This window comes from Aurantimonas sp. Leaf443 (genome assembly GCF_001425575.1).
Classification (GTDB): Bacteria; Pseudomonadota; Alphaproteobacteria; order Rhizobiales; family Rhizobiaceae; genus Leaf443.
In genome coordinates, this window is sequence record NZ_LMRD01000006.1 from 392421 (window position 1) to 504833 (window position 112413).

The window sequence follows — 112413 nt, forward strand, 5'->3', positions numbered from 1 at the left end:
TCCAGCAGGGCGCGCGTCGCGGCGTGGCGCATGCGGTCGATCTGCTCGTTGATCGAGGATTCCTTCTCGATGAACGTGTCGGACCGCGGCACATAGGCCTCGGGCTGGTAGTAGTCGTAATAGGAGACGAAATATTCCACGGCGTTGTCGGGGAAGAAGTTCTTGAACTCCCCGTAGAGCTGGGCGGCGAGCGTCTTGTTGGGGGCGAGGATCAGCGCCGGGCGCTGCGTGCGCTCGATGACGTTGGCGACGGTGAAGGTCTTGCCCGAGCCGGTGACGCCGAGCAGGACCTGCGTCTGTTCCTGCGACTCCTGGATGCCGGAGACGAGGTCGGCGATGGCGGTGGGCTGGTCGCCCTTCGGCACGTAGTCCGAGGCGAGGCGGAAGGCATGGCCGCCTTCCGACTTCGAGGGCCGCGCCGGGCGGTGCGGCACCCAGATCTCGCCGTTCTTCAGGAGCGGGTTGCCCTCGGAGATGAGCCGCGTCAGCGCCTCGACCGTGGCGGTGACGCCGCCCTCGGGCAGGGCGCCGGCCTCTTCCAGGCTCACATCCATGCCCGAGACGGGGTTGAGCCCGGCGGCGGCGCGCGCCTTGGGATCGGCGGCCACGCCCATCGAGGTGCCGCGCGAGGTGCGCCCGGCCTTCGGCTCGGCGGCGGCGGGCTTCTTCGCCTTGGCGGGCTTGGCCGGTCTGGCGTCGGCGCTGCGCGCGGCGTCCTCCTCGGCGGCGCGGGCGATCTCGTCGGCCCAGCCGGAGATCGGACCGGACAGGGCGTCCGGCGCCGGCTCGCCCTCGAAGGCGGCCTGCGGCGCCTCGCCGAAGCCGGGCGCCAGGCGCTCGGAAGCGTCGGAGAAGTCGAGGATGGGAGAGCGGCGCGGGGCCGGCTTGCGCGTCTTGTCGGGCATCGGCGGAATATGGGCCGCGCGCCCGCCCGAAGGAAGGGGGCGCCGCGTCGCGGCGGGCAACGGGGGCCCCGTTCAGCTTTCGTTGAACTTGGTTGCGATAGGGTGGAGGCGTCCGCTCGAATGTCGCGGATGTCCGGGGGCGATCCGATGGCGTCGCGTATCAAGGGATCACCGCTCGTCCTGACGCTCGCCGCTGCGTGTCTGGCGGTGGCGAGCCCCGTTTCGCCCTCCGGGGCGCAGTCGGCGAAGCTCGTCTGGGGCGGGCCGGTGCCGCAGGCCGGCACGGGATACGTGCCGAGCGCGCCGCGCCGCGGAGAGGCGCGCGAGGCCGCGCCCTTCGGTGCCGGGCCCGTGCCGCCGGCCGAGATCCCCGCCGTCGCCGAAGAGCCCGTCGCCCTACAGCCGCTGCCGCCGGCCCGCCGGGTCGCGCGCCCGCCGGCCTCGGCCGAACTGGAGCCCGCGACGGCCGCGCGCGCCGACGAGGCGAGCGAGCGCAGCCTCTACGAGGACCTGATGGGCGCGAGCCTGCCGCCGGCCGAGGCCGGCGCGACGGAGGTGGACGAGGAAGCGGCACCGGACGGTTCGGCGCTGGGCGAGCGCCCGGACGCGGACGGGCCGGGGCGGCTCTACGATGTCGGGCCGCAGGCGAGCCTCGGCGAGGAGGCCACGGCGGCTCTGTCCGAGCCGGAGCCCATCCTCGAGCCGGACGTCGCGATCGCCCCGGAGCCTGCCGTAAGTGCCGCGCCGCGCGTGCCGGGCCGGGCACCGGCGGGCCTGCGGCCGGTCGCGCGCGTCGGCACGCCCGAGGGCCGCGCGGCGCCGCGCCGCAGCGAGCCGGCCGTGCCGCGCGTCGCCTCGCTGGAGCCCGTCGTGCCGCTCGGGCGCGTCGATCCCGGCCTGCCCGGCGGGCGCGGCGCACTGGAGGACGAGACGCCCGGCGGCTACGTGCCGCTGCCGCGCGCCGAGGCGATGTGCCGGGCGGCCCTGCGCCGGCAGGGCGTGCGCTTCACCGAGGTGGCACCGATCCGGCGCGGCCGGGCCTGCGGCATTCCCCATCCGATCCGGGTGACCTCGGTGGCGGGCAATGTGGCGATGCTGCCGGCGGCGACGCTGAACTGCGCGGCCGCCGCGCGCATTTCCGACTGGGTGCAGGACGAGGTGAAACCGGCGGCGCGCTGGAAACTGTGGAAGACGCCCCGCGCCGTCCTGAACGCCTCCTCCTACCGCTGCTCGACCATCGCGGGCTCGCGCACCGTGAGCGAGCACGCCACCGGCAACGCGCTCGACGTGCGCGGCTTCGTCTTCACCGACGGCAGCGTGTTCGACGTGGAGAAGAAGGGCTTCTTCTCCTTCCGCGAGAAGGGCTTCCAGCAGACCATCCGCCGCTCGGCCTGCGAGAATTTCGGCACGGTGCTCGGCCCCGGCTACAACTACGCCCATCGCGACCACCTGCATCTCGACGCCAAGAACCGGCGCCGGGTCGTGTGCAAGTGAACGGGGGCATCGGTCCTGAGCCGACCAGCCCCGCCGGGTTTTCGGTATCACGATCTGGCACGGAGCCGATCACGAGCGGCGGGGCGGAACTGACGTGTCGCTCGACAAAAGGCCTGTCTGCGTCCTGGATCACGGGGAAAAGCGTGGGATGCATTGATCGGCATGCTTCGAGCCTTGCGGTCACTTAGATCGTATTCTAGTAGCCCTAAAAACCAAACATTCCGTTGTTTTAGAGCAATTCAAAAAAACGCCTTTTTAATCTCACATGACAAGTCTTTAATATTATGACGAAATGACATCTGTTCGTATTTCAGCAAGAGCATAAATGGCCTCACAGTCATTACAGCTTGACCGCGCGCGCTCGGCGTCAAAGAGGAGTTCCGCGCCGTGCCTTATCCGTCATCCAGGCGGCAACCCTATCAAGAAACGCCCAAACATCGTCGTTATCTGGATGAACATAATCTGGACGCTTCGGATCGCTTCCCATTGCATCGAAGATTTTGCGCAGCCATTTTTTGCTTCTGGTGACGTTCAATCCTGGTAGCCAGTGCTCGACTTCACCATTCCTTAGTACGAACAGACCGTATTGATCGAGGCGTTCGAATAAATTTTCGGCCTTTTCCTTCGAAGCGCCGTTAAGTAAAGCAATTCCGCCATTTGACTTAGGTTTATTGTCGTCTGAGATAAGTTCTGACCAGACGTCTGCACGATCCAGCTTTATAGAATTGTGGGGCTTGGGGTAATTTGCGGCTTCCAAGAGAACTGGGAAGTTGGTTTCGGGGTTGAGTGCGTCAATGTCGAGAATGGCGGCCACGGGTATCCCGAGTGCCCGGAGCGGACCGACAATCTTATTGATCGAGTCCTTCCCGTTGGCGTTCAGAAAGAGCGTGTTCGGCGCACCTCGTCCAGATTCTTCTGCCAGAAGCCGCTCGTTGACCTCTTGGTAGAAGGCGCGGTCTGCATCCGCTTCGGTGACCACGACACCTTCGTAAAAGAGGCCCGACAATGCATTTGCAGATCGCAAGAGTGGTTCTTGCATCATGACGCGGATGTCGTCGTTTGAGAGCGCGCGAGCAGTGGCGCTGCCTTGTTGATAGGTTAGCCGAACTACATTGACCTTCGCACCCGACTGAATCGCACCCATTAGGAATTGGCTGCTATGAGTCGATACAAAAATCTGTTTGTCATCTTGGCTCGCAGTCTGGGCGATTTCACGGCCAAGTTTATGGGCCAGCGTGGGGTGTAAAAAGGCTTCCGGCTCGTCAAGGATTATGATCTTCGGGTCGCTTGCGCGCAGTGCTAACAGTATGCCCGTAAAGGCCTTCATTCCGTCGCTCCACTGATGAATGGGACGAGCATTCCTCATCCATTCTATCGTGGCGTCCTCTACGGTTCGCTCGTTTGGTGGGGCCGTGTTCCCATATCGCAGGTGGATCGACGCACCCTCCGAAATGTCCATACCCAGATAAAGGCCGAAGGCATCGAAAAGGACATTCCGTAGCGACTGTCGGCGAGGATCGTCCGTTAGAAGTCTCGCAAAAGTGCTTTGCGGGTTCTTCAAATCGCCTCTATCCTGTTTCGTTGTCAGTTGGATTCTACTTGGCCCATCGAGATTGAGCATATGGTGGGCTGCGTAGAAGCGAACAAAGCAATCCGTCTGGCGAGCAGGATTTTTAAGAATTTCGTAAAAACTTGGGATGTGTACTTGTGTTCTTGAAGTTTTAAAATTTAGGTACACATGATCAGGGAGATCCACTTCCCCCGGGTGTCGTCGATAGTCCGTCGATTTTATTAGAATCGCATCAATTTCTTTAGCTGTATGTTTTCGAAATTGAAGATCCTCAAGAATTGCACGAGGCGTACTTCCTATGCTGCCGAAGTCAGCAATTTCGCGCAGAACTAAGCTCTTCCCCGAGTTGTTTGGTCCAACGAAGATCGTAACGGCGGGCTCGTCTAACACGAGTGGGCCTGACCCTTGTCCCGCGCCAAATCGAAACCTTACATGGTCAATAAGCACAGAAATCTCCTCTTGATGCTGATCGTTAGGCAGCGGCGGTCGGCCACGCATGTCGACACCGTCGCGTGAGGTCCCCGTTCTTCATATAGACGAACGCAGCTGGATGGGCGTTGGACGACCGAAGCAATCGCCGCCGCCCGGCGGCGGGCGGTCAGTCGGCGGCGGGTTCGGGCGGGACGGGGATGGCGTTGCCGTCCTCGTCGATGGCGACCATGACGAAGCTCGCCTCGGTCACCTTCACGCGCTCGCCGGTGATGCGGCGGCGGACATGGGCCTCGATGGCGAGGGTGATGGAACTGCGGCCGACCTTCTCGATCGTCGTGTAGACGCAGAGCGTGTCGCCGATCTTCACCGGCTTCTTGAAGGTGAGCGCGTTGACGGCGACGGTGGCGACGCGGCCATGGGCGCGTTCGCCCGCCCGGATGCCGGCGGCCAGATCCATCTGCGCCATGACCCAGCCGCCGAAGATGTCGCCATTGGCGTTGGCGTCGGCGGGCATGGCGGGAATGCGCACCGTCAACTCGCCCTGCGGCTTCTCTTCGTTCATCACAGCCCCGCCTCCACGCCCCCGTCCCGTCCGGCGCCGGCGCGTGGGGCCCGGCGGCGGATCGCGCCGGGAGCCATAGACCATCGCGCGGCACTTCGCACGCCGGTTGCAGGGGCGCGGCGTCAGCCCACGCGGCGCCCGGCGCGCAGCGGCACGAGTTCGACGGCGAGCATGGCGGAAAAGATCAGCGCGCAGCCGAGAAGCCCGACCGGGCCGATGCGCTCGCCGAGGAACAGGGCGCCGAAGAGCGCGGCGAAGAGCGCTTCGGAGGAGAGGAAGATCGCCGCCTGCGGTGCGCTCGTGTGGCGCTGGCCGATGACCTGGAGCGTGAAGGCGAGGCCGGTGGCGAAGAGGCCGCCATAGAGGATCTCGGGCAGCGCGGCCTGCAGGCCCGCGAGGCGCGGGGCCTCGAACAGGCCGGTGCCGGCGAGCGCCAGAAGGCCGCAGACCGCGAACTGGACGGCGGACAGCGCGAGCGGGCGGCCGCTCGCCGCCACGACGCGGCCGACGGCCATGATCTGCAGCGCCCAGAACAGGGCGCAGGCGACCATCAGGAGATCGCCGAGGCCGAGCGCCGCCCCGCCGCCGCCGAGAAGCGCGATGCCGAGAAAGGCCGCCGCGGCGCTCGGCCAGACGACGGGATGGGGGTGCTGGCGCAGGAGCGCCAGTGACAGGAGCGGCGTGAAGACGACGTAGAGGCCGGTGAGGAAGCCGGCATTGGTGACGCTGGTCGAGACGATGCCGATCTGCTGCAGGATGGCCGCGACGAAGAGAAGCGTGCCCGAGAGGCAGAAGCCGGCAAGCGACCGGCGATCCAAGGGCCGCGCATGCGCCCGGCGGCCCTCGCGCCAGGCGAAGGGCAGGAGCGCCATCGCCGCGATGAGGAACTTGGTGGCGACGAAGGTCCAGGGCCCGATATGCGCCATGGCCGTGGACTGGGCGAGGAACCCCATGCCCCAGACGGCGCCGGCGGTGAGAAGCAGGAAATTGGCGCTTGCGCGGGTCATGGCGGTCTCCGGGCTGTCCGGTGGTCGAAGGCCGGTCGGCCGGGGCGACGGGCGGGCCCTGTCGGCGGGACGGCAGGGGTCACCCGCGCTCTACAGGATGGCGCGCGACGCGTGTAGCGGTTTTGCCAGACGGCGAGGGCGCGCCCGCGCGAAGGCATGTTTCGGCTCGCCGGGACGAGGCGGAGCGGGGCGCTTTTCGCGCCGCAGGAGTTGCGGCATGGTCGCGCCGTCCAGCGCTCCCGGCGCGGGCGGCCACACAAGGGAATCGCCATGGGTTCGTCGCTTCGCATCGCCTTGTCGACCGCCCTGGCCATCGGAACGGTCGCGCCCGCCCGGGCGGGGCCGTCCGCGACCTTCATGGACTGGACGGTCGTGTGCAGCGACGGGCTGGCCTGCTCGGCCTCCGTCTTCCGGGAGGGCGCGGAGGGCGGCCTGCGGTCCCTCGCCATCAGGCGCGCGGCCGGCGGCGACGCGGCTGCCGCGGTGACGCTCGGCGCCGACGGCAGGGCGGCACCGACCGGCCCGGTCGTCTTCACGCCCGACGACGGGGCGGCCGTCTCGTTCTCGGCGGAAGACTTTGGCGTGGACGCGCAGGGCAACCTGACGGCGCGGCCGGGCGAGGTCGGCGCTCGGCTTCAGGCGGCCCTGCGCCGCGGCACGCAGGTGCGCATCGCCTACGAGACGGCGGAAGGGCCACGGGAGGGAACGCTCTCGACCAGGGGCTTCGTCGCGGCGCTGCGCTTCATGGACGAGGCGCAGTATCGCGCCGGCACGGTGAGTGCCCTGGAGGCGAAAGGGCCGGACCCTGCGCGCGCGGCGGCCTTGCTGCCGAAGGACATCGCGACGGCGGCCGACCTGCCGGAGGTGGTCCGCCGGCTTTGGGCCGACGGGGCGGCGGACTGCGCCGCGTTCGACGGCTACGAGCCGGACGCCATCGGCTTCAGCGCGCCCCTCGGGACGGACAGGCTCTTCGGCCTCCTCTGCGGCTCGCCGGGCGCCTACAATTCGATCAGCCGCTTCTATCGCCTGTCGCAGGACGGGTCCGCCGAACCCGTGGCGCTGCCCGGCATGAGCGAGAAGGGGCCGGTCGCGCTCGACTGGGTGATGAACGCGGACTGGGACGACCGGAGCAGGACGCTCACCGCCTTCGCCAGGGGGCGCGGCCTCGGCGATTGCGGCACGTTCGACCGCTGGCATCTGGAGACGGGCGAACTCGGCTTCGTGCTCGTGGAGTCGCGGGCCAAGGACGAGTGCGACGGCGATGTCGGGGACGGGCCGGAAAGCTGGGAGAGGCTCTGGCCGCGTTGAGGCGCCGTCAGTCCGCCGGGCGCAGCGGCGCGAGGAGGCGTTCGAGCCGGGCACGGTTCGTGCCGAAATCGCCGCGGCCGAGCGCCGAGCGCGAATAGAGGAGGAGGGCGGTGCCCTCGGGGCCCGGGCGGGCGCGGATGTCCAGCGTGTCGGGAAAGCGCAGGACGGGCGTGCGCAGCACGTAGCGCCGGTAGAGCGGGTCCGAACCGTCGTCGACGCGGGTGCCGTCGCCCTCGCGCGCGACTTGCTCTTCGAGGCGGGCGAGGAGTTCGCCGGGCGGACGGGCGAAGAGCGGCAGTTCGATCTCCGCCGGCGCGGGGCAGGCGCCGCGGCTGCAGGCGAGCGCGTCGTTCGGCACGGTGCGTCGGCGCAGCGTCGCGAAATCGACGGGGCCGAGATCGGCGGGACCGGCGAGCCGATCCCAGACGCGGGCGGGGCCGATCGCGAAGAACGCGCCGGTGCCCACGACCGCGGCGCCGAGGAGTAAGAGGAACAGGCGGTTGAGGAGACGCATGGAACGGACTCACGAAACGGGCACGAAGCCGTGTGCGGCGAGCGGGAACGATCGAAACCGCCCGGTGTTGCCGAAGCCCCTGCGCTTTTCGTCCGCGAGGGCGCAAACCCATTCGAACCCGACCGGAGTGTTCCCCATGATGTCCCTGTCCAAGACCGCCGCCGCCGCCATGGCTCTTCTCGTGCCGATGGCCGCCCCCGCGCTGGCGCAGCAGGCGGCCGGCGAAAGCGTCGTCGCGATCAAGGGCGTGGACGGGACCGACCACGGCACCGTGACGCTGCGCCAGACGCCGCAGGGCATGCTGCTGGTGGCGGCGCTGAAGGGCGTGCCGGACGGAGAGCATTCCTTCCACGTGCACGAGAAGGGCCTGTGCGAGGCCAAATTCGAGTCCGCCGGCGGGCATTTCAACCCGGACGGCAAGGCGCATGGCTACATGGCCGAGGGCGGTCCCCATGCCGGCGACATGCCGAACTTCACGGCGACCGGCGGGACGGCGAATTTCCAGGTCTTCAACCCGATGATCGGCAGCGGTTCGGCCGCGCTCGACGACGCCGACGGCTCCTCCCTCGTCATCCATTCGGGCGCCGACGACTACGTCTCGCAGCCTGCCGGCAAGGCGGGCGACCGGATCGCCTGCGGCGTGATCCATCCGGCGAAGTAGCCTCCGGCGCGGGTCTTCGGTCGGGCGGCGCGCCCGGCCGGAGACCGGCACCCTCGCGGAACGTCCCCGGCCCCACCTTCGCCCGTCGAAACTTGAGCGTTCGGGGATGGTCCGGGCCTTTCCCGCCCCGCTTGCGCCGCCATATCGCCTTTTTGCGGCAGCGAAGAGAGCGGGACGGCGCATGGGGTTGAACGGAATGGCGCGGCTGGCGGCGGGATGGGGGAGCGTCATCCTCTTCCAGCTCTACGGCTATGGCTGGCTGGAGAGTCTCGGGGCGCCCGTCTGGACGGGCTTCCTCTTCGTATGGCTGCTCGGCGTCATCGTCTGGATGGCCTTCGGCGTGGTGCACGAGGCCGAGGAACTCGCGCATATGCTGGGCGAGCCCTACGGCACGCTGATCCTGACGCTCTCCATCGTCATCATCGAGGTGGCGCTGATCTCGGCGGTGATGCTGGGCTCCGAGGCGCCGACGCTCGGGCGCGACACGATGTTCGCCGTCCTGATGATCGTGCTCAACGGCGTGGTCGGCCTCGGCCTCCTCGTCGGCGGCAAGCGCCACGGCGAACAGGTCTACAATCTTCAGGGGGCGGCGGCCTATCTGGCCGTGATGATCCCGCTCTGCGTGATCGCGCTGGTGCTGCCGAACTTCACGACCTCGACGGTGGACGGCTCGCTCTCGCGCATGCAGGCGATCTTCTTCTCGCTCTTCACGATCGCGCTCTACGTGATCTTCCTCGTGCTGCAGACGGGGCGGCACAAGGGCTTCTTCCTCGCGCCCGAGCATGCCAATCCCGGCGAGGCCGCGCACGGGGCGCCGAGCGACACGCCGGACGCGGTGCATGACGACGTCTCCGTCGCGTCCGTCTCCAAGCATATCGGCCTCCTGATCCTCAACATCCTGCCGATCGTGCTCCTGTCGAAGAGCCTCGCGGAGGTGCTCGACTTCGGCATCGCCGCCCTCGAGGCGCCGGCGGCTCTGGGCGGCATCCTCATCGCCATGGTCGTGTTCACGCCCGAGGGCATCTCGGCGCTGAAGGCGATCTCGCAGAATCAGCTGCAGCGGGCGATCAACCTGTGCCTCGGCGCGGCGACCTCGACGCTCGGCCTGACCGTGCCGGCGGTGCTTGCCATCGGCCTCCTGACGGGCAGCAACGTCGTGCTCGGCCTCTCGCCCGCCAACATGGTGCTTCTCGTCACGACGCTCATCCTCTCCTCGCTGACCTTCTCCGGCCCGCGCACGACGATGCTGGAAGGGGCGGTGCACCTGACGATGTTCCTCGTCTTCATGGTGCTGGTGTTCAGTCCCTGAAAGATCGCCGCCCGGACGGGAGGCCCGGCACCGGCGCCGGCTTGCGCGCGACCGGCGGGGCGATTAAGGCTCCCGCGGGCCGGTTCGGGCCCGATCCAGTCCATTCGGAGCCTCGACCCATGGCATTTCTCGCCGACGCCCTCGACCGCGTGAAGCCGTCCGCCACGATCGCCGTCAGCCAGAAGGCGCGCGAGCTGAAGGCCAAGGGTCGCGACGTGATCGGCCTGGGCGCCGGCGAGCCGGACTTCGACACGCCCGACAATATCAAGAAGGCGGCGATCGAGGCGATCGAGCGCGGCGAGACGAAGTACACGCCGATCTCCGGCATTCCCGAGCTGCGCCAAGCGATCTCGAAGAAGTTCAAGCGCGAGAACGGGCTCGACTACGCGCCCGAGCAGACGATCGTGGGCACCGGCGGCAAGCAGGTTCTGTTCAACGCCTTCATGGCGACGCTCAATCCCGGCGACGAGGTCGTCATTCCCGCGCCCTACTGGGTGAGCTACCCGGAGATGGTGGCGATCTGCGGCGGCACGCCGGTCTTCGTCGAGGCCGGCATGGAGACCAACTTCAAGCTCTCGCCCGAGGCGCTGGAGAAGGCGATCACGCCGAAGACCAAGTGGTTCCTCTTCAACTCGCCCTCCAACCCGACGGGCGCGGCCTACACGCATGCCGAAGTGAAGGCGCTGACCGACGTCCTGATGCGCCACCCGCATGTGTGGGTGATGACCGACGACATGTACGAGCATCTCGTCTACGGCGACTTCACCTTCGCGACCCCGGCGCAGGTGGAGCCCGGTCTCTACGAGCGCACGATCACCATCAACGGCGTCTCCAAGGCCTATGCGATGACCGGCTGGCGCATCGGCTATGCCGGCGGGCCGCTGCCGCTGATCAAGGCGATGGACATGATCCAGGGTCAGCAGACCTCGGGCGCCTGCTCCATCGCGCAATGGGCGGCCGTCGAGGCGCTGAACGGCACGCAGGACTTCATCCCGAAGAACCGCGACCTCTTCCAGAGCCGCCGCGACCTCGTGGTCTCCATGCTGAACCAGGCGACCGGCATCGAATGCCCGACGCCCGAGGGCGCGTTCTACGTCTATCCCTCCTGCAAGGCGCTGATCGGCCGGCGGACCGAGGGCGGCACGGTGATCGACAGCGACGCGACCTTCGTGACCGAGCTTCTGGAAGCGGAAGGCGTGGCGGTGGTGCAGGGCTCGGCCTTCGGCCTCGGCCCGAACTTCCGCATCTCCTACGCGACTTCCGAGGCGCTGCTCGAGGAAGCCTGCTCGCGCATCCAGCGGTTCTGCGCCAGCCTCAAGGCCTGACCGGCACCGGCGACGCGGTCCGGCTTCCGGCCGCGTCGCCCGGCTCGGGCTCCCGCCACGGTCCTGCCGTCCGGAGGCGGGGCAGGGCATCGCCGGACCTTGCGCGAGCTCAGGCCAAAAAAAAGCCGGGCTCGTTCGAACCCGGCTGAAAAAGGGAAACTTTCGAGGAAAGCAAACCCTTGGGAGGAAACAGTCGAGGCGGGCCGATGGGAGGAGGTATCGGTCGGCTCGACTGGGTTGAGAATACGCCAGTACCTCTTATGAACCATAGCGTTGTGCTCATGCCAGCTATGCGCCGCGCGCAGGGCTTGCGCGCGATCCATGAGGCGTCGGTATAGATAACGCGCATGGAGCGATCGGCGACGCCTATCGGGGCCCGCAGGCGCGGGGATCGTGACGGTTCGTCCGGCGGTGAGCCGGGACGGCCATCGGTTGCGCCGCGTCCGGTCGTTCGGCCGGGTCCGAGGCTTTCCCCACGGCGCAAGGGAAGCGCGCCACACTTGAGAGTTGTGAAGTCTATAGCGAATTTTCGCCGGTTGTTGCCCCGTCGCTCGAAATCCTATCGTGGGAAGAGTGGCTTAGCAGGGCGACGGGCTGGAAAGAATGGCATCTTCACGACCGGTCAGCGTGCGTCCGCTCTATCGGCAGGTTGCGGACGAGTTCATCGCCCGGATCATCAGTGGCGAATGGAGCCAGGGCCAGCCGATCGACAACGAGACCGAGATCGCGCGTTCGCTCGGCGTCAGCGTCGGAACGGCGCGCAAGGCCTTCGATATTCTCGTCGAGTACCAGTTGCTCGAGCGCCAGCAGGGGCGGGGCTCCGTCGTGCCGGAACTGTCGCGCGGCGCGGGTCGGGCGCGGTTCAGCAACGTCCGTGCCCCCTGCGGATCCCGTGTCACCGGAGAGGTCGAAGTGCGCGACGCGCGGGTCGAGCGTCCCGACGAGAGGGCGGCCGCGCTTCTCGACGTGGCGGCCGGCACTCAGATCGTCGTCTTCGACCGGCTGCGCACCTATCGGGACCGGGTCTTCATGACCGAGCGCGTCTTCCTGCGCCTGCCCGGCGACCACGACGTTCCGGGCGATGCCGAAGCGCTGCGGCGTCTCGCCGAGATGCGCTGGCACGGGTTCGACATCGCCACGGGCAAGAGCGAGCGGGTCGGCACGACCCGCGCGGCGGCCGAGGACGCGGCCGTCTTCGGGATCGACGAGGGCCATCCCGTGATGACGCTCGAACGCGTCGTGCGCTCCTATCGCGGCCGGCCGCTCGAACTTCGCCTCGCCCGCTGCGTGCTGGAACCCGACCTTGTCTACGCCGCCGAATAGGCGGCATCGGCCGGGATGCCACAGGTTAAGCTTGTGTGAAGATCGTCGCCGACGCGCCGCAATCTGTGTCTAGATGGCGAAAGGGGACTCGCTCGGGACCCTGTTCCTGAACTCCGGTCCGGTCGCCTCGATGAGCCTTTCCCAATCCTACATGCTGCGTGGCCAGATCACGCGGCTGGAGACGACGACCCAGGTCACGCTCTCGGTGCTGGCGCTCGGCAGCGGCGTCTTCACCTATCTCGGCGTGCGCGAACTCCTCGACGGCTCGCCCACGACCGTCTTCCTCGGCGCGGTGATCTATTCGGCGGCCGTCTCGGTTGCGATCTACGCCTTCTGGTCCTACCTCATGCGCTTCATGCCGCATGTGCGCCAGGCCGGCAGCCGGCGCATGCTCTATCTCGCGATGGCCATGGGCGCGGGCATGATCATGGCCATGTCCTCCTGGCTGAACGCCTCGGCGCTCGCGGGCTCGGCGGCGCTGGAACTACATTTGGCCAACACGACCGAGGACTATCAGCAGCGCTTCAACGCGGCGAACGAGAACGCGCTCGCCGCCCAGAGCCTGCTGCCGGACATCCAGCTGGCGGCGCAGCGCTTTTCCGGGCTCGCCGATCTGGAGCGCTCCACCGGCGGGCTGACGGGCACGTCCGGCTCAGGCACGGTGGTGCAGCTCCTCTCGCAGATGTCGGCCCAGCTCGGCGGACTGCAGCAGGAGATCGAGGAATCGCGCACCGCCGTCCAGGCGATCTTCGACGAGGGCGGCAAGCGGCTGGCGCGCATGCGCGAGCTCGTCTCCTCCTCCGGTCCGATCGCCGAGCGGTCCAACGCCTATGCGGAAGAAGCGGTGAAGCTTTCCGGCCTCATCACGGCGCTGCAGCAGACCTCCGTCGCGCCCGCCGTGAAGCGGGCGGCGGCCGATCTCGGGCAGACCTTCATCGCGCCCGCCGCGGACGGCGCCGACATCGCGCTGCAGAACCGGCAGAGCGCGGTGGTCGGGCAGGTCGAGGCCGCGGTGAAGGCGCAGAGCGTGGCGCTGGCGGCGGCGGCCGACGAGATCCTGGCGCGGCCGGTGATCGAGCCGATGCGCTTCACGCCCCTGTCGGCGCCCGAGGCGGTGATCCGCTATGCCGGCGACTTCCTGCCGTCCTGGGCCGGCGCCATCGCCATCGACCTCGTGCCGGGGGTCCTGATCTTCATCCTGTGCATCGTGCAGGACGTGATCCGGCGCGAGGACGGGGAGGAGGCCGACAATGCCGACATGAGCGCCGGCGATCTGATGCGCGCGCTGCGGATCGCCAGACGCCTGCGCGAGGCCGATGGGGCGGTCGAGGTCGAGGACTTCGTGCAGCAGAACCAGCCGGCCCATCCCGGCCCCTATCCCGTGACGGTGCCGGGCCAGCGGACCGCTTGAGGCGGCGATGATCGAGGCCGACTATTCGCCGGGCCGCATCGACCGCTTCCTGCGCGCCCTGCCGGACGGGTTCGTGCTGCGGCTCGTCTTCTACACGCTGCTGGCGCTCGCCTCCGGCATGGTGGCTCTCGACGTGCGGCGGGCCTTCGAGGCGGCCGCCGTCGACGACCGGCTGACGCGCACCGAACCGCTGCCGCTGCCGCTGCCCCGGCCGGGCGACCAGATCCGGCCCTACCTGCCGCGCGCCACGCCCGTCGGGCCCGAGCGCGGCCTGCCGGACCTGCCGGGTCTCGAAGGTCCGGCGCAGGCCGCCGTGCTCTCGGAGCCGATGCGCTTCCTGCCGGCGCCCGGCGGCGTCGCGAGCGCGGTCGGGCGCATCGAGATCGGCATGGCCGAGCGGCTGACCGAGTTTCTCGACAGTCCGGCGGGGGCGGGCACGCGGACGCTCCATCTCCATTCGCCCGGCGGCTCGGTGGCCGACGCCATCGCCATGGCCCGCACGCTGCGCGCGCGCGGCATCGAGACGGTGGTGCCGGCGGACGGCTATTGCGCCTCCGCCTGTCCGCTGCTCTTTTCCGGCGGCGTCGAGCGGCGGGCCGGCCGCAATGCCTGGATCGGGCTGCACCAGGTCTATGCGCTGGACGCGGCCGACCCCGCGCTCGCGCCCGATCTCGACCGCTCGATCTCCGACGTGCAGACGACCATCGCCGAGTGCCAGCAGCTCCTCGCCGACATGGGGGTGAAGCCGGCGCTGTGGATCAAGGCCATGCGCACGCCGCCCGCCGAACTCTACGTGTTGACGCTGGAGGAGATGCAGGACGTGTCGCTGGTGAGCGCGCGCCCGGTTCCCGCCGCCTGAATCGGGGCGGTCAGTCCTCCTCCTCCTCCTCATTGCGCGGCGGCGCGACGCGGTCGAGCCAGGCGACGAGGCTGAGGAGAGCCGGTTGGCGGAACTGGGGGGTCTCGTTCAGCGTCTCGTGGCGCGCGCCGGCGACGAGCGACAGCGTCACGTCGCGCGAGCCGCCGGCCTTCAGCGCCTCGGCCAGCGCCGTCGTCGCCTCGCCATGCGCGGACACCGGATCGCCCGTGCCGCCGAGGAGATGGACGGGCAGGTTCGGCGGCAGCATGGAGAGGCCCGCGGCGCTGCCACCCTTCAGGACGAGCGAGACGACGTCCTGCATCATCGAGACGGTGGGCGAGAAGCCGCAGAGCGGGTCGCCGACATAGGCGTCGACCACCGCGGGATCGTGCGAGAGCCAGTCGAAGCCGGTGCGGCGGGGAGAGATTTCCGCCGCCCAGGCGTCGAAGGTCGCGCGGCGCATGAACTGCGAGGCGACGTCCGAGCCCTTCAGCGCCTTTTCCAGCTTCAGGGCGGCGCGCGCGGCGCGCGGCTTGATGCCGCCGCGCAGGTCGCAGTTCCAGACCGCGAGGCCCGAAAGGCCCCGCCCGTGCATCTGCGCGTAGTTCAGCGCGACGATGCCGCCCATCGAATGGCCGAAGACGACGACGGGCAGGTCCGGATGGCGCCGGCGCGCCTCGTCCTCCACCGCGCGGCAGTCGGCCAGCACCTTCGCCTCGCCCGAATGCTTGGCGAAGCGGCGGAAGGGCGCGTCCACGGCGACGGTGGAGCCGTGGCCGCGATGGTCGTGCGCGAAGACGTGGAAGCCGGCCTCGGCCATCTCGGCGGCGAAGGCGCCGTAGCGGCCGGCATGTTCGGCAAGGCCGTGATGGACGAGAAGGACGGCGCGCGGCGTCCGGCGCGCCCGGCTCGCATAGACGCGAAGGGCGGCGCCCGAGCGGGCATCGAGGGTGAACCAGTCGTCGAAGGCCAAGGCATGTCTCCCGGCCGGCCTGAGCGCCGCGCCGCCCGGGATCGTAGCGCGAAGCGTCCGGCGGGGAAGATCGACGGCGAGAAACCCCGCTTCGGCGGGGCTGCATGCGGCACGTCTTGCCACCTGCGGGCGTGCCGGGCGATACCGGAGGGGAAGAAGCTGGAGACGGACATGGCACGCAGCGCATTGGGTTTTGCCGCGCTCGGCGCGATCATCCTCGGGGCGGCCTGCATGCCGAAGGCGCATGCGCAGGCCGTTCTGGACGGCGACCTGATGGCCTCGCGCGACTGCCCGGCCGTGCTCTCCATCAAGCGCGGCACCAATCCCGACGAGGCCAAGCTCGAGACCGGAAAGCGCTATGCCATCGTCGGCCAGAACCGGGCGGACGGCAGTCACTACCGCGTCGTCCTGCCCGGCCTGAAACGGCCCGAGCGCTGGGTGGAGAAGGCCTGCGGCCTGCGCATGGGCGGCACGATCGCCGAGGGCGGGATCGGCGCGCCGCCGACCGCCGGGGCCGCGCGCCCGCCGCGACCGGGCCGGCCGGCGGGCGATCCGGCACCGCGCACCTGGTACGTCCTGGCGGCGAGCTGGCAGCCGGCCTTCTGCGAGGGGCGCAGGGAAAAGCCGGAATGCGCGAGCCAGACGCCCGAGCGCGCCGACGCCACGCGCTTCTCGCTGCATGGGCTCTGGCCGCAGCCGCGCCGCAACGAGTATTGCGGCGTGCCCGAGAGCTTGAAGGCGACGGACGATGCCGGCCGCTGGGCCGACCTGCCGCCGGTGGAGATCGACGCGGGGCTGGCGGACCGCCTGAAGGCGGTGATGCCCGGGGTCGCCTCCAGCCTCGACCGGCACGAATGGACGCGGCACGGCACCTGCTACGGCAAGGGCGCCACGGCCTATTTCACCGATTCCATCGTGCTCATGGAACAGCTGAACGGCTCGAAGGTCGCCGCGCTCTTCGCGCAGCGGATCGGGCGGGAGGTGACGCGGGCCGAGATCCGCGCCGCCTTCGACGAGAGTTTCGGCGCGGGCGCCGGCGAGCGCGTGCGCATCGCCTGCCGTCAGGACGGAAAGCGGCGGCTGATCGGCGAGATCACGCTCGGCCTCGCCGGCACGATCGTGACCTCGCCCGACCTCGGCGCGCTGATGCGCGCGGCCAAGCCCACGGACGGCGGCTGCGAGGGCGGCATCGTGGACCCGGCGGGGCAGCAATAGGCGGGCGAGGGGCCGCGCGCGTTCGAGCGTTCGGGCTGCCCGCGCGCGGCACGCACGTTGCCCCGCCAACCCGGATGGCTTAAGTCAGGCCCAAACTCACCCGACCCTTCGCGACGGAGCCTTACGCGCGCCATGGCACGCCAGTTCATCTATCATATGTCCGGCCTCACCAAGGCCTATGGAAACAAGAAGGTGCTGGAGAACATCCATCTCTCCTTCTATCCCAGCGCCAAGATCGGCATTCTCGGGCCGAACGGCGCCGGCAAGTCGACCCTCCTGAAGATCATGGCCGGCCGCGACACCGAGTTCAGCGGCGAGGCCTGGGCGGCCGAAGGTGCGACGATCGGCTATCTCGAGCAGGAGCCCAAGCTCGACGAGAGCAAGACCGTGTTCGAGAACGTGATGGAGGGCGTGGCCGACAAGCAGGCCATCCTCGATCGCTACAACGAGCTGATGATGAACTACTCGGACGAGACGGCCGAGGAGGGCGCCAAGCTCCAGGACACGATCGACGCGCAGAACCTGTGGGACCTGGAAAGCCAGGTCGGCATGGCGATGGACGCGCTGCGCTGCCCGCCCGGCGAGGCCGAGGTGGCGCCGCTCTCGGGCGGCGAGAAGCGCCGCGTGGCGCTGTGCAAGCTGCTTCTGTCCAAGCCCGACATCCTGCTCCTCGACGAGCCGACCAACCATCTCGACGCCGAGACGATCGCCTGGCTGGAAAAGCACCTGCGCGAATACGAGGGCGCCGTGCTGATGATCACCCACGATCGCTACTTCCTCGACAACGTGACCGGCTGGATCCTCGAGCTCGATCGCGGCAAGGGCGTGCCCTACGAGGGCAACTACTCCACCTATCTGGAGAAGAAGGCCAAGCGCATGGTGCAGGAGGGCCGCGAGGACGACAACCGCGCCCGCCAGCTCTCGCGCGAGCGCGAATGGATGAGCCAAGGCCCCAAGGCCCGGCAGTCGAAGTCCAAGGCGCGCATCCAGGCCTACCAGCAGCTCGTCGAGATCGCCGAGAACCGCAAGCCGGCGGACGGGCGCATCGTCATCCCGACGGGCGAGCGCCTCGGCGGCAAGGTGATCGAGGTGGAGAACCTGACCAAGAGCTATGGCGACCGCGTGCTGATCGAGAACCTCTCGTTCAAGCTGCCGGCCGGCGGCATCGTCGGCATCATCGGCCCGAACGGCGCCGGCAAGTCGACGCTGTTCCGCATGATCACCGGGCAGGAGACGCCGGACTCGGGCAAGATCAGCGTCGGCGAGACGGTGGACCTGGGCTATGTCGACCAGAGCCGCGACCATCTCGACGGTTCCAAGACCGTCTGGGAGGAGGTGTCGGGCGGCGTCGACATCATGAAGCTCGGCAAGTACGAGATGAACAGCCGCGCCTATGTCGGCAACTTCAACTTCAAGGGCCCGGACCAGCAGCAGAAGGTCGGCACGCTCTCGGGCGGCCAGCGCAACCGGGTGCATCTGGCCAAGATGCTGAAGTCGGGCGCCAACGTCATCCTGCTCGACGAGCCGACCAACGACCTCGACACCGAGACGCTGACCGCGCTCGAGGACGCGCTGGAGGAATATGCCGGCTGCGCGGTGGTCATCAGCCACGACCGCATGTTCCTCGACCGGCTGGCGACGCACATCCTCGCCTTCGAGGGCGACAGCCATGTCGAGTGGTTCGAGGGCAACTTCCAGGACTACGAGGAGGACAAGATCCGGCGCCTCGGCCCGGATTCCGTCAACCCGAAGCGTCCGACCTACAAGCGCCTGACGCGCTGACGCGACGCCCTGTGCTCGCGGGCGCCGGCACCTCCCGTGGAGGGTGCCGGCGCGTCCCTGCGGCGTGCCCGCTCGCGCCCGCCTGCGAGCGGGTCGCAGAAAGGGCGTCGCCACCCCGGAAGGGTGCCCTATCTCATTGCTGCCGCCAGAGAAACGAGGCGTCGTGAAACGCCCAGATGCCGCAGCCGCCATGATGAGACCGCCAGGACCGCCCTTCGCCGACGTCTTCGACGTGCTGCCGACGCCCTACATGGTCCTCGATCGCCAGTTGCGATACGTGGCCGTGAACAGGGCCTACGAGACGGCGGTGCTGCGCACGCGCGACCAGCTTCTCGGGCTCGTCGTGTTCGAGGCCTTTCCCGACGAGAGCGAGAACGGCCGGCGCATCCGCGCTTCGCTGGAACGGGTGTTCGAGACGGGCCAGACCGACACGCTCGCCTTCATTCCCTACCAGATCGCGCTGCCCGAAACGCTCGGGGGCGGCATGGAGCAGCGCTACTGGACGGCGACGCATACGCCGGTGCGCGGCGCGGACGGGACTGTCGCCTATGTCGTGCAGAACACGATCGACGTGACCGAGATCGTCCGGCTGAAGGAGACGGCCTCGCTGCCGTTTCGCGCGGTGCCCAGCGAACTGGCGCTCCTGCGCAATGCGCAGGACCGCGAACAGGCCTATCAGGACCAGGTTTCGGAGAGCGCGGAATTCCGCCGCCTGTTCCTCCAGGCGCCGGGCCTCATCGCGATCATGACCGGACCCGAGCATGTCGTGACCTTCGCCAACGAGGCCTATCAACGCTTCGTCGGCCGCGAGGATCTCGTCGGCCGCCCGATCCGCGAGGCGCTGCCCGAACTCGTGACGCAGGGCTTCGTGGACCTGATGGACCGCGTGGTGAAGGGCGGCGAGCCGATCGCGGGCGAGGGCATCCGGGTCCTTCTCGGACGGCGCCCCGGCGAGGAGATGCGCGAGGCCTATTGCGACTTCACCTTCACGCCGATCCGCTCCGTCGAGGGCGAGGTCAACGGCATCTTCGTGCAGGGGACGGACCGAACCGATTCCATTCGGGCGCGGCGGCGCCAGCGCCGGCTGATGGACGAGCTGAACCATCGCGTGAAGAACACGCTCGCCACCGTCCAGTCGCTGGCGCGCCAGAGCTTCCGCAACATCCGCGACCCCGAGGAGGCCCGCTACGCCTTCGAGGCGCGCATCCTCGCCCTTTCCAAGACGCACAACGTGTTGTCCGACCGGCAATGGGAAGCGGCGAGCCTGCCCGTCCTGGTGGCGCAGGAGCTCGCCGAGTTCGATCCCGAGCGCGTCAGCGTGAAAGGGCCGGACATCCCGCTCAACGCCAACGCGGCCATCGCGCTGACCATGGTGTTCCACGAGCTCGCCGCCAATGCGCGCCGTCACGGCGCCTATTCGCGGCGCGGCGGTCGGATCGGCCTCACATGGGCGCGCGAGGAAAGCGAGGCGGGACCGCGCCTGCATGTGCGCTGGCGCGAGACGGGCCTCGCCGTGCCCCCGGTCCTCTCCAACGGCTTCGGCATCCGCGTCATCCGCCGCATCGTCACGGGCGAGCTGGAGGGAACTCTCTCCCTTGACGCGGTTGCCGATGGCATCATGTGCGACTTCACAGTTCCTATTGCCGGGGTGGAAGACTTTGAAGGTTCTTTCCAGTCGACAGGCGCCTGACATCGGCGGCCTGAAAGTCTTCGTCGTCGAGGACGAGAGCCTCATCGCGATGCAGCTCGAGGACATCCTGGCGGACCTCGGCACCGAGGTGGTGGGAATGGCGATGAAAGTCAGCCGCGCGCTCGACATGATCGCCGGCGGGCTCGACATCCAGGTGGCGGTGCTCGACGTGAATATCGGCGGGGAGAAGATCTATCCCGTCGCCTTCCGACTGCGCGAACTCGGCGTGCCCATCGTCTTCGCCACCGGCTACGGGCGCAGCGGCGTCGATCCCGAATGGCACGACTGCGCGATCCTGCAGAAGCCCTATACGGCCGAGCAGGTGCAGACCGCCATCGAGGACGCGCTGGCCTGAGCCGCGATCCTACTCGTCGCGCGCACCTACGATCGCCATGACGAGATCGCGCTCGGGCGTGCCCATGTCGCGGACGAGAAGGCCGGGATAGGCGCCCCGCACCGCCTCGCGCCGCTCGGGCTCGGCAAGAGCGAGACAGTCGGCCGCTCGGGTTCGCAGCGTCGTCCCCATCACGTCGGCAAAGGGCGAGGCGACGTCCAGCATCACCACGTGCAGGGCAAAGCGGTGGCGCAGCAGCCGGTCGGCCGCCGCCGTCGGCGTCTCGGCCAGCGTCGCCCTGGCGCCCGCGCGTTCCAGGATCGCGACGGTGCGAAGGCCGCGTGGCCGGTCGGCGTCGCAGACGAGCGCCTCGCGCCCGGCGAGCAGGCTCTTCCAGGCGAAGCGGTCGAAACTGTCGAGACCTCGGGACATGGGGCGCAGGGAACCATCGGCGCCCTGCCGTGGCAAGGCGCGCGGCGCGAACAAAAGCCGGAGGCCGCGCGCTCGGGCGGCGACATTTGCGCCGCGATGCCTTACCTGTCGGCCCATCGCCGTCCTCCGGCCCCTTCGATGGAACCGTTTTCGCATGGTCGACTTCGTCCAGTCCCTGATGAACAGCATGGGACCCTTCGGCATCGCGCTGCTGATGTTCCTGGAGAACATCTTCCCGCCGATCCCTTCCGAGATCATCATGCCGCTGGCGGGCTATCAGGCCGCGAGCGGACAGATGTCGCTCCTGACCGTGATCATCGCCGGCACGATCGGTTCGCTCGCGGGCATCGTGCCCTGGTACTATCTGGGCTATGCCTTCGGCGAGAAGCGCATCATCTGGCTCGCCGAGCGCTACGGCCGCTGGATGACCATGACGCCGGAAGACGTCGAGGCCGCCGACCGCTGGTTCCGCAGATACGGCTACTGGGCCGTCTCCTTCGGCCGCCTCGTGCCGACCGTGCGCACGCTGATCTCTGTGCCGGCGGGCCTGTCGCGGATGCCGTTCCTCCTGTTCTTCGGCGTCTCGGCCATCGGCACGCTGGTCTGGACGGCCGGCCTGGCCTTCGCCGGCTACATGCTCGGGCAGAACTACAATGTCGTCGACAGCTATATCGGACCCGTGTCGAACGCGGTGATCCTGATCGTCGTCGGGCTCTATCTCTACCGCGTCATCACCTTCAAGCCGTCCAAGCGGCGCAGGCCGGTGGATCTGAAGTCCAACGAGCATCCCCACCTGCATGACTGAGAGCGGTCGCGGGGCGTTTGAAACCCATCGTCCGGCGCGCCGGCTGCGGGGGCGGGTGGCCGAACTCCTGCGCACCGCCGGGGACGGGTTCGAGACGCGCCGCTGCGACGGGCTCGACCTGACCTTCGCCGGGATCGAGGGCGACCGGCATGGCGGGCAGACGCGGCGCAGCGGCGGGCGCGAGCCCTGGTACCGGCGCGGCACGGTGATCCGCAACGAACGCCAGCTCAGCCTCGTCTCGCGCGAGGAACTCGACGAGATCGCCGCCCGCCTCGCCATCGAACGCCTCGAGGCCGGCTGGATCGGCGCCAATCTCGTGATCGAGGGGATCGCGCGGCTGACCGCCCTGCCGCCGCGCACGACGCTCTTCTTCGAGGGCGGCGCGACGCTTCGGGTGGACGGCGACAACCACCCCTGCCGCGCCTCTGGGCGGGCGCTCGCCCGGCACGTGCCGGGGCGCCCGGAGATCGAGATGCGTTTTTCGAGCCGCGCCCGCGGCCTGCGCGGCCTCGTCGCCTGGGTGGAGAAGCCGGGTCGCGTCGCGGCGGGCGAGGGGTTCGAGGCGCGCATCCCCGAGCAGCATCTCTACTGAGACCCGGCCTTCCGGACTTTTTGCACGGGACGGCCCGCGCTAGCGTGACGCCCGAATCGAGACGGTTTGCGACATGACGACGATCCTTCTTTCCGCCGGCGGCACCGGCGGCCATCTCTTTCCCGCCGAGGCCCTGGCGCACGAGCTCGTCGCGCGCGGCCACGCGGTGCATCTCGTCACCGACGAGCGGGCGGGGCGCTATGCCGACCGCTTTCCGGTCGAGGCCGTCCATGTCGTGCCCTCGGCGACCTTCGGCTCGAGGAACCCGCTGAAGATGGCCGGCTCGCTCTGGACGCTCTGGCGCGGCTTCCGCCAGGCCGGCAAGCTGGTGCGGCGCCTGAAGCCGGCGGTCGTCGTCGGCTTCGGCGGCTATCCCACCGTGCCGCCGATGATGGCGGCCGTGCAGGCGCGCGTGCCGACCTTGGTGCACGAGCAGAATGCGGTGATGGGGCGGGCGAACCGCTTCCTGGCCCCGCGCGTCACCGCCATCGCCGCGGGCATCCCGCAGGCCGGCGCGAGCGGGGCGATCGCGCGCAAGCTCACCGTCACCGGCAATCCCGTGCGCCCCGCCGTGATCGAGGCGGCGCGCCTGCCCTATGCGGCGCCGCAGGGCGAGGGTCCGGTGCGGCTCGTAGTCTTCGGCGGCAGCCAGGGCGCGCAGTTCTTCTCCAGGGCCGTGCCGGCGGCGATCGACCTCCTGCCGGACGCGCTGCGCGCGCGCCTTCGCGTGACGCAGCAGGCGCGCGCCGAGGACGAGGCGCCGGTGAAGGCCTATTACGCCGCGCGCGGGATCGAGGCGGCCGTCTCGCCCTTCTTCGGCGACATGGCCCAGCGCATCGGCGCCGCCCATCTCCTGATCTGCCGCTCGGGCGCCTCCACCGTCTCGGAGATCGCGGTCGTCGGCCGCCCTGCGATCCTCGTGCCGTACCCTTATGCGCTCGACCACGACCAGGCGGCCAACGCGGCGATGATCGAGGCGAAGGGCGGCGCGATCGTGACGCGCCAGGCGGAGCTTTCGCCCGAGCGGCTGGCGGCTCTTCTGGAGGAGATCCTCGGCGACCCGGAACGGGCGGCCGCGATGGCGGCGGCCGCGCGCTCGACCGCGATCCCCGATGCCGCGCGGTTGCTTGCCGACCTCGTGGAGTCTATGCCCCGCAGCCAGTGACCCCCAGCCCCCTGACAACGCCCGGAGACGCCCCATGAAGATGCCGCCGAATATCGGACCGGTCCATTTCATCGGGATCGGGGGCATCGGCATGAGCGGCATCGCCGAGGTGCTGGTCAATCTCGGCTATACCGTGCAGGGCTCGGACGCCTCCGAGAACGCCAACGTGCAGCGCCTGCGCGAGAAGGGCGTGACGGTCTTCGTCGGCCATGCGGCGGAGAATCTCGGCGCGGCCGAGGTCGTCGTCATGTCCACCGCCATCAAGCGGTCCAATCCGGAGCTGGCGGCCGCGCGCGAACGCCTCCTGCCCATCGTGCGCCGCGCCGAGATGCTGGCGGAGCTGATGCGCTTCCGTCAGGCCATCGCCATCGGCGGCACGCATGGCAAGACGACGACGACCTCGATGGTGGCGACGCTGCTCGACGCCGGCGGGCTCGACCCGACGGTGGTCAATGGCGGCATCATCAACGCCTACGGCACGAACGCGCGCATGGGCGCGGGCAACTGGATGGTGGTGGAGGCCGACGAATCGGACGGCACCTTCCTGAAGCTGCCGGCGGACGTGGCGGTGGTGACGAATATCGATCCCGAGCATCTCGACCACTACGGCACGTTCGACAAGGTGCGCGGCGCCTTCCGCGCCTTCGTGGAGAACGTGCCCTTCTACGGCTTCGCGGTGATGTGCCTCGACCACCCGGAGGTGCAGACGCTCGTCGCCGAGATCGAGGACCGGCGCATCATCACCTATGGCGAGAATCTCCAGGCGGACGTTCGCTTCGAGCATCTCTCGATCGAGGGCAGCCAGTCGACCTTCGACGTCACGATCCGCGACCGCATCACCGGGGAGAGCGAGCGCATCGAGGCCCTGCGCCTGCCCATGGCCGGGCGCCACAACGTGTCCAACGCCACGGCGGCCATCGCGGTGGCGCACCGGCTGAAGATCGGCGCCGACGCCATCCGCGCCGGGATCGAGGCCTTCCGCGGCGTGAAGCGGCGCTTCACGCATACGGGCCAGGTCGACGGGATCGACGTCTACGACGACTACGGCCACCACCCGGTGGAGATCCGTGCCGTGCTGGCGGCCGCGCGCGCCTCGTCCAAGGGCCGCGTCGTCGCCGTTGTGCAGCCCCATCGCTACACGCGCCTGCAGTCGCTCTTCGCCGACTTCGCCTCCTGCTTCAACGACGCGGACACGGTGCTCCTGGCACCGGTCTACGCGGCGGGCGAGGAGCCCATCGAGTTCGTGAATTCCGAGATGCTGGTGGAGCGCCTGAAGCTCGGCGGACACCGCGACGCGCGGCTGATCGACGGGCCGCAGGAACTGGCGCCGCTGATCGACCGCATCGCCGAACCCGGCGATCTCGTCGTGTGCCTGGGCGCCGGCTCGATCACGCAATGGGCCTACGCGCTGCCGAAGGACCTCGCGGCCCTGCGCGGCAAGGCGGCCTGATGGACGGGCAAGCGCTTCTCGCCCGGCTGGGCGACAGGCTGGCCGGGGTGCGCGGCCGTCTGACGGCGGGCGCCGGGCTCGACAAGGTGACCTGGTTCCGCGTCGGGGGACCGGCGGAGATCCTGTTCCAGCCGGCCGATGAGGAGGACCTGTCGGCCTTCCTCGAAGCGCTGCCCGAAGAGGTGCCGGTGACGACGGTCGGCATCGGCTCGAACCTCCTGGTGCGCGAGGCCGGCATTCCCGGCGTCACGATCCGCCTCTCGGCCAAGGGCTTCGGCGCGGTCGAGCGGGTCGGGGACACGCAGCTGCGCGCCGGCACCGCCGCTCCCGACAAGCGCGTGGCCGCGGCCGCCCTCGAGGCGGAACTCGCCGGCTTCCACTTCTATCACGGCATTCCCGGCTCGATCGGCGGCGCGCTGCGCATGAATGCCGGGGCCAACGGCGTGGAGACCGCCGAGCGCGTCGTCGAGGTGCGGGCCGTGGACCGGTCGGGGCGCGTCCATGTCCTGTCGCGGGCCGATCTCGGCTATTCCTACCGCCATTCCGCCGCCTCGCCGGACCTCATCTTCACCGCCGCGCTCTTCGAGGGGGCGAAGGGCGAAGCCGCCGCCATCCGGCAGGCGATGGACGAGGTGCAGCACCATCGCGAGACCGTGCAGCCCGTGCGCGAGAAGACCGGCGGCTCGACCTTCAAGAACCCGGCCGGCACCTCCGCCTGGAAGGAGATCGACAGAGCCGGCTGCCGCGGCCTGACGGTCGGCGGGGCGCAGATGTCGCCCCTGCATTGCAACTTCATGATCAACACGGGCACGGCGACCGGTTTCGACCTCGAGACGCTCGGCGAGACCGTTCGCGAACGCGTCCACGACACGTCCGGCATCGCGCTCGACTGGGAGATCAAGCGCTTCGGCCGCTTCGCGCCGGGTCGCGCCGTGAACGCCTTCGAGGCCTAGGGCCTTCGCGTCCCGGCGCGGCCGGCCTGTCCGCCGCGGGCGGACGACGCCCATCCTCGGGCCTCCCACCCGAGCCCGTCCGAAGGTCCGTCCCTCCGGGACGCGACGATCTCGATCGCGCCGCCGCGGCGGGCGCGGGCCCGTCGCGATTCTCCGAACGCCATACCGAGGGTGAACGGGCCCGCGCGTCTGCCGATCCCGTGGCGCGGACGAGGCCGCTCGCGCCCGGAACAAGCCCGGCACTGTTGCGCCAGATCCACGCATTGCATCTTCCGCGCCACGGTGAACGAGGGGCTTCCAAACGCCCTTACGATTTTCTTTCAAGGGCCTGGCACGGTTAACCTGTGCTTAACCATCGGCCTGCGATGAATGGTCCGAACCTCTGGAAGGGAATGGGATCGGCCTTCGATGGGAAGCCATGTCGCGGTATTGATGGGCGGTTTTTCCTCGGAGAGGCCCGTGAGCCTCGCCTCGGGGACGGCGTGCGCCGACGCTCTGGAAGCGGCGGGCTTCACGGTCACGCGCATCGACGTCGACCGCGACGTCGGGCAGGTGCTGCGCGACCTGCGGCCGGACGTCGCCTTCAATGCGCTGCACGGCCCCTTCGGCGAGGACGGCACGATCCAGGGCATCCTGGAATATCTCGACCTGCCCTACACCCATTCGGGCGTCCTCGCCTCGGCGCTCGCCATGCACAAGGAGCGCGCGAAGATCATCGCGCGCGCCGCCGGCGTGCCGCTCGCCGAATCGAAGCTCGTGCACCGCCATGTGGCGGCGCGCGCCCATGTCATGGCGCCGCCCTACGTGGTGAAGCCGGTGGCCGAGGGGTCGAGCTTCGGCGTGATCATCGTGCGCGAGGACCAGGCCCATCCGCCGCAGCAGCTGACGGCCTCCGACTGGCCCTTCGGCGACCTCGTGATGGTGGAGCGCTTCGTGCACGGCCGCGAGCTGACCTGCGCCGTGATGGGCGACGTCGCCCTCGAGGTCTGCGAGATCACGACCGAAGGCCACGCCTTCTACGACTACGATTCGAAATACGCGCCCGGCGGCTCGGTGCACACGGTGCCGGCGCCCATTCCCGCCAAGGTCGCGCGCCTCGTGCAGGAAAAGGCGCTCGCCGCCCACAAGGCGGTCGGCTGCCGCGGCGTCTCGCGCTCGGACTTTCGCTACGACGACCGGTTCGGCGAGGGCGGCGAGCTCGTCTGGCTGGAGATCAACACCCAGCCCGGCATGACGCCGACCTCGCTCGTGCCCGACATCGCGCGCGCCAGCGGGCACAGCTTCGCCGAACTCCTGACCTGGCTGGTGGAGGACGCCTCGTGCCGCCGCTGACCGCCGACCGCCGCTCGCCCTCCGCGCCCATGCCGGGCGCGCCGAGCAAGTTCTCGCTGCGCATGAAGATCGCCGGCCGGCGCGCCGTGGCCTTCTCGACGGCCCTGTGCCGGCGCAAGCCGCCGCGCTTCGGCGTGCTGGCCACGCTCGTCATCGGCTCATCGCTCGCCTACGGCGTCGCCGTCGGCGGCCATACGATCGCGGTGATCGACGCGGTGGCGCAGCCGCTGGGCTTCTCGATCAACCGGATCGACGTGGAGGGCAATCGCGAGACCTCCGAGATCGACGTTTTGCAGACCCTGTGGGCCACCGGCTCGCAGAGCCTCCTCTCGCTCGACCCGACGGCGGCGCGCGCGGCGCTGGAGAAGCTGCCCTGGATCGAGCGCGCCTCGGTCGCCAAGATCTTCCCGGACCGGGTGCGCATCACCGTCCTCGAGCATCGCCCCTTCGCGCTCTGGCAGCGCGACGGAAGCTTCACGGTCGTCGACCGCGAGGGCCGCGAGATCATGCCCTTCACGCCCGGCCGCTTCTCCATGCTGCCGGTCATCGTCGGCGAGGGCGCGGCGGACACGGCGGCCATGCTGCTCGACGAGATGGAGGCCACGCCCGAGCTTCGCGCAAGGGTGAAGGCCTATATCCGGGTGGGTGATCGTCGATGGGACCTGCGGCTCGACGACGGCGTCACGATCCGCCTGCCCGAGGACGGGCCGGTGGAAGCTCTGGAGGAAGTGGCACGGATCGACCGCGAGAGCGGCCTCCTGTCGCGCGATATCGAGGCGGTCGACATGCGTCTGGAGGATCGGATGGTCGTGAAGCTGACCCCGGCCGCCGTCGAGCGCCGCGAAACAGAGCTCGAAGAACGCGAGAAAGCGCTGAAGCGCGCGCGGAAGGCGAAACCCGTATGAGTTTGTTTTCCAGAAGCCGCAACGACCTGCCCCGCGTGAAGGCGCTGTCGCGCAAGACGCGCGTCATCTCCGTGCTGGACGTCGGATCCGAGAAGATCTCCTGCCTCATCGCCCGGCTGAAGCCGCGCGCAGCCAGCGAGATCCTGCCCGGGCGCACCCATACGATCGAGGTGATCGGCGTCGGCCATCAGCGCTCGCGCGGCATCAAGTCGGGCGTCGTGGTCGACCTCGAGGCCGCCGAGCAGGCGATTCGCCATTGCGTGGACGCGGCCGAGCGCATGGCCGGCCTCACCATCGAGAGCCTCATCGTCTCGCTGACGGCGGGCCGGCTCAAGAGCCAGCGCGGCCAGGCCTTCGTGGAAGCCGCCGGCGAGGTGACGGACGACGACGTCGCCAAGGCGCTGTCGCTCGCCTCGCGGCTGAAGCTCGAGGCCGGGCGCGTGGCGCTGCATTCGATCGCCTGCGACACGTCGATCGACGGCGAGGGCGGACTTGAGAAGCCGGTCGGCATGGTCGGCGGGCGGCTCGGGCTCGAGATGCACGTGCTCTCGGCCGAGGAGACGCCGCTGCGCAATCTCGAGGCGGCGATCAACCGCGCCCATCTCGTGGTGGAGGCCTTCGTGGCGACGCCCTATGCCAGCGCCCTCTCGGTGCTGGTGGAGGACGAGGCGCAGATGGGCTCGGCCTGCATCGACATGGGCGGCGGCGCGACGACGATCGCGATCTTCCAGAACGGCCGCTTCGTCTATGCCGATTCGGTGGCGCTGGGCGGCCATCACATCACGATGGATCTTGCCCGCGGCCTCTCGATCCGCACGAGCGACGCCGAACGGCTGAAGGTGATGCACGGCTGCACCCTCTCCGAGCTGATGGACGACGCCGAGACGGTGCAGGTGGCCCCGCTCGGCGAGGACGGCCGCGAGGCGCCGATCACGGTGGCGCGCTCGCTGATCGCCAAGATCATCCGGCCGCGCGTCGAGGAGACGTTCGAACTGGTGCGCGACCGGCTGGCGGCCTCGGGCCTCGGCCACGTCATCGGCAAGCGGGTGGTGCTGACGGGCGGCGCCAGCCAGCTCGCGGGGCTCGGCGAGACGGCCCGCACCGTCATGCAGCGCAACGTGCGCCTCGGTCGTCCGGTCGGCGTCGCGGGTCTGAACCCTTCCAGCAAGGGCCCGGCCTTCGCGACCTCCGTCGGGCTGCTCATCTACCCGCAGGTGGCCCACCGCGAATACGTGCAGGAGACCTCGCTGGCGGCGCTGGCCTTCGACACGAACACCCGCACCGGGCGCCTCGGCGCCTGGCTGAAGCGAAGTTTCTGAACGGTTTTCCGGGCCGGCCCCACAGGCCAGCTCCCCACGGATCGGTGCGCGCCGCGCGCCGCCTCACACGACCAAACATGACGGCCGGCGCGGCGAGACGGCCCAGACATCGAAGAGGATCAACGCCATGAACATCAATCTCTCCCGGCCCGACATCACCGAGCTGAAGCCCCGCATCACCGTGTTCGGCGTCGGCGGCGGCGGCTGCAACGCCGTCAACAACATGATCAGCGCCGGACTCGAGGGCGTCGAGTTCGTGATCGCCAACACCGACGCGCAGGCCCTGCGCTCCTCGCGCGCCGAGCGCATCATCCAGATGGGCGTCGCCGTCACCGAGGGGCTCGGCGCCGGTTCGCAGCCCGAGGTCGGCCGCGCGGCCGCCGAGGAATCCATCGACGAGGTCTGCGACCATCTCCTCGGCTCGCATATGTGCTTCGTCACCGCCGGCATGGGCGGCGGCACCGGCACGGGCGCGGCACCCGTCGTGGCGCGGGCGGCCCGCGAGAAGGGCATCCTGACCGTCGGCGTCGTCACCAAGCCCTTCCACTTCGAGGGCCAGCGGCGCATGCGCATCGCCGAGCAGGGCATCGAGGAGCTGCAGAAGAACGTCGACACGCTCATCGTCATCCCGAACCAGAACCTCTTCCGCATCGCCAACGACAAGACGACCTTCGCCGACGCCTTCGGCATGGCCGACCAGGTTCTCTATTCTGGCGTCGCCTGCATCACCGACCTCATGGTCAAGGAAGGCCTCATCAACCTCGACTTCGCGGACGTTCGCTCCGTGATGCGCGAGATGGGCAAGGCCATGATGGGCACGGGCGAGGCTTCGGGCGAGGGCCGCGCGATGGCCGCCGCCGAGGCGGCGATCGCCAACCCGCTGCTCGACGAGACCTCGATGAAGGGCGCCAAGGGCCTCCTCATCTCGATCACCGGCGGGCGCGACCTGACCCTGTTCGAGGTGGACGAGGCGGCCACGCGCATCCGCGAGGAGGTCGACCAGGACGCCAACATCATCCTCGGCGCCACGTTCGACGAGAGCCTGGAAGGCATCATCCGCGTCTCGGTCGTGGCCACCGGCATCGACAAGACGGAGATGGAGATGGCCGAGCGCCTCGCCGGCTTCCAGAACGCCTCCATGCCCCAGCAGCGCTCCGTGCCGCAGCCGGCGGTCCAGCAGGCCGCCGCGCCCGCGCAGATGCCGATGATGCGCGATGCCGAGCCGGTCCGCATGCAGGCGCCCGCTCCGGTCGCGCCCGCGCCGGTGCAGGAGGACATGATGGACACGTCCGACCTCGACGACGACTTCTCCGCCGCGCTCGCGGCCGAGATCGCCCAGGTCGCCCCGGCGCCGCGCAGCCGCATGCCGCGCGTCGACGAGTTCCCGCCGATGGTCCGCGCCGAGATCGAGAGCCGCACCGGCTCGCCGAGCGAGGCGATGGGCGCCGAGGACCGCGGCCCGATGGGTCTCCTCAGCCGCCTCACGAAGGGCCTCGCCCGCCGCGAGGAGGAAGAGGCGGCGCTTCTCGCCGAGGCGCAGCGCGCCATGCCGCGCCCGGCCGCCGAGGCCCCGCGCCGCGCGCCGGAAGCCAGCCCCTATGCGCCGCGGCGCACGGCGGCCGACTCGGCCGCCCGCCCGCAGACCTCGCAGATGCGCCCCGCCAGCGAGGACGAGCAGCTGGAGATCCCGGCCTTCCTGCGCCGTCAGTCGAACTGATCGCCTGTCGCGAAGTTGCAAGTTTGACACAGGGTCCGCCGTGCTCAGCACGGCGGACCCTTTCGTTTAAGGCCCTGTCATTGCTGCGTTTTACGAAGGCTTAACCGCGTCGGTGGTAACAACGGGTCATAAACTGTGATTTGGCTGCCGCAGGGCTGCGCTCTAGGAAAAGATACGAGTTTTCGGGATTTCCGGAGGCGCGGCCATCCTGGGGAGGAGGTCGCCCTGCGTCACCAGAATCCTTTCCAGAACAGAGAGGCGGCAGCCCGTAAGGGCCGGCCGCGACGCCACGGGCTGGCGGGAAAGGTGCCAGAAGTGTCGATGTTTCAGCAGACCATCGGATCGCGGATCGAGTTTTCCGGCGTTGGCGTCCATAGCGGCCTGCCGGTGCATCTCGATCTCGTTCCCGCCGCGGTCCATACCGGCATCGTCTTCCGCCTTTCCGATTCCGCCGGTCGCCTCCACGAAATCCGCGCCATCTCGTCCAACTCGGTCCTGATGGACCTCGCCACCGTGATCGGCGATCCGATGGGCGCGCATGTCTCCACGATCGAGCACCTGATGGCCGCGCTCTACGCGATGGGCGTCGACAACGTGCTGGTCGAGATCGACGCCTTCGAGACGCCCATCATGGACGGCTGCGCCGCCCTCTTCGTCGCGGCGCTCGGCAAGGCCGGCATCGTGGCGCAGGGCGCCAAGCGCCGCTACGTCCGGGTCCTCAAGACCGTCTCGGTCGAGCTGAACGGCGCGCGCGCCGAGTACCGCCCGCACGACGGCACGCGCTTCGAGGTCGAGATCGATTTCGACACGCCGGCCATCGGCCGCCAGATCTACCGCGCCGACCTGACCGCCGAGCGCTTCGCCCGCGACCTGTCGCAGGCGCGCACCTTCGGCTTCATGAAAGACGTGGAGCGCCTGTGGGCCGCCGGCTACGCGCTCGGCTCCTCGCTGGAGAATTCCGTGGTGATCGGCGACGACGGCCGCATCATCAACCCGGACGGCCTGCGCTATGCCGACGAGTTCGTGCGCCACAAGGCGCTGGACGCCGTCGGCGACCAGGCGCTCGCGGGGGGGCGCATCCTCGGCTGCTACCGCTCCTACAAGGGCGGCCATCGCCTCAACGCGCTGGCGCTGCAGGCGCTGTTCGCCGACGAGAGCGCCTACGAGCTGGTGGAGATGCCGGCCCGCCGCGTCGACGCGATCCGTCACGCACCGCTCGTCGCCGTCGCCGCGCCCGCCTTCGGTCCGCAGACGCTCTGAACGCCGCGTCGCCTGAGCCCTCGGGAGGGGTGGCCGCGGTTCCCTTCCGCAGGGCAGGGGGCGCGACGATCGCGCGGATGCAGGCGGGGGCAGGGGCCACAAAAAAGGCGGGTTGCTCGCGCTTCAGCGTTGCCGAATGCAGAGGCCGGGCTTAGAACCTCAGGCCTTCGATGGGGGTCGACAGACATGACGGATGCACTGACGTTTGCGAACGGATCGAGCGGTCGCGAAGCGGGCTCCGGACGTCGTGCCGCGATGTTCGCCCTTCTGGCGGGACTGGTCGTCGCGGGGCCGCTCACGGGCTGCGCCACGTCCGGCGAGAGCGATGTGGACGCGCTGGCGCTCGCCGCGCAGACCGAGCGGCCGGACGTTCTCTACAACCAGGGCCTCGCCAACCTCGAGGGCGGACGGCTCGGCGAGGCCGCCAAGAAGTTCGAGGCGATCGACCGCCAGCACCCCTATTCGGAATGGGCGCGCAAGGCGCTGGTGATGCGCGCCTTCGCCAGCTATCGCGGCGGCCAGTACGACGACGCGGTGAACTCGGCGCAGCGCTATCTCACGCTCTATCCCGGCTCCGAGGAAGCGCCCTACGCGCAGTACATCATCGGCCTCGCCTACTATCGCCAGATCCCGGACGTGACGCGCGACCAGAAGGAAGCGGGCCGCGCGGCCGCGGCGATGCGCGAGGTGATCGAGCGCTATCCCGATTCCGAATATGCCGAGGACGCGCGCACCAAGCTGCGCATCGCCCGCGACCAGCTCGCCGGCAAGGAGATGCAGGTCGGGCGCTACTATCTGGAGCGCCGCGAATACGTGGCGGCCGTGAACCGCTTCAAGAACGTCGTCGACGTCTACCCGGAATCGCGCCAGGTCGAAGAGGCGCTCGCCCGCCTGACGGAAGCCTATTACGCGATGGGCCTCGTCAACGAGGCGCAGGCGTCGGCTTCCGTTCTCGGGCAGAACTATCCCGATTCGCCCTGGTACCGGGACAGCTACCAGCTGCTCCAGTCCAAGGGCCTCGCCCCGCGCGCAGGGGGCGGCGACTCCTGGTTCGCCTCGGCGACAAGGCGCATCACCGGCGCCTGACAGGCACGCTTCACCGCCCTGCGTCGGTCACCGACCGACCCGGCGCGGAGGCGGTGCAGAGGCCGGGCGCCGCTCGATCGGTTCCCGCCTGCAAGACCTCCATCATCACCAAGCCACCTCGGGGCGCCTACGTCTGGCCGGACGTATGGCGCCCTTCGTATTCCTATACGGCAGAAACCGGTCGTGTCCTGTCGTTGCAGCCGAAAATGGCTTTCGAACCGCGGCGCCTCACCCAATCAGGTGATGACCCTGCGGGATCTAGCGTTTAAAATGGCCGGTGTTGTAAGGGTAGCTGTGCTTATGGTTCTGAATAAGAACTAAGGGCGTCTTTGTTTTGTTCGAAGCAAAGGTCGGCGTTGCCCGTAAGACTCTACGGCAAGGCCCCGAATGCTTCAGACATCCAAGGCCGTCGAGGCCGATCGAACCTTCATCAGGCGCGATATCGAAGGCCTGCGCGCCATCTCGGTACTCGCGGTGCTGACATTTCATGCCAATCCGGACTGGCTTCCGGGCGGTTTTCTCGGCGTCGACTTCTTCTTCGTCATCTCGGGCTATCTGCTGACGGCCATTCTCATCCGGGAGCGGCGCGAGGATCGGCTCTCGCTGGCCGCGTTCTACGAGCGACGCATTCGTCGGATCCTGCCGGCGCTCTTCCTGATGCTGGCGGTCACCGTGCCGCTGGCCATCGCTCTGATGCCGCCGGTGCAGCTCCGCCTCTACGGTGGCGCCCTGGTATCCACGGTCCTTTACGGCTCGAACATCTGGCTGATGCTGACGACGAACTACTTCTCGCCAGCGGCGGAAGAAAATCCGATCGTCCACACATGGAGTTTGTCGCTCGAGGAGCAGTTCTACATCGTCCTGCCCTTCGTGATCCTTCTGACCTGGAGGCTCGGCCGGCGCTGGATGCTGGCGGCGCTGATCGGGGGGGCCTTGCTTTCGCTGGCATTCGCCCATTCGGCATCTCTACTGGCGCCGACGCAAAGTTTCTACCTTCTGCCCACGCGCGCCTGGGAGCTGTTGCTGGGGTCGATCATCGCCGCCCTTCTCGACGGACGTGCCACGACCGACGGCCCGAGCCCCTCTCGGCGCGCCCACGAAGCTGCGACCGCGATCGGCCTCGCGGTCATTCTCGGCTACCTCTTTTTCGCCGATCCGGAAGGCGTCCATCCCGGTAGCGCCACGCTTCTTCCCATCGCCGGCGTGGCCGCTCTTCTCTATTGCGGCCATGGTCGAACGACGTTCGCGGGTCGGATCCTGGGACTGCGTCCGCTCGTGGCCTGCGGGCTGATCTCCTACTCGCTCTACCTCTGGCACCAGCCGCTATTCGCCTTCGCGCGCCTGTCCTCCCCGCAGGTGCCGTCGCCGTTCCTGTTCATTCTGCTCGCCGTGGCGGCCATTCTCCTGGCCATGGCAACCTATCGCTTCGTCGAACGGCCTTTCCGGGACCGTCGTTTTCTCAGTCAGAGAGCGGTCTTCGCCGGTGCCGCTCTCGTGAGCATCGCCTTCGTGGCGATCGGGGGCAGTCTCTATGCGGCGAACGGCTTTCCGGAACGGCTGAGCCCGCGGCAGGACGAAGCGATGCGCCTGTTGCAGACGGTCTGGCGCGAGCGGTCGGAGGCGATCCGGACGGGACAATGCCATTTCACCGAAGGAACGGGCGTCACGCTCGAGACCTTCGTGAAGGATTGGGCTCTTCGATGCCGGCCGAAAGCCGCCCATGGCCGGATCTTCGTGATCGGCGACAGCCATGCGGCCGATACGGCCGTCGCTCTTCGGAGCGTCAATCCGGATATCGGCCAGATCACGGCAGCCGGCTGCACCATACGCTGGTCGAAGATGAAGGGGCGGTGTCTGCGCATCTTCGAACGGTTGGTCGCCAGACTCGACCTGAGGCCCGACGATACGATCGTCATCGCGCAGCGCTGGACGGGACAGACCCGGCTGGACGCCTTCGCGGAGAATCTGGATCTGTGGAAGAAGTTCGGCGCCAGGGTGGTCTTGGTTTCGCCGCGGCCCGAATATCCGAACTTCCAGCGCCGTATCCTCTATGCCGCGGATCAGGCGGCATCGGCGCGTGTATCGGACATCTTGCAAAGCTTCGGCGACATTGAAGGCGAAGAAGGCCTGTCCCCCGCGGCTCGTGAAGACTTCGATGCGCAGGTGCGCGAAGCGGGCGTCGCCATCCTGCAGATGGACGATCTCATCTGCGGGCTGAGCGGCGACGGGTCTTGCGGTCCCGTCGTGGGAGAAACCTTGCTGATCTGCGACGAATCGCATCTGACGAGAACGGGCGCCCAGATGCTGGGACCGGACCTCTGGCACCGTCTCCAGCCCTTGCTCCCGGGAGGCTCATGAGGTCGTGAGCCGCCCGGCATGTCGGGCCCGAACCTCGCGAGCCGGCCGATCGCAAGCGTGGCGGCCTGGACCGGTCCCGGCGAGCAGACGGTGCCGCCGACCGACGCCGGCAGGGCGTCCACCGTTGGAGAGGTCCGGGCGGGATGCGCTCCGGATCGGCCGGGACGCATCCCGATCCGATCAGTCCGTCAGGTCGGCCGGGACCTTGCCGCCATTCTCGGCGAGCTTCTTCATCAGGGCCTTCTGGAGCCAGACGTTCATCGTCGCGCTGTCGTTCCTGTCGCCGGTATAGCCGAGCTCCTCGGCGAGTTCCTTGCGCTCGGACAGGCTGCTGTCGAGATGCAGCGCCTTCATCGTGTCCACGATCGAGGTGCGCCAATGCAGGGTCTGGCCACTGTCCTTGACGGCGCGATCCATGATCGCCTCGACATCGACTTCCGCGGCGTGGGTCGGCGCGGCGCCGGGCGCGGGGGCGGGCGTCGGGGCCGGCGAGAGGTTGGGCGAGGCCGGCTTGGCGACGGGTGGCGTTCCGGGCGTGCCGGCAGGTGCGGTGGAGGGCGCGGTTCCGGTCTGCGGGGCCGGCGCGGGAGCCGGGGCCGCCTGGGCCTGCTTGCCGAAGATCGCGTCCTTGATCTTGCCGAAGATGCTCATCCGAGTGATTCCTAGCGAGTGTGTGTTCAACGAAGCGTGAGACGTTTCGTGATGACAACGGCGGATGGGAAAGGCCGTTCCGTACCGCTTTCGGGGAGGGGCCGGTCGTCGGCCTGCGCGCCGAGCCTGCGGGGCTCGAGCCTTGCGGGCTCGAGGACGGCCATTCGCGACGGCATGCGGCTTGAAGAGAACGGAACATTTCGGCAACGCGTGTGGCGATTTCCCATGGCGAAGCGGCGCGGGGCGCCGTAAATAGGCGGCCATGCTCGTCCATCTCTCGATCCGCGACATCGTCCTCATCGAACGGCTCGACCTGACGCTCGGGGGCGGGCTGTCCGTGCTCACGGGCGAGACGGGCGCGGGCAAGTCCATCCTGCTCGACGCGCTCTCGCTGGCGCTCGGCGGGCGCGGCGACGGCTCGCTGGTGCGCCACGGCGCCCGGCAGGGCGAGGTGGTCGCCGTCTTCGACGTGGATGGCGCCCATCCGGCGCGCGCGCTCCTCACCGAGAACGGCTTCTCGGACGACGGCGACGTGGTACTGCGCCGCGTGCAGACGGCGGACGGGCGCACGCGCGTCTTCGTCAACGACCGGCCCTCCAGCGTCTCGCTGATGCGCGACCTCGGCGCGCAGCTCGTGGAGATCCACGGCCAGCACGACGACCGCGCGCTCGTCGATCCGGCCGCCCATCGCATGGTGCTCGACCAGTATGGCGCTCTGCAGCCGGACGCGGCCGCGGTGGCCGCCGGCTTCTCCGCCTGGCGACGGGCGGAGGACGAGCTGAAGATCCACCGCGCCAAGGTGAGCGCCGCCGCGCGCGAGGCGGACTATCTGCGGGCGTCGGTCGAGGAACTCTCGGACCTTGCGCCCCTCGCCGGCGAGGAGGAGGAACTCGCCGAGCGGCGGCAGGTGATGATGCGCTCGGAGAAGGTCGCGACCGATGTCAGCGACGCGCATGAGGAACTGTCGGGCCGCTCCTCCCCGGTGCCGGCGCTCGCCGCGCTCTTGAAGCGGCTCGACCGCAAGCGGCACGAGGCGCCGGGGCTTCTCGACGAGGCGGTGGAGCGCCTGGGCGCTGCGCTCGACGGGCTCGGCGAGGCGCAGATGATGCTGAACGCGGCGTTGCGCTCGCTCGAATTCGACCCGCGCGCGCTGGAGGAGACCGAGGAGCGGCTCTTCGCGCTGCGTGCGGCGGGCCGCAAGTATCAGGTGGCGGTGGACGACCTGCCGGCGCTGGCCGCGCGCATGGTCGGCGACCTCGCCGATCTCGATGCCGGCGAGGAGAAGCTGTCGCGGCTGGAGGCCGAGGTGGTGGAGAAGCGCGCGGCCTTCGACGCGCTGGCGCTGGCGCTCTCGCAGAAGCGCATGGTGGCGGCGCGGCTCCTGGAAGGCGCGGTGATGGCGGAACTTCCCGATCTGAAGCTCGAACGCGCCGAGTTCATCGTCGAGATCGCCAGCGCGCCGGAGCGGGCGTCGGCCTCCGGCATCGACGACGTGGAATTCCATGTTCGCACCAATCCGGGCACGCGCGCCGGGCCGATGATGAAGGTCGCCTCGGGCGGCGAGCTCTCGCGCTTCCTCCTGGCGCTGAAGGTGGCGCTCGCCGACCGCGGCTCTGCGCCGACGCTCGTCTTCGACGAGATCGACACGGGCGTCGGCGGCGCGGTGGCCGACGCGATCGGGCGCCGGCTCGGGCGGCTGGCCGGCACGGTGCAGGTGCTGTCTGTGACGCATGCCCCGCAGGTGGCAGCGCGCGCCGACACCCATCTCCTCATCTCCAAGGCGGAGGCCGAGGCGGGCGCCGGGCGCGTGTCGACCCGCGTCTCGGAGATCGGCCACGACGGCCGGCGCGAGGAGATCGCGCGCATGCTGGCGGGCGCGAGCGTGACCGACGAGGCGCGCGCGGCGGCCGCGCGGCTGATCGGGGCCGGCGGGCAGTGACCCGCCTGCCGGTGCTCGTCGTCGGCGCCGGACCGGTGGGGCTTGCGGTCGCGGTGGAGCTCTCGCGGCGCGGGCTCGCCGTGCGCATCGTGGATCCCGGCGACGGGCCGGTGCCGGACGAGCCGTCGCGCCCGCTTGTCATCCTTCCCGCAACGCTCGCCATCCTGGCCGCCTCGGGGCTGTCGGCGAGCCTTCCGTCTCTCGGCAACAGGCTCGTTAGCGCCTGTGTCGCGCGCGGCGGACGGCGGCTCGCCCGAATCGAGTTTCGCGCCGCCGCGCGCGACACGGCGTATCCGTTTCTCCTTTCGCTGGAAGCGGGACGCATGGAGCGAGCCATGGCCGAATGGCTGGCGGCGCGCGGGATCGGCGTCGAGCGCGGCGTTTCCATCACCGGCCTGCGCGACACGCACCGGCCGGTGGCGCTTCTCTCGACGGGCGAGGTCCTTGCCGTCGACGCCGTGGTCGGCTGCGACGGCGCCCGTTCCTGGCTGCGGCGCGAGCTCGGGATTCCCTTCGTCGGGGAGGATTCGCCCGGACGGTTCGCGTTTGTCGACGTGGAACGCGCGGCGGCCGCCGATGCCTCGATGCTGGAGATCGATCTGCTGCCCGGAGAGGGTGCCGTCGCCAGCGTCCCGTTGGACGCGAGGCGCGTGCGGCTGATCGGCGTGGAGGGTGGCGCGCAGGGGCTCCAAGACCGGGCGGAGGCTCTCGGCCGCATCCTCCGGCATTCGGACGTCTCGGTCGCCTTTCGCCATGCCGAGCGGATGGCGCGCGGGCGCGTGTTCCTGTGCGGGGATGCGGCCCACGGGCCTTCGCCCTTCGGCGGGCGGGGCATGACCCTCGGCATCGCGGACGCCGCCACGCTCGCCTTTCTCCTCAACACCGGTCGCGAGAGCGAATACGAGGCGATGCGCCTGCCCGTGGTGCGGCGCGCGATCGCGCGGGGGCGGGCCGCGACGCAGCGCCTCGCCGCACCGAACGCGGCGCTCCTGAAGGCGCTGCGCTGGCTCGCACCGGCCGCGCTCGCGCTGCCGGGCGTGCAGCGGCGGGTGGCCCGCGCGGTTCTGGCCCTCGACCTCCGGCCTGCACCTTGGCTATGACGGCGCGTCTAAGGCGGGGATGGGCATGAGCAGCAACGGCAGGCCGGTCGAGGAACTCGGCGAAGCGGACGCGGCGGCGGAACTGGCCTTTCTCGCCGCCGAGATCGCCGGGCACGACGAGCGCTATCACGCAGAGGACGCGCCGACGATCTCGGATGCCGACTACGACGCGCTGCGCCGCCGCAATGCCGCCATCGAGCGCGCCTTCCCGCATCTGGTGCGGGCGGACTCGCCCTCGGTGCGGGTCGGCTACAGCCCCTCGGCGAAATTCGCCAAGGTCGTGCATGCAAGGCCGATGCTCTCGCTCGACAACGCCTTTTCCGACGAGGACGTCGCCGATTTCGCCCGCCGCGCGCGCCGCTTTCTCGGGCTCGGAGAAGGCGCGCCGCTCGCCATCACCGCCGAGCCCAAGATCGACGGGCTCTCGCTCTCGCTGCGCTACGAGGACGGGCGCCTCGTCTCGGCGGCGACGCGCGGCGACGGGCAGGTGGGCGAGGACGTGACCGCCAACGCGCTGACGATCGACGACATTCCCCACCGCCTCGCGGGCGTGCGCCCGGCGGTCTTCGAGGTGCGCGGCGAGGTCTACATGACCCATGCCGATTTCCGCGCGCTGAACGAGCGGCTCGCGGGCGGCGCGGTGCCGGCGCCCCTGTCCGGGGAGGAAGCGGACGGTGAGGGCGGCGAGGAAGCCGACGCCGAACCCGCGGCCTCGGGCGCGAAGCTGCGCCAGTTCGCCAACCCGCGCAACGCGGCGGCGGGCTCGCTGCGCCAGAAGGACCCGGCCGTGACGCGCGCGCGGCCCCTGCGCTTCTTCGCCTATGCCTGGGGCGAGGTGTCCGACGTCCCGGGCAGGACGCAGACCGAGGTCGTGGAGGCGCTGGGGCGGATGGGGTTTTCCACCAACGCCGTGCCCCTGGAGGGACGCGAGGCGCCGCTGATGCGCCGCGTCGACAGCGTCGAGGGTCTGATCGAGCACTATCACCGCATCGAGGAGATGCGCGCCGGGCTCGGCTACGACATCGACGGCGTCGTCTACAAGGTGGACGATCTCGCCCTCCAGGCCGAGCTCGGCTTCGTCTCGCGCGCGCCGCGCTGGGCGATCGCGCACAAGTTCTCCGCCGAACAGGCGACGACCGTCGTGGAGGCGATCGACATCAATGTCGGGCGCACCGGCAAGCTCGCCCCGCTCGCGCGGCTGACGCCGGTGACGGTCGGCGGCGTCGTCGTCTCCAACGTGACGCTGCACAACGAGGACTATATCGCCGGGCGGGATGCCGACGGCGCGCCCATCCGGGGCGGCCGCGACATCCGCATCGGCGATACGGTCATCGTCCAGCGGGCCGGGGACGTGATCCCGCAGGTGGTGGACGTGGTGGCGGAGAAGCGGCCGGCCGGGGCCGTGCCCTTCGCCTTTCCCCATCGCTGCCCGGTCTGCGGCTCGCGGGCGGAGCGCGAGGTGAACCCGCGCACGGGCCGCATCGATTCGGTGCGCAAATGCGTGGCCGGCCTCACCTGCTCGGCGCAGGGGCGCGAGCGGCTGAAGCATTTCGTCTCGCGGCAGGCCTTCGACATCGAGGGGTTCGGCGAGGTCTATGTCGAGGCCCTGTTCGATGCCGGCCTCGTCAGGCAGCCCGCGGATATCTTCCGCCTGACCTTCGAGGACCTGAAGACGGTGATCGAGGAGCGCCAGCGCCTCCTGCGGCAGGAGAAGATCCGACTGGAGGACGAGATGCTGGCCGCGGCGGGCGAGCCGCCGAAGAAGCGCGGCAAGCCCAAGGCCTACGACTACACGACCGCGACGCGCAATCTGATGGAGGCGATCGAGCAGCGCCGCACGATCGCCTTCGAGCGCCTGATCTTCGCCCTCGGCATTCCCGAGATCGGCGAGACGACGGCGAAAGCCCTGGCGCGCCATTTCGGCACGATGCCGGCGCTGGGCGAGGCGGTGGCCGAGGCGGCCGGCGAGCAGCCGGGCGAGGCCTGGACGCGGCTCCTCGCCATCCCGCGCATCGGCGACGGCACGGTGGAGAAGCTGGTGGGCGCGACGCCCGAGGAACTCGCCGATCCCGGCTTCGACCCGACGAAGTCGGAGCGCATCCGCCTGACGAGCCCGCAGCGCGTTGCCCTTCGCGAGGCCTTCGGCGAGCCGGCCGCGATCCGCGCGGCGGTGGCGGCGGCCGCGGCGGCGCGGCCGGGTCCGGCCTATGAGTCGCTGGCTTCGCTCGGCGATGTCGGGCCGGTGGCGGCGCTCTCGCTCATCCACTTCTTCGGCGAGCCGCAAAATGTGGAGGCCGTCGACGCGCTGACGCGGGAGGTGCGGACCAGCGCGCCCGAGCGCGCGCGCACCGGCACGAGTTTCACCGGCAAGGTGATCGTCTTCACCGGGAGTCTCGAGAGGATGACGCGGCCGGAGGCCAAGGCGAAGGCCGAGGCGCTGGGCGCCAAGGTCTCGGGCTCGGTGTCGAAGAAGACCGATCTCGTCGTGGCCGGGCCGGGCGCGGGGTCCAAGCTGGAGGAGGCGCGCCGGCACGGCGTGGCGGTGATCGACGAGGACGAGTTCCTGCGCCAGGCCGGGGAGGCCTGAGACATGAAGGCTGCAACGCCGCCGCGCGCCGCCGGGCGGGCGCGCCGATGACCGTGATCGCGCTCGACTTCGAGACCGCCAATGCCGGGCGCGACAGCGCCTGCGCGGTCGGCGCCGTGTTCCTGGAGGACGGGGTCGTGACCGGCGAGGCCTATTCGCTGATCCGGCCGAAGAACCCGCGATTCGACGCGGGCAATGTCGCGATCCACGGGATCACCGCGCGGGACGTCGCCGGCGCGCCCGATTTCGTCGAGGCGATGGCGCCGGTCCTCAAGCGGCTGCCGGGCGCGCTGCTTCTCGCCCACAACGCCGCCTTCGATCTGGGGGTGCTGCGCGCGGCGGCGGGCCAGGCGGGACTCGCGCTGCCGGCCTTCCGCTCGGCCTGCACGGTAGCGCTCGCCCGCCACGCCTTCCCGACGCTCGCCAACCACAAGCTTCCGACCGTCGCCGCCCATCTCGGCCTGACGCTGCGCCACCACCATGCCGGCGACGACGCGCTCGCCTGCGCGCGGATCGCGCTCGCGGCGGCAAAGGCCGCGGGCACGGCGAGCATCGCCCATCATGCCGGGCTGATCGGCAAGCTCGTCTCGCACGCGCCCGGCCGGGCCGCGGTGCCGGCCGCCGGCGGGCTGGCGGCGCGGGCCCTGAAGGCGGCGGGCCTCTCGGCGACGGTCGCCACGCGCTTCGTGGTGCGCGGCTCGACCGGCACGCCCTACAATGTCGACCTGACGCGCAGTGCCGGCGGGGCGCTGCGCCTTTCCTGCGACTGCCGCGGGGCGATGTTCGGGCGCCAGTGCCGCCACGTGAAGGGGCTTCTGAGGGGCGAGGTGGACGATCTCCTCTCGGGCAACGCCGCCGAGGTGGCGGGGCTGGCGCGCCGGCTCGGCCAGAGGTGAGGAGGCGCGCGGGCGCTTTGCGGCGCGCCGTGGTGATTGCGCAATAGCGCGCTGCAGCGTGGCGTCGCATAGTGGGACAAGGCCGCCGTCGCGCGGCGCGGGAGAGGGGCTCGCAGCCCCCGTCCCATCCTGTTCATCGCCGCCCGGTCTTGCAGGGGACGGCGCGGCGTGCATCGAGATCGTCCGAAATGGCCACCGCAATCCTCTCGCGTCCCGGCCGCTGGGCCGCCGCCTTCGCCTGCCTTTCGACGATCGCGCTCACGGTGCCCGCGCCCGCGCAGCCCGCGCCCGAGCGCCCGCCGCTGATCCAGCCGAACGACGTCGACGCGCTGGCGGCGATCCTCGAAGGCTACGGTTCGGCGGAGGTGGAGCGCACCGACGGCGGCGACCCGGTGATCCTCGGCACGCTCAACGGCACGGGCTATCAGGTCTTCTATCTCGACTGCCGCGAGGGGCGGGACTGCCGCTCGGCGAGCTTCTACGCCATCTGGAACACGCCGGGCGTCAGTCTCGAGCAGGTGAACGACTGGAACCGGTCGGACCCGTTCCACAAGGCCTATCTCACCGAGGAGAACTTCCCCGTGCTCGAGCTGAACGTCTCCCTCGTCGGCGGGCTGACGGCGCGCAACGTCGACGATATCGCCGAGCGCTGGACGGTGGCCCTCGCCAAGTTCGAGACGACCGTCCTCAACCCCGGACAATGAGCACGGCCGACCCGTCCTTCGCGCGGGACGAGAAGCGCGGAAGCGAGCCCGCGTCCGAGATCTCGGCCGCGATGCGCGACGTCCTGCCGGTGATCCTGGCGATCTTCCCGTTCGGTCTCCTGGCGGGCGCGGTCTCGGTGGGCGCGGGCATGAGCGTCCTGGAGGCCGTCGGCCTCTCGGCCAGCGTCTATGCCGGGGCCTCGCAGCTCGCCGCGATCGAGATGCAGTCGCACGGCGTGCCGCTCTGGTCGGTCCTCGTCACGGTCTTCGCGCTGAACTTCCGCCACGTCCTCTATTCGGCCGCGGTCGGGCGCCATCTGACGCGCTTCTCCGGGTTGCAGAAGGCGCTCGCCTTCTTCCTCCTCGTCGACCCGACCTTCGGGGCGGCGGAATCCCGTGCGGCGCGGGGGCAGATCACCAAGCGCTACTATTTCGTCTACGGACTCGTCCTCTACGGGGTCTGGCTCGTCACGACGCTGGTCGGCGCGGTGTTCGGCAGCGCCATCGAGAACCCGGCGGCCTACGGGATCGACTTCATCCTGCCGGCCTATTTCCTGGCGCTCCTGATGACATTCCGCCATCGCGGCGGGTTCTACCCGGTCGCGCTGGCGAGCCTTGCCTCCTCGACGCTGGTCTATCTGCTGCTCGGCCCGCCCTGGCACGTGACGATCGGCGCGCTCGGCGGCATCGCCTATGCCGCCCTCGCGGCGCCGTCGCGACCCACGGTCGAGAGGACGGAGGGCATGGATGTCTGACGTCTGGACGCTGATCGTCTTCGGCGGGCTCCTCACCTACGCCACGCGCTTTGCCGGCCATGTCCTGATCGGGCGGCTGGAAACCATTCCCCGGCGTCTGGAAGCGGCGCTGAACGCCGTGCCCGCCGCCGTCATCACCACGATCGTGACGCCGGCGCTGGTCGCCGGCGACTGGGCGGAGCGGGGGGCGATCCTCCTGTGCTTCTGCCTCTCCTTCCGTCTGCCGCTGATCGTCACCGTCGCCATCGGCACGGCGGTCGTCGCTCTTGCCCGCGCCTACGGGGCCTGAGACCGGCGCCAAGAAAAAGGCCCGCCTTGCGGGCGGGCCTTGGTCGAATGCCGAACGATGGGCGATGCTCAGCTTTCCTGGATCGCCGAGAGCTTCCAGTCGCCGCCGTTCTCGCGCACGAAGGTCCACAATTCCGTCGTCTCCGTCGGCCGGCTCGGGTCGCCCGAGACGACGGCGCGGGTCGAGCGGTCGCGCATGACGTCGATCGCCTCGTAGCGCATGGCGACGGTCGCGTAGTCCGTGCGGCCCTCGCGCCAGGCTTCGGCCAGATCGCCCTGCAGGAGCTTCACCGAGGACACGTCGTTCTTGCGGCCTTCGGTGGCATTCTCGCCGAGTTCCTCGGAGAGGTAGGACATGATCTCGGGCGTCGTGATCTGGCGCAGCGTGCCGTAGTCCTCGCGGGTGAAGGCGGCCTGAACCTCGCCGAGACGACGCTCGAACGTGTCGAAGTCGGCGGGCGTGATGCCGACCGTGTCGGTGGGCACAGTCGAGGCGGCGGGCCTCGTTGCGGCGCGGGCGCCGATGGGCGTTCCGCTGACCCCCGAACCGCCGGCGGCGGGACGGGGGGCCTGCGGATAGGCCTCGCGCTGCACGCCCTGCGGGCCGGCATAGGACGGGGTCGACGCCGAGCGGCGGCGGAAGAGCTTCATCAGCAGGAACACGCCGAGGCCGATGAGCAGCGCCTGGACGATGAGCGCCATGAAGCCGCCGAGACCGCCGAAGCCCGTGCCCATCAGCATGCCGAAGAGGCCGCCGAGGGCAAGGCCCCCGAGGAGACCGCCGAACATGCCGCCGCGCGAGCGCTGCGCGGCCGCGGCCGTCGCGCCCGTGGCGGCGGCGCCCGGCTGGGCCTGGCTCGGCGAGGTCATGGAACGCTGCACCGGGGCGGCGGCGTTGGGCGCGGTCGCCGTGGGCGGCGCCGACTGGTAAGTGCGCGCGCCGCGGCTGCCGAAGCTGCCTCCGCGCCGTGCATCCGCGGTGTCGACCGCCACGGCCGATAGAGCGATGAGAAGGCTTCCGAAGAGAGCCCCGGTACGAAGGCGGCTGGCCATGGAATGGTCCCGTCTGGTTGATCTGCCACCGGCATATGGGGACGGGGGATCGGCGATGCGAGAGGAAAAGACACGCCGTGCCGCATCAATCGTCGATGCAGTGCGGTATGGTTGACGCATCTCAGCGCGAGAGCGCGCGCGTCGCCTCGTTCAGCCCTTCCAGCGTCAGCTCGAACATGTGTCCCGCCAGGCGCTCGCGCACCATCGCGATCGAGGGCGTGTGGGCCCAGGCCCCCCGCGGCACGGGGTTCAGCCACACCGAGCGCTGGAAATGGCCGGCCATGCGCTCCAGCCAGACATGGCCGGCCTCCTCGTTCCAGTGCTCCACCGAGCCGCCGGGCACGGCGATCTCGTAGGGGCTCATCGTGGCGTCGCCGACGAAGATGGCGCGCGTGTCCGGCGGAAGGCGCGCGAGGACCTCGCGGGTGCCAAGGCTTTCCTGGCCGCGGCGGCGGTTGTCGGTCCACAGCCGCTCGTAGGGGCAATTGTGGAAATAGTAGAAGGAGAGGCGGCGCAGCTCGGCGCGGGCGGCGGAAAACAGGTCCTCCACCACGCGCACGTGATCGTCCATCGAGCCGCCGACGTCGAGGAAGAGCGCGACCTTCACCCCGTTGCGCCGCTCGGGGCGAGTGCGCACTTCCAGCATCGCCTTCTCGGCCGTCGCGCGGATCGTCTCGGGCAGGTCGAACTCCTCGGCCGCGCCCTCGCGCACCCAGCGGCGCAGGCGCTTGAGGGCAAGGCGCATGGCGCGCGTGCCGCTCTCCAGCCCGTCGTCGTAGTCCCTGAAGTCGCGCCGGTCCCAGACCTTCACGGCGCGCCGGTGGCGGCTTTCCGCCTGCCCGATGCGCACGCCTTCGGGATTGTAGCCGTCCGCGCCGAAGGGCGAGGTGCCGCCGGTGCCGATCCATTTCGAGCCGCCCTGGTGTCGCCCCTTCTGCTCCTCGAGCCGCTTCTTCAGGGTCTCCATCAACGCGTCGAAGCCGCCGAGACTCTTCACCAGCGCCTTCTCCTCCTCGCTCAGGTGCTTCTCGGCGAGGCGGCGCAGCCATTCCTCCGGCAGATCGTGGGGTCCGACGCCCTCGGCCGCTGGCCCCGACACGGCCTCGACGCCCTTGAAGACCTCGGCAAAGACGCGGTCGAACCGGTCGACGAAGCGCTCGTCCTTCACCAGGACGGTGCGCGCGAGGTGATAGAAGCCCTCGACGTCGAAGGTGACGAGATCGGCGCCGAGCGCGTCGAGGAGCGCGAGATGCTCGCGCAGCGACACGGGTACGCCGGCGGCCTTGAGGCGGAGGAAGAAGCCGAGGAACATCGTCGAAGGGTAGGGCGGCGCCGGGTGCTTGTCACCGCCCGGCGCGCGGTGATGGGGCGGGCGTGGCTTGTCAGCCGGGCAGGCGGATCTCGCCCTTCAGATAGGTCTGCGCGCGCCCCGCCACGATGACGGACTCCGGCTCCAGCCGGCAGAACAGGTCGCCGCCCCGCCGCGACACCTGCCGGGCGTGGAACGCGTCCCGGCCCGTGCGCGCGGCCCAGAAGGGCACGAGGCCGCAATGGGCCGAGCCTGTCACCGGATCCTCGTCGATGCCGCCCTTGGGCGCGAAATAGCGCGAGACGAAGTCGCAGCCATCGCCCGGCGCCGTCGCCATCACGTTGCGGCAGGGGAGCTTGGCCATCGCGCGGAAGTCGGGTTGGAGCGCGCGCACCTGCGCTTCCGTCTCGAACAGCGCGAGCCAGGTGTCGTCCGCGGCGGCCGGGATCACATGGGCCTCGACGGGGCGGGCGTTGAGGACCGTCGTCAGCCGTTCCACCGGCCCCGGCTTCGACACGTCGCGGCGCGGCAGGCGCATCTCCAGCCGCCCGTCGCGGCGCGCGACGGCGAGATCGCCCGACAGGGTCTCGAAGGTGAAGACGGGCCCGGGTTCGCCCATCTCCTCGAACAGGACATGCGCGCTCGCCAGCGTCGCGTGCCCGCACAGCGGCACCTCGATGGCCGGCGTGAACCAGCGCAGGCGCCAGCGCGCGGGCCCGGCCGGCACGAGAAAGGCCGTCTCCGAAAGATTGTTCTCCGTCGCGATCGCCTGCAGCACCTCGTCGGGCAAGAAGCCGGCCAGCGGCACCACGGCGGCGGGATTGCCGGCGAACAGGCGGTCGGCGAAGGCATCGACCTGGAAGATGGGAAGGGTGGGCATGGTGGCGCGTTTCTTTCGAAAGTCACGAAAACGGAATGGGGAACCGCGTTTCAGACGCCGAGCTGGCGGAACCGGCCTTTGAAGTTGATGCCCATTTCCAACATGATGGGTGGATCGAAACGCAGCATCGTCTCGTGGAGATTGGGCCATTGATGGACGAGAACCGCGCAGCAGCGGTTCATCGGGGTCTTCTGGTAGGCGGCGTCGAGGACCACCCCTCTCAGCTTTGCGAGGCGGAATGCCCGTGCTTCGGCCTTGTTGCGGCGTATACGCTGATCGCCGGTGATCACCAGCCACTCGTCCCCGCTTGCGGCCAGATATTCGATCCACTCGACGTCGGTGGGATGAGACAGGGGCAGGGACCGCAGGTGGATGGCCTGATGACCCTGCGGCTCGATGAAGCCGTTCAACGTCGTCGCCATCAGCGGCGAGGTGCAGTTGTCGAAAAGCACCTTCATGCCGCCCGGGACGCAAGCCTCGTTTCGAATTCGATCGCGCGCCGGATCGCCGCAACCGGCACCAGCCAGAGTCGTGCCGCCTGCTCGGCGCCGCCCTCCGCCTCGGCGGCCGCCGCCAGGACCGCGGTCGGAATGCCGCTGTCCGCTTCGATGGGCTGTCCGAAGGAGCGCGTGGGATCGACGAGGATGCCTGCCTGCCGGCGTCTCGGCCACCATCGCACGGGCACGTCGGCGTCGAATTCGGTGTCGCGCAGGCTCTGCTTCAGAATTTCCTGGAACGCGAACTGCCGTTTCAGGAGGTCGAGAAGCACGACGTCGCCGGTCTCGTTTGCGATCTCGAGAAAGATCGCCTTTCCATCGGTTCGGAATGCACGACTGGACAGTGGATGACTGCCGATATCGAGACGCCGCGCCTCGTCGATCGCCTTGCGCACGGCGACGGGACTGACTCCTTCCCCGATGATGGCCGCGGCGGCGCGCAGCTCCATCAGATCGCGAAAGCCCAGATAAAGGCCCTCTTCGGGGATCGAGACCTGAGGTGTCCAAAGGGGATCGTAGTGTTTCGCGCCGATGTCGTGACCGCGCAGCCATCGGATGATCTTGCGACCGGAGATACCCGTCAGGCGCGCCGATTCGGCGGCCGTGTAGAGGCCTATGCCGAGAAGAGGATTGGGCGTCGGTGCGTTCAAGGCGGGCGATGTCCTCGTTTGGTCCAGTCTACCACAGTTCACCGGGACGCCATGCGAGTTGAGATGCGCCGGCCCTGCGCAAGTCCTACCCCTGCCGCCGCGCCAGAAAGGCCAGGCGTTCGAAGAGGTGGACGTCCTGCTCGTTCTTGAGAAGGGCGCCGTGGAGCTTGGGGAGGGCCTTGGTGGGGCTCTCGCGCAGGTCCTGCGCCTCGATGTCCTCGGCCACGAGGAGGCGGATCCAGTCGAGGGCTTCGGAGGTGGAGGGGCGCTTCTTGAGGCCGGGCTGCTCACGGATCTCGTAGAACTGCGTGAGGGCGGCGCGCAGGAGGTCCCGCTTGATGCCGGGATGGTGGATCTCGACGATGCGGGCCAGCGTCTCCGGGTCGGGGAACTGGATGTAGTGGAAGAAGCAGCGACGCAGGAAGGCGTCGGGCAGCTCCTTCTCGTTGTTGGAGGTGATGACGACGATCGGCCGGTGGACGGCGCGCACGGTCTCGCCCGTTTCGTAGACGTCGAACTCCATGCGGTCGAGCTCCTGCAGGAGGTCGTTCGGGAACTCGATGTCGGCCTTGTCGATCTCGTCGATGAGGAGGATGACGCGCTCGGGCGCGGCGAAGGCCTCCCAGAGCTTGCCGCGGCGGATGTAGTTGGCGATGTCCTGGACGCGCGGATCACCCAGCTGGCTGTCGCGGAGGCGCGAGACGGCGTCGTATTCGTAGAGCCCCTGCGCGGCGCGCGTGGTGGACTTCACCGTCCAGGCGATGAGGCGAAGGCCGAGGGCGGCCGCGATCTCGCGGGCCAGTTCGGTCTTGCCGGTGCCGGGCTCGCCCTTGACGAGGAGCGGGCGCTGGAGCGCGATCGCGGCATTCACCGAGATGCGCAGGTCCTTGCCGGCGAGATAGGTCTGCGTTCCCTGAAACTGCATGGGGCGGGCCACTCCTGATCGATCGCGCAGGACCATAGGCCGGGACCGCGCGCGTGCAAGGCGCGGCGGCGCTTCTTCGCGGCGCGGCGGAGGCCGCCCTTCTCAGCCCGGGGCGCGCTCGCCTCTGCACACCTGTGCGGCGAGGCCGCAGCGCCTATGTCGGCCGGATGCGGCGGCGCCGGCCGGGCCGCCCGAGACGGAACGCTTCTTCCCTGGATTTCTCGCGATGACCGACACGCCTGCCGCATCGGCCCAGGCCGACCTCGCCGCGCCGCTCGGCACCGCCCGCACGGTGCTCTTCGCCTTCACCTGCGGGGCGCTCGCCGCCAATCTCTACTATGCGCAGCCGACCATCGCACTGATCGGGCGCGATGTCGGCCTCTCGGTGACGAGCGAGAGCCTCGTCGTGACGCTGGCGCAGATCGGCTACGCGATCGGCCTCGTGGCGCTGGTGCCGCTCGGCGACGTGGTGGAGAACCGCGCACTGATCCTCTGGACCATGGCGGCGAACGTCGTGGCGCTGTTCGGCCTCGCCTTCGCGCCCAGCCTCTGGGCGCTGTTCGCGGCCATGCTCGTCGTCGGCGCCACGTCCTGCGCGGCGCAGATGATCGTGCCCCTGGCGGCCACGCTCGCCCCGCCGCGGGAGCGCGGGCGCGTCGTCGGCAACGTGATGACGGGGCTCCTCGGCGGCATTCTCCTGGCGCGGCCGCTCTCCTCCTTCCTCGCCGAGTTCTTCGGATGGCGCGGCATCTTCCTCGTCTCGGCGGCGGCGATCACGGCGCTGACGTTCGCCGGCCTCTTCGCGCTGCCGCGGCGCCGGCCGGCGCATGCGGAGCGCTATCTGACGCTCATCGCCTCGCTCGGGCGCCTCTTCGTCGCCGAGCCGGTGCTGCGGCGGCGCGCGATCCTGCATGCGGCGATGTTCGCCAGCTTCTCGATGTTCTGGACGGGCGTGCCGCTCGTGCTCTTCGCCGCGCCCTTCGGCTTCTCGCCGAGCGGCGTGGCGCTCTTCGCGCTCGCCGGCGTGCTCGGCGTCTTCGCCGCGCCCGTCGCCGGGCGTCTCGCCGACCGCGGGCACACGCGGACCGGCACGATCGCCGCGCTGCTCGTCGTGGCGCTCTCCTTCGCGATCGCGCTTCTGGGCTCGGCCTCGCTGGCCGCGCTCCTGGCGGCGGCGATCCTGGTCGATCTCGGCGTGCAGGCCAATCTCGTCCTGTCGCAGCGCGAGATCTATCAGCTCGACGAGAGGATCCGCAGCCGCCTGAACGCGGCCTTCATGACGGTCTTCTTCCTGGGCGGCGCGCTCGGCTCGGCGCTGACGAGCCCGGTTCTGGAACAGTTCGGCTGGCGCGGCCTCTGCGCGCTCGGCATCGCCTTTCCGCTTCTGGCGCTCGCCTATTTCCTGCGCTCCGAGCGGGCGGCCTGACGCGTCTCCCAGCGTTCGAGAAAGGCCTCGACGGAGAGGTCGCGCATGTCGGGCACGGCGTCGAAGAGCTCGTCGGGCGCAAAGTCCCACCAGGCGAGCGCGAGGAGGCGGGCGGCGTGCGCCTCGCCGAGGCGCCGGCGCAGGGGCTTCGCCGGCACGCCCGCCACGATCGTGTAGGGCGGGACGTTTCGGGTGACGACGGCGTTCGCCCCGATCACCGCGCCGGTGCCGACGGTAACGCCCGGCATGACCACCGCGCCATGGCCGATCCAGACATCGTGGCCGATCGTGACGCGCGCCTCGCGCCGCTCCTGCCGGAAGGCGGCGTCGACGGGCCGCCAGCGGAAATATTCGTTGGGGCGGTAGCTCACCTTGTGGGTCGTCACCCGGTCGAGCGGATGGGCGAGCGCGTTGAGGCGCACATTGGCGGCGATGGAGCAGAACTTGCCGATCGTGGCATAGGCGGCTTCGCCGTTGCGCTCGAAATAGCTGAAGTCGCCGACCTCGACCTCGCGCAGGACGGTGCCGCGGCCGATCTCGACATGGCGGCCGAGCACGGCGTCCTTCACCTGCGCGCTCTGGTGGACGCGCGGCGCGTCGGCGCGGAACCGCAAGGGGCCGGCCATGGCCTCGGCGCGGCGGCGCTCGTCCTCGTCCTCCTCGCTCATGGCGTGTCCCCGTCTCGATCCCGTCCATCCCCGCCGTGACTGGCGAGGACGCGAGCGCGACGCTATACTGGCCTCATGCGCCGCTCGGCAAACCTCCACCCCGCGATCCTGCCCGCCTGCCTCGCCGCGGCGATCGGCGCCGGCGGCGCCTTCGCCGTCTACGGCTGGGCGAGCCACGGCGAGGCGCTGTTCCGGGCGCTGGCGGCCTCGCCGCTCGCCTGGTGCCTGTGACCCGGCCGGCGGCGGCGACATCGCGGCGCTTGCCCTTGCCGGCCCCGCGCGGCTAGAGGCAGGCCTCCGGGCGGCATCGCCTCCAGTGCAAGGGTCTCCATGTCGAAGCTGCGCATCATCCTGTGGTCGCTCGTCGGCCTCGTCGCCGGGGCGGCGCTCGCGGTCGCCATTCTCGTGGGGCGTGGCGGCACGGCGAGCGAGGAGGTCGCCTTCGGCGCGCCCTTCAAGCTCGTCGACCAGAACGGGGCGCCGGTGACGGAGGCGATCTTCAAGGGGCGGCCCTCGGCCGTCTTCTTCGGCTTCACCCATTGCCCGGACGTGTGCCCGACGACGCTCTTCGAGCTCGCCGGCCACGAGAAGGCGATGAAGGCCGAGGGCAAGGATCTCAACGTCGTGTTCGTGACCGTCGATCCCGAACGCGACACGCCGGCCGTCATCAAGCCCTATGTCGAGGCCGTGGCGCCCGACATCACGGCCATCACCGGCGCGCCCGCGGAAGTCGCCGCGATGACGAAGAGCTGGGGCGTCTATTCCAGGAAGGTGGGCGAGGGCGACGACTACCAGATGGACCACACGGCCACGACCTATCTCATCGACCGCAACGGCGCCTTCGCCGGCACCATCGCCTATGGCGAGAACCCGGACACGGCGCGGGCCAAGCTCGAAAAGCTGGCCGGCGCATGAGCGGGACGGGCGAGAAGCTGCCGCGGCAAGTCCGCTACTATCTCCTCGCCGGACGCGAGGCGGCCGAGCGCGCCTATGCGGCGCTCGACGAGGCCTTCTTCGAGACCGAAGGCGCGCCCGTGGCGATGACGGAGATCGACGAGAAGGCGCAGCGCTTCGAGGTCTCGGCCTATCTCGACACGCCCGAGGGCACGGACCGGCGCGAGGCGTTCGCGCGCGCGGCCGGCATCGCGCTGGAGGAGGCGGTGCGCGAGGATCTCGACGCGGCCAGGGACTGGATGGCGGACGTGCTCGCCGCGCTGAAGCCGGTGCGGGCCGGACGCTTCCTGGTGCATGGGGCGCACGACGCGGACAAGGTGCGGCCCGGGGATCTCTCGATCCTCATCGAGGCGGGCCAGGCCTTCGGCACGGGCCATCACGGCACGACCGCCGGATGCCTGGAGATGATCGAGGCGCTGGTGCGCCGGCGACGGCCGGTGAACGCGCTGGATCTGGGCACGGGCAGCGCTGTTCTGGCGATCGGCCTCGCGCTTCTGGCGCGCGTGCCGGTCCTGGCGACCGACATCGATCCCGTGGCAACGAAGGTCGCGGCCGGCAATGCGGCGGCGAACGGCGTCTCGCAGCTGGTGAAGACGGTGACGGCGGCCGGTTTCGACGCGCCGGCGGTGCGCGGGCGCGCGCCCTACGACTTCATCGTCGCCAACATCCTGGCGGGGCCGCTGATGCGGCTGGCGCCGCAATTCGAGCACCATCTGGCGCCCGGCGGCGACATCGTCCTCTCGGGCATCCTCGCCACGCAGCGGCGCGCGGTGCTGGCGGCCTTCCGCAATCAGGAGCTCGTCCATCGCGGCACGCTGCAGCGCGGCGACTGGGTGACGCTGCACCTGTCGCGGTGAAGCGGAACGGCGCGCGCGCCGGGGTCCGGACATGCGAACGCCCGGCCGTTCAGCGACCGGGCGTTCCGTTCATACGTCCGGCGGGCGATCAGTGGCGGCGCGGAGCGCTCGCCTCGAACAGCGACTCGCGGGCGGCGGACAGCGTCTCGCCACGGCCGATGACCGAGTAGGCGTCTTCGTTGAAGCGGCGGGCGGTGCGCTCGCGACCGCTGATATTTCTCTGCATCGACATGCGACTTAAACCTGTTGAACGCCGGTTTACCCGGCTGGAGGACTGGCAGAAGCTGGCGGACGTCATCGGATCGAACCTCGAACGAATCTTCCTGCCTCCCGTCCATCTCCATATGCGGTGGCGGGCCGCGTTCCGGTATGCCCGCCCGCGCATAGGTCCATCCCGGATATTGCATTGCAATATGGGCGGCCCCTTCAGCTTGCCTTAAGCTTTCTGGACATTCACCCTGCGGGGCGCCGTGCCCCATCCGTCATCCTCCGTCCTTTCACGAGACATTTCAGCATGTTCCAGTCCTTCGACGAGACCGCCGACTTCTCGCAGAGCGCCTCGCGCCTCGCTCGCCTGCGGGCGGCGCTGACAGACGCCGGGGTGGACGGCTTCCTCGTGCCGCGCGCCGACGAGCATCAGGGCGAGTACATTCCCGACAGTGCCGCGCGGCTTGCCTGGCTCACCGGCTTCTCCGGCTCGGCCGGCATGGCGGTGGTGCTGAGGGACAGGGCGGCGCTTCTCGTCGACGGGCGCTACACGCTGCAGGTCCGCTCGCAGATCGACACGGGCGCGGTGGAGCCGGTCTCGACGGTCGAGACCTCGCTGGAGGCCTTCCTCGCGGAAGCGGCGCCGGGCGCTTCGATCGGCTACGACCCTTGGCTCCACACGAGCGGCGAGGTGGCGCGGCTGGAGAAGGCGCTGGCGGCGACCGGCGGGCGGCTGGTGGCGCTGGCGCACAACCCCGTCGACCGCATCTGGAACGACCGGCCGGCGCCGCCGCAGGGGCGCGCCGCGCTCCACCCGGAAGCCTTGGCGGGCGAGAGCGCCGCGGCCAAGCTGGAGCGCATGCGCGCGGCGATGGCGAAGGCCGATGTCGCCGCGACCGTGCTCACGGACCCGTCCTCGATCGCCTGGACCTTCAACCTGCGCGGTTCGGACGTGCCGCACACGCCGCTGATGCTGGCCTTCGCCATCCTGCCGCGCGAGGGGCGGCCGGTGCTCTTCGTCGACGGCGCCAAGCTCGACGCCGAGACGCGCGCCGCGCTCGCCCCGCTTGCCGAGATCGAGGCGCCGGACGGGCTGGAGGCGGCGCTGCGCCGACGCGCCAGGGGCGGGCGCATCGGCCTCGACCCGGCGCTCGCGGCAAGGCGCCTCTTCGACCTCGTGGAGCAGGCCGGCGGCACGGCGGTGGAGTTCGCCGACCCGGCGCGCCTGCCGCGCGCGGTCAAGAACGCGGCCGAGCTCGACGGCGCGCGGGCGGCGCATCGGCGCGACGGGGCGGCCGTCTGCGCCTTCCTCGCCTGGCTGGACGGGCAGGAACCCGGCACGCTGACCGAGATCGGAGCGGCCAAGGCGCTGGAGGCGGCGCGCGCCGAGCGGGGGCGCAAGGAAGGGATGGACCTTCTCGACATCTCCTTCGACACGATCGCGGGGTCGGGGCCGAACGGGGCCATCGTCCATTACCGCGTCAACGAGAACAGCGACCGCACGCTCCGGGCGGGCGAACTCTTCCTGCTCGATTCGGGCGCGCAGTATCGCGACGGCACGACCGACATCACCCGCACCGTGCCGATCGGTCCCGTGGGCGCCGACGAGCGGCGGATGTTCACGCTGGTCCTGAAAGGCATGATCGCGATCTCCACGGCGCGCTTTCCCAAGGGCACGCGCGGCCTGGACCTCGACCCGCTGGCGCGCATCGCCCTGTGGAAGGCCGGCGTGAACTACGCGCATGGCACGGGCCATGGCGTCGGCTCCTATCTCGCCGTGCACGAGGGGCCGCAGTCGCTCTCGCCGCGCGGGGCGGCGGTTCTGCTGCCGGGCATGATCCTTTCCAACGAGCCCGGCTACTACCGCGAGGGCGAATTCGGCATCCGCATCGAGAATCTCGTCGTGGTGGAGGAGGCGCGCCCCATCGAGGGCGGCGATCTGCCGATGCACGCGTTCGAGACGCTGACGCTGGTGCCCGTCGACCGCCGCCTCGTGGAGGTCGGCCTCCTGACGCCGGAGGAGCGGGACTGGCTCGACGCCTATCACGCGCGTGTGCGCGCCGAGATCGCGCCGCTTCTGGACGAGCGGGCCCGCGCCTGGCTGGAGGAAAAGACGGCGCCGCTCGCCCCTTGACCTCAAGCCGCCCGGTGGCGTGGTACGACGGGCGAGGCATGAAAAAGCCCGGCGGCGAGGGGATCGCCGCCGGGCCGTTCATGGCGCAGAACCGGCGCGCGAGGCGCCGGGCCGAAGCCTACTGGCAGAACTGACGCGGACCGTTATAGGGCTGGAACGTGCCGGACCGGGCGTCGAACGAGCGGTAGCGGGCCGAGCAGTAATTGTACCATTCGCGGCTCCAGGGCGCCGGGCGCGCCGAGACGTAGCGCGGCGCCGCATGATAGCGGGGAGCGACGCGGTAGTAGGTGGGCGCCGGCGTGTAGTAACGCGGCGCGGCACGATAGTAGCGGGGCGCGGGCTCGTAGTAGCGCGGCTGGCTCGCGATCGCCGCGCCGATGCCCAGGCCGATGACCGCCCCGGCGAGCGCCGCCCCGCCGGACCCGATGCCGTTGTGCCGGCGATGGCTGTAATAGCGCCGACCGCCGTCGTGATAGCCGCGATGGCCGTCCCAACCGCGCCGATCCCAGCGCGGATCGGCCTTGGCCGCCGTGACGCCGACGAGCGGCGTGCCGCTCGGCACGCCGAGCGGCGCCAGCGACACGGCAAGTGCCAGCGCGATCGACTTCACGCCCCAGGACTTCAGGAAAGACATGACGACCTCCAAACTCGTGCGAAAGACTTGTGACGATGTAACGCCGTGGAAGCTGAATGGCTCCTGAACACTGTGGCGATCACGCAAGCGTTGACGGAACCTTCCGCGACGCGGCGTTCGGCGGAGGCCTTGAAGCCTTTTCGCGGGGCGACAGGTGTGGATGACGGACGTTTCGCCGCAGGGTTGGCGGCACGACGGGGGACAAGCGGGCCGTGCACGGGGCATGATGGTGCGCGGGGCGACGGCCCGGAGCGAGGCAGGCAGGGGAGCGAGCGGATGAGCGACACGGCGGCGGGCAGCGGTGCGGCGGCGGGCGAACTGGAGCCGAGTCTCCATCGCGTGATGGGGCCGGGCCTCCTCCTTCTCTTCATCGTGGGCGATATCCTGGGCACGGGCATCTACGCGCTGACCGGCAAGGTCGCCGCGCAGGTCGGGGGCGTCGTCTGGCTGCCCTTCCTGTGCGCCTTCGTCGTCGCCTTGATCACCGCCTTCAGCTATCTCGAACTCGTCACCAAATATCCGAAGGCGGCGGGCGCGGCGCTCTACACGCACAAGGCCTTCGGCGTGCACTTCATCACCTTCCTCGTCGCCTTCGCGGTCATGTGCTCGGGCATCACCTCGGCTTCCACGGCCAGCCGCGCCTTCGCGGCGAATTTCTCGAGCGGCTTCGGCCTCGGGCTCGGCGATCTCGGCGTGACGGTCGTGGCGCTTCTCTTCATGACGCTGGTGGCGGTGGTGAACTTCCGGGGCGTCGGAGAAAGCGTGAAGGCGAACGTCGTCCTCACCTGCGTGGAACTGACCGGCCTCCTCATCATCATCTGCATCGGCCTCTATGCCATCACGGCCGGGCAGGGCGACGTCTCGCGCATCTGGACCTTCGAGCCGGCGGGCGACCGGGGCATGTTCTGGGCCGTGGTGGGCGCGACGACGCTCGCCTTCTTCGCCATGGTCGGCTTCGAGGACTCGGTGAACATGGCCGAGGAGTGCAAGGACCCCTCGCGCATCTTCCCCAAGGTGCTGCTCACGGGCCTCCTCCTCACCGGCGTCATCTACGTGCTGGTCTCGATCTCGGCGATCACGCTCGTGCCGGCGGCCGAACTCGGCGAGGGCGAGACGCCGCTCCTGAAGGTGGTGCAGGCGGGCGCGCCGAACTTCCCGATCGGCATCTTCGGCGTCATCACCATGTTCGCCGTGGCCAATTCCGCGCTCATCAACATGCTGATGGCCAGCCGCCTCGTCTACGGCATGAGCCGCGAGGGCGTGCTTCCCTCGGCGCTGGGACGGGTGCATTCGAACCGCCGCACGCCCTTCGTCGCCATCGGCTTCACGTCGCTCCTGGCGATGGGGCTCATCATCGTCGTCGGCGGCGTCGGCAAGCTGGGCGACACGACGGCGCTCCTGCTTCTGGCGGTCTTCGCCGTCGTCAACGTCGCCGTCCTGGTGCTGCGCAAGGACAAGGTGGCGCACAAGCATTTCCGCACGCCGGCGCCCTTGCCGATCCTCGGCGCGCTGACCTGCCTCTTCCTCGTCGGCCCCTGGACCGGGCGGCCGGGCGAGGTCTACCAGATCGCCGGCATCCTTCTCCTCATCGGCGTGGTGCTCTGGGGCGTGACCTCGCTCCTCATGCGCCGACAGGCGACGCTTCGCGGCCATGAACTCGCCAAGACCCGCGTCGGCCCGGTGAACTGAGAAAGGGCGCGCGTCACGGGGCGGCGCGGGCCGCACCGCTTCCGCCGCGCGCCGCCAGCATGCGCCCGTCGCCGAGATCGACGATGCGCCCGAAGCGAAGGAGGGTCTGAAGGGCGCGCGCCGCCCGCGGGCCGACCCTTCGGCCGGGCGCGAAGGCCTCGGCGATCTCGGCCGGCGTCATGGCACGGCCGGACCCGGCGAGGAGGCGCTCCACCGCGAGCGGCTGATCGATGACGTCCGCGGGAAATACGGGGCGCGGCGGCAGCGCCGGCGGCGGCGGTGGGACCATCGCCGGCGCCTCCTCGCGAAAGCCCGCGCCGCGCTCCAGAAGGGGGCGCTGATAGTCCGGCCGCAGCCAGCGCACGAGGCCCGCCGCCTCCTCGCGGGCGCGCGCGGCGTTGAGCGCGACGAGACGCTCCAGCACTGCCTCCTGGCCGAGCTCGGCCGGCCAGCCATAGGCCTGGAGCGTCGCCCGGTCGATCGCCTCGTGCAGTTCCTGGAGGATGAGGACGAGGCCGCGACGGCGGATGTCGGCCTGTTTCGCCGAGAGGCCGGCGCCCTGACGCATCGCGTCGAGGACGTTGTAGAGTCCGGTCAGCGTGAGATCGGGATTGTCGGCGAGGACGCGCCTGCGGGTTTCGTCCAGTTCCTCGGCCGTCGCCCGAAGCGTCTCGACCGTTCGCCCTTCGAGCGGCGGGAAGGGGAAAGGGTCGAAGATCGCGGGATCGACCTCCGTCCAGCGCACCCGGGCGGCCGCGAGGAGCTCGGCGATTTCCGCGGCCGGCAGGGCGAAGGCGCTCGCCTCGCGGAAGAGATTGCCGTTGAAATGGCGCAGATGGGCGCGGAATCCGGTGAAGAAGCGGTCCTCGCGCCGGGGCGCGTCCATCTTGCGCCAGAGTTCGGTGACGGTCGGTGCGAAGGCCTCCGGCGTCTCCACGCAATCGGCGAGGAGGCGGGAGAAGCTGTCCTTGGGCAGGAGCCCGACATCCTCGGCGAACATCGTGAAGATGCAGCGCACCAGGAATTGCGCCACCTCCGCGGGCGGATGCTCGGCCTCCAGATGCCGGCTGACGACGGCCAGGCGCTCGGCGACGCCGCGCGTCACGCGGGCGGCCTCGCGGGCGGGGTCGAGCGCGTTCGGGTCCGTCCAGACGAGGGCGAGGCGGCGCCGCACGCTTTCCTCGCGCAGCATGTCCAGCGTGATGCGGAAGCCGTTGCGGTCCGGGGACTGCCCGTAGCCGCGACCGGTGCCGGTGAAGTCGGCGTAGAGTTCGATGACGCGGCCGACATCCACGACGAGGAGGAAGGGCGGCGCGGCATGGGAGGGATCGAGCAGGAAGACGTAGCCCTCGGCCTGCCGGCGGGCGTTCTGCATCATCACGTCCCAGTTGCGCGTCGCGCGGCCCGCCCGCCGCGGCGGCGCCTCGCGTTCGGGCAAGGCCTTCTCCCGCCCGGGCAGGCGCGACTGCTTGGCTTCCAGAATGAAACAGTCGCGCTTGTAGAGATCGATCCGGCGCGGCTGGGGCGCCCCCTCGCTCTCGCGCGGGCGCACGGCGCGCTCGAAGACGTAATCGTTGAACCGCGTGTCGGCGCCGGCCGGCTCCGGACGCGCCACGCCGATGACGTCGCACAGCTCGCTGAGGAACATCATGGTGTTCGCTCGCTCGGCGCCGCCCTCGCGGTCCGACCAGCGGGCGATGAATGCTTCGACCTGCACCTGCGCCTTCTCCTCCCGCGATCAAGCCGGAGTGAGAAAAGCAACCCAGGACTGTAGTATCAAGAAAAATGCACGCTTAGGGTGAATGCCTTGATGCCGCATGTGTGCGGTGGTGGCACGCCCGCCGTCGTCCGAAGCGTCCGAGAACACGTTGCGGAATGACGCAGATCGCGAAATTCGTGGCGCGATGGGGGTCGAGCGCGGCGACCGTCGCGCCCCATCCGTTGATCGCCGGCGCAGCCAGGTCGATCGAAGGCGGCTTGTGGCTCGCCGATTATGACGATCCCGTCGAGACCACTTGCGATGCGCCGAGAACGCCGGGCGAACTGCGGGCCGCCGTGCTCACCGAACGCGGGCGAGCGGGCACGGAAATGCATCCTATCGTGGAACGCGCGTCGGCGTATGCGGACGGTTTCCCGAAGGATAAGGTCGAGAACTGGGACAATCTCGTGCGCATTCCGACGTATCGACACCCTGAGGTGAGCGGCTGGTACATGGTCAGACGAGAGCGGTTTGGCGGGCTCTCTGCCCGGCAATATCTCCGCGGCAAGACCTGGGAAGAACGGCATGCCGTCGGGCTGGAAGCGTTAAAAGAGTTTGAGGTTCTCAGATGAAGAGCAGGAAATCTATTGCCGAGATGACGGACGACGAGATCCGCCTCCGCTTCATCGAGATCGGCATCGCCCAGTTCGACGTAGCTTGCGAGCCGGAAGATGCAGATCAGTTCAATCGTTTCTACGCAGAAAACGAGAAGCTCGAGGAGAAATTGCGGTCGAGGCCAGGCGATAGGCGGCCCGTGCTCTTCGATCCGATGAAGCATCCGAACATGCAACTGCGGTTCAATGCCGCGACGGCCCTGTTCGCGCTCTACCCGAAAGAGGCACGCGAAGCGCTTCTCGAGATTCACGAGAAGGCCGACGGACCGATCGCCACCGGTGCGATCGCGCATCTCGACTGGATCGATCAGGGCAAGTTCACGCCGACGTGACGCCGGCGCCGCTCCTTCAACCCGCCTGGATGAAGCTTTCCAGCACGCGCTTCTGGCCGGCCTTGTCGAAATCGACGGTGAGCTTGTTGCCCTCGACCACCGAGACGGTGCCGGGTCCGAACTTCTGGTGGAAGACCCGGTCGCCGACGGCAAAGAGGCTGTCCTGCGCGGTCACGGACTTGGCGACGAGTTCGCCCTCGATCTCGCGCGGGCCGGAGCGCTTGGCGGAGGAGTAGAGGCCGGCGCCGCGCGAGGGCGGCTGATTGGAGCCGCGGCTTTGGGCGGCGGGCGTGAAGGCGGGGTTCGACGGGGACGGACCGCTTTCGGCGAAGCCGCCGAGACCGGCCTCGCGGGCATAGCGGTCGGCCTTGGCCTTCACGCCGTTCTCGCCATAGGCGATCTCGCGGGTGCGCCCGCCCGACCAGCCGTCGCCGCCGACGCCGCCCGAGCGCGGGGCCGCCTCGCCGCGCGCGGCGGCCTGGGCGCGCTTCCAGCCGGGGGTGGAATAGGCGCCGGCGCCGAAGGCGGCCTGGCCGTCCCAGCGGCTGGCGCCGTAGCCGCCGAAGCCCGACGCGCCGTAGCCGCCATAGGAGCTCGTCGGCTCCTTCACGTCGACATGGGCCTCGGGCAGCTCGTCCAGGAAGCGCGAGGGGATGGTGGACTGCCACAATCCGTGGATGCGCCGGTTGGAGACGAACCAGAGCTTCACACGCTTCTTGCCGCGCGTGATCCCGACATAGGCGAGACGGCGCTCCTCCTCCAGTCCCGAACGGCCGCCCTCGTCGAGCGAGCGCTGGTGCGGGAAGAGGCCTTCCTCCCAACCCGGCAGGAACACGGTCTCGAATTCGAGGCCCTTGGCCGAATGCAGGGTCATGATGGAGACGGCGTCGAGATCGGCGTTCTGTTCGGCATCCATCACGAGCGCGATATGCTCGAGGAAGGAGGGCAGGCTCTCGTAGTCCTCCATGGAGCGGATGAGCTCCTTGAGATTGTCGAGCCGGCCCGGGGCTTCGGCCGAACGGTCGTTCTGCCACATCTCGGTGTAGCCGCTCTCTTCCAGGATCGTCTCGGCGAGCTCGGTATGGCTCGTCGCCTCGACCATGCCGGCCCAGCGGCGGAAATTGGCGACGACGGTGCGCAGCGTCGCGCGGGGCTTGGGTTTCAGCTCTTCGGTCTCGACGAGTTCGCCGGCCGCCGCGATCATCGGAATCTGGCGGTCGCGGGCATAGTCGTGGATCTGGCGGATCGTGGCGTCGCCGAGACCGCGTTTCGGAACGTTGACGATGCGCTCGAAGGCGAGGTCGTCGGCCGGCTGCACGGTGGCGCGGAAATAGGCCAGCGCGTCGCGGATCTCCTGGCGCTCGTAGAAGCGCGGGCCGCCGATGACGCGGTAGTTGAGGCCCATCGTGACGAAGCGGTCCTCGAACTCGCGCATCTGGAACGAGGCGCGCACGAGGATCGCCATGTCGTTGAGCCTGTGGGAATGCTTGCGCTGCAGGCGCTCGATCTCCTCGCCGACGGCGCGCGCCTCCTCCTCCGAATCCCAGGCGGCGTAGACCTCCACCTTCTCGTGCTCGGGATCGGCCTGATCGGTGAAGAGCGTCTTGCCGAGCCGGTCCTCGTTATGGGCGATGAGATGGGAGGCCGCGCCGAGAATATGGGCGGTGGAGCGGTAGTTGCGCTCCAGCCGGATCACGGTGGCGCCCGGAAAGTCCTTCTCGAAGCGCAGGATATTGTCGACCTCCGCGCCGCGCCAGCCGTAGATCGACTGGTCGTCGTCGCCGACGCAGCAGAGATTGACGCGTGTCCCGCTCGCGCCGTCGCCGCCGTGCGGCTCGCTCCGCGGGGGCGCGGCATCGGCCGCGACGGCCGGTCGGCCTGCGGATCGCTGCGCCAGCAGACGCAGCCACATATACTGGGCGACGTTCGTGTCCTGGTACTCGTCGACGAGGATGTAGCGGAAGCGGCGATGATATTCGGCGAGGACGTCCGGATGCGTGCGCAGGATCTCGATCGGATGCATGAGCAGATCGCCGAAGTCGCAGGCGTTCAGCGCCAGGAGCCGCTCCTGATAGGCGGCGTAGAGCTTGCGGCCGCGCCCGTCGCCGAAGGCGCGGGCATCGCCCTCGGGAATGGCCTTCGGCCCCAGCGCCTTGTTCTTCCAGCCGTCGATCATCTGGGCGAGCGCGCGCGCCGTCCAGCGCTTGTCGTCGAGGCCCTCGGCCTGGATGATCTGCTTGAGAAGGCGGACCTGGTCGTCCGTGTCGAGGATGGTGAAGGAGGATTTCAGGCCCGCGAGCTCGGCATGCCGGCGCAGCATCTTCACCCCGATCGAGTGGAACGTGCCGAGCCAGGGCATGCCCTCCACCTCGCCGCCGCACAGGAGGCCGATGCGCGTCTTCATCTCGCGCGCGGCCTTGTTGGTGAAGGTGACGGCGAGGATCTGCGAGGGAAAGGCGAGGCCCCGGCCGAGAATATGGGCGATGCGCGTCGTCAGCACCCGCGTCTTGCCGGTGCCGGCGCCGGCAAGGACGAGGACCGGGCCTTCCGTCGTCTCCACCGCCGCGCGCTGCTCGGGATTGAGGCCGGCGAGAAGGTCGGGCGCGCGCGTGCCCCGGGCCGCCATGGCGCGGGCGGCGATGCCGGAGGGGCGGGGGGAGAGGTCGGAGGAGTCGCTCATCGCACCCTATTTAGACCATCGCGCCCAGAACACTAGACGAACATCGCGGCGGGGCGCCGCAGTCGGGCACGCACGTGCGCCGCGTCAGGGCGCCCGCTTCGGCCGCATGGCGATGGCCCGCCCCGCATCCTCGGGGCGCGGCAGGTGGGCGTGTTCCGCCGCGACGGCGGCGAGGCGCCCGGCGATGTCGGGCGGGAAGGGCGCGACCTTCGGGCCGGAGAGATCGACGGAGAGGATGAGCCCTTCCAGCGTCGCCGCGCACCAGCCCTCGGCGTGGAAGAGGCGCTGGAAGACATGGATGCGCCGCTCGTCGAAGGCGATGATCTGGGAGGCGACGCGCACGATGGAGCCCGGCTTCACCTCGCGTCTGTAGACGACATGCGATTCGGCGGCGAAGGTCGTGGCCGAGCTCTCGGCGGCGCGATGCGGGCCGATGCCGAAGCGCTCGAAGAGTTCGTCCACGCCCCGGTCGAAGAGGACGTGGTAATAGGCGAGGTTCAGGTGCCCGTTATGGTCGATCCATTGCGGCTCGATCTCCATCGGGGCGCTGACGAAACCCGAGGTCTCGATCGTGGGCTCGTCCATCGGCATCATCCTCGCCTGTCGCGCCGGGATCGGATACGGGTTTTGAGAAGGGCGTCAACGCCCGATCGGCGGACGGGAGAACGACGATGACGCTGGCCGACATCATGACGGAGCGCCGCGAGACGCGGGCGGGCATTCCCGCCGCTCTCGAGGCGCTGGCGCCGCTCTTCGGCGAAAGGCTGGTGCGCGGCGAGGACGTGCGCCGCGCGCACGCCCATTCCACCACCTACATTCCCAACCAGATGCCGGATGCGGTCGTCTTCGTGCGCAGCGAGGCGGAGGTGCAGGCGGCGGTGCGGATCTGCGCCGAGCATCGCTGCCCGATCGTCGCATTCGGCACCGGCTCCTCGCTGGAGGGCCACGTCAACGCGCCGCTCGGCGGCATCTCGCTCGACCTGTCGCAGATGGACGCGATCCTGGCCGTCAACGCGCAGGATCTCGACTGCCGCGTGCAGCCGGGCGTGACGCGCGAGGCGCTGAACGCCCATCTGCGCGACACCGGCCTGTTCTTCCCCATCGATCCCGGCGCCAACGCCTCGCTCGGCGGCATGGCGGCGACGCGCGCCTCGGGCACCAACGCGGTGCGCTACGGCACGATGCGCGAGAACGTCATCTCGCTCTGCGCGGTGATGGCCGACGGACGGCTGGTGCGCACGGCGCGGCGCGCGCGCAAGAGCGCGGCCGGCTACGACCTGACGCGGCTTCTCGTCGGCTCCGAAGGCACGCTCGGCATCATCACGGAACTGACGCTGAAGCTCTACGGGATCCCCGAGGCCGTCGTCTCGGGCGTCTGCCCGTTCCCGGACGTGAAGAGCGCCTGCGACACGGTGATCGAGACGATCCAGACCGGCATTCCCGTCGCGCGCATCGAGCTTCTCGACACGCTCGCCGTGCAGGCCGCGCGCGCCCATTCGGGCCTCGACCTTCCGGTCTCGCCCTGCCTCTTCGTGGAGTTCCACGGCTCGCCCGCCTCGGTCGCCGAACAGGCGGCGGGCTTCGCCGAGATCGCGGCCGGCAATGGCGGCGGCGCTTTGGAAAGCGCCTCGCTCGCCGAGGAACGCGCGCGCCTGTGGAAGGCGCGGCACAATTTCTACTGGGCCGCGCTCGCCCTGCGGCCCGGCGCGGCGGGCATCGCCACCGACGTCTGCGTGCCCGTGTCGCGGCTGGCCGAATGCATCGAGGAGACGCGGCTCGACATCGAGGCGGCCGGCTTCGTCGCCCCGATCGTCGGCCATGTCGGCGACGGCAACTTCCACGTGACGCTACTCATCGACACCGCCAACGCGGCCGAGATCGATGCGGCCGAGGCCTTCGGCGCGCGGCTGGCGGCCCGGGCGCTCGACATGGACGGCACCTGCACGGGCGAGCACGGGATCGGGCAGGGCAAGCGGGCGTATCTCACCGACGAGATGGGCGAGGGCGTCGCGGTGATGCGGGCGATCAAGCAGGCGCTCGACCCGCTCGCCATCCTCAATCCCGGCAAGATCTTCTGATCGCCGGGGCCGGGCCGCGACGCATGCCGGGGCGAGGTTCGCGCCGCGTTCCGTGCTAGGCTGATCGACAGTGAGAACTGCGCGCAATCCGCGAAGGGGCCGCGCCGCAAGGGAGGATGCGAACTGGTCAGGGCCTTCGTGGGTCTCGGCGGGCTCATCGTGCTGGCGCTGCTGGCCGTGCTCGTCGCGCCGTTCTTCATCGACTGGACGGCCTACCGCGCCGATTTCGAGCGCGAGGCCTCGCGAATCCTCGGGCGCCCGGTCGTCGTGCGCGGCCCGGCCGAGGCCTCGATCTTGCCGTTCCCGTCCGTCACCTTCTCCGACGTCGCGGTGCTCGGCGAGGACGGCGCGCCGCTCCTGTCCGTCGACGGGTTCCGGATGGACGCGGAACTGGCGCCCTACCTCTCCGGCGAGATCCTGATCTACCGCATGGTGCTCGACGCGCCGGACCTGCGCGTGCCCATCGCGACGGGCGGCGCCATCGAATGGCCGGCGCGCGCGCCGCAGCTGCCCGCCGGTGCGAGGGTCGTTCTGGAGCGGGTGGAGGTGAAGGGCGGCACGGTGCGGCTGGAGAACGGGCCGGCCGGTCGCACCGAGACGCTGCGGGACGTCGAGGCCGTGTTCTCCGCCGAATCGCTCGCCGGCCCGATCGCCGGCAGCGGAACGCTCGACCGTAACGGCATGCCGGTGCGCTTCGCGATCAATGCGGGCACGGCCCAGCAAGACGGCCGCCTGCCGCTGAAACTGGTGGTGGAGAGCGAGGGGCTCGACGCCAGCCTGACCGCGGACGGCGCTGCGCGGATCGTCGACGGGCTGCCCCGGCTCGACGGGAGCCTGACGCTGCAACGGCCGATGCGCAAGCCGGCACCGAGCGGCCAGGCCGGCCGGCCGGCGGACATGGCATCGACCACGCCGCCGCTGCGCCTTGCCGCGGCGCTCGCGCTGACGCCGGTGGCGGCAGAGCTGCGCGACCTGCGCCTTGCCGCGGGCGCCGGCCCCCAGCCCTATATCCTCACCGGCGCGGGCGCGCTCGACTACGGCGCCGCGCCGCGCTTCTCGCTGACGCTCGAAGGCGAGCAGGTGGATGTCGACGCGATCGCGCAGCGGCAGGCCGAGGCGGCGGGGCAAGCGGGCGCCGCTGCGCCGAGCTTCGCTGGCCGCGTCGCGGCGCTGCGCGCGCTTCTCGCCGAGGTGCCGCGCCCCGCCCTATCCGGCACGGTGGCCCTCAGCCTTCCCGTCGTCACCGCCGCGGGCACGGTGATCCGCGACGTCTCCTTCGAGGCCAGCCCGACCCAGACGGGCTGGACGGTGCGGGACGCGGTCGCCGAACTGCCCGGACGCACGCGGATCGAGGCGACGGGCGAGGTGACGCTGGAGGGCGAGGGAGGCTTTGCGGGCGACCTCCTCGTCGCCTCGCGCCAGCCGTCCGGCTTCTCCGACTGGCTCTCCGGCGGCGTCGATCCCGCGCTGCGCGGGCTCGGCGGGGCCGGCCTCTCGGCCCGCGTGGCGCTTGGGACCGAGCGGCAGGCCTTCGAGGCCCTGGAAGTGACGATCGGCGCGGGCACGCTGAAGGGCCGGCTGGAGCGCAGCGGCGGCGCGCAGCCGGCGATCGACGCGGACCTCTCGGGCGGCGCGCTCGATCTCGACGCCTTCCTGGCGCTGTCGAAGTTCTTCACGGGCGAAGGCCGGGGCCTGGCCGAAGGCGGCACGGTCGCGCTGCGGCTGGCGGCGGGCCCGGTGACCTATGGCGGCGGCACGGCGGCGCGGATCGACGCGGACCTCAAGGTCGACCCGCGGCGGATCGACGTGCGCCGCTTCGACGTGGCGGGGCTTGCGGGCGCGGATCTCAAGGCGGTCGGCCATCTCGACGAACTGTCGGGCGACGCCAGCGGCACGATGAAGGTCTCGCTGCAGGCCGAAGCGCCGCAGGCCCTGATCGCCTATGCGAACGAGCGCCTGCCCGACCGGCCCATCCTCGCGGCGATGGCGCGCCGGGCGGACGTCCTCGGGCCCCTGACGCTGTCGGGCACGCTCGCCACGCAGGCCGGCGAGCCCGGACGCGCGCCCTCGCTCCTCGTGGACCTGACGGGCACGGCCGCCGGCACCAAGATCGATCTCTCCAGCGCGGTCGAGAACGGCTTCTCGGCCCTCGCGCGGAGCGGGCGGTTCGGGCTGGACGTGCGGCTCGAGAGCGACGCGCCGGCGGTGCTTCTCGGCCAGCTCGGCCTCGAGGCCCTGCCGCTCGATACGCTGCCGACGCCGCTGGAATTCGAGGCGACGCTCTCGGCCGCCGAGACCGGGCCCATCGTGACCGCCGCGAGCCTTCGCGCGCCGGGCAGCGAGCTCATCATGGACGGCATCCTGGAGGCGACGGCGGCCGGGCCGGCGGGCGGCGAGTTCCAGGCCATGCTGCAGAGCGAGGACGTGGCGCCCTTCCTCCTCTCCACGCTCGCCGATATCGGGCTCGGCCCGCTCGACGCGGTGCCGGCGGACCTTTCGGCCGCGCTTCGCTGGAGCGTCGCCGGCTGGACGCTCGACGGAGTGACGGGAACGCTCGGCGACACGCGGGTGAAGGCCAGCGCCACCCTGCCGCCGGCGGGCGCGCTGGAGGGTCGGGCCGAACTCAGCGACCTCTCTCTGCCCTGGCTCGCGCGGCTCTCCTTCGGCGAGGCGCCGGGCGAGGGGGCGGACGGCACGCTGTGGCCGAAGACCGCCTTTCCCGCCAACCGACTGCCGGACCGCCCGTTCGAGATCGACCTCTCGGCGCAGACGCTCGCTCTGCACGGCGGGTCGGCGCTGACGGATGTGCGCGCGACGCTGCGCGGCGGCGGCGGGCTCGTCGCCATCGAGGACGTCTCGGCCCGCTATCTCGGCGGCACGCTGGCCGGTTCGCTCGCCCTGCGCAATGCCGGCGGCATCGGCAGCGCGGCTCTGCGCGCGCGCTTCGATTCGCTCGCGCCCGGGGCGATCTGGCCGGCGCTCGACGCGTCGGGCGGCAAGGCGAGCCTCAGCGGCACGATCTCGCTCGACGGCTCGGCGCAGTCCTATGCCGGGCTCGTCTCCGGACTGACGGGGGCGGGCAGCGCGCGCCTCTCCGGCGCGCATGTGCCGGGCGTGGCACCGGACGCCTTCGCCCGGGCGCTGGTCGTGGCGGACCGGCCGGATTTCCGCCTGGACACGGATGCGGGCGCCGCCGCCATCGCCGCGCTCGCCGACGGGTCCGGCCTTGCCCTCGACGGCGAGAAATCGAGCGCCTTCACGGTGACGGGCGGGCGCATGAGCTTCGTGCCGGTGACGGAAGAGAACGGGCCGAGCCGCCTGACGCTCTCGGGCGACATCGATCTTGCCGCGGCCACCGTCTCCGGCTCCGCCGCGCTCGCCTTCGATGCGGGGCCCGAGGCGATCGAAGGCACCGCGCCGGGCATCGACTACGCGGTCTCCGGGCCGCTGTCGGCCCCCGTTCTTTCGGCCGACCCGCAGCCGCTCGTCGCCTATCTCTCGGCGCGCGCGCTCGAACGCGAGGAGGCGCGGGTGGAGGCGCTGCAGGAAAGCCTGCAGGAAAAGCTGCGCCTTCGCCGCGAGAACCGCCTCTATCGCTGGCGCGTGGCCGAGACCGAGCGGGCAAGAGCGGCGCGCGTGGCCGCCGAGGAGGCGGAGCGGGCGCGGCTGGCGGCCGAGCAGGCGGCCGCCCGGAAGGCCGCGGCGGACGCCGCCGCGCGGCTCGAGGCCGAGCGGCAGGCTGCGGCGGAACGGGCGGCGCTCGCCGAACGCGAGGCGGCCGAACGGGCCCGCCAGGCGAGCGAACGGCGGCGGGCGGCGGAAGCGGCCGCCGCCGCCGAGCGCCTGCGCGCCACCGCGCCCCGCATTTCCGAGCCCTCGCCGCAAAGCCCGGCTTCGCCGGCCGGCCCGCTCGATTTCGAGCCGCCCGCGGGCACGCCCGGCAGCCAGCCCCCGGAGACCTTTCCGAGCCTGCCCGGCGTCGAGAACCCGCTCGAATTCTGACGCCGCCGCCGTCCTGGCCGGGTGCCTCGGCACCCGCCCGCACGGGGGTTGGAAGGACGGGCGGCCTGCGCCATAGTCCCGGCCGAATTGGGCCGGGCAGGGTCCTGTGGCGCCGCCGCTGCCGGCTCAGGCGTCGGCAAGGCCGGACGGGCGGAGGATGCGCCCTATCTGCGCGGGCGATGTCCGTCGCCGGCCGGCGGACGAGGCATGTGCCGGGTGTCCTCGGGGCGGCCGCAGGACGACGATGCGAAAGAGAGGTGCGATGTTTCCGAACCGTCTGACCGAAGGCTACAAGTCGTTTCTCGACGGCAGCTTCACCGCGCAGCGCAAGCGCTACCAGACCCTCGCGGAGAAGGGCCAGCGGCCGGAGATCATGATCGTCGGATGCGTCGATTCCCGCGTCTCGCCCGAGGCGATCTTCGACGCGGCGCCGGGCGAGCTTCTCGTGGTGCGCAACGTGGCCAATATCGTGCCGCGCTACGAGCCGGAGAACGAGTTCCAGCACGGCACCAGCGCGGCGCTGGAATTCGGCGTGCAGGCGTTGCGCGTCAAGCACATCGTCGTCCTCGGCCACGCGTCCTGCGGCGGCATCCGCGCCTTTGCCGACGACAACGAGCCCCTGTCGCCGGGCGACTTCATCGGACGCTGGATGTCGCAGATCGCGCCGGCGGCCGAAGTGCTGGGCCCGCGCGGCAAGGACCTGACGCGCGACTACCTGCAGGCGCTGGAATTTGCCTCCGTCGAACTCTCCCTGCGCAATCTCATGACCTTTCCCTGCGTGCGCATCCTCGTGGAGCGCGGCAAGCTGATGCTGCACGGGGCCTATTTCGGCGTCGCGACCGGCGAACTGCTGGTGCGCGATCCCGAGACGGGCGCGTTTTCGGCGATCGCCGAAGGGGCGAATCCGCTGAAGATGATCCGCTGCGAGGAAAGCGACTGACGAGGCGGGCACGGCCGGACGGGACCCCGCGCCGGCCGTGCCCGGCGCCTCTCACGCGGGCGGCGTCGGAGGCGTCGGCAGAGCCTGGTGCTCGTCGGCTTCGGCCGCCGGTGCGACCGGCTCTCGGCCCTGCCTTGCCGTCTCCTCGAGCGCCGAAGCGCGGGCGAGCGCCTCGTCGATGACGAAGAGGCGGATGGCCGAGGAGAGGTTGGTCGCCGTGTCGCGCGCGCCGTCGATCTCGGCGACGAGACCGGCAAGTGGAAGGCCGCGGGCGGCGGCGATGACGCGCAGTCGCTCCCAGAACCGGTCTTCCACGCTGATCGAGGTGCGGTGCCCGCGGATCGACAGCGAGCGCTTCACGATCAAGGACGGTCGAGATCTGTCGGCCGTTCGAGCCGCGATCCCTCGAGGCTCCTGGCGGCACGCTCGCGCTCGATTCGCGCGCTCGACACGGTCTCCTTCGGCAGTCCGTGCGCTATGCGGTTCTCGTCGGCGCGTTTCTCGTCCGCCGCGCGGCGGGCGCGCTTGCGGGCCTGTCGCAGGTTGACGACCTCGCCCATGGCCCGGCTCAGGGCTTCTTGCGGAACGCGTCGAGGGAGACGACCTCGGCGTCCTTCTTGTCCTGCGGCTTGTCGTCGGCCCTGGCCTCCGCGCTCGCCTTCTCCTTGGCGGCGGGCTTGGCCACCGGCAGGCGGGACGGCTTGGCCGCGAGCGCCGGCGCGGGTGCAAGGGCCGGCTTCGGCGCGGGCGCCGCGGAAGGGACTTCGCCGACGCCCTCGGCGCCGCCCACGTTGAACTCCAGCTCGAAGTTCACCGCCGGGTCGTAGAAGCCGCGCACCGCCGAGAAGGGGATGAGCAGGCGCTCGGGAATATCGGAGAAGGAGAGGCCGACCTCGAAGCCGGTGTCGGTGACCTGCAGGTCCCAGTACTGGTGCTGGATGACGATGGTCATCAGCTCGGGATACTTCTCGCGCAGCCGCGAGGAGATCCGCACGCCGGGCGCGGAGGTCAGGAAGGTGATGAAGAAGTGATGCTCGCCGGGAAGGCCCGTCTTGGCGACCTCGCCCAGCACCTTGCGGATGACGCCGCGAAGGGCGTCCTGCGCGAGAACATCGTAACGGATGAGATCCTGGCCCATTGCAATGTCCCGAAGTCTGCTGGTTGCGGATCCGGCCGGACCCGCCTCATGAAAGTGGAGGCTTCTGTTGCCAGGCGCCTCCGAGCCCCGCCTAGAAGTGCGAACCCCTAGGGCTTGATTTGAAGCTATCGCACAGCCTTAGGCTGCGAGACGCGCTTCCGCATAGTTGTCGTTGGCAACTACTTTTTCAGCCCGATAACGGCGGTACAATGCCGAGCAAAAGTCCGATCTTTACGCCCTCGTCGATCCTGCTTCGCCCCCGCCTCAAACGCCCGGCCGGGCGGTTCAGGTGGAGGCGCCGGGTACTGCCCCCGGGTCCGAAAGGTTTATTACATCGGCCGTTTATCGCCATATCCGGCTTGCGCCGGCGAGAGGGAATATAGGGGGTCGCCCTCCCGGTGAAAAGACGCAAAACGCCAGATGCGCGGCTTGTCCGGAAGAATGGCGATGGAGGTCAGGCGCACACAAGTTCGGCGGCCCGTGGCCCGCGTTACGTTTTTGACTCGACTCCCGCCGAACGGCGCGGAATCGATAGGCGACGGCTCGCGGCGGAGCCGCGGTTCGCGATGGCAGAAACTTAACCGATGGGAGGCAGGCTGTTTCGAGGGCAGCCGGAGCCAACATGCAGCAATATCTCGACCTCCTCGACCGCGTCCTAAACAAGGGTACGGTGCGCGGCGACCGCACCGGCACGGGGACGCGCTCGGTCTTCGGCCACCAGATGCGATTCGACCTCGCCGACGGCTTCCCGATGGTGACGACGAAGAAGCTGCACTGGCGCTCCATCGCGCACGAACTCCTCTGGTTCCTGAAGGGCGAGACGAATATCGCCTATCTCAAGACGAACGGCGTGCGGATCTGGGACGAATGGGCCGACGAGAACGGCGATCTGGGACCCGTCTACGGCTCGCAATGGCGCTCCTGGCCGACCTATGACGGTGGCCATATCGACCAGATCGCCAATGTCGTCGACGCGATCCGGGCCAATCCCAACTCGCGCCGGCTGATCGTCTCGGCCTGGAACCCGGCGCTGGTCGACGAGATGGCGCTGCCGCCCTGCCACTGCCTCTTCCAGTTCTACGTCGCGGACGGCCGGCTCTCCTGCCAGCTCTACCAGCGCTCGGGCGACGTCTTCCTCGGCGTGCCCTTCAATATCGCCTCCTACGCCTTGCTGACGCAGATGGTGGCGCATGTGACGGGCCTTAAGCCGGGCGAGTTCGTGCATACGCTCGGCGACACGCATCTCTATCTCAACCATCTCGATCAGGCGCGCCTGCAGCTGACGCGCGCGCCGCTGCCGCTGCCGCGCCTCGTCCTGAACCCGGCGGTAACAGACCTCTTCGACTTCACGTTCGAGGACATCGCCATAGAAGGCTACGAGGCGCATGGGCATATCGCGGCGAAGGTCGCGGTGTGAGCGCCCTTCCGCTGACGGCCGTGGTGGCCTTCGCGCGCAACGGCGTGATCGGCAGGGACGGGGGCATGCCCTGGTCGATCCCGAGCGACTTGAAGTTCTACCGCCAGCGCACGATGGGCAGGCCGATGATCATGGGCGCGACGACGCTGCGCTCCATCGGCCGCGTGCTCGACGGGCGCGACACGATCGTGCTGACGCGCTCGGGCCGCTCGCCCATCGAGGGGGCGGACGTTGCGGCAAGCCGCGACGAGGCGCTGGCGCTGGCCGGCCGCCGCGCGGCCGAGCGCGGCGCCGACGAAATCGTGATCGCCGGAGGAGCGGAGATCTACCGTCTGTTCTGGCCGCTCCTGACCGCGATCGCCGCCACCGTGGTCGAGGCCGAGCCGGACGGGGACACGTTCTTTCCGGCGATCGGGCCGGACGAATGGACGCTGGAGGAGGAGCGCGCTCTGCCGCGCGGACCGCGCGACAGCGCCGCCACCTCGTTCCGCCTCTACGGGCGGCGCGCCTGACGGGCCGCCGCGCGGTGCTTCGGGCCTGAAGAGGAGCGCGCCCGGGCGGAGTAAGCCGTCTTCCTCGGCAAACGTTCACCACGTCGCAGCCCCCGCGCCTGCCAAAACGCCGCCGCGCGTTGAAAGGCCGGAGGGCAATTCCTATAAGGTCTGAGGCCTGCCGCACGGCGGGCGCGGCGTCCGTCCAAAAGCGCCGGTCTCGCTGAGTTCGGAAGGATTTCGATGCCCTGGAGTAATCAGACCGGCAATGGTGGCTGGAAAGGCGGAAGCGGCGGCGGGGGCGGTGGCGGCCCCTGGGGCCAGCGTCCGCAGGGACCCCGTCCGGGCGGGGGCGGCAACTCGCCGGATCTGGAAGACATCCTGCGGCGCGGACAGGATCGGCTGCGACGCGCTCTGCCCGGCGGTGGCGGCGGCGGCGGGCGCGGCGGCTCGGCCGGCGGCGCGGCGATCGTCGGCCTCGTGGTTGCGGGCCTTGCCGTTCTCTGGCTCGTGAAGGCCGTCTACACCGTGCAGCCCGACCAGGTGGGCGTGGAAATGCTCTTCGGCAAGCCGAAGGAGGAACTCTCCGGACCCGGCCTGCACTTCGCCCTCTGGCCCTTCGAGACGGTGGACACCGTGCCGGTGGTGGAAAGCCAGATGGCGATCGGCGCCAACCGGAGCGCCGACAATTCCGGGCTGATGCTCTCGGGCGACCAGAACATCGTCGACGTGCAGTTCGCCGTCCTCTACCAGGTCGAGAATCCGCGCGACTATCTCTTCAATGTCGACGACCCCGTCTCGATGCTGCGGCAGGTGGCCGAGAGCGCGATGCGCGAAGTGGTCGGCCGGCGCCCCGTGCAGGACATCTTCCGCGACGACCGCCAGGGCATCGCCGAGGAGGTGCGCCAGATCGCGCAGGACACGATGAACGCCTATTCCTCTGGCCTTCGCGTGAATGCGATCTCGATCGAGGACGCCGCGCCCCCGCCGCAGGTGGCCGACGCCTTCGACGAGGTTCAGCGCGCCGAGCAGGACGAGGACCGCTTCGTCGAGGAAGCCAACCGCTATCAGAACCAGCAGCTCGGCCGCGCGCAGGGCGAGGCCGCGCAGATCCGCGAGGACGCCGCCGCCTACAAGAACCGCGTCGTGCAGGAGGCCGAGGGTGAGGCCCAGCGCTTCATCTCCGTGCTGACGGAATACGAGAAGGCGCCCGAAGTGACGCGCAAGCGACTGTTCCTGGAGACGATGGAGGGCGTCCTGAAGGATTCCTCCAAGGTCATCGTCGAGGGCGGATCGCAGGCGACGCAGGGCATCGTGCCCTTCCTGCCGCTCGACCGGCTCGGCCAGCGCGCGCCGAACGCCGCGGCGCCGGCCGCCGGACAGGCGGGCCAGGCCGGCCAGGGAGGTACCAACTGATGTCGAACCGTCTCACCGCCGCGCTCGTCGCGGTCGCCGCGGGCGCGGTCGTTCTCTGGAACTCGGTCTTCATCGTCAACGAGAAGGAGCAGGCGATCGTCCTGCGCTTCGGCGAGATCCGCCGCGTCGTCAACGAGCCGGGCCTCTACTTCAAGGTGCCCTTCGGCTTCGCGGGCGCCGACACGGTGCAGATGCTGCCAGACCGGCTCCTGCGCTTCGACCTCGACAATATCCGCGTGCAGGTCTCGGGCGGCAAGTTCTACGAGGTGGACGCGTTCCTCGTCTATTCGATCTCGGACGCCAAGCGCTTCCGCGAGACGGTGTCGGGCTCGATCCCGCAGGCCGAGCAGCGGTTGCGCACGCGCCTCGACGCGGCGCTGCGCCGGGTCTACGGCCTTCGCGGCTTCGAGGCGGCGCTTTCGGACGAGCGCGGCGAGATGATGCGGCAGGTGCGCGACCAGCTTCGCCCCGACGCCGAATCGCTGGGCATCGAGCTCGCCGACGTGCGCATCCGCCGCACGGACCTGACGCAGGAGGTCTCTCAGCAGACCTACGAGCGCATGCAGGCCGAGCGCCTCGCCGAGGCCGAGCGCCTGCGGGCCCGCGGTCAGGTCGCCGCCCGGCAGATCCGCGCCACCGCCGATCGCGGCGCGACGGAGGCCACCGCCAGCGCGCAGCGCGAGTCGGAGATCCTGCAGGGCGAGGGCGATGCGGAACGAAGCCGCATCTATGCCGACGCCTATTCGCGCAACCCGGAATTCTTCGAGTTCTTCCGGTCGATGCGGGCCTATCGCGAGGCACTGGCCAATACCGGAACGACGATGGTGCTTTCGCCGGAGTCGGAGTTCTTCCGGTATTTCAACGACGCGGGCACCGGCAGCCCGAGCGGCGCGGCCGCGCCGGCACCGGTGGGCGCCGAGCCCTCGGCCGCGGCGCCCGCGCCCCTGACAGGCGCGCAGGCTGAGGCGACGGCACCGCTGGCGCAGCCGCAGACGGGCGACCCGGCGACGACGGGCTCGACCACGGCGCCTGCGCAGTAGCCGCGCCGGCCGAGCGCGCCACCAGACAGCGCCCCCGCTCGCCAGATGGCGGCGGGGGCGTTTTCGTGTCGGCCCTTGCGGCCTGTCGTCCCGCCCGGGCCGGCGGCGCTTCGCGGGCACCGAAGCTTCTTGATTCGGACGCTTTTTTCAGGTCCCGTCGAGCTTTACGGATTCGAAGCGTCGAGGCCCCAGACACGAGGGTGCGACGAATCGAGCGACGGGGACAAGCGATGACCGCACGCCTTCTGCGACTGATCCTGCCGACCGTGCTCGCCGCCGCGCTGCCGGCCGCTGGCCTTGGCGGGCTCGCCCTGGCGCAGACGGTCCTGCCGGACGCCGCGCCCGGACAGCCGGGCGCGGCCGCGCCCGCCTCGCCGCCGCAAGGCCAGCCCACGACGCCGGACGGCGCGCCCGCGCCCGAGCTCCTGCCGGCACCTCCGCCGCCGGCGCCCGCGAGCGGCTCCGGCGTCACGGCCGGGGCGCCCGTCGTGCCGCCCCCGCCGGGCCAGACCCAGCACGGGCCGGAATCGGTCGCGGATCTCGCCGAGCCGCTGCTCGACGCCGTCGTCAACATCTCGACCTCGCAGAAGGTCGAGGCGGCCGGGCGCGGCATTCCGAAGCTCGAGGCGCCCGAGGGCTCGCCGCTCCAGGACTTCTTCGACGATCTCCTGAAGGACGAGGACGGCGTCGGCGACAAGCGCGTGCAGTCGCTCGGCTCGGGCTTCGTGCTCGATGCCGCAGCCGGCATCGTCGTCACCAACAACCACGTCATCGCCGATGCCGACGAGATCACCGTCAACTTCGCCGACGGCCACCAACTCGACGCCGAACTCGTCGGCACCGATCCCAAGACCGACATCGCGGTGCTGCGCGTGAAGCCGGACCGGCCGCTGAAGGCGGTGGAGTTCGGCGATTCGGAGCATCTGCGGATCGGCGACTGGGTGATGGCGATCGGCAACCCGTTCGGCCTCGGCGGCTCGGTCTCGGTCGGCATCGTCTCGGCGCGCGGGCGCAACATCAATGCCGGGCCTTACGACAACTTCATCCAGACGGACGCGGCCATCAATCGCGGCAATTCCGGCGGCCCGCTCTTCGACATGCATGGGCGCGTGGTGGGCATCAACACGGCGATCATCTCGCCGACCGGCGGCTCGATCGGCATCGGATTCTCGATCCCCTCCCAGCTCGCCGCCAACGTCGTCGGGCAGTTGCGCGAGTTCGGCGAGACCCGCCGCGGCTGGCTCGGCGTGCGCCTCCAGGCGGTGACCGAGGACATCGCGACCGGCCTCGGCATCGGCGAGGCGCGGGGCGCGGTCGTCATGGGCATCGTGCCGGAAGGGCCCTCCGACAACGGCGCCCTGAAGATCGGCGACGTGATCGTGACCTTCGACGGCAAGCCCATCGCCACCTCCCGCGATCTGCCGCGCGTCGTGGCCGAGACGCCGGTCGGCAAGACCGTCGACGTGACGGTGCTGCGCAAGGCCGACGCCAAGGCGCCCGCGGCCGAAGAGACCGTCCAGGTCACGCTCGGCCGGCTCGAGGACGGCGAGAAGCTGATGGCCGAGAAGGAGGGCGGCGAGGCCGCCGCCGCCGACGCCGCCGAGCCCGCCGAGGGCGCGACCGAACTCCTCGGCATGACCATCGCCGATGTCGACGCCGCGCAGCGCGCCGAGTTCGACCTCGCGGACGACGCGACCGGCGTCGTCGTCACCGCCGTGAAGCCGCAGTCGGCTGCCGCCGAGAAGGGCATCGAGCCCGGCATGATCATCCGCGAGGTGGCGCAGGAAACCGTTTCCACCGCCGCCGAGGTCGCCGAGAAGGTGGAGAAGCTGAAGAGCGACGGCCGCAAGAACGCGCTGTTCCTGCTGGCGGCGAGCGGCGGCGACCTGCGGTTCATCGTGGTGCCCGTGGAATAGGCGGGGCCGCGCGGCCGGTCGGGCGCGCGCGTGATGCCGTCGGCGCCGTCCGGCCCGATCAGTCCACGAAGTCGGAGCGACGGTAGCCCTGGACGAAGAGGAGCGCGGTGAGGTCGCCGTGGTCGACGCGGTGCGGGGCGCGGGCGGCGACGGAGGGCTTGGCGTGACAGGCGATGCCGGTGCCGGCGGCGAGCAGCATGGGCAGGTCGTTGGCCCCGTCTCCGACTGCGAGCGCGTCGGCCGGGGTGAGGCCGAGGCGGGTCGAGATCTGGTCGAGCGCGTCGACCTTGGCCGCGGCGCCCAGGATCGGTTCGGCGACGGTGCCGGTGAGCGTGCCGTCTCTGCCGTGAAGGATATTGGCGCGCGTCTCGTGGAAGCCGATCATCGCCGCGATGGGGCCGGTGAAGGCGGTGAAGCCGCCCGAGACCAGCGCGGTATGGGCGCCTTTGGCGCGCATCGTGGCGACGAGCGTGCGCCCGCCCGGCATCAGCGTGATGCGCTCGGCGATGACGGCCTCGATGGTGGATTCGGGCAGGCCGGCGAGGAGGGCGACACGTTCTCGCAGCGCCGGCTCGAAATCGATCTCGCCGTTCATCGCCCGCGCCGTGATGGCGGCGACCTGATCCTTCAGGCCGAGCACGGCGGCCAGTTCGTCGATACATTCCTGCTCGATCATGGTGGAGTCCATGTCGGCGATGAGAAAGCGCTTGCGCCGGCCGGCGGCCTCCTGCACCACGCAGTCGAAGCCATGGGTCGCGGCGATCCCGGCGGCGCGTTCGCGCGATGCGGCGTCGGCCGGGCCCGGCAAGGGCAGATCGCAGGCCTTGGCCTCGTCCAGCCAGTCGGCGGCGTCCGGCCGGGCGCCGAGGGCCTCCGCGACGGCCGCCACGGCGTCCATGGCGAGATCCGGGCCGGCGGGCGCAGCGACGAGGGTGGCGACGTACATGGGTCGGAGCGCTTTCTGACATGGCGGGCTGGAAGGCGATCCTGATAGCCGGGCCGACGGCGAGCGGCAAGTCCGGCCTGGCGCTGGATCTGGCGCGACGGCTCGGCGGCACGGTGGTGAACGCCGATTCGCTGCAGGTCTACGAGGACCTGTCGATCCTGACAGCGCGCCCGACCCCGGCGGATCTCTCGGCCGCGCCCCATCGCCTCTATGGCCATGTGAAGCCCGAAGAGCCCTATTCCGCCGGCCGCTACCGGCGCGAGGTGGCGGCGCTGTTGCCGCCGCTGGAGGCCGGCGGCTCGCTGCCGATCCTCTGCGGTGGAACGGGCCTGTATTTCAAGGCCTTGCTCGGGCTTCTCGATGCGATGCCGGACGTGCCTGACGCGATACGCGAATCCTGGCGCGCCCGGCTCGCCGCCGAGGGCGCGCCGGCGCTGCACGGCGTTCTCGCCGAGCGCGATCCGGCCAGCGCGGCGCGCATCGATCCGGCGGACGGCCAGCGCATCGCGCGGGCACTGGAGGTCGGCGAGGCCGCGGGGCGGCCGATGAGCGCGCTCACCACCGGCACCGGCGAATCGCTGCTGCGCGAAGACGACTGCCTGAAGATCGTGCTGACGCCAGAGCGCGAGCTCCTGCGCCGGCGCATCGCCGCGCGCTTCGACGCGATGCTGGACGCCGGCGCCATGGAGGAGGCGGCGGCCTTCCGCGCGCGACACGGCATCCTGCCGGGTTCGAGCGCGCGGAAGGCCATCGGCCTTTCCGAACTCTGCGCGGCGATCGACGGCGCGATGTCGCCGGCCGAGGCGCGCGAGCGCTCGATCGTGCGCAGCCGGCAATATGCCAAGCGGCAGGAGACCTGGTTCCGCCACCAGTTCGGGGCGCACTGGCTGCGGCTGGACCCGGCCGACGCGCTCGACATCGCCCTCGCAGCCTTCGCCGCCGGGCCTTCGCCGAATGTCGAAGGCGAAACGCCCCGATCGCAGCGCTAGGCGACGTCCCGGAACTTCGTTCGGTGCCCGGCGTATTGTCCGCAGGGGCGCAGACGGGGGAAGACGCATGACCAGCATTCAAGGCCAGGTCGGGAACCATCACGACTGGATGCGGGGCGCGGCGAAGGCCGGCTATGCCGCGCGCGGGATCGTGTTCCTCATCATCGGCTTCTTCTCGTTCAAGGCGGCTTACGCAACGGGCCGCCCCATGGGCGAGCGCGACGCGCTGGACGAGATCGCCCGCCAGCCGCTCGGGCAGTTCGTCATCTTCGTCCTCGTCGCCGCGCTGTTCGCCTTCGCGCTGTGGCGTCTGGCGCAGGCCGTCATGGACATCGACCGTCACGGCAAGGGCGCCAAGGGTCTCGTCATCCGCGCCGGACTGCTGGCGAGCGCCGTCACCTATGCCGCGCTCGCCGTCTACGCCGCCTCCGCCACGATCGGCCTTGCGACGGGCGGGGGCGGGACGGGCGGCGAGATGGTCGCCAAGGCCTATCGTGCCGGCTACGGCCAGTGGATCACCTATGCGATCGCCCTGGCGATGGCGGGGGCGGGGGCCGCCCACATGGTGAAGGGCATCCGCGCCGGGTTCGAGAAATACATGACGATCCCGCCCGAGCGCCGGGCCTGGCTGAAGCCGGTCTGCCAATTCGGCCTCATCGCGCGCGGGGTGACCTTCTTCATCCTGGCCGGCCTTCTCGTGACCGGCGCCGAGAGCTACGGCGGCGAGAAAGCGCCGGGGCTCGAAGACGTCCTCGGCACCATGGCGGACTGGTCCTCCGGCTGGCTTCTTCTCTCCCTGACGGGCCTCGGCCTGATGGCCTTCGGCGCCTACGCGATCGCCGAGGCGCATTACCGGCGCATCCCCGTGGAAAAGATCGTCTGAACGCGGGCGGCTGCGGCGATGCGCGGCGCGATTGACGGGGGCGGCGGACGGCGCTATCGTCCGCGCCATGTCGATCCGCACCACCCTCATTCTCGTAAGATTGCGCACACGCGAGACGGTCTAGGAACCGTCCGGCGAAAGCCATCGTGTGCGCAGACCAAAGGGCCCTCAGAGGCCCTTTTTTGTTGCCTTCGACACCCCATTCCCCGCGAGCCAGCCGGCACCCAAGACCGGGCCAGGAAACGAACGGAAGAGCGATGACACCGCAGACCGGACAACGTGAAATGACGGGCGCCGAAATGGTCGTCCAGGCGCTGAGGGACAATGGCGTCACCGACATCTTCGGCTATCCCGGCGGCGCGGTTCTGCCGATCTACGACGAGCTGTTCCAGCAGGAGGATATCCGGCACATCCTGGTGCGCCACGAGCAGGGCGCGGGCCACGCGGCCGAGGGCTATGCGCGCTCCACCGGCAAGCCGGGCGTCATGCTCGTCACCTCCGGTCCGGGGGCGACGAACGCCGTGACCCCGCTGCAGGACGCGCTGATGGATTCCATCCCGCTCGTCTGCATCTCCGGCCAGGTGCCGACCAGCCTCATCGGTTCCGACGCCTTCCAGGAATGCGACACGGTCGGGATCACGCGGCCCTGCACCAAGCACAACTGGCTGGTGAAGGACGTCAACGACCTGTCGCGCATCCTGCACGAGGCCTTCCATGTCGCCACGACCGGCCGCCCGGGCCCCGTCGTCGTCGATGTTCCGAAGGACGTCCAGTTCGCGACCGGCCTCTACACGCCCCCGCCGGCGAATGCCACCCACGAGAGCTACCGTCCCAGGCTCGACGGCGATCCGCGCGCCATCGCGGCGGCCGTCGAGATGCTGGCCGGCGCCAAGCGCCCGATCATCTATTCGGGCGGCGGCGTCATCAATTCGGGACCGGAGGCGACGGCGCTCCTGCGCGAGCTCGTCGCGGCGACGGGCTTCCCGATCACCTCGACGCTGATGGGGCTCGGCGCCTATCCCGCCTCGGGCGAGAACTGGCTCGGCATGCTCGGCATGCACGGGACCTACGAGGCCAATCTCGCCATGCATGGCTGCGACGTGATGCTGTGCGTCGGCGCGCGCTTCGACGACCGCATCACCGGGCGCCTGACGGCCTTCTCGCCGAACTCGCGCAAGATCCACATCGACATCGACCCGTCCTCCATCAACAAGACGGTGCATGTCGACCTGCCGATCATCGGCGATGTCGGCCACGTCCTGAAGGACCTCGTCGCCGGCGTGAAGGCGGAGGGCACGCGTTTCGAGCGCGAGGCCATCGCGCCCTGGTGGAGCGAGATCCGCACCTGGCGGGCGCGCAAGTGCCTCTCCTACAAGCCGAGCCGCGACGTCATCATGCCGCAATTCGCCGTCCAGCGCCTCTACGAGGCGACCAAGGACCGCGAGACCTACATCTCGACGGAGGTCGGCCAGCACCAGATGTGGGCCGCGCAGTTCTACGGCTTCGAGGCGCCGAACCGCTGGCTGACGTCGGGCGGTCTGGGCACGATGGGCTACGGCCTGCCGGCCTCGATCGGCGCGGCCATCGCCCATCCCGACGCGCTCTCCGTCTGCATCGCGGGCGACGCGTCCGTGCTGATGAACATGCAGGAGATGTCGACGGCGGTGCAGCACGGCGCCAACGTCAAGATCTTCATCCTGAACAACCAGTATATGGGCATGGTGCGCCAGTGGCAGCAGCTGCTGCACGGCAACCGCCTGTCGCATTCCTACACCGAGGCGCTGCCGGACTTCGTCAAGCTCGCCGAGGCCTATGGCGGGCATGGCATCCGCTGCGAGAAGCCGGACGAGCTGGACGACGCCATCGCCGAGATGCTCGCGGTGGACAAGCCCGTGCTCTTCGACTGCCGCGTCGCCAATCTCGCCAACTGCTTCCCGATGATCCCGAGCGGCAAGGCCCATAACGAGATCCTGCTGCCTGACGAGGCGACGGACGAGGCGGTCGCCACCGCGATCGATGCCAAGGGCAAGGCACTGGTGTAGGATCGACCATCGGCGCGCCCTTCGCGGCGCGCCGGCCTTCATCCAGGATGCGAGGTGGCCCGTGAACGTCATGATCAGAATATCGGCGGGCGGTTCGGTCGAAATCCCGCGGACTGTCCGGGAGGCTTGCGGCTGGGAGGCCGGCACGGAACTCGAGCTCGTCACGCATGGAACGGAGGTCGTCCTGAGAGCGGCTCCCCAAACGCGGCAGGAGCGCTTCCCGCCGGTGACGATGGAGGAATTCCTCGCGCGGCGGCCGCGATACACGGGTCCGCCGGTCAGCGATGCGGAGATGAACGAGGCTATCTTGGACGAGGCGAGGCGGCGTTGGGATGAAAAGATGGGCGGTTGACACGAACATCCTCGTCCGACTTCTCGTGAAAGACGACCCTGTTCAACTCGAGAAGGTGATCGGAGCCCTGGCCGAAGGCGTATTCGTGGTTCAAACGACGGTTCTCCTGGAAACCGAATGGGTTCTGCGAGGCGTCTACGGTTACGGACGAAGCGATATCGCGACGGCCCTCGCCGATCTTCTCTCCCTGCCGGACATCCATTTCGTTGAGGAAGCCAGGATCATGGCGGCGGTGAGCATGCATACACGGGGAATGGATTTCGCCGACGCCCTTCATCTGGCTGGTGACCACCACGCCGACGCGTTTCTTACCTTCGACCGGCATCTCGCCAAGCGTGCGCTCCGGAACGGCTCCACCGTTCCGGTCAGACTGCTTTAAACCATCCATCGAGCATCGAGACCAATGAACCAGCCCATCCAGCCGCCGGCCTCGGCCTATTTCATCACCGAGGAGAAGGAGAAGCCCAAGCCGCGCACGCTGTCGATCCTCGTCGACAACGAGCCGGGCGTGCTTGCCCGCGTCATCGGCCTCTTTTCCGGCCGCGGCTACAATATCGAGAGCCTGACCGTCTCGGAGACCGAGCACGAGAAGCACCTGTCGCGCATCACCATCGTGACGCGCGGGACGCCGCATGTGGTGGACCAGATCAAGAGCCAGCTCGACCGTATCGTGCCGGTGCACCGCGTGATCGACCTGACGCGCGCCGCCGATCAGGACGGGGAAAGCGGCCCGATCGAGCGCGAGCTCGCGATCGTGAAGGTCGCGGGCACGGGCGATGCGCGGGTCGAAGCGCTGCGCATCGCCGACGTGTTCCGCGCCAAGGTGATCGACACCTCGACGGAGCATTTCGTCTTCGAGGTGACGGGCCGGACCTCGAAGATCGACAAGTTCGTCTCGATCATGCAGCCGATCGGCCTCGTCGAGATCTGCCGCACGGGCGTCTCGGCGCTCGCGCGCGGCGCTTCCGCCATGTGACCTTCGAGAGGCGGGCTGCGCCTAGACCGGCCCGCCCGTCTCCTCCTCCTCGAAGCTGACGGCGACGTCGCCATTGGCGGAGAGGCGCACCCTGTCGCCTTCGACCTCGGCGACGAGGCCGAGCGGGATGAAATGGTGATGGCCCTTGTGGTGGCCCTCGCCGCTGTCCTTGCGCGTCAGCTTGATGCGCTGGCCCACCACCCGGTCCACCGTGCCGACATGCACGCCGTCGGCGCCGATGACGTCCATATGTTCGCGAATTGCCGCCGTGTCGCTCATCTCGTCTCTCCTTGGGTTCTCCGTCGAGAACGCGAGGGGGAGAAGATGGATGCAAATGTTCGCCCTTCCCGTTCCCCCGTCCGCTGCCAAGGCGATCCCATGACCCCCGACACGTTCCTGGCGCTTCTCGCCTTCGCCTTCGTCTCTTCCGTCACGCCCGGTCCCAACAACCTGATGCTGCTGGCCTCCGGCGTCAATTTCGGGCTGCGGCGCACCGTGCCGCACATGATCGGCATCGCGGGTGGCTTCTGCGTGCTGCTTCTGGCGGTCGGGTTCGGGCTCGGCGCGCTGCTGACGGCGGTGCCGGCGCTGCACACGGCGCTGAAGATCGCCGGCGGCGCCTATCTTCTCTATCTGGCTTGGAAGATCGCGATGTCGCGCGGGATCTCGGATCGCGAGGCGGGCGAGCGGCCGATGCGGTTCCTGGAGGCCGCCGCCTTCCAGTGGGTGAACCCGAAGGCCTGGGTGATGGCGGTGACCGCGATGGCCATCTACACGGATGCCGACCATCCGTTCGCGAGCGTCGTGCTCGTTGCGCTCGCCTTCACCCTCGTCAACCTGCCGAGCGTGTCGGTCTGGGCGGGATTCGGCGTCGTGCTGCGCCAGTTCCTCGCCGATCCCGTGCGGCTGAAATGGTTCAACGTCGCGATGGGCGTCCTTCTGGCGCTGACGCTCATCCCGCTCTTGCGCTGAGGCGGCCGGTGGCCGGTCCGCCGCGGGCCGTTTCGGGTCGATCGATCAGGCGGGGATCTCGTCGATCCAGACCTTGAAGTCGGAAAGGAGGTTGCTGCCGAACGTATGCGTCAGCGGCACGTCCGCCGCGTCGCGCCCGTAGGCGACGAGGATGCGGCCGAAGCGCACGTCGTTGTTGCGGGGATCGAAGGTCCACCAGCGCCCGCCGAGATAGACCTCCATCCAGGCCGCGAAATCCATCGTGGCATAGGGAGGGGGCAGGCCGACATCGCTGATATAGCCCGTGCAGTAGCGCGTCGGGATGTTCATGCAGCGGCAGAGCGTGACGGCGAGATGGGTGAAGTCGCGGCAAACGCCGACGCCTTCGTTAAAGGCCTCGAAGGCGGTGCGCGTCGCCCGCGAGTGATTGTAGCCGAAGGTGATGTGGTTGTGCACGAAGTCGCAGATGGCCTGGACGCGGCCCCAGCCGGGATTGGTGTGCCCGAACAGGCGCCAGGCCTCCTGCATCAGGAGATCGGTCTCGCAGTAGCGGCTGCCGAGGAGAAAGACCAGCGTGTCCGAAGGCAGGTCCTCGACCGGGTGCTGGATGGCGTCCAGCCCGACCGGATCGGAGAAGCCGTCATAGTGGATGATGCCGTCGGTGCGCAGGCGGAACGGGCCGGCGGGGGCCACGACGCGGTTGCACCAGTTGCCGAAACTGTCGCGATAGCTGGTGATGGGCACGGCGGGCGTCGTCGTCAGGTAGTCCGGCCTCTCGAAATTGCCGAACTGCGAGAAGTGCACGTTCAGCATGACGATCATCGGTGTCGGCACCGAGAAGTCGTAGGAGAGTTCGCAGCCCAGTCGCAGTCTCATGCTCGTGCCGCTCCGGGAGCGCCGCGCATCCACCGGGATACGCAAGAGACGCTCCGATCTGTCGTCGCCGCGCCTCCGGCCTTGCCGCCGATGCCGGCGGTTCGACCAGGGCCTGCGCGGGGCGATGCCCGGCCTTGCTCGCGTCTCGCTTGCAAGGCGCGCCGTCGCCCCTCCTTTCGTGCATCGCAGATTTCACGCTCGAACACGATGGGGCAAGCCCGAGAATCGACGCATCGCACAACGATTGTGACGCGCGTGCGAACAGGGGTCCAGACCGCCGGAGCAGGCGGCCGGCGCTGGCGGGGACGGACGCTTTTGCCTAAGACCATGGCGAAGACCGAAGCCTGATCCGCCAAACGCGGGGCAGGGCCCGTCGAGGCGGCCGGCGAAGAGGCACAGCGCGTGAAGCTCTCACCCCAACAGGACCAGGCGTTGATGGCCGTCGCCAACTGGCTGGAGGCGGGCGACACGCCGGTCTTCCGCCTGTTCGGCTATGCGGGCACCGGCAAGACCACGCTGGCGCGCCATTTCGCGGACGGCATCGACGGTGCGGTGCAGTTCGCGGCCTTCACCGGCAAGGCCGCCCAGGTGCTGCGCTCCAAGGGCGCCAAGAGCGCGCGCACGATCCATTCCCTGATCTACCGCCCGCGCGGCGAGGAGACGGTGGCGGACGAGACGAGCGGCACGAGCCGCATCTCGCCGACCTTCTCGCTCAACCGCCAGAGCCCCGTCGCCAAGGCCAAGCTCGTCGTGGTGGACGAATGTTCCATGGTGGACGAGGCGCTGGGGCGCGATCTCATGAGCTTCGGCACGCCGATCCTCGTTCTCGGCGATCCCGGCCAGCTGCCCCCGGTCTCGGGCGGGGGCTTCTTTACGGAGGCCGAGCCCGATTTTCTCCTGACGGAGGTGCATCGGCAGGCGCGCGACAACCCGATCCTCGATCTCGCCCTGCAGGTGCGCGAAGGGCGCGAGCTGGTGCTCGGCGACTACGGCAAGGCGCGGGTCATCACCAAGCGGCAGGTGGAGCAGGAGGCCGTGCTGGCGGCGGACCAGGTCCTCGTCGGCACCAACCGCACCCGCCGGCGCTACAATGCGCGGCTGCGCGAGCTGAAGGGCTTCGAGGGGCCGCTGCCGCTGGCCGGCGACAAGCTCGTCTGCCTGCGCAACGATCCCGCCAAGGGCCTGCTCAACGGCTCGCTGTGGAAGGTGATGACGGCCTCGCGCGAGACCGTGAAGCCCGGCGTGAACCTCATCGTGAAGCCGGACGACGACGACATCGACCAGGGCGCGGCGAAGATCCGGCTCCTGAAGGCGGCTTTCGAAGACCCGGACGCCGAGGTGCCCTGGGCGACGAAGAAGCGATTCGACGATTTCGACTTCGGCTACGCGCTGACGGTCCACAAGGCGCAGGGCTCGCAGTGGAACGACGTGATGCTCTTCGACGAGAGCTTCGCCTTCCGCGAGACGCGCGAGCGCTGGCTCTACACGGCGGTGACGCGGGCGGCCGAGACGCTGACGATCGTCAAATAGGGTGGCTGCCGCGAGATCGCTCGGATGCTTCGGACGCCGCACATGCGAAGGCCCGCGATCGCGAGATCGCGGGCCTTCGGTTTCGTGACGGGGCGAACCGTCAGCAGCCGGTGGCGGAGAGCGTGGCGGCCCGGCCCTCGATGCCGTCGAGCTTGACCATGCAGCCGCCCCCGACATCGGCGGAGGCGCCGCTCTCGATCGTCTGGCGGCCCGCGCCGACGACGTAGATCGTCGCGGCATTGTCGGCGACGCCGGAGAGGAACACCGTCTTCTCGCCGAGCTTCAGCGTCTGGCCGGTCTCGATCGTGCCGCCATTGCCGCCGGCAGGAGCGGCGGCGGCGGGAGCTGCGGCGGGCGCCGCAGGGGCGGCCGGCGCCGGTGCGGCGGCCGGTGCCGCGGGAGCCGCGGCGGGCGCGGCGGGCGCGGCCGCAGGTGCTGCCGCCTGTGCCGGTGCGGCACCCTCGCTCGGGGCCGCGTCGGCGGCGGCGGCGCCGCAGCCGGTCGACGACAGCGTCGCCACGCCGTCCGCCACGCTGTCCACTTTCACGGTGCAGCCATTGCCGGCATCGTAGGTCGCCCCGGTCTCGACCGTCTTGCGGTTGCCCGCCTTGCCGCCCGCCGGGAACAGCGTCACGCCGTTCTGCGAGACGCCGGAGACGAAGAGCCGCGTCTCGCCGAAGGAGGCCGTCTGTCCGATGCCGACCGTGGCGACAGTGCCGCCGGCGGCCGGAGCGGCCGGAGCGGCGGCTGGTGCCGCTGCGGCCGGAGGCGCCGCCGGCGCGGCTGCCGGCGTTGAGGCCGAAGCGGCCGCGCCGCAGCCTTCAGGCTTCAGGAAGGCGAGGCCCTGCGCGACGCCGGCGAGCGTGACGCTGCAGCCGGTGCCGACCTCAAGCGAACTGCCGGTCGCGACTTCCGAGCCCGCCGCGCCGCCGGTGCCGAGCGTGGCACCCGTGGCCGAGAGGGCCGAGAGGGTGACGGTCGATCCGCCGAAGATGGCGGACTGGCCGGGCACGAGGATCGCGCCGCCGCTGCCGACGGTGCCGACCAGGGCCGCGACGTCGCCGCCCGCCGGAGCTGCTGCGGCCGGCGCCGGCGCCGGCGCCGGTGCTGCCGCCTGCATGGCCTGAAGCTGCGCGGCGAGCGCGTCGAGCTTGGCGACGACCTGCGGGTCGCTGGCCGGGGCCGCCGGCGCGGGGGCCGGAGCGGCCGCCTCGGCCTTCACGCTCGCGTCGACCGCATCGATCTTGGCGCCGAGATCGGCGATCGCCTGGGCCGTGCCCGTATCGGCCGGCGGCGCGCCGAGCGTCGCCACCTTCTCGTCGATCCGCCCGAGCGTGCCGCGCACTTCGTCGACGCGGCTGACGATCTCGTCGCGCGCGTCGTCAACGTCCGGTCCCATCCACCATCCGATCAGGATGCCGACGAAGCCCGCGACGATGAGAGGTATGAATTTCGATCCGCCCATGGAAAATCCTCCGCATGGTGCTCCCCACCACAATGGCGGCAAGGGAATAGCCCGATCCCGGGAGTGTCAACACGACCTTCGTCCCGATCTCCCGCACCCCTTCGTGATCTCCACGCCAAGCCTTTGTTCCGGTTACAGGAAGGCAGGGCAAAGATTTGCCGCGGCGCGAGAGGGGCGGGTGGCCTGGCTTCGCATCTGCAGCAGGACCGTTAGCCCTTCCGTCTCCCTGCGATGCGAACGGGTCGTGCGGGCGGGCGTCCGGCCGATTCCCGGCCCCGCAGGCTCTGTCCAAGCCCTGCCGCAGCCTCTAGAAGGGCGCCGGACCGAAGGACAAGGATCGCGCGATGACGACCGAACTCTCCGTCAACCTCAACGCCGTGGCCATGCTCCGCAACCGGCGCGACCTGCCCTGGCCGAGCGTCACGGGCCTCGGCCGCATCGCGCTCGCGGGCGGCGCGCACGGGCTGACCGTCCACCCCCGGCCCGACCAGCGCCACATCCGCTTCAGCGACCTGCCGGAGATCCGGGCGCTCATCGATGCCGAATTCCCGCAGGCCGAGTTCAACATCGAGGGCTATCCGACGCCGGAATTCCTCGATCTGTGCGAGAGCGTCTCGCCCGAACAGGTGACGCTGGTGCCGGACGACCCGGCGCAGCCGACCTCCGACCACGGCTGGGACTTTGCGGCCGAAGGCGATTTCCTGCGGCCGATCGTGGAGCGCCTGAAGGCGGGCGGTTCCCGGGTGTCGCTCTTCGCCGACGCGGACGCCGCGCAGATGCAGGCGGCCGCCGAGACGGGCTGCGACCGCGTCGAGTTCTATACCGGGCCCTATGGCGCGACCCATGACGATGCGGCGGCGGCCGCGCGCGAGATCGAGCGGCTGGGGGAGGCGGCGGACGCCGCGCTCGCCCTCGGTCTCGGTCTCAATGCCGGGCACGACCTGACCGTCGCCAACCTGCCCGCCCTTGTCGCCCGCATTCCCGCGCTGGCGGAGGTCTCCATCGGCCACGGCCTGACCGCGGACGCGCTGGAATACGGCATGGCCGAGACGGTCCGCCGCTTCCGACGCGCCTGCGGGCAGGCGATCTGACAGGCGGGGCGGAGCAAGGTTTCCGGCCCCGCGATCTCGCCTCTTGCAAACCCCTCGGCAGGCCTGTAGAGCGCTGTACCGTAACGTACGGTACGCATCGGGAGCGGTGCCGGGCGGTCGCGGGCAGGGCGATGGGAGCGGGGATGGACAGCGGGGGCGAGGCGGCGGCGAGCGGGCCGACGGAACGGCAGAAGGAGGTGCTGGAGGCCGCCCTGTCGCTTCTCGTCAGCGCCGGCGAGACGCTGACCATGACCGCCGTCGCCCGCCGGGCGAGCTGTTCCAAGGAAACGCTCTACAAGTGGTTCGGCGACCGGGACGGTCTCCTGACGGCGACGGTGCAGTGGCAGGCGGCGAAGGTGAGGGCGCAACCGCTCGACGCGGGCACGCTCGACCGGCAGACGCTGCACGAGAGCCTCCAGGCCTTCGCGCGCGACTGGCTGACGGTCCTGTCCGGCGAGACCTCGATCGCGCTGAACCGGCTGGCCGTCGGCCATGCCGGCACCGAACGCGGCGATCTCGGCGCCATCGTGCTCACCAACGGGCCCTTCGCCATGCGCGGGCGGCTCGGCGCCATCCTCGCGGCGGGGCGCCTTGCCGGGCTCGTCTCCTGCGAGGACGAGGCGCGCGCCGTCTCCACCTTCTTCGGCCTCGTGGTGCGCGACGTGCAGATCCGCCTTCTCCTCGGCGATCCCGCGCGGCCCTCCGCCGCCGAGATCGAGCGCGACGCGAGGATCGCGACCGACCAGTTCTTCGCCCTCTACGGGGCCCTCAAGACAACGCCCGGCGACGGGCGCTGAAACGAGCCGGCGCGACGCCGGGTCAGACATCAAGCCAGAGGCCGGAACGAACACCGGCCAGCCAGGAAGGAAACCGCCATGCGCGTCTATTACGATCGTGATGCCGATCTGAACCTCATCAAGTCCAAGAAGGTGGCCATCATCGGCTATGGCAGCCAGGGCCGCGCCCATGCGCTGAACCTGAAGGATTCGGGCGCCGGCAATGTCGCGATCGCGCTGAAGGCCGGTTCGCCGACCGCCAAGAAGGCCGAAGCCGACGGCTTCAAGGTGATGACCGTGGCCGAGGCCGCCGGCTGGGCCGACCTCATGATGATGGCGACCCCGGACGAGCTGCAGGCCGACATCTACAAGGCCGAGATCGCCCCGAACATCCGCGACGGCGCGGCCATCGCCTTCGCGCACGGGCTCAACGTCCATTTCGGCCTGATCGAGCCGAAGGCCTCCGTCGACGTCGTGATGATCGCGCCCAAGGGCCCCGGCCACACGGTGCGCGGCGAGTACCAGAAGGGCGGCGGCGTGCCCTGCCTCGTGGCCGTGCACCAGGACGCGTCGGGCAACGCACTGGACCTCGCGCTCTCCTACGCCTGCGGCGTCGGCGGCGGCCGGTCCGGCATCATCGAGACCAACTTCAAGGAAGAGTGCGAGACCGATCTCTTCGGCGAGCAGGTCGTTCTCTGCGGCGGTCTGGTCGAGCTCATCCGCGCCGGCTTCGAGACGCTGGTCGAGGGCGGCTACGCCCCCGAGATGGCCTATTTCGAGTGCCTGCACGAGGTGAAGCTCATCGTCGACCTCATCTACGAGGGCGGCATCGCCAACATGAACTACTCGATCTCGAACACGGCCGAGTGGGGCGAGTACGTGACCGGCCCGCGCATCATCACCGAAGAGACCAAGGCCGAGATGAAGCGCGTCCTCAAGGACATCCAGACCGGCAAGTTCACCTCGGACTGGATGCAGGAGTACCGCTCCGGCATGGCCCGCTTCAAGGGCATCCGCCGCAACAACGACAATCACCAGATCGAGCAGGTCGGCGAGAAGCTGCGCGGCATGATGCCGTGGATCAAGTCCAACGCGCTGGTCGACAAGGCCCGCAACTGAGCCCGTCGCACGGCACGAGATTGGGGAGGGGCGGCTCGCGGGCCGCCCTTTCCCGTTGCGGCGGGCCCTGGGTTCAGAGATTGGAAAGAAGCGCGCGTTAAGGTCGGGTTCGTACATCTGTGGAGTGGGGCATGACCGCGATTCCAGAGCTGCAGTCCGATGGGTCCGAACGCCGGGTCGCCCAGCGCGTGCGCACGCTCAAGCGCGGCAAGGTCGTCTTCAACAACGGCTTCTCCACCTTCGACTGCATCGTGCGCAACATCTCGGCGACCGGCGCGCTTCTGACCATCGACGAAGCGGCCCATCTGCCGAAGGAATTCTTCATCCGGATCGGCGAGGACAGGGACGCGCGCCCCGCGCGCCTCGTCTACCGGCGCGGGCTGCTCGCCGGCATCCGCTTCCTCGACGTGCCGGAGGAGGACGAGGACTATCCCCATGCCGGCGCCTCGGCGGACCATCCGGTGCAGGGCGGGGGGCCTGTCGCGCCGCCGAGTTCCGAATCCTTCGCCGCCGCCGCAGCGCATCTGCCGCCGATGGAAGATCCCGACCAGCCCGGCATCCGCCGCATCCGGCCCGAGACGCTGCCCGACGCCCTGATCCGCAATTTCCGCTGGCGCTGAAGGCCCCCGAAAAAGGGGCTTTCCGGCCGTTTTCACCCCTCTTCCAGCCCGTCGGGCCTCTCGCGAAAATTCTCTGCCGCGATGCGAAGAAACAGGGTGGACAGCGCAAAAGCTCCTGACTATACAGCCGCTACCAGACGCCTCCGGGCGCGGTCGGGTGATTAGCTCAGTTGGTAGAGCAGCTGACTCTTAATCAGCGGGTCGTAGGTTCGAGCCCTACATCACCCACCATCTAAAAGATCTTCGAAGATATCCGAGCGCCCTTTCGGGTGAGCCGTCGTTGTTTCGATGCCATCGGGCAGTTTGCAGTCCGGTTTGAGACCGCACCGGCGCTCGGCCGTGCTGTGGTCACTGTAGAGCGCCACCGCCTTTTGGATTTCGAGTGCGCATCCTCGAATGGCGGCAGACTCCGTGGCCTTTCTCGTCTGCTGATCCAGGCGCGACTTCGAGAGCCGGTCGGCGCGACCGTCCCTCACGCCCGTTTCAGGCTGTCCAGCTGGCGATCGGGATGGATCACCTCCGCGAGCGTGCCGGCGAGGGCGGCGCATTGGTTGCGGATGTCGGGGACGGCGGTCACCTCCCAGAAACGGCCGGCGGTGAGGGGGCCGAGGGCGAAGAGGCGGCGGCTGGCTTCGCCCGCGGCATTCAGCACGGCATTGGTGGGAGCGACGTCGAGGCCGAGGCCGAGCGGGTCGCGGCGGATCGTGCCGCGGGCTTCGAGACCGGCGAGGAGCTGCGAGCGGAAGGTCGCGTCGGGGCGCAGGATGCCGGTGCAGGAGACGACGCGCCGGGCGGTGAGACTGCGCGCGGCGCTCTCGCGGCGCAGGCGATAGGTGATCTCCGTGCCGTCCGGTCCCTCCCGCATCGTCGCGATCCGGCCGGCGACGATCTCCAGCCGCCCGTCCGCTCGGGCCTTTTCGATGCGCGCGAGGCTTTCCTCGGGCACGCGGTGGCGGTGGATCTCCCAGAAGGTGCGGGCATGGCGCAGGAATCGCCGCCGCGCCTCCAGCGGCATCGAGGCCCAGACGGCGGCCGTGTGCGGGCGGATGCCGTCGATCACGTCGCGCCAGTCGCCGCCCTGCGCCACCGCCCAGTCGATGGTGCGGCGGAACCAGCGCGTGAGATAGGAAATGTCCGTGCCGAAGGGAATGTCGGCGGCGTCCACCGCCAGCGGCTTGTTGCGCCGGTGGGGCTGGGGCATGAGGCCGTTGCGGGAGAGGGCGACGATGCGCCCCTTGTGGCCCTCGTTCAGGAGCGCGATCACCGTGTCGATCATCGACAGGCCCGTGCCGACGATGAGGACCGTGTCCTCTTTCGAGGAGGACCGGGCGGGAGCGGCGCCCTCGGCCATGCCGTGACCCGTGGCAAGGACGGCTGCCTGGGCGATGCGCAGGCTGCCGTCGGAGAGTTCGGCGGCCACGCCGCTCTCGCCGATGCGCAAGGCCGTGCATTCGGCCGTGACGACGTCCAGCCGCCCGTCTCCGATGCCGGCGCGATAGGGGTCGAGGAGGTGGTCGAGATAGCGCCCGTAATGGCGGCGCGAGACGAAGCAGAAGGCGTCGGTGCAGCCGTCTTCGCGGGCGAGCCCGCTCGCCTGGAACCAGTCCCAGAAATGCGAGGGCTCGTCGGGAAAGGCGCTCATCGAGGCGGCGCGCGTGTTGAGGACGTGGTCGCGCTCGGGCGTCGAATAGGCGAGGCCCCGCCCGATCTCGGGACGGCGCTCGACGATGGTGACGTGGATGCGCTCCTGCGGGCGGCGCAGGAGATGGGCCGCCATCAGAGCGCCGCTCGCGCCGCCGCCGACGACGAGGACACGGCCGCCGGCGCTCATCGCACGGCTCCCGCGCCGCGCGTGGAAATCAGGCCGAGGCGGCGAGGCTCGCGGCGTCGATGTCGACCAGCGCGGGCATGGCCTTCAACTCCTCCAGCGTCTTGCCGTCGAGGATCGCCGACATGGCGTCGCGCACCTCCAGCATGACGAGGCGCACCGAGCAGCGCTCGACATCCGCGCAGTCGTCGCAGCGCCGGTAGGCCGTGCGGCTGGCGCAGGAGATCGGCGCCAGCGGTCCGTCGAGAACGCGCAGGACGTGCCCCACCCTGATCTCCGCGGCCGGCCGGGAGAGGGCGTAGCCCCCGTTGCGCCCCTTGCGGGCGTGCACGAAGCCGGCGTTGCGAAGGTCGCCGAGGATCGTGTCGAGAAACTTCTTCGAGATCGAGTTGGCGGCCGCGATCTCCTCGGACAGGCTGAGGCGCGCGGGGTCGGCGGCTGCCAGATGCAGCATCGCCTTCAGCCCGTACTTGCCCTTCATCGTCAGCATCGAGGGTGGCTCTTTCGAACGGCCCGACGGCACAAGCGGGCTGGATCGATAAACTATACGGATTGAGTAAGGATATTTCCAGCCGCGTGGGCCGGGTGGCGTGGGCGCGAAGGGAGCGGCCGACCCGGGCACGACGGAAGGCGGGCGGGGTCTGCGGAAGGGCGGCGGTTGCCATCGGTCGGACCTCGTTTCCAGAATTGCCTTCATGCGTTTCAAACAATCTATAGAAAATGTAGATTGCTGCAAGCGGGTCCTTTTCGCGCGGGCGCGCCGGCATTCGGTACCATCGCCAGGATCCATGTCTTCGGCCGTCAGGGGCTTGAAGAGCCGGCCGCCGCCGGCACTGCGACGAGACGCCCTGCGACGCGATCGACGGTCTGCGACCGAACCGGCGCGACACGGTCCGAACGACATGCGCCGTCTTATATCCACAATGAACGTAGATTTAGTATTCTATTTCTCGTCCGGTCCGGCGGGTCGGGGTAGCGTTTCGTCCATGCCCTCCCGGCCCGCCTCGTTCGGAGAATTGTCGATGCGCCTCAACCGCCGCCATGTCGTCGCCGCCCTCGCGGGCTCCCTCGCCCTGCCGCTACTCGCAAGCCTGCCGGCCCTGGCCGATACGAGGCGCCTGCGCATCGGCTACCAGAAATACGGCACGCTCGTTCTCCTCAAGGGCAACGGCCTCCTGGAGAAGGCGCTGCAGCCGCTCGGCTACGAGGTGGAGTGGACCGAGTTTCCCGGCGGCCCGCAGCTTCTGGAGGCGCTGAATGTCGGCGCCATCGATTTCGGCACGACGGGCGAGGCGCCCCCGATCTTCGCGCAGGCCGCGGGCGCGCCGCTCGTCTACGTCGCCTACGAGCCGCCCGCGCCGCGCGGCGAGGCCATCCTCGTTCCCAAGGACAGCCCGCTGCAGAGCGTCGCCGAGCTGAAGGGCAGGACGATCGTTCTGAACAAGGGCTCGAACGTCCATTACCTCCTCGTCAAGGCGCTGGAGGAGGCGGGCGTCGCCTATGGCGACGTCGCCACGCGCTTCCTGCCGCCCGCCGACGCCCGCGCGGCCTTCGAGCAGGGGGCGGCGGATGCCTGGGCGATCTGGGACCCGTTCCTGGCGGCGGCCGAAGTCACGATCGAGGCGCGGCAGCTGCGCAACGGCGAGGGCATCGTGCCGAACCACCAGTTCTACCTGGCCTCGCGCGACTTCGTCTCCGGCCATGGCGAGGCGCTCAACGCCCTCGTCGCGGCGCTCGGCGAGATCGACACCTGGGCGCAGGCGAACGCGCTCTCGGCCGCCGAGGAGCTGGCGCCCTCCGTCGGCATTCCCGCCGACATCCTGGCCATCGCGATCGGGCGCCAGTCCTACGGCGTGAAGCCGCTCGACGCGGCCGTCGTCGCCGCACAGCAGAAGATCGCCGACACGTTCCACGGGCTCGGCCTGATCCCCGAGCGCATCTCGATCGCCGACGTTGTGCGGGGGCCGAACTCTTGAGCGCTCTGACCGAAATCGGCGCATCCTCGCGGCACCCGATCGATCCGCGGGCGATCGGCCGGGCGCTGGCACCCTGGGCGCTGCCGCTCGGGCTCGTGGTCCTGTGGGAAATCGCCAGCCAGTCCGGGCTCGTCAACGTCCGGCTCCTGCCGGCGCCGTCCAGAATCGCCGTCGCCTTCTGGACGGCCCTGTCCAACGGCTCGCTCGCCACCCACACGCTTGCCTCCGCGCAGCGCGCGCTGCTGGGCCTTCTCATCGGCGGCGGCCTCGGCTTTACCGCCGGGCTGGCCTGCGGCCTGTGGCGGCCGGCCGAGACGCTGCTCGACAGTTCCGTGCAGATGCTGCGCAACATCCCGCATCTGGCGATGATCCCGCTCGTCATCCTCTGGTTCGGCATCGGCGAAAGCGCGAAGATCTTCCTCGTCTCGGTCGGCGTGTTCTTCCCGCTCTACATCAACACCTTTCACGGCGTGCGCACCATCGACCCGCAGCTCGTCGAGATGGCCGAGGTCTACGGGCTCGACCGGCGGGCGCAGCTCCTGCGCATCGTCCTGCCCGGCGCCTTGCCCTCGATCCTCGTCGGCCTTCGCTACGCGCTCGGCCTGATGTGGCTGACGCTCATCGTCGCCGAGACGATCTCGGCCACGAGCGGCATCGGCTACATGACGATGAATGCCCGCGAGTTCCTGCAGACCGACATCGTCATTCTCGGCATCGTCACCTACGCGCTGCTCGGCAAGCTGGCCGATGTCGCCACGCGGGCGATCGAGCGGCGGGCTCTGGTCTGGCACCCCGCCTATCAGACCAACGCGGAGGCACGCCGATGAGCGCGGTGGGCGAGGCGCGGGCCCCGCAGGGCCGCCCGATGTCCGGCCAGGCGTCGAGCCGGCGCGGGCTGTCCCTGGCGCTGGCGGGCGTCTCCAAGGCGTTCGGCGCGACCTCGGTGCTGCGCGGCTTCGACCTGCGCATTCCCGCCGGCCAGTTCGTCGCGGTCGTCGGGCGTTCGGGCGGCGGCAAGTCCACGCTCCTGCGGCTGATGACCGGGCTCGACCGCCCGAGCGGCGGGCGCGTGGAGATCGACGGCCGCCCGGTGGACGGGCTCGATCCGGCGGTCCGGCTCCTCTTCCAGGAGGCCCGCCTCGTGCCCTGGCAGACGGTCGTGGAGAATGTCGGCATAGCGCGCGGGGACGGCTGGCGCGAGACGGCGCTCGGCGCGCTCGCCGATGTCGGTCTCGCGGGGCGCGGCGAGGACTGGCCCTCCGTCCTGTCCGGCGGCCAGCGCCAGCGCGTGGCGCTCGCCCGCGCCCTCGTCAGCCGGCCGGGCATCCTCCTCCTCGACGAGCCCTTCGGCGCGCTCGACGCGCTGACGCGGCTCGAGATGCACAAGCTGATCGAGGGCCTGTGGCGCGAGCGGGGCTTCACCACCGTCCTCATCACCCACGACGTCGCCGAGGCGGTGGCGCTGGCGGACCGCGTGATCGTGCTGCGCCAGGGCGCCATCGCGCTCGACATCGAGATCGACCTCGACCGGCCCCGCCGCGAACTCGCGGACCCGCGCGCGGTCGACCTGCAGAAGCGCATCCTCGACGAGGTCTGACCGGCAGGACCGGATCGGCGCCGCCGGCCCGGTCCTGTCCGGCCCGGCCCCGTCACCAGTCCGGAGCATTCGTCCATGTCGCATGCCTTTTTTCGAAGCCCCGCCCCGGCGCCGCGCCTCGCGCCGCCCGTCGCTTCCGTCCTCGACCTCATCGGCCACACGCCGATGGTGGAGGTGACGGCCTTCGACACCGGCCGGTGCCGCCTGTTCCTGAAGCTGGAGTCGCAAAATCCGGGCGGCTCGATCAAGGACCGCATCGCGCTCTCGATGATCGAGGCGGCCGAGCGCTCCGGGCAGCTCAGGAAGGGCGGCACGCTGGTGGAGGCGACCGCCGGCAATACCGGGCTCGGCCTTGCGCAGGTGGGCGTGCCGAAGGGCTACCGCATCGTGCTCGTGGTGCCCGACAAGCTCTCGCGCGAGAAGGTGCAGCACCTGCGCGCGCTCGGCGCCGAGGTGCATCTGTCGCGCTCGGACGTCGGCAAGGGCCATCCCGACTACTATCAGGACAAGGCGAGGCGCATCGCCCGCGAGACGCCCGGCGCCTTCTTCGTCGACCAGTTCTCCAACCCGGCCAACCCGCGGGCGCACGAGGAGACGACGGGACCGGAAATCTTCGAGCAGCTCGACGGCGACGTCGACACGGTGGTGGTCGGCGTCGGCTCCGGCGGCACGCTGACCGGGCTCGGCCGCTATTTCGCGCGCGTCTCGCCGAAGACCGAGATCGTTCTGGCCGATCCCGTCGGCTCGGTCCTGACGCCCTTCTTCAAGACCGGGCGGCTGGAGCGCGCCGGCAGCTGGACGGTGGAGGGGATCGGCGAGGATTTCGTGCCCCCCAATGCCGATCTCTCCTTCGTGCGACACGCCTATTCGATCACCGACAAGCAGAGCGCGCGCGCCGTGCGGGACCTCCTGTCGAAGGAGGGCATTCTCGGCGGCTCCTCGTCCGGCACGCTTCTCGCCGCCGCGCTCCTCCATTGCCGGGCGCAGGTGACGGCGAAGCGCGTCGTCACCTTCGTCTGCGACAGCGGCAACAAGTATCTCTCGCGCGTCTTCGACGACGTGTGGCTGGCCGAGCAGGGGCTCGTGGAGCGCGTGCGCCATGGCGACCTGCGCGACGTGATCGCCCGCTCGCATCGCAGCGGGCAGACGGTGACCGTCTCGCCCGGCGAGAGTCTTCTGGACGCCTATGGCCGCATGCGCCGGGCGGACGTCTCGCAGCTGCCGGTTCTCGAGGAGGGCCGGCTCGTCGGCCTGATCGACGAGGGCGACATCCTGCGCCGCATCGAGGGTGCCGTGGAAGGCCGCTGGGAGCGCTTCGCCTCGCCGGTCCACCGGGCGATGACGCGCGACGTCCACACGCTGCAGGCGACGCAGACCCTCGACGCGCTCCTGCCGGTCTTCGACCGTGACGAGGTGGCGATCGTGATGGACGGCGACGAGTTCGTCGGCCTGGTGACGCGCATCGACCTGATCGATCATCTGCGCCGTTCGGGATGAGGGCGGCCCTGGCGGGCGTGGGTGTCCGGCCCCTGCGCCCGCTGCCCGTGGCGTGACGGACCCCCGTTCCGTCGTGCCGAGCTTCCACCTCCCTCATCCGCACGCTCCGCCTTCTCCCGGGACGGGAGAGGGCGGAGCGTCGTTGCGATGCGAAGGGATCGGGTCAGGCGTTCAGGTCGAAGGCGCCGTAGCGCCCCTGCGCGTAGAGGAGCGCCGGCCGGGTCTCGCCGAGCACGACGGCGCGCACGGCACCGAAGATCAGCGCGTGACTGTAGCGTTCGACGACGTGATCCACCTCGCAGTCGATGGAGGCGAGGGCGCCGACCAGGGCGCCGGAGCCCGTCGCCAGCGCGCGCCAGTCGGCGCCCTCGTAGCGCTGTTCGCCCTTCAGCCCGCCGCGGCCGGCGAAGCGGTCCGCGACGTCCTGCTGGTCGGCGGCCAGGAGATTGACGCAGAAGGCGCCGGTGGCGGCGATGACCGGCCAGGTGGAGGAGGAGCGGTTGATCGAGACGAGCATGGTCTCGGGATCGACCGACAGCGAATGGGCCGAGGTGACGGTCGCCCCGGTGCGGGCCCCCTCGCGGCCGGCGGTGACGACGCAGACGGCGCCCACGAGCTGGCGCATGGCGCGCTTCAGGCCGGGGGCGGGCTCGGGCAGGGCGGCTTCGGGACGGGGGACGAGTTTCAGGGCGAGGGACATGAGGGAACTCCCTTCGATAGGGGCGAAACGAGGAACCGCGCCGCGCGCCAAGGCGCAGGGCGCGAGGGACGGCCGACGACCGGAATCGCGGCGACGCTCTCGGCTGGGGTCACGACTGCGACACGCGCAAGGGCGGCCGGCGGTCGCCCGCGATGGTCTCGCCGAAGGGGCCGGTGTTCAGGCCGGCCTCGCGCGCCTTGATCGCGTGGTCGAGAGGCAGGAGCGGCAGGACGCGCTCGCCGAAGGAATAGGCCTCTTCCAGATGCGGGTAGCCCGAGAGGATGAAGCTGTCGATGCCGAGGCGCCGGTACTCGTCGATGCGCTCGGCGACCGTATCCGCGTCGCCGACGAGCGCGGTGCCCGCGCCGCCGCGCACGAGTCCGACGCCCGCCCAGAGATTCGGCGAGACCTCCAGCCTGTCGCGCCGGCCGCCATGCAGGGCGCGCATGCGCGACTGGCCGACCGAGTCCATCCGCTCGAAGACCTTTTGCGCGCTCTCGATCGTCTCGTCGTCGAGGCGGCTGATGAGGTCGTTGGCGGCGTCCCACGCCTTCTGCGTCGTCTCGCGCACGATGACGTGGAGGCGGATGCCGAAACTGACCTCGCGACCGGCCTTGTCGGCGAGGCGGCGGACCGTTTCGATCTTCTCGGCGACCTGCGCGGGCGGCTCGCCCCAGGTGAGATACTTGTCCACCTGCTCGGCCGCGACCGCGTTGGCCGCTTCCGACGAGCCGCCGAAATAGAGCGGGGGATGGGGCGTCTGCACGGGCGGGAAGAGAAGGCGGCCGTCCTCGATGCGCAAATGCTTGCCCTCGTGCGCCACCGTCTCCCCGGCGAGCACGGCCTTGTAGATCTGAAGGAACTCGCGCGTCACCTCGTAGCGCTCGGCATGGCCGAGGAAGATGCCGTCGCCCTTGTTCTCCACCGGGTCGCCGCCGGTGACGACGTTGATGAGGAGACGGCCTCCGGAAATGCGGTCGAGCGTCGCCGTCATGCGCGCGGCGAGCGTCGGCGACTGCAGGCCCGGCCGCACGGCGACGAGAAAGCGCAGCCGCTGCGTCAGCGGCACCAGCGCGGAGGCGATGATCCAGGAATCCTCGCAGGAGCGGCCGGTCGGCAGCAGCGCTCCGTAGAAACCCAGGTCGTCGGCCGCCTGTGCGATCTGGCGCAGGTAAGGCAGGTCCACCGCCCGTCCGCCGTCCGACGTGCCGAGATAGCGGCTGTCGCCGTGGGTCGGCAGGAACCAGAGGACCTTGATCGTCTCGGGAATGCTCATCGAAATCTTCCTTTGCCACGTCGGCGATCGGCCCGGCCGGCGCATGGCAGGCCGGCGCTTCACCAGCGTCCGATCGCCGGTCACCGGATCGAAGCTAGCGACAGTCCCGACCCGGCAGAAGGAATAAAACCATCCAATACACCGATTATATAGAATATTAGATCGTCACCGAACTCGGGCCTGGAGAGCGTTGGCCGACCGCCGCTGCAGGTGCGAGCAGGGGGCGAACGACGGGACGCAGTCTCTCCCGCGCAAAGCCGGTGACCGAACGTTTCGACCTCAGATCGTGCCGCAGCGAATGCGCCGAGCGGCCCAGAGCAAAGCAGCGCTTCGGTTCGCGTCGCCGCGTCCGCGCCGAACCGCCGACCGCGCCCGATCAGCCCTGCCTGCGCCCCGAAGGGCGATGCGTCATGGCCGCTGGAAGGCCAGGTGGGCGCCAAGGCCGACGAGGATCGATCCCCCGGCGCGCCGAACCCAACGCTGGATGGTGCCCGAGCGTCCGAGCCGCTCCACGACGAGGCCCGCCAGGAGAACGCAGACCATATCGGCGGTGGAAAAGATCGCGTTGATGGCCAGGCCGAAGACGGCCAGTTGCAGCCAGACGGGAAAGGCCGCGGAGGCATCGACGAATTGCGGCAGGAAGGCGAGGAAGAAGAGCGCCGTCTTCGGATTCAGGACTTCCACCGCGACGCTTTCGGCGAAGGCGCGCCGCGCGGACTTCGAAGGGACGGGCGGCATGTCGGTCTCGGGCGCGGGGCGCGAGCGGATCAACGCCAGGCCCAGCCACACGAGGTAGGCGGCGCCTGCCAGCTTGACCGCCAGATAGAGGGTCGGGATCGCGTGGAACAGGACGGACAGGCCCGCCGCCGCCGCCAGGATATGAACGTAACATCCCAGATGAATGCCCAGGACGGCCATAGCGCCCGAGCGGCGGCCACCGGCCATGGTCTGGGCGGCCGCATACAGCATCGCCGGACCCGGAATGAAGGCGAAGACCGCGGTCGTCGCCAGGAACGCCAGGAGGATCTCGATGGACGGCATGTCGGTACATCCGATGGGGCGGCCTGGACACCGCGAGCAGCGTCCCAGCATGCCATGGCCAGATGGGGTGCGACAGGATCGATGACCGCTTTCGGCGAAAGCCTGCGGTGAAGCGCACCGGCGGCGTGTTCCGCTCGCCCTGTCCAGCGACCGGGGGCGGGCACCTGCGGAGCCGGCGGGACTTCTGCGAGCGGCGGCGGTCGCGCCGCTTCCGGCTGCCGCCCAGACGCGAACGCCGCCCGTGAGACAGCGGGCGGCGCGGCGCAAGACGGTCCGGCAGGTCCGGCGCGGGCGCCGGGCCGGTGCCCTTGCCTAGAAGAGGATGTCGTCGAGATCGACGTCCCCGGAGGCCTCCGGGGCGGCGGGTGCTGTCGACAGCATCGCGCCGCCGAAGACGCGCTCGAAGATGCGGCGTTCCTCGACCATCGTGTAGTTGCCGGCGAGAAGGTCGCGCAGGCGGTCGCTCTCCTCCGGCGTCATCTCCTCGTCCGGGAATTCCGCGAGAAGGCCTTCGAGGATCGCCATCGTGCGCCGCATGCGGTTGCAGCCCTCGATATGGGGCGTCATCGAATCGGCGAGGCGGGCGACGGTCTCGGCGAGACCGGCGGCATTGGTGGTCGCCTGGCGCAGCTGCTCGTCGCAGACGGCCTCGACGGCGCGCAGGATCTCGGCGGCGGTGGCGAAGCTCTGGCGCACCTCGCCCTCGTTGCGCCCGATCTCCTGCAGGATGCGCCCGCCCAGATCCTCGGTGGAGGCGACGGAGCGCTCGATGCCTTCGCGCACCTGCGCCGCCTCCGCCTTGGCGTGGGCGGCCTGCTCGCGGATCTCGCGGGAGATGAAGCCGATCGTCTCGTCGCCGCTGTCGACATGGGCGGCGCGCACGGCCGCGTTGAAGCCGGCAAGGCTCAGCGTGTGCTCGAGCTCGGAGAGCTCGTCCGTCATCGCGATCAGCGTGCCGGCGGCCTCGACGCAGCGCGACAGGCTCTCGTCGAGCTGGCGCCGGCCGGTCTCCTCGCGCAGGATCATCGCCTCGATATGCGAGGCTTCGGCCTGCAGGATGGCGATGGCGCCGTTCTGCCCGTCGCCGGCCAGACCGCGCATCAGCCGGTCGCTGGTGCGCACCTCCGCGCCGATCGTGACGAGATTGTGCTGCACCGAGCCCATCTCCTCCTCGTAGACGCGGGCCAGATCCTCCAGCTGGGCGATCTCGAGTTCGGCGATGCGGCGCACGGCGAGGCTCGCCTCGCGCGGCGAGAGCGGCGCCTGGTCGTGGAAGAGGCCGCCGCCGGACGTCAGGAGCATCAGCCGGCGCAGGTTGTCGACCGAATGCTCCATGCGCTGGCGCGCGATGTCGTGGAACTGGAGGTTGGCGACGAGCCGGCCCGTCGCGTCGCGCACGGTGGAGAAGGAGGCGTGGACCGCCTCGCGCATCTCCGCGGCCTCCTCGCGGCCGGTGGCCAGGCGTGCGACCAGGGCGCGGATGGCGAGCGGCATGCTCTCGTCGCCCGACTGGCCGAGGCGGCCGACGCGGCGCTCGATGTCGCGGCTCTCGTCGAAATAGGAGCGCAGGAGGCGCATGCGCTCGTCGAGCTCGCGCGAGATGCGCTGGCCGGTCGCGACGAGTTCGCCGACATGCTCGGTGAAGGGCACGAGCTCCTCGCGCGCCGTCGCCATGCCCTCGACATGGGTGCGCGCGACAAGGACGACATAGTCCAGAAGCCGGAAGATGAGGCTGACGGCGCCGCTGGCCTCGGAGGCGAGCGTGATCGCGTCGGAGAGTTCGCCGAGCCGCTGCGAGCGGTCGTCGACGAGGCTGCGGATGGCGTCGGCGGCAAGGCCCGCCTCGCCGAGCCGCTGCTCGATGCCGACGACGTCGGGGGAGGCGAGCGCCTCGATCGAGCCGCGCACGGCGTTGCGCACGATGCCCATGCGCTTGTGCAGGCGCTGCAGTTCGGCGCCGGCGTCGAGATAGACCGCCTCGCTGCCGTGGTTCCAGGTGGCGAGACCGTCGATCTCCACCGCGAGCCGGCGCAGGGCGGGGACGGCGCCGACGGACAGGCCGGGCAGGCGATGCTCGGCCGCGATCATCTCATCTCGCATGGCTCATCCTCGGCGCGATCTCGTTGGCGAAACGCATGATCTCGGCGGGGAAGCGCTCGAGGGCCAGTTCGTGCGCCACGGCGCCGAGTTTCATGGCTTCCTTGGGCATGCCGTAGACGACGCAGCTCTCTTCGTTCTGGCCGAGCGTCAGCGCACCGGCCTGGCGCAGCTCCAGCATGCCGCGCGCCCCGTCGTCGCCCATGCCCGTCATGATGATGGCGAGCGCGTTGGGACCGGCCGAGCGGGCGGCCGAGCGGAAGAGGACGTCGACCGAGGGGCGGTGGCGGGTGACGAGCGGCCCGTCGCGCACCTCGACGTGATACTGCGCGCCCGAGCGCTGCAGGAGGAGGTGGGAGTTGCCCGGCGCGATCAGCGCGAGGCCCGGCATGAGGCGGTCGCCGGTCTTGGCCTCGCGCACCTCGACGCGGCACAGGCCGTTGAGGCGGTCGGCGAAGGCGGCGGTGAAGCCGGCGGGCATGTGCTGCACGATGGCGATGCCCGGCGCGTCGGCCGGCAGCGGCTCGAGGAGGCGGCGCAGCGCTTCGGTTCCGCCGGTCGAGGCGCCGATGACGATGACCTTGTCGGTGGTGCGGTCGACGAGCCGGCCGCTGGCGGCGGGCGGCAGGACGGCGTCGGCCGTCAGCTTGGCCTGGCTGCCCTCCGAGGCCGTGCCCGTGGCGCGGCGCACGCGCGGCTTGGACTGCGAGGCGGCGCGCACCGCGTCGCAGATGCGCGTGCGGGCCTCCATCAGGAACTGCGGCGTGCCGACGCGCGGCTTGGCGATGATCTCGACCGCGCCCGCCTCCAGCGCGTTCAGCGCCGTCTTGGAGCCGGCCTCGGCGAGGGAGGAGCAGATGACGACCGGCACGGGACGCTGGCTCATCAGCTTCTGCACGAAGGTGATGCCGTCCATGCGGGGCATCTCGATATCGCAGATGATGACGTCCGGCACGTCCTGGCGCATGCGCTCGGCGGCGAAATAGGGGTTCGACGCCGTGCCCATGACCTCCATGTCGGCCTCGCCCGAGATGATGTCGGACAGGACGGTGCGCACGCTGGCGGAATCGTCGACGATCAGGACCTTGATGACTTTCGCCACGAGCGCTCCTCCCTCAGGTGCGGATGTAGATGTTGTTCTGGATGGGGCGCAGCGGCAGCTTGGGCGACCGTGTCGTGTCGGAATGGCCGAGAAACAGCAGGCCGCCCGGGCGCAGGTGCTTGCAGAGCTTGGCGAGCACCTGCTCCTGCGTCGCTGGCTCGAAGTAGATGAGCACGTTGCGCAGGAAGATGATGTCCATCTGGTGCTTCAGCTTGTAGGCCTCGTGCATCAGGTTCACCTGGCCGAACGAGACCCGCGAGCGCAGTTCGGGCGCGATGCGCACCCGGTCGTCCTGCGGATCGCGCGCGCCCAGGATGAAGTCGCGCGCCATGGCCGGCGGCGTCGTGGCGATCTGGTCGCGCGTGTAGATCGCCTCGCGCGCCTTCTGCAGGACCTTGATGGAGATGTCCGTGCCCAGAATGGACCAGGAGAGGTTGCCGGCGCGCGCGGCCGTCTCGAGGACCATGGCGAGCGTCCAGACCTCCTCGCCCGACGAGCAGGCCGCGCTCCAGGCGCGGACGCTGGCGCCGGTGCCCTCGGCCGCGATCTGGGCGACCTGGGCGGGCGAGAGATAGTCGAAGTGGAAGCGCTCGCGGAAGAACGAGGTCTCGTTGGTGACGACGCTGTCGACGAAGTTCTGCAGCTCGCTCTGGCGCCCGTTCGGGCTGCGCAGGAAGTTGAGATAGCTCTCGAAGTCGGGCAGGTCGCACTCGTTCAGGCGCCGGCGCAGGCGCGTCTCCAGCATCGTGCGTTTCAGCTTGGACAGCGTGACGCCGCAGCTCTCGTTCACGAGCTTGACGAACTCGTCGAAAGTGCGCTCCGCCAGGACGACCTTCGTCCAGTGGGGGATGGCGTCTTCTTGGGAAGCGCGAGCCGGGTTCGACATGGGTCCTGACGCGGTTGGCGGGAGGCTCGGCCCGGAGGGGCGCGCCTGGCCGGGCGGTGGTTCAGACTGTCAGGCCGCGAGAGCGGCCTTCGTGGCGAGGCGGGCGACGGCGCCGTCGAAGAGACGGTCGATCTCCAGAAGGGTCAGGAAGGCGCCCTTGCGCCGTCCCAGGCCCTTCATGAAGCCGCTGTCCCAGGCCTCGCCGACATCCGGAGCGGCCTCGATCGGCTCTTCGCCGAGATCGGCCACTTCGTGGACGGCGTCCGCGATGACGGCGACCGTCTGCTGGCGCTCGCCGTCGACGAATTCCAGGACCACGATGCGCGTCTCGCTGCCGACCTCGCGCCGCTCGCCGTCGGGCATGGCGAGCTTGGATTTCAGGTCCATGACGGGAATGGCGACGTTGCGCACGTCGATGACGCCGAGGACGCTCGACGGGGCATTGGCCAGGGGCTCGACCGGGCGGTAGTCGAGCACTTCGCGCACCTGGCGCACGGGGATGGCGAAAGCGGCGGTGCCCATCTGGAAGGTCAGGAACTCGCGGTCGGGGGCGGGGCCTTCGAGCTCGCTGTCGCGATCGAAGTCGGGATTGCCAGACATTATGCGCTCATCCTCTCGAAACCGTTGTCATCGCCGGTGAGATCTAAGTCGAAGCCGGTGGAAGAAGGGGCCGGACCCTGCCGCGCGGGCGCCGGGCGAACGGATGCCGGAGCCGATTGCGACCGGACCTCGGTCGGGGCCGCCGCCGCAGCGATCCTCGGCTTCGCGCTGCGCGCGGCCGGGGAGGGCGCGGCACTGCGCGGCCGCTCGACCGCCGTTGCGGGCATCTGTTCGAGCCCGGCTTCCAGCTTGAAGAAGCGGGCGCGCTCGCGCAGCGAGGTCGCCTCGCCGGAGAGCTTTTCGGCGGTCGCCGACATCTGCGTCGCGGCGCCGGCATTGGCCTGGTTCACCTGATCGAGCTGCTGGATCGCCCGGTTGATCTGGTCGGCGCCGATATTCTGCTCGCGGCAGGCGGCCGAGATCTCGGAGATGAGCTCGGCCGTGCGCTGGATGTCCGGCACGAGGGCCGAGGCGTGGCGCTGGAGAGTTCGCCGATCTCGGTCGCCGCCGCCTGGCTGCGCTCGGCGAGCTTGCGAACCTCGGAGGCCACGACCGCGAAGCCCTTGCCGTGGGCGCCGGCGCGCGCGGCCTCGATGGCGGCGTTCAGCGCCAGAAGGTCGGTCTGGCGGGCGATTTCCTGCACGACGCGGATCTTGTCGGCGATGGTGCGCATCGCCTCCAGCGACTGCATCACCGCCGCCGAGGAGCGCTCGGCGCTCGCGTTCGCCTGCATCGCGATCTTCTCGGTCTGCGTGGCGTTGTCGGCGTTCTGGCGGATGTTGGCGGTCATCTCCTCCATCGCGGCGGAAGCCTGCTCGGAGGCCGCCGCCTGCTCGGTGGACCCCTGGCTCAGCTGCTCGGCCGTCGAGGAGGACTGGCTCGAGCCCGACGCGACCTGATCGGAGGAGGCGCGGACGTCGAGGATGATCTCGTTCAGCTTCAGGCGCATCTGGCAGATGGCGGTGAGGAGCTCGCCGATCTCGTCCGTCCGGTTGTGGACGATCCGGTGCGAGATGTCGCCGGTGCCGATCCGGACCGCGTTCGCCTTGGCGAGCGCGATGCCCGACGAGAGGCTGCGCGACAGGGCGAAGGCGGCGACGGCGCCGATGGCGAGGGCCGCGGCCACGAGGCCGATCAGGATGGCGCGCGTCGTCCCGAAGCTCTGCGACACGGACTGGGCGTAGGCGGCACCCTCGGCGCTCTCATGGGCGACGAGGTCCTCGATCGACGCGGAGACGGACAGGAGCAGGGGACGCATCTCGGTCGCGACGATGGCTTGCGCCTTCGCGCTGCTGTCGGTGGAGGCCAGGATGCTGACCTGGCGCATCTGGCCGTTGAAGTCCGAGAAGGTGGTGGCGATGGCGGTCGCGGCGGCGGCATGGGGCGTGTTCGCCGCCAGCTTCTTGAGGGTTGCGACGTCCTCGGCCGCGTGCCGGATCTCGGCGTCGAAGTCGCGCAGCATCGCGGTCGTCTGCGCGTCCCTTGTCTCCAGGATGAGGTTTCCGACGATGCCGACGAGGGTCGGGATCTCCGCGCGCAGGTTTCCGAGCGCGAGGCGGGCCGTCTCGGGAAGCTCGGCCACGGTCGGCGAATTTCGCAGCGTCTTCAGATCGGCCAGGAGCTTGGCAGCCAGCGGCGCGATGCGGTCGGCATTCATCGCGGTCGCGCGGACGTCGGAATTGGCCTGTGTGAGGTCCATCGCCCGGGCCGCGAGGGTCATCCAGTTGGACATGCCCTCGATCGCGGCGTCGGAAGCCTTGATGGCCTGCACTTCCTCCGCGGTCAGCCCCTCGCGATAGGTCTTCAGGACGGCGAGAAGCTGCTGCGAGCGCGCTTCGATGTCCTTGCGCAGGTCGGCCATCTCGCGATCGTCCGACGTCAGGATCATCCAGTTGAGCTGGCGGCCGAGGGCCTGCACCCCGGCGGCCGCGCCGAGGCTCGTCTTCACCTGTTCGAACGGGTGTTCGACGAATTCCTGCATCGAGTCGTTCGAGGCCGACAGGCTGCTCACGCCGTAGTAACCGGCCATTCCGCTGCAGAGGAGAATGGTGGCAAAGCTGGCGAAGAGCTTCTTCTTCAACGTGAGCCGCATCGAGGCAATGCTTTCGGGAGGATACGGGCGGCGCTTCGAACGCCGGCTGGGTTGGGAACGGCCGCTCGCGCCGCCTCAGGCGGCGTTTTCGAGATCGGCTTCGAACAGGGCTGCGACATTGAGGAGGACCACGAAGTCGGCTCCGACGCGCACGACGCCGTCCACGAGTTCGGACGGCCAGCTCGAGCCATGGTCGGGCATGGCCTCGACCTCCTCGGGGCGCACGTAGATGACTTCCATCACCGCGTCCGCCTTCATCGCGACGAGGAACGTCTCGCCCGCCGCGCCGACTTCCGAGACGATGATGCGCGTGTTCGGCGTGTCGGCCGAGACATGGGTGCCGAGGCGAAGGCGCAGGTCCACGAGCGGCACCACGTTGCCGCGCACGTTGAGGAGGCCGGGCGCGTAGTAGGGCGCGTTCGGCACGGCTGTCATCGCCGGCGGGTCGAGCACTTCGCGCACGACGCCGACGGGGAGGGCGAAGAGGTCGTCGTTGAGCGCGACCGTGAGATATTCGGCGGCGAGCGCCTGGCTCTCGGCGGTCTCGGCGGCGTCTGGATTGGCGGACACGGGATGGGCCTCCTTAGGCCGCCTGCCGCGCGTCGGCGCGCTGCGGGGAGGCGCGCCGGGCGAGGGGGTTGATGTCGAGGATGAGAGCGACCGAACCGTCGCCGAGGATCGTCGCGCCCACGAGGCCCGGCGTCTTGCGATGGAGCGGCGAGAGCGGCTTGATGACCGTCTGGTGCTGGCCGACGACCTGGTCGACGACGACGCCGATCTTGCCGGTGTCGCATTCCACGACCACGACGATGCCGCCGCGTTCCGTGGTGCCGAAGACCTCGTTCGTCCACAGGAGCGGGACGAGCGTGCCGCGGATGTCGACGAAGTTGCGCCCGTTGGAGGACTTGGTCTGCACCGAGGCGAGCTCGACGCATTCCTCGACCGAGGTCAGCGGCAGGATGCAGTGGGTGCCCCCGACGGCGACCTCGAGCCCGTCGATGATGGCGAGCGTGAGCGGCAGGCGCAGCTGGAAGCGCGTGCCGAGGCCGGGACGCGTCTCGATCTCGATCGTGCCGTGCAGTTCCTGGATCGTGCGCTTGACCACGTCCATGCCGACGCCGCGGCCCGACAGGTTGGAGACGGCGGCGGCCGTCGACAGGCCGGGATGGAAGATCAGCTCGTCGATCTCGCGGTCCGTGATCGGCGCGTCGGCCGCCACGACGCCGTTGGCGATGGCCTTTTCCAGGATGCGGGCGCGGTTGAGGCCGGCGCCGTCGTCCTCGATCGAGATGATGACCTCGGTGCCGGACTGGCGGGCGCCGAGCACGAGCGAGCCGCGCTTGGGCTTGCCGGCGGCGAGGCGCCGCTCGGCCGATTCGATGCCATGGTCGATCGAGTTGCGGATGATGTGGACGAGCGGATCGCCGAGCCGGTCGAGCACGGTCTTGTCGATCTCGGTCTCCTCGCCGAAGAAGGTGAGGGCGATGTCCTTCTGCAGGTCCGACGAGAGATCGCGCACGACGCGGCGGTAGCGGCCGAAGAGCTGCTCGATCGGCACCATGCGCATGCCCATCGCGCTGTCGCGAAGGTCGGCGGCGAGGCGCTCGATCTCCTCGCTGACCGTGGTCAGCACGGGGTCGTGGCGGTTGCGGGCGAGCGCCGAGAGGCGGGCCTGGGCGATGACGAGCTCGCCGACCTGGTCGAGAAGCATGTCGAGGCGCGAGGCGGCGACGCGAACGCTGGCTTCCACGCGCTCGGCGGCTTTCGGCTCGGCCGGCTCGCGGGCCGCCGCCGAAGCGGCGGGCGCGGCGACGGGCGCCGGGGCCGCGACGGCGGCAGGGGCCGCGACGGGCGCGGGAGCGGCGGGCGCTGCAGCGGCGGGCTCGGCCGCGAGTTCGGGCTCGGCGAGGGCGGGCGCATCCACCAGGAGCGTGACTTCCAGGACGCCCGGACCGTCGACGAAGATGAAGACGTCGTCGATGGCGCCGCGGCCCTGCGTGGTGCGCAGTTCCACTTCCCAGGCGAGATGCAGCTGGCCGGGATCGAGATCCTGCAGATGCGGCACCGAATCGTCGATCAGGCGCACATGGCAATCGCCGAGGCCGCGCAGCTCGTCGAGGAGCGCGAGCGGGTTGGTGCCGTGCACCATGGCGCTGGGGGGCAGGCGGAGCGTGATGAGGAAGGCCTCGCCGGCGGAGGCGTCGGCGGCCGGTGCGGCGGCGGCGGACCGGGCCGCCTCTGCCGGCGCTGCGTGGCCCGCGCCGCCGAGTTCGGCCTGCAGCCGGGCCACGAGCCGCTTGGACTCGGCCGAATTGTCGTCCTGGGCCTGGAAGAGCAGGCGGCGGAGCTGGTCGGTGGCGGCGAGGAAGAGGCCGCAGAGCGGGGGCGTCAGCGCCACCTCGCCCTGGCGGATGCGCTCGAAGCCGTTCTC

103 protein-coding genes, 1 tRNA gene and 1 other RNA gene (2 of these 105 running past the window's edge) are annotated in these 112413 nt (G+C 69.9%); 64 read left to right on the forward strand and 41 right to left on the reverse strand.

All coding sequences use genetic code 11. The features are described 5' to 3' along the window. Positions 1-905, reverse strand: partial view of an excinuclease ABC subunit UvrB gene (uvrB, locus tag ASG48_RS06525; RefSeq protein WP_082529327.1) — the start only. Its footprint begins 2137 nt before the window's first position; the window shows 905 of its 3042 coding nt (coding positions 1-905); its start codon is at positions 903-905; its stop codon lies beyond the left edge, outside the window. Positions 906-1052: 147 nt separating this feature from the next. On the opposite strand from uvrB, the gene ASG48_RS06530 reads away from it, so the two are divergent. Continuing rightward, positions 1053-2399: an extensin family protein gene (locus ASG48_RS06530; RefSeq protein ID WP_244486786.1), complete on the forward strand. Its 1347-nt coding sequence runs from the start codon at positions 1053-1055 to the stop codon at positions 2397-2399. A gap of 367 nt (positions 2400-2766) precedes the next feature. Here ASG48_RS06530 and ASG48_RS17845 read toward each other — a convergent pair whose 3' ends face one another. The 3 genes from ASG48_RS17845 to ASG48_RS06540 form a co-directional block, all read right to left on the reverse strand. Continuing rightward, entirely contained in the window at positions 2767-4359 is a 1593-nt protein-coding gene (locus ASG48_RS17845; protein ID WP_162243908.1) for an AAA family ATPase, read from the reverse strand. Positions 4360-4567: 208 nt separating this feature from the next. Beyond that, positions 4568-4963: an acyl-CoA thioesterase gene (locus tag ASG48_RS06535; RefSeq protein ID WP_055846938.1), complete on the reverse strand. Its 396-nt coding sequence runs from the start codon at positions 4961-4963 to the stop codon at positions 4568-4570. Between the two features lie 122 nt (positions 4964-5085). Further along, a complete protein-coding gene (locus tag ASG48_RS06540; protein WP_055846940.1) occupies positions 5086-5970 on the reverse strand; it encodes a DMT family transporter in 885 nt (294 codons plus the stop codon). A 270-nt stretch (positions 5971-6240) separates the two neighbouring features. Here ASG48_RS06540 and ASG48_RS06545 point away from each other — a divergent pair, with 270 nt between their 5' ends. Beyond that, positions 6241-7278 (forward strand): DUF1176 domain-containing protein, encoded by a 1038-nt coding sequence (locus tag ASG48_RS06545; protein WP_055846943.1) that lies wholly within the window; start codon positions 6241-6243, stop codon positions 7276-7278. A gap of 7 nt (positions 7279-7285) precedes the next feature. Here ASG48_RS06545 and ASG48_RS06550 read toward each other — a convergent pair whose 3' ends face one another. Further along, positions 7286-7792 carry a DUF1499 domain-containing protein gene (locus ASG48_RS06550; RefSeq protein WP_055846946.1) on the reverse strand — a complete coding sequence of 169 codons (507 nt, stop codon included), beginning with the start codon at positions 7790-7792 and terminating at the stop codon, positions 7286-7288. Positions 7793-7928: 136 nt separating this feature from the next. On the opposite strand from ASG48_RS06550, the gene ASG48_RS06555 reads away from it, so the two are divergent. The 6 genes from ASG48_RS06555 (at position 7929) to ASG48_RS06580 (ending at position 14680) form a co-directional block, all read left to right on the forward strand. Continuing rightward, entirely contained in the window at positions 7929-8453 is a 525-nt protein-coding gene (locus tag ASG48_RS06555) for a superoxide dismutase family protein (RefSeq protein WP_055846948.1), read from the forward strand. A 181-nt stretch (positions 8454-8634) separates the two neighbouring features. After that, positions 8635-9762, forward strand: coding sequence for a calcium:proton antiporter (locus ASG48_RS06560; protein WP_200939571.1), 1128 nt, complete (start codon positions 8635-8637; stop codon positions 9760-9762). Between the two features lie 119 nt (positions 9763-9881). Further along, complete coding sequence (locus tag ASG48_RS06565) at positions 9882-11087, forward strand: pyridoxal phosphate-dependent aminotransferase (protein ID WP_055846953.1); 1206 nt, start codon at positions 9882-9884, stop codon at positions 11085-11087. A gap of 603 nt (positions 11088-11690) precedes the next feature. After that, positions 11691-12410 carry a GntR family transcriptional regulator gene (locus tag ASG48_RS06570; protein ID WP_082529286.1) on the forward strand — a complete coding sequence of 240 codons (720 nt, stop codon included), beginning with the start codon at positions 11691-11693 and terminating at the stop codon, positions 12408-12410. 130 nt (positions 12411-12540) lie between these two features. Next, positions 12541-13821: a hypothetical protein gene (locus ASG48_RS06575; RefSeq protein ID WP_055847970.1), complete on the forward strand. Its 1281-nt coding sequence runs from the start codon at positions 12541-12543 to the stop codon at positions 13819-13821. A gap of 7 nt (positions 13822-13828) precedes the next feature. Beyond that, positions 13829-14680: an ATP-dependent Clp protease proteolytic subunit gene (locus tag ASG48_RS06580; protein ID WP_055846958.1), complete on the forward strand. Its 852-nt coding sequence runs from the start codon at positions 13829-13831 to the stop codon at positions 14678-14680. Between the two features lie 10 nt (positions 14681-14690). Here the strand turns inward: ASG48_RS06580 and ASG48_RS06585 are convergent, their stop codons facing one another. Beyond that, positions 14691-15653, reverse strand: a complete 963-nt coding sequence (locus ASG48_RS06585) for an alpha/beta hydrolase (protein ID WP_055846960.1) — start codon at positions 15651-15653, stop codon at positions 14691-14693. Positions 15654-15824: 171 nt separating this feature from the next. Between ASG48_RS06585 and ASG48_RS06590 the strand changes: the two genes are divergently transcribed. The 4 genes from ASG48_RS06590 to ASG48_RS06605 all read left to right on the forward strand — a co-directional run bounded on the left by ASG48_RS06590 (position 15825) and on the right by ASG48_RS06605 (position 20695). Then, entirely contained in the window at positions 15825-16868 is a 1044-nt protein-coding gene (locus ASG48_RS06590) for a ribonuclease (RefSeq protein ID WP_244486789.1), read from the forward strand. A 132-nt stretch (positions 16869-17000) separates the two neighbouring features. After that, positions 17001-18650: an energy-dependent translational throttle protein EttA gene (gene ettA / locus ASG48_RS06595; protein ID WP_055846964.1), complete on the forward strand. Its 1650-nt coding sequence runs from the start codon at positions 17001-17003 to the stop codon at positions 18648-18650. A 190-nt stretch (positions 18651-18840) separates the two neighbouring features. Beyond that, positions 18841-20340: a PAS domain-containing protein gene (locus ASG48_RS06600; protein ID WP_055846965.1), complete on the forward strand. Its 1500-nt coding sequence runs from the start codon at positions 18841-18843 to the stop codon at positions 20338-20340. Then, the gene (locus ASG48_RS06605) at positions 20309-20695 is read left to right on the forward strand and encodes a response regulator (protein ID WP_055846966.1); all 387 of its coding nucleotides are present in this window, start codon (positions 20309-20311) and stop codon (positions 20693-20695) included. Before ASG48_RS06600 ends, ASG48_RS06605 begins: the two co-directional genes overlap by 32 nt. A 9-nt stretch (positions 20696-20704) precedes the next feature. Here the strand turns inward: ASG48_RS06605 and ASG48_RS06610 are convergent, their stop codons facing one another. Continuing rightward, positions 20705-21106, reverse strand: a complete 402-nt coding sequence (locus ASG48_RS06610) for a hypothetical protein (RefSeq protein ID WP_055846969.1) — start codon at positions 21104-21106, stop codon at positions 20705-20707. A gap of 154 nt (positions 21107-21260) precedes the next feature. On the opposite strand from ASG48_RS06610, the gene ASG48_RS06615 reads away from it, so the two are divergent. The 12 genes from ASG48_RS06615 to ASG48_RS06670 all read left to right on the forward strand — a co-directional run bounded on the left by ASG48_RS06615 (position 21261) and on the right by ASG48_RS06670 (position 36048). Next, positions 21261-21911 (forward strand): DedA family protein, encoded by a 651-nt coding sequence (locus tag ASG48_RS06615; RefSeq protein ID WP_055846972.1) that lies wholly within the window; start codon positions 21261-21263, stop codon positions 21909-21911. Then, entirely contained in the window at positions 21904-22503 is a 600-nt protein-coding gene (locus ASG48_RS06620) for an MOSC domain-containing protein (RefSeq protein WP_055846974.1), read from the forward strand. Before ASG48_RS06615 ends, ASG48_RS06620 begins: the two co-directional genes overlap by 8 nt. A gap of 73 nt (positions 22504-22576) precedes the next feature. Continuing rightward, entirely contained in the window at positions 22577-23668 is a 1092-nt protein-coding gene (murG, locus tag ASG48_RS06625) for an undecaprenyldiphospho-muramoylpentapeptide beta-N-acetylglucosaminyltransferase (RefSeq protein WP_055846977.1), read from the forward strand. A gap of 34 nt (positions 23669-23702) precedes the next feature. Beyond that, positions 23703-25118 carry a UDP-N-acetylmuramate--L-alanine ligase gene (gene murC, locus ASG48_RS06630; protein ID WP_055846979.1) on the forward strand — a complete coding sequence of 472 codons (1416 nt, stop codon included), beginning with the start codon at positions 23703-23705 and terminating at the stop codon, positions 25116-25118. Next, positions 25115-26071, forward strand: a complete 957-nt coding sequence (gene murB, locus ASG48_RS06635) for a UDP-N-acetylmuramate dehydrogenase (protein WP_055847973.1) — start codon at positions 25115-25117, stop codon at positions 26069-26071. The genes murC and murB overlap by 4 nt, the downstream gene beginning before the upstream one ends. A 408-nt stretch (positions 26072-26479) precedes the next feature. Further along, positions 26480-27403, forward strand: a complete 924-nt coding sequence (locus tag ASG48_RS06640) for a D-alanine--D-alanine ligase (protein ID WP_055846984.1) — start codon at positions 26480-26482, stop codon at positions 27401-27403. Further along, positions 27391-28308 carry a cell division protein FtsQ/DivIB gene (locus tag ASG48_RS06645; RefSeq protein ID WP_244486791.1) on the forward strand — a complete coding sequence of 306 codons (918 nt, stop codon included), beginning with the start codon at positions 27391-27393 and terminating at the stop codon, positions 28306-28308. Before ASG48_RS06640 ends, ASG48_RS06645 begins: the two co-directional genes overlap by 13 nt. Next, entirely contained in the window at positions 28305-29627 is a 1323-nt protein-coding gene (gene ftsA / locus ASG48_RS06650; RefSeq protein WP_055846986.1) for a cell division protein FtsA, read from the forward strand. Before ASG48_RS06645 ends, ftsA begins: the two co-directional genes overlap by 4 nt. 127 nt (positions 29628-29754) lie before the next feature. After that, the gene (gene ftsZ / locus ASG48_RS06655; protein WP_055846989.1) at positions 29755-31344 is read left to right on the forward strand and encodes a cell division protein FtsZ; all 1590 of its coding nucleotides are present in this window, start codon (positions 29755-29757) and stop codon (positions 31342-31344) included. 321 nt (positions 31345-31665) lie between these two features. After that, positions 31666-32604 (forward strand): UDP-3-O-acyl-N-acetylglucosamine deacetylase, encoded by a 939-nt coding sequence (lpxC, locus tag ASG48_RS06660; protein WP_055847981.1) that lies wholly within the window; start codon positions 31666-31668, stop codon positions 32602-32604. A 255-nt stretch (positions 32605-32859) separates the two neighbouring features. Continuing rightward, complete coding sequence (locus ASG48_RS06665; RefSeq protein ID WP_082529290.1) at positions 32860-33690, forward strand: outer membrane protein assembly factor BamD; 831 nt, start codon at positions 32860-32862, stop codon at positions 33688-33690. 387 nt (positions 33691-34077) lie between these two features. Next, complete coding sequence (locus tag ASG48_RS06670) at positions 34078-36048, forward strand: acyltransferase family protein (protein WP_055846993.1); 1971 nt, start codon at positions 34078-34080, stop codon at positions 36046-36048. Between the two features lie 180 nt (positions 36049-36228). Here the strand turns inward: ASG48_RS06670 and ASG48_RS06675 are convergent, their stop codons facing one another. Further along, positions 36229-36699, reverse strand: a complete 471-nt coding sequence (locus ASG48_RS06675; protein WP_055846996.1) for a DUF3597 domain-containing protein — start codon at positions 36697-36699, stop codon at positions 36229-36231. Between the two features lie 262 nt (positions 36700-36961). Here ASG48_RS06675 and recN point away from each other — a divergent pair, with 262 nt between their 5' ends. From recN to ASG48_RS06710, 7 genes are all read left to right on the forward strand, one after another. Then, on the forward strand, positions 36962-38638 hold the full coding sequence (gene recN / locus ASG48_RS06680) for a DNA repair protein RecN (protein ID WP_055846999.1): 1677 nt from the start codon (positions 36962-36964) through the stop codon (positions 38636-38638). Continuing rightward, entirely contained in the window at positions 38635-39738 is a 1104-nt protein-coding gene (locus ASG48_RS06685) for an NAD(P)/FAD-dependent oxidoreductase (protein WP_055847001.1), read from the forward strand. Before recN ends, ASG48_RS06685 begins: the two co-directional genes overlap by 4 nt. Positions 39739-39763: 25 nt before the next feature. Continuing rightward, complete coding sequence (gene ligA / locus ASG48_RS06690; protein ID WP_156381480.1) at positions 39764-42325, forward strand: NAD-dependent DNA ligase LigA; 2562 nt, start codon at positions 39764-39766, stop codon at positions 42323-42325. Positions 42326-42372: 47 nt separating this feature from the next. Beyond that, the gene (locus ASG48_RS06695) at positions 42373-43221 is read left to right on the forward strand and encodes a 3'-5' exonuclease (RefSeq protein ID WP_055847007.1); all 849 of its coding nucleotides are present in this window, start codon (positions 42373-42375) and stop codon (positions 43219-43221) included. Between the two features lie 188 nt (positions 43222-43409). Then, on the forward strand, positions 43410-43925 hold the full coding sequence (locus ASG48_RS06700) for a YbjN domain-containing protein (RefSeq protein WP_055847010.1): 516 nt from the start codon (positions 43410-43412) through the stop codon (positions 43923-43925). Then, positions 43922-44680: an AzlC family ABC transporter permease gene (locus tag ASG48_RS06705; RefSeq protein ID WP_055847013.1), complete on the forward strand. Its 759-nt coding sequence runs from the start codon at positions 43922-43924 to the stop codon at positions 44678-44680. The genes ASG48_RS06700 and ASG48_RS06705 overlap by 4 nt, the downstream gene beginning before the upstream one ends. Continuing rightward, positions 44673-44969, forward strand: coding sequence for an AzlD domain-containing protein (locus tag ASG48_RS06710; RefSeq protein WP_055847016.1), 297 nt, complete (start codon positions 44673-44675; stop codon positions 44967-44969). Before ASG48_RS06705 ends, ASG48_RS06710 begins: the two co-directional genes overlap by 8 nt. A 68-nt stretch (positions 44970-45037) precedes the next feature. Here ASG48_RS06710 and ASG48_RS06715 read toward each other — a convergent pair whose 3' ends face one another. The 6 genes from ASG48_RS06715 to ASG48_RS06740 form a co-directional block, all read right to left on the reverse strand. Next, on the reverse strand, positions 45038-46021 hold the full coding sequence (locus ASG48_RS06715; RefSeq protein WP_055847019.1) for a Tim44 domain-containing protein: 984 nt from the start codon (positions 46019-46021) through the stop codon (positions 45038-45040). A 121-nt stretch (positions 46022-46142) separates the two neighbouring features. Further along, complete coding sequence (locus ASG48_RS06720; protein WP_055847022.1) at positions 46143-47333, reverse strand: VWA domain-containing protein; 1191 nt, start codon at positions 47331-47333, stop codon at positions 46143-46145. Between the two features lie 70 nt (positions 47334-47403). Next, on the reverse strand, positions 47404-48210 hold the full coding sequence (locus ASG48_RS06725) for a PhzF family phenazine biosynthesis protein (protein ID WP_055847025.1): 807 nt from the start codon (positions 48208-48210) through the stop codon (positions 47404-47406). A gap of 50 nt (positions 48211-48260) precedes the next feature. Further along, on the reverse strand, positions 48261-48668 hold the full coding sequence (locus ASG48_RS06730; protein ID WP_055847028.1) for a hypothetical protein: 408 nt from the start codon (positions 48666-48668) through the stop codon (positions 48261-48263). Beyond that, on the reverse strand, positions 48665-49357 hold the full coding sequence (locus tag ASG48_RS06735) for a hypothetical protein (RefSeq protein WP_055847031.1): 693 nt from the start codon (positions 49355-49357) through the stop codon (positions 48665-48667). The genes ASG48_RS06730 and ASG48_RS06735 overlap by 4 nt, the downstream gene beginning before the upstream one ends. A gap of 85 nt (positions 49358-49442) precedes the next feature. Further along, on the reverse strand, positions 49443-50282 hold the full coding sequence (locus tag ASG48_RS06740) for a MoxR family ATPase (protein ID WP_055847033.1): 840 nt from the start codon (positions 50280-50282) through the stop codon (positions 49443-49445). 226 nt (positions 50283-50508) lie between these two features. Between ASG48_RS06740 and ASG48_RS06745 the strand changes: the two genes are divergently transcribed. After that, the gene (locus ASG48_RS06745; RefSeq protein ID WP_055847035.1) at positions 50509-51708 is read left to right on the forward strand and encodes an MFS transporter; all 1200 of its coding nucleotides are present in this window, start codon (positions 50509-50511) and stop codon (positions 51706-51708) included. Here the strand turns inward: ASG48_RS06745 and ASG48_RS06750 are convergent. Then, positions 51678-52334: a DapH/DapD/GlmU-related protein gene (locus ASG48_RS06750; RefSeq protein WP_055847984.1), complete on the reverse strand. Its 657-nt coding sequence runs from the start codon at positions 52332-52334 to the stop codon at positions 51678-51680. The genes ASG48_RS06745 and ASG48_RS06750 overlap by 31 nt on opposite strands. A gap of 117 nt (positions 52335-52451) precedes the next feature. Here ASG48_RS06750 and ASG48_RS18235 point away from each other — a divergent pair, with 117 nt between their 5' ends. From ASG48_RS18235 to ASG48_RS06760, 3 genes are all read left to right on the forward strand, one after another. Continuing rightward, entirely contained in the window at positions 52452-52607 is a 156-nt protein-coding gene (locus ASG48_RS18235) for a hypothetical protein (protein ID WP_156381481.1), read from the forward strand. A 99-nt stretch (positions 52608-52706) separates the two neighbouring features. Further along, positions 52707-53291: an SCO family protein gene (locus tag ASG48_RS06755; protein WP_055847038.1), complete on the forward strand. Its 585-nt coding sequence runs from the start codon at positions 52707-52709 to the stop codon at positions 53289-53291. Beyond that, a complete protein-coding gene (locus tag ASG48_RS06760; RefSeq protein ID WP_055847041.1) occupies positions 53288-54187 on the forward strand; it encodes a 50S ribosomal protein L11 methyltransferase in 900 nt (299 codons plus the stop codon). Before ASG48_RS06755 ends, ASG48_RS06760 begins: the two co-directional genes overlap by 4 nt. An 88-nt stretch (positions 54188-54275) precedes the next feature. Here the strand turns inward: ASG48_RS06760 and ASG48_RS18240 are convergent, their stop codons facing one another. Next, positions 54276-54419 (reverse strand): hypothetical protein, encoded by a 144-nt coding sequence (locus tag ASG48_RS18240; protein WP_156381482.1) that lies wholly within the window; start codon positions 54417-54419, stop codon positions 54276-54278. 282 nt (positions 54420-54701) lie between these two features. Here ASG48_RS18240 and ASG48_RS06765 point away from each other — a divergent pair, with 282 nt between their 5' ends. Beyond that, positions 54702-56528 carry an aminopeptidase P family protein gene (locus ASG48_RS06765; RefSeq protein WP_055847043.1) on the forward strand — a complete coding sequence of 609 codons (1827 nt, stop codon included), beginning with the start codon at positions 54702-54704 and terminating at the stop codon, positions 56526-56528. A gap of 118 nt (positions 56529-56646) precedes the next feature. Here ASG48_RS06765 and ASG48_RS06770 read toward each other — a convergent pair whose 3' ends face one another. After that, entirely contained in the window at positions 56647-57162 is a 516-nt protein-coding gene (locus ASG48_RS06770) for a BA14K family protein (protein ID WP_082529329.1), read from the reverse strand. Between the two features lie 276 nt (positions 57163-57438). Here ASG48_RS06770 and ASG48_RS06775 point away from each other — a divergent pair, with 276 nt between their 5' ends. After that, positions 57439-58851 (forward strand): APC family permease, encoded by a 1413-nt coding sequence (locus ASG48_RS06775; RefSeq protein WP_055847046.1) that lies wholly within the window; start codon positions 57439-57441, stop codon positions 58849-58851. A 13-nt stretch (positions 58852-58864) separates the two neighbouring features. Here ASG48_RS06775 and ASG48_RS06780 read toward each other — a convergent pair whose 3' ends face one another. Continuing rightward, positions 58865-60568: a type IIL restriction-modification enzyme MmeI gene (locus ASG48_RS06780; protein WP_055847048.1), complete on the reverse strand. Its 1704-nt coding sequence runs from the start codon at positions 60566-60568 to the stop codon at positions 58865-58867. Between the two features lie 158 nt (positions 60569-60726). Between ASG48_RS06780 and ASG48_RS06785 the strand changes: the two genes are divergently transcribed. Together ASG48_RS06785 and ASG48_RS06790 are read left to right on the forward strand one after the other, a co-directional pair. Continuing rightward, positions 60727-61182 carry a hypothetical protein gene (locus ASG48_RS06785; protein WP_055847051.1) on the forward strand — a complete coding sequence of 152 codons (456 nt, stop codon included), beginning with the start codon at positions 60727-60729 and terminating at the stop codon, positions 61180-61182. Positions 61183-61205: 23 nt separating this feature from the next. Then, the gene (locus tag ASG48_RS06790; protein ID WP_055847054.1) at positions 61206-61556 is read left to right on the forward strand and encodes a DUF2019 domain-containing protein; all 351 of its coding nucleotides are present in this window, start codon (positions 61206-61208) and stop codon (positions 61554-61556) included. 16 nt (positions 61557-61572) lie between these two features. On the opposite strand, the gene ASG48_RS06795 is transcribed toward ASG48_RS06790, so the two are convergent. After that, on the reverse strand, positions 61573-64236 hold the full coding sequence (locus ASG48_RS06795) for a UvrD-helicase domain-containing protein (protein WP_055847056.1): 2664 nt from the start codon (positions 64234-64236) through the stop codon (positions 61573-61575). 84 nt (positions 64237-64320) lie between these two features. Then, on the reverse strand, positions 64321-64821 hold the full coding sequence (locus ASG48_RS06800; protein WP_244486792.1) for a thioesterase family protein: 501 nt from the start codon (positions 64819-64821) through the stop codon (positions 64321-64323). An 86-nt stretch (positions 64822-64907) separates the two neighbouring features. Between ASG48_RS06800 and ASG48_RS06805 the strand changes: the two genes are divergently transcribed. The 3 genes from ASG48_RS06805 to ASG48_RS06815 all read left to right on the forward strand — a co-directional run bounded on the left by ASG48_RS06805 (position 64908) and on the right by ASG48_RS06815 (position 71256). Continuing rightward, the gene (locus ASG48_RS06805; RefSeq protein WP_055847063.1) at positions 64908-66314 is read left to right on the forward strand and encodes an FAD-linked oxidase C-terminal domain-containing protein; all 1407 of its coding nucleotides are present in this window, start codon (positions 64908-64910) and stop codon (positions 66312-66314) included. A gap of 138 nt (positions 66315-66452) precedes the next feature. Continuing rightward, positions 66453-70316 (forward strand): AsmA-like C-terminal region-containing protein, encoded by a 3864-nt coding sequence (locus ASG48_RS06810; RefSeq protein WP_055847066.1) that lies wholly within the window; start codon positions 66453-66455, stop codon positions 70314-70316. A gap of 262 nt (positions 70317-70578) precedes the next feature. Further along, positions 70579-71256, forward strand: coding sequence for a carbonic anhydrase (locus ASG48_RS06815; RefSeq protein WP_055847069.1), 678 nt, complete (start codon positions 70579-70581; stop codon positions 71254-71256). Between the two features lie 51 nt (positions 71257-71307). Here ASG48_RS06815 and ASG48_RS06820 read toward each other — a convergent pair whose 3' ends face one another. The 4 genes from ASG48_RS06820 to ssrA all read right to left on the reverse strand — a co-directional run bounded on the left by ASG48_RS06820 (position 71308) and on the right by ssrA (position 72803). After that, positions 71308-71616 (reverse strand): ribbon-helix-helix domain-containing protein, encoded by a 309-nt coding sequence (locus tag ASG48_RS06820; RefSeq protein ID WP_348271124.1) that lies wholly within the window; start codon positions 71614-71616, stop codon positions 71308-71310. Positions 71617-71618: 2 nt separating this feature from the next. Then, a complete protein-coding gene (locus tag ASG48_RS06825) occupies positions 71619-71816 on the reverse strand; it encodes a DUF4169 family protein (RefSeq protein WP_055847070.1) in 198 nt (65 codons plus the stop codon). An 8-nt stretch (positions 71817-71824) separates the two neighbouring features. Continuing rightward, positions 71825-72394, reverse strand: coding sequence for an SspB family protein (locus ASG48_RS06830; RefSeq protein ID WP_055847073.1), 570 nt, complete (start codon positions 72392-72394; stop codon positions 71825-71827). A 53-nt stretch (positions 72395-72447) separates the two neighbouring features. Then, positions 72448-72803: a transfer-messenger RNA gene (gene ssrA / locus ASG48_RS17850) on the reverse strand. 213 nt (positions 72804-73016) lie between these two features. Here ssrA and ASG48_RS06835 point away from each other — a divergent pair. The 5 genes from ASG48_RS06835 to ASG48_RS06855 all read left to right on the forward strand — a co-directional run bounded on the left by ASG48_RS06835 (position 73017) and on the right by ASG48_RS06855 (position 78674). After that, positions 73017-73811: a thymidylate synthase gene (locus ASG48_RS06835; protein ID WP_055847076.1), complete on the forward strand. Its 795-nt coding sequence runs from the start codon at positions 73017-73019 to the stop codon at positions 73809-73811. After that, complete coding sequence (locus tag ASG48_RS06840) at positions 73808-74323, forward strand: dihydrofolate reductase (RefSeq protein WP_055847078.1); 516 nt, start codon at positions 73808-73810, stop codon at positions 74321-74323. Before ASG48_RS06835 ends, ASG48_RS06840 begins: the two co-directional genes overlap by 4 nt. 222 nt (positions 74324-74545) lie before the next feature. Beyond that, positions 74546-75718 carry an FtsH protease activity modulator HflK gene (hflK, locus tag ASG48_RS06845; protein ID WP_055847081.1) on the forward strand — a complete coding sequence of 391 codons (1173 nt, stop codon included), beginning with the start codon at positions 74546-74548 and terminating at the stop codon, positions 75716-75718. After that, positions 75718-76758, forward strand: a complete 1041-nt coding sequence (locus ASG48_RS06850; RefSeq protein WP_055847083.1) for a protease modulator HflC — start codon at positions 75718-75720, stop codon at positions 76756-76758. The genes hflK and ASG48_RS06850 overlap by 1 nt, the downstream gene beginning before the upstream one ends. A gap of 230 nt (positions 76759-76988) precedes the next feature. Then, entirely contained in the window at positions 76989-78674 is a 1686-nt protein-coding gene (locus ASG48_RS06855; protein ID WP_055847086.1) for a Do family serine endopeptidase, read from the forward strand. Positions 78675-78732: 58 nt separating this feature from the next. Here ASG48_RS06855 and serB read toward each other — a convergent pair whose 3' ends face one another. Further along, positions 78733-79620: a phosphoserine phosphatase SerB gene (serB, locus tag ASG48_RS06860; RefSeq protein ID WP_055847089.1), complete on the reverse strand. Its 888-nt coding sequence runs from the start codon at positions 79618-79620 to the stop codon at positions 78733-78735. Positions 79621-79640: 20 nt separating this feature from the next. Between serB and miaA the strand changes: the two genes are divergently transcribed. The 6 genes from miaA (at position 79641) to ilvN (ending at position 84862) form a co-directional block, all read left to right on the forward strand. Next, positions 79641-80609, forward strand: coding sequence for a tRNA (adenosine(37)-N6)-dimethylallyltransferase MiaA (miaA, locus tag ASG48_RS06865; RefSeq protein WP_055847091.1), 969 nt, complete (start codon positions 79641-79643; stop codon positions 80607-80609). A 67-nt stretch (positions 80610-80676) separates the two neighbouring features. Further along, positions 80677-81492, forward strand: coding sequence for a DUF1206 domain-containing protein (locus ASG48_RS06870; protein WP_055847094.1), 816 nt, complete (start codon positions 80677-80679; stop codon positions 81490-81492). A gap of 257 nt (positions 81493-81749) precedes the next feature. Beyond that, the gene (locus tag ASG48_RS06875) at positions 81750-83534 is read left to right on the forward strand and encodes an acetolactate synthase 3 large subunit (protein WP_244486794.1); all 1785 of its coding nucleotides are present in this window, start codon (positions 81750-81752) and stop codon (positions 83532-83534) included. A gap of 61 nt (positions 83535-83595) precedes the next feature. Then, positions 83596-83886 (forward strand): AbrB/MazE/SpoVT family DNA-binding domain-containing protein, encoded by a 291-nt coding sequence (locus ASG48_RS06880; protein WP_156381485.1) that lies wholly within the window; start codon positions 83596-83598, stop codon positions 83884-83886. A 25-nt stretch (positions 83887-83911) separates the two neighbouring features. Further along, positions 83912-84265: a type II toxin-antitoxin system VapC family toxin gene (locus ASG48_RS06885; RefSeq protein ID WP_162243910.1), complete on the forward strand. Its 354-nt coding sequence runs from the start codon at positions 83912-83914 to the stop codon at positions 84263-84265. A gap of 24 nt (positions 84266-84289) precedes the next feature. Continuing rightward, positions 84290-84862: an acetolactate synthase small subunit gene (gene ilvN / locus ASG48_RS06890; protein WP_055847112.1), complete on the forward strand. Its 573-nt coding sequence runs from the start codon at positions 84290-84292 to the stop codon at positions 84860-84862. Positions 84863-84883: 21 nt separating this feature from the next. On the opposite strand, the gene ASG48_RS06895 is transcribed toward ilvN, so the two are convergent. Continuing rightward, positions 84884-85141 (reverse strand): DUF2171 domain-containing protein, encoded by a 258-nt coding sequence (locus ASG48_RS06895; RefSeq protein WP_055847115.1) that lies wholly within the window; start codon positions 85139-85141, stop codon positions 84884-84886. Positions 85142-85240: 99 nt separating this feature from the next. Between ASG48_RS06895 and ASG48_RS06900 the strand changes: the two genes are divergently transcribed. Beyond that, positions 85241-85834: a LysE family translocator gene (locus ASG48_RS06900; protein WP_055847118.1), complete on the forward strand. Its 594-nt coding sequence runs from the start codon at positions 85241-85243 to the stop codon at positions 85832-85834. Between the two features lie 45 nt (positions 85835-85879). On the opposite strand, the gene ASG48_RS06905 is transcribed toward ASG48_RS06900, so the two are convergent. Then, a complete protein-coding gene (locus tag ASG48_RS06905) occupies positions 85880-86689 on the reverse strand; it encodes a transglutaminase family protein (RefSeq protein ID WP_055847120.1) in 810 nt (269 codons plus the stop codon). Positions 86690-87091: 402 nt separating this feature from the next. On the opposite strand from ASG48_RS06905, the gene ASG48_RS06910 reads away from it, so the two are divergent. Continuing rightward, positions 87092-88219: an ATP-dependent RecD-like DNA helicase gene (locus tag ASG48_RS06910; protein WP_055847123.1), complete on the forward strand. Its 1128-nt coding sequence runs from the start codon at positions 87092-87094 to the stop codon at positions 88217-88219. Between the two features lie 100 nt (positions 88220-88319). Here ASG48_RS06910 and ASG48_RS18530 read toward each other — a convergent pair whose 3' ends face one another. After that, entirely contained in the window at positions 88320-89684 is a 1365-nt protein-coding gene (locus tag ASG48_RS18530) for a hypothetical protein (protein ID WP_055847125.1), read from the reverse strand. A 344-nt stretch (positions 89685-90028) separates the two neighbouring features. Between ASG48_RS18530 and ASG48_RS06920 the strand changes: the two genes are divergently transcribed. The 5 genes from ASG48_RS06920 (at position 90029) to ASG48_RS06940 (ending at position 93521) form a co-directional block, all read left to right on the forward strand. Next, positions 90029-90775, forward strand: a complete 747-nt coding sequence (locus ASG48_RS06920) for a pyridoxine 5'-phosphate synthase (RefSeq protein ID WP_055847128.1) — start codon at positions 90029-90031, stop codon at positions 90773-90775. 143 nt (positions 90776-90918) lie between these two features. Continuing rightward, on the forward strand, positions 90919-91572 hold the full coding sequence (locus tag ASG48_RS06925; RefSeq protein WP_055847131.1) for a TetR/AcrR family transcriptional regulator C-terminal domain-containing protein: 654 nt from the start codon (positions 90919-90921) through the stop codon (positions 91570-91572). Positions 91573-91650: 78 nt separating this feature from the next. Then, positions 91651-92670: a ketol-acid reductoisomerase gene (ilvC, locus tag ASG48_RS06930; protein ID WP_055847134.1), complete on the forward strand. Its 1020-nt coding sequence runs from the start codon at positions 91651-91653 to the stop codon at positions 92668-92670. Positions 92671-92801: 131 nt separating this feature from the next. Continuing rightward, a complete protein-coding gene (locus ASG48_RS06935) occupies positions 92802-93290 on the forward strand; it encodes a PilZ domain-containing protein (RefSeq protein ID WP_156381486.1) in 489 nt (162 codons plus the stop codon). Positions 93291-93445: 155 nt separating this feature from the next. Then, a tRNA-Lys gene (locus tag ASG48_RS06940) sits at positions 93446-93521 on the forward strand. Between the two features lie 241 nt (positions 93522-93762). Here ASG48_RS06940 and ASG48_RS06945 read toward each other — a convergent pair. Both ASG48_RS06945 and ASG48_RS06950 read right to left on the reverse strand, forming a co-directional pair. Further along, positions 93763-95121: an FAD/NAD(P)-binding protein gene (locus tag ASG48_RS06945; RefSeq protein WP_055847139.1), complete on the reverse strand. Its 1359-nt coding sequence runs from the start codon at positions 95119-95121 to the stop codon at positions 93763-93765. A gap of 28 nt (positions 95122-95149) precedes the next feature. Next, a complete protein-coding gene (locus ASG48_RS06950; RefSeq protein ID WP_055847142.1) occupies positions 95150-95608 on the reverse strand; it encodes an Rrf2 family transcriptional regulator in 459 nt (152 codons plus the stop codon). 532 nt (positions 95609-96140) lie between these two features. Here ASG48_RS06950 and ASG48_RS06955 point away from each other — a divergent pair. The 4 genes from ASG48_RS06955 to ASG48_RS06970 all read left to right on the forward strand — a co-directional run bounded on the left by ASG48_RS06955 (position 96141) and on the right by ASG48_RS06970 (position 100188). Next, positions 96141-97094 carry a sulfonate ABC transporter substrate-binding protein gene (locus ASG48_RS06955; RefSeq protein ID WP_055847146.1) on the forward strand — a complete coding sequence of 318 codons (954 nt, stop codon included), beginning with the start codon at positions 96141-96143 and terminating at the stop codon, positions 97092-97094. 5 nt (positions 97095-97099) lie between these two features. Next, on the forward strand, positions 97100-97921 hold the full coding sequence (locus ASG48_RS06960; protein WP_200939581.1) for an ABC transporter permease subunit: 822 nt from the start codon (positions 97100-97102) through the stop codon (positions 97919-97921). A gap of 38 nt (positions 97922-97959) precedes the next feature. Beyond that, positions 97960-98691, forward strand: a complete 732-nt coding sequence (locus ASG48_RS06965) for an ATP-binding cassette domain-containing protein (protein ID WP_055847988.1) — start codon at positions 97960-97962, stop codon at positions 98689-98691. Between the two features lie 75 nt (positions 98692-98766). Further along, positions 98767-100188, forward strand: coding sequence for a pyridoxal-phosphate dependent enzyme (locus ASG48_RS06970; protein WP_055847151.1), 1422 nt, complete (start codon positions 98767-98769; stop codon positions 100186-100188). 163 nt (positions 100189-100351) lie between these two features. Here the strand turns inward: ASG48_RS06970 and ASG48_RS06975 are convergent, their stop codons facing one another. The 11 genes from ASG48_RS06975 to ASG48_RS07020 form a co-directional block, all read right to left on the reverse strand. Then, the gene (locus tag ASG48_RS06975; protein WP_055847153.1) at positions 100352-100888 is read right to left on the reverse strand and encodes a flavin reductase family protein; all 537 of its coding nucleotides are present in this window, start codon (positions 100886-100888) and stop codon (positions 100352-100354) included. Positions 100889-100997: 109 nt separating this feature from the next. Continuing rightward, positions 100998-102170, reverse strand: a complete 1173-nt coding sequence (gene ssuD / locus ASG48_RS06980) for an FMNH2-dependent alkanesulfonate monooxygenase (protein WP_055847991.1) — start codon at positions 102168-102170, stop codon at positions 100998-101000. Positions 102171-102572: 402 nt separating this feature from the next. Then, complete coding sequence (locus ASG48_RS06985) at positions 102573-103205, reverse strand: LysE family translocator (protein WP_055847156.1); 633 nt, start codon at positions 103203-103205, stop codon at positions 102573-102575. Between the two features lie 312 nt (positions 103206-103517). Further along, a complete protein-coding gene (locus ASG48_RS06990) occupies positions 103518-105305 on the reverse strand; it encodes a hypothetical protein (RefSeq protein WP_156381487.1) in 1788 nt (595 codons plus the stop codon). Further along, a complete protein-coding gene (locus ASG48_RS06995; RefSeq protein WP_055847162.1) occupies positions 105295-106404 on the reverse strand; it encodes a chemotaxis response regulator protein-glutamate methylesterase in 1110 nt (369 codons plus the stop codon). Before ASG48_RS06995 ends, ASG48_RS06990 begins: the two co-directional genes overlap by 11 nt. 13 nt (positions 106405-106417) lie before the next feature. Next, entirely contained in the window at positions 106418-107290 is an 873-nt protein-coding gene (locus tag ASG48_RS07000; protein ID WP_055847165.1) for a CheR family methyltransferase, read from the reverse strand. A gap of 69 nt (positions 107291-107359) precedes the next feature. Continuing rightward, positions 107360-107890 (reverse strand): chemotaxis protein CheW, encoded by a 531-nt coding sequence (locus tag ASG48_RS07005; RefSeq protein ID WP_055847168.1) that lies wholly within the window; start codon positions 107888-107890, stop codon positions 107360-107362. Beyond that, positions 107890-108240 carry a hypothetical protein gene (locus ASG48_RS19010; protein WP_348271121.1) on the reverse strand — a complete coding sequence of 117 codons (351 nt, stop codon included), beginning with the start codon at positions 108238-108240 and terminating at the stop codon, positions 107890-107892. Before ASG48_RS19010 ends, ASG48_RS07005 begins: the two co-directional genes overlap by 1 nt. Further along, on the reverse strand, positions 108237-109982 hold the full coding sequence (locus ASG48_RS07010) for a methyl-accepting chemotaxis protein (RefSeq protein ID WP_055847171.1): 1746 nt from the start codon (positions 109980-109982) through the stop codon (positions 108237-108239). The genes ASG48_RS19010 and ASG48_RS07010 overlap by 4 nt, the downstream gene beginning before the upstream one ends. A 75-nt stretch (positions 109983-110057) precedes the next feature. After that, positions 110058-110552 (reverse strand): chemotaxis protein CheW, encoded by a 495-nt coding sequence (locus ASG48_RS07015; protein ID WP_055847174.1) that lies wholly within the window; start codon positions 110550-110552, stop codon positions 110058-110060. Positions 110553-110565: 13 nt separating this feature from the next. After that, positions 110566-112413 carry the 3' portion of a chemotaxis protein CheA gene (locus tag ASG48_RS07020; RefSeq protein ID WP_055847176.1) on the reverse strand. It continues 201 nt past the right edge of the window, so only the last 1848 of its 2049 coding nucleotides appear in the window; the start codon falls outside the window, past its right edge; its stop codon occupies positions 110566-110568.

Bases quoted from the DNA above. Each gene is read 5' to 3' on its own strand.
- ilvN (WP_055847112.1), top strand. From the start codon at position 84,290: ATGAACCAGCCCATCCAGCCGCCGGCCTCGGCCTATTTCATCACCGAG.
- lpxC (WP_055847981.1), top strand. From the start codon at position 31,666: ATGTTTCAGCAGACCATCGGATCGCGGATCGAGTTTTCCGGCGTTGGC.
- ASG48_RS06950 (WP_055847142.1), bottom strand. From the start codon at position 95,608: ATGCTGACGATGAAGGGCAAGTACGGGCTGAAGGCGATGCTGCATCTG.
- ASG48_RS06530 (WP_244486786.1), top strand. From the start codon at position 1,053: ATGGCGTCGCGTATCAAGGGATCACCGCTCGTCCTGACGCTCGCCGCT.
- ASG48_RS06765 (WP_055847043.1), top strand. From the start codon at position 54,702: ATGTTCCAGTCCTTCGACGAGACCGCCGACTTCTCGCAGAGCGCCTCG.
- ASG48_RS06985 (WP_055847156.1), bottom strand. From the start codon at position 103,205: ATGCCGTCCATCGAGATCCTCCTGGCGTTCCTGGCGACGACCGCGGTC.
- ASG48_RS06750 (WP_055847984.1), bottom strand. From the start codon at position 52,334: ATGGCCGGCCCCTTGCGGTTCCGCGCCGACGCGCCGCGCGTCCACCAG.
- ASG48_RS18240 (WP_156381482.1), bottom strand. From the start codon at position 54,419: ATGTCGATGCAGAGAAATATCAGCGGTCGCGAGCGCACCGCCCGCCGC.
- ASG48_RS06600 (WP_055846965.1), top strand. From the start codon at position 18,841: ATGATGAGACCGCCAGGACCGCCCTTCGCCGACGTCTTCGACGTGCTG.
- ASG48_RS06720 (WP_055847022.1), bottom strand. From the start codon at position 47,333: ATGTTCCTCGGCTTCTTCCTCCGCCTCAAGGCCGCCGGCGTACCCGTG.
- miaA (WP_055847091.1), top strand. From the start codon at position 79,641: ATGGCGGGCTGGAAGGCGATCCTGATAGCCGGGCCGACGGCGAGCGGC.
- ASG48_RS06925 (WP_055847131.1), top strand. From the start codon at position 90,919: ATGGACAGCGGGGGCGAGGCGGCGGCGAGCGGGCCGACGGAACGGCAG.
- ASG48_RS18235 (WP_156381481.1), top strand. From the start codon at position 52,452: ATGCGCCGCTCGGCAAACCTCCACCCCGCGATCCTGCCCGCCTGCCTC.
- ASG48_RS06800 (WP_244486792.1), bottom strand. From the start codon at position 64,821: ATGGACGAGCCCACGATCGAGACCTCGGGTTTCGTCAGCGCCCCGATG.
- ASG48_RS06700 (WP_055847010.1), top strand. From the start codon at position 43,410: ATGGCCACCGCAATCCTCTCGCGTCCCGGCCGCTGGGCCGCCGCCTTC.
- ASG48_RS06725 (WP_055847025.1), bottom strand. From the start codon at position 48,210: ATGCCCACCCTTCCCATCTTCCAGGTCGATGCCTTCGCCGACCGCCTG.
- ASG48_RS06670 (WP_055846993.1), top strand. From the start codon at position 34,078: ATGCTTCAGACATCCAAGGCCGTCGAGGCCGATCGAACCTTCATCAGG.
- ASG48_RS06835 (WP_055847076.1), top strand. From the start codon at position 73,017: ATGCAGCAATATCTCGACCTCCTCGACCGCGTCCTAAACAAGGGTACG.
- ASG48_RS06675 (WP_055846996.1), bottom strand. From the start codon at position 36,699: ATGAGCATCTTCGGCAAGATCAAGGACGCGATCTTCGGCAAGCAGGCC.
- ASG48_RS06785 (WP_055847051.1), top strand. From the start codon at position 60,727: ATGACGCAGATCGCGAAATTCGTGGCGCGATGGGGGTCGAGCGCGGCG.
- ASG48_RS07005 (WP_055847168.1), bottom strand. From the start codon at position 107,890: ATGTCTGGCAATCCCGACTTCGATCGCGACAGCGAGCTCGAAGGCCCC.
- murC (WP_055846979.1), top strand. From the start codon at position 23,703: ATGAAGATGCCGCCGAATATCGGACCGGTCCATTTCATCGGGATCGGG.
- ASG48_RS06610 (WP_055846969.1), bottom strand. From the start codon at position 21,106: ATGTCCCGAGGTCTCGACAGTTTCGACCGCTTCGCCTGGAAGAGCCTG.
- ASG48_RS06620 (WP_055846974.1), top strand. From the start codon at position 21,904: ATGACTGAGAGCGGTCGCGGGGCGTTTGAAACCCATCGTCCGGCGCGC.
- ASG48_RS06850 (WP_055847083.1), top strand. From the start codon at position 75,718: ATGTCGAACCGTCTCACCGCCGCGCTCGTCGCGGTCGCCGCGGGCGCG.
- ASG48_RS06560 (WP_200939571.1), top strand. From the start codon at position 8,635: ATGGGGTTGAACGGAATGGCGCGGCTGGCGGCGGGATGGGGGAGCGTC.
- serB (WP_055847089.1), bottom strand. From the start codon at position 79,620: ATGTACGTCGCCACCCTCGTCGCTGCGCCCGCCGGCCCGGATCTCGCC.
- ASG48_RS06975 (WP_055847153.1), bottom strand. From the start codon at position 100,888: ATGTCCCTCGCCCTGAAACTCGTCCCCCGTCCCGAAGCCGCCCTGCCC.
- ASG48_RS06745 (WP_055847035.1), top strand. From the start codon at position 50,509: ATGACCGACACGCCTGCCGCATCGGCCCAGGCCGACCTCGCCGCGCCG.
- ASG48_RS06900 (WP_055847118.1), top strand. From the start codon at position 85,241: ATGACCCCCGACACGTTCCTGGCGCTTCTCGCCTTCGCCTTCGTCTCT.
- ASG48_RS06965 (WP_055847988.1), top strand. From the start codon at position 97,960: ATGTCCGGCCAGGCGTCGAGCCGGCGCGGGCTGTCCCTGGCGCTGGCG.
- ASG48_RS06565 (WP_055846953.1), top strand. From the start codon at position 9,882: ATGGCATTTCTCGCCGACGCCCTCGACCGCGTGAAGCCGTCCGCCACG.
- ASG48_RS06705 (WP_055847013.1), top strand. From the start codon at position 43,922: ATGAGCACGGCCGACCCGTCCTTCGCGCGGGACGAGAAGCGCGGAAGC.
- ftsZ (WP_055846989.1), top strand. From the start codon at position 29,755: ATGAACATCAATCTCTCCCGGCCCGACATCACCGAGCTGAAGCCCCGC.
- ASG48_RS06665 (WP_082529290.1), top strand. From the start codon at position 32,860: ATGTTCGCCCTTCTGGCGGGACTGGTCGTCGCGGGGCCGCTCACGGGC.
- ASG48_RS06770 (WP_082529329.1), bottom strand. From the start codon at position 57,162: ATGTCTTTCCTGAAGTCCTGGGGCGTGAAGTCGATCGCGCTGGCACTT.
- ligA (WP_156381480.1), top strand. From the start codon at position 39,764: ATGAGCAGCAACGGCAGGCCGGTCGAGGAACTCGGCGAAGCGGACGCG.
- ASG48_RS06535 (WP_055846938.1), bottom strand. From the start codon at position 4,963: ATGAACGAAGAGAAGCCGCAGGGCGAGTTGACGGTGCGCATTCCCGCC.
- ASG48_RS06730 (WP_055847028.1), bottom strand. From the start codon at position 48,668: ATGAAGGTGCTTTTCGACAACTGCACCTCGCCGCTGATGGCGACGACG.
- ASG48_RS06775 (WP_055847046.1), top strand. From the start codon at position 57,439: ATGAGCGACACGGCGGCGGGCAGCGGTGCGGCGGCGGGCGAACTGGAG.
- ASG48_RS06935 (WP_156381486.1), top strand. From the start codon at position 92,802: ATGACCGCGATTCCAGAGCTGCAGTCCGATGGGTCCGAACGCCGGGTC.
- ASG48_RS06875 (WP_244486794.1), top strand. From the start codon at position 81,750: ATGACACCGCAGACCGGACAACGTGAAATGACGGGCGCCGAAATGGTC.
- ASG48_RS06555 (WP_055846948.1), top strand. From the start codon at position 7,929: ATGATGTCCCTGTCCAAGACCGCCGCCGCCGCCATGGCTCTTCTCGTG.
- ASG48_RS06970 (WP_055847151.1), top strand. From the start codon at position 98,767: ATGTCGCATGCCTTTTTTCGAAGCCCCGCCCCGGCGCCGCGCCTCGCG.
- hflK (WP_055847081.1), top strand. From the start codon at position 74,546: ATGCCCTGGAGTAATCAGACCGGCAATGGTGGCTGGAAAGGCGGAAGC.
- ASG48_RS06830 (WP_055847073.1), bottom strand. From the start codon at position 72,394: ATGGGCCAGGATCTCATCCGTTACGATGTTCTCGCGCAGGACGCCCTT.
- ilvC (WP_055847134.1), top strand. From the start codon at position 91,651: ATGCGCGTCTATTACGATCGTGATGCCGATCTGAACCTCATCAAGTCC.
- ASG48_RS06920 (WP_055847128.1), top strand. From the start codon at position 90,029: ATGACGACCGAACTCTCCGTCAACCTCAACGCCGTGGCCATGCTCCGC.
- ASG48_RS07010 (WP_055847171.1), bottom strand. From the start codon at position 109,982: ATGCGGCTCACGTTGAAGAAGAAGCTCTTCGCCAGCTTTGCCACCATT.
- ASG48_RS06580 (WP_055846958.1), top strand. From the start codon at position 13,829: ATGATCGAGGCCGACTATTCGCCGGGCCGCATCGACCGCTTCCTGCGC.
- ASG48_RS07000 (WP_055847165.1), bottom strand. From the start codon at position 107,290: ATGTCGAACCCGGCTCGCGCTTCCCAAGAAGACGCCATCCCCCACTGG.
- ASG48_RS06570 (WP_082529286.1), top strand. From the start codon at position 11,691: ATGGCATCTTCACGACCGGTCAGCGTGCGTCCGCTCTATCGGCAGGTT.
- ftsA (WP_055846986.1), top strand. From the start codon at position 28,305: ATGAGTTTGTTTTCCAGAAGCCGCAACGACCTGCCCCGCGTGAAGGCG.
- ASG48_RS06755 (WP_055847038.1), top strand. From the start codon at position 52,707: ATGTCGAAGCTGCGCATCATCCTGTGGTCGCTCGTCGGCCTCGTCGCC.
- ASG48_RS06790 (WP_055847054.1), top strand. From the start codon at position 61,206: ATGACGGACGACGAGATCCGCCTCCGCTTCATCGAGATCGGCATCGCC.
- ASG48_RS06870 (WP_055847094.1), top strand. From the start codon at position 80,677: ATGACCAGCATTCAAGGCCAGGTCGGGAACCATCACGACTGGATGCGG.
- ASG48_RS06695 (WP_055847007.1), top strand. From the start codon at position 42,373: ATGACCGTGATCGCGCTCGACTTCGAGACCGCCAATGCCGGGCGCGAC.
- ASG48_RS06815 (WP_055847069.1), top strand. From the start codon at position 70,579: ATGTTTCCGAACCGTCTGACCGAAGGCTACAAGTCGTTTCTCGACGGC.
- ASG48_RS06825 (WP_055847070.1), bottom strand. From the start codon at position 71,816: ATGGGCGAGGTCGTCAACCTGCGACAGGCCCGCAAGCGCGCCCGCCGC.
- ASG48_RS06545 (WP_055846943.1), top strand. From the start codon at position 6,241: ATGGGTTCGTCGCTTCGCATCGCCTTGTCGACCGCCCTGGCCATCGGA.
- ASG48_RS06550 (WP_055846946.1), bottom strand. From the start codon at position 7,792: ATGCGTCTCCTCAACCGCCTGTTCCTCTTACTCCTCGGCGCCGCGGTC.
- ASG48_RS06710 (WP_055847016.1), top strand. From the start codon at position 44,673: ATGTCTGACGTCTGGACGCTGATCGTCTTCGGCGGGCTCCTCACCTAC.
- ASG48_RS06640 (WP_055846984.1), top strand. From the start codon at position 26,480: ATGGGAAGCCATGTCGCGGTATTGATGGGCGGTTTTTCCTCGGAGAGG.
- recN (WP_055846999.1), top strand. From the start codon at position 36,962: ATGCTCGTCCATCTCTCGATCCGCGACATCGTCCTCATCGAACGGCTC.
- ASG48_RS06615 (WP_055846972.1), top strand. From the start codon at position 21,261: ATGGTCGACTTCGTCCAGTCCCTGATGAACAGCATGGGACCCTTCGGC.
- ASG48_RS06590 (WP_244486789.1), top strand. From the start codon at position 15,825: ATGGCACGCAGCGCATTGGGTTTTGCCGCGCTCGGCGCGATCATCCTC.
- ettA (WP_055846964.1), top strand. From the start codon at position 17,001: ATGGCACGCCAGTTCATCTATCATATGTCCGGCCTCACCAAGGCCTAT.
- ASG48_RS06740 (WP_055847033.1), bottom strand. From the start codon at position 50,282: ATGCAGTTTCAGGGAACGCAGACCTATCTCGCCGGCAAGGACCTGCGC.
- ASG48_RS06715 (WP_055847019.1), bottom strand. From the start codon at position 46,021: ATGGCCAGCCGCCTTCGTACCGGGGCTCTCTTCGGAAGCCTTCTCATC.
- ASG48_RS06855 (WP_055847086.1), top strand. From the start codon at position 76,989: ATGACCGCACGCCTTCTGCGACTGATCCTGCCGACCGTGCTCGCCGCC.
- ASG48_RS06990 (WP_156381487.1), bottom strand. From the start codon at position 105,305: ATGCGAGATGAGATGATCGCGGCCGAGCATCGCCTGCCCGGCCTGTCC.
- murG (WP_055846977.1), top strand. From the start codon at position 22,577: ATGACGACGATCCTTCTTTCCGCCGGCGGCACCGGCGGCCATCTCTTT.
- ASG48_RS06795 (WP_055847056.1), bottom strand. From the start codon at position 64,236: ATGAGCGACTCCTCCGACCTCTCCCCCCGCCCCTCCGGCATCGCCGCC.
- ASG48_RS06945 (WP_055847139.1), bottom strand. From the start codon at position 95,121: ATGAGCGCCGGCGGCCGTGTCCTCGTCGTCGGCGGCGGCGCGAGCGGC.
- ASG48_RS06955 (WP_055847146.1), top strand. From the start codon at position 96,141: ATGCGCCTCAACCGCCGCCATGTCGTCGCCGCCCTCGCGGGCTCCCTC.
- ASG48_RS06760 (WP_055847041.1), top strand. From the start codon at position 53,288: ATGAGCGGGACGGGCGAGAAGCTGCCGCGGCAAGTCCGCTACTATCTC.
- ASG48_RS06895 (WP_055847115.1), bottom strand. From the start codon at position 85,141: ATGAGCGACACGGCGGCAATTCGCGAACATATGGACGTCATCGGCGCC.
- ASG48_RS18530 (WP_055847125.1), bottom strand. From the start codon at position 89,684: ATGGGCGGATCGAAATTCATACCTCTCATCGTCGCGGGCTTCGTCGGC.
- ASG48_RS06905 (WP_055847120.1), bottom strand. From the start codon at position 86,689: ATGAGACTGCGACTGGGCTGCGAACTCTCCTACGACTTCTCGGTGCCG.
- ASG48_RS06805 (WP_055847063.1), top strand. From the start codon at position 64,908: ATGACGCTGGCCGACATCATGACGGAGCGCCGCGAGACGCGGGCGGGC.
- ASG48_RS06575 (WP_055847970.1), top strand. From the start codon at position 12,541: ATGAGCCTTTCCCAATCCTACATGCTGCGTGGCCAGATCACGCGGCTG.
- ASG48_RS06540 (WP_055846940.1), bottom strand. From the start codon at position 5,970: ATGACCCGCGCAAGCGCCAATTTCCTGCTTCTCACCGCCGGCGCCGTC.